A 106,652-nucleotide genomic window follows, 5' to 3' on the forward strand; every position below is an offset into this window, starting at 1 on the left:
AGTAGAACATATTAAAGCGGTGGGAGATCGGATTGAGTTAGATGTATTGTTGTTTACTGATGAAAGTTCTAGTGGGGTTTAGTATGCTTTTCCTCTGTTTCATGGCTGCAGGTGACAACACCTGTAGCGGCGAGGGATTGTGACGGTTAAATAGAATGTTGTAATTTAGTTAGGTGGAAATATTAGATGATTATGCTCAGTTTTTTACGGCTAGTATCCATGATTGGATACCGATATTGGCTGATAAAGAGGTGAAAGATATAATCTTAAACAGTCTAACTTTTCTGTCAAAGAACAATAGAGTGTATATCTACGGATTCGTCATTATGAATCACCATATTCATTTGATTTGGCAGATGCGAGAAGGATTTAGTACTTCGAGTGTTCAACGTGATTTTTTGAAATTCACCGCGCAGAAAATTAAGTTTTATTTGATAGAACATAACCCTGGAATCTTGAACCGGTTTGAAGTCGGGGCATCAGATAGAAAACATCAAATTTGGCAAAGGCAATCGCTGAGCATTCCGCTTTATTCAGAACAGGTGTTTCAACAGAAGTTAGATTATATCCACAATAATCCAGTTGAGGCAGGGCTATGTTCCTATCCCTGGGAATACGTCTATTCATCTTATAGTTTCTATAATACCAGTGAAAGTCGGTTTGATTTTTTGAGACATCATTGTGGGTAATTAAGTGGGTGATAAAAGCACACGACATTGTGTTGTTTTCGCTGTTGCATGTGACAACACTTGCACCGCCCATGTTGGTCTTGTGACCGACATGAGAGAAAAGGAGTAGAACATATTAAAGCGGTGGGAGATCGGATTGAGTTAGATGTATTGTTGTTTACTGATGAAAGTTCTAGTGGGGTTTAGTATGCTTTTCCTCTGTTTCATGGCTGCAGGTGACAACATCTGCAGCGACTCGGGGTGATATTTCTCCGCCCATGTTGGTCTTGTGACCGACATGAGAGAAAAGGAGTAGCGCATATTAAAGCAGTGGGTGATCGGATTGAGATAGATGTATTGTTGATTGCTGTTGATAGTTCTAGTGGGGTTTAGTATGCTTTTCCTCTGTTTCATGGCTGCAGGAGACAACTCCTGCAGCGGCTTTGGGTGATATTTCATCGGTCGCTGGCTACCGGTGACAACACCCGTGATAGGTCTCAAGAAGTGGTTTCGGCACTATGCTAATTTCTCCGCCCATGTTGGTCTTGTGACCGACATGAGAGAAAAGGAGTAGAACATATTAAAGCCGTCGGTAATCGGATTGAGATAGATGTATGGTTGTTTGCTGATGATAGCTCTAGCGGGGTTTTAGTATGCTTTTCCTCTTGTTTCATGGCTGCAGGAGACAACTCCTGCAGCGGATTAAGTTAATTTCTCCGCCCATGGTGGTCTTGTGACCGACATGAGAAAAAAGGAGCAGTACATAATAAAGCCGTCGGTAATCGGATTGAGTTAGATGTATTGTTGTTTGCAGGTGATAGTTCTAGCAGCGGCTTAGTATGTTGTTCCATTGTTTCATGGCTGCAGGTGACAACACCTGCAGCGGCTTTGCGGCTTTGGGTGATATTTCATCGGTCGATGGCTACCGGTGACAACACCCGTGATAGGTTTCAAGAAGTGGTTTCGGCACTGTAGTAATTGGGACACAAATCGGTTGCAGAAAAAATCCAATCATCGGAGCGATAGTCCATTGGATTATTGTTGGTAATTCTCTAATATTGCACACCCAAATAAAGATGCCGTGCGAATAGCGCAGCATTAGGGCCTATAACTCAGTTGGTTAGAGTAACTGACTCATAATCAGTAAGTCCCTGGTTCGAGCCCAGGTGGGCCCACAAAAGGCGAAGCACATGCTTCGCCTTTTGCGTTTTAAGGCTTCAGAAATTTCTGTCTAATGTGCGTATCACCTGTAGTCACCCAAACAAAGTACTGTCCCGACGGTAAATGGCTAATGTCTACGGTTGTGATCCCCGATTCCCTCGTACTGCGATAGAGCACCTGGCCTGCCAGGTTCATGATGCGAACCATGCTCGCGTTAGGTAGCTGCATTTGAAATTGATCTTTTACCGGGTTGGGGAAGATGTGTATTTCATTAGCATGACCTATTGAGGTAATCACTGCAGTGCGTAGGGTCAGTGTATCACCACCACAGTCATTCATAGCTATTAGTGCCACATCGTATGCTCCACTGCTGGCGTATTCGTGCACCGGGGAGCGTTCTTGAGAGGTTTCACCATCACCAAAGCTCCAGAGATAGGCGGTGGCGTGCTCACTCTGGTTGGTAAAGCTAATGGTGCCGTTCGCTCCGCTTTCATAGGTATAGTTGGCTACTGGGAAGCTTCCAGATAAGGTATAGCTAGCTTCGAACGAATAATACGTATCTGTAGCCGTGGAAACCCTGCAGCGGAACGGGGTGCCCTCATTGAAGCGGTTGGCAGGAAATGAGATGCTGGCAGTTTGTGCACCTGAGGTTGTTACATCGTCTGCTATATCAGTATATCGCTTGCCGTTGAATTTTTGCCATTGATAGCTGAGTCCATCACCTGCTGTTTGTATGCTAAAACGAGCGGTACCACCCTCACATATGGTTGAATCTTTTGGGTGAGAAGCAATAGGGTCTTCCTTCGGACTGAGGCGCAGTAAAAACAGTCCATTATTCATGTCGGAGACAGCTATTGTGCCACTGGCAAAATACGGGTAGCTGCTCCATGCTCCTCCAAAACTGATTTCATCCAGTTCGGGATAAGTGTCGAAATGAGCCACTTCACGTAGCTTTCCCTGCGCTATTTCATTCATGTCCAGCACTCGAAGGCCGCTTTTGTAGTTGGCGGCATACACCAAACTATCGTGAGTGTAGAGGTTGTGATCTATGGCCACAGCATTGTGGTAGTAATTCCCGATCAGTTTTGGATTTTCCAGATCTTCTACATTCCAAATGAGTGTCCGTGGGGTGTGTCCATATTCGCGCTCATCCAGCTCATCATTGATGATGAAAAAACGATGATCTTCAGAAAGCCACCCCTGATGCGTGTAGCGTACCTGATCATAGGTCTCTCGCCCGATCATTTTCAGGTCACTCTTGTCTGAAATATCAACGATCGTTAGCGTGTTTTCATTGGATGCGAAGACGATTTCCTGCCCTTTATATCGGTTGTCCGGACCTTCATAAATGACGTACTGAGCATCATGAGTGTAGCCATCTGCGCTGAAGCAGGCTTCAAACTGTGGGTTTATAGGGTCGCTGACGTCTATGATGTGCAAGCCGCCGCTACAGGAGTTGGCGGTATTTCGCAAGCCTACGGCGATTACGTAGTTTGTTTGCTCGTTGGTAACCACATTGTGTGAAGAGCCCAGCCCGCGGTACCAGCCATCGGCCTCTAGTATATTGTCTACGGCGGGTGTTTCATTTTTAAGTCTGGTAAGGTCAATCACCTGCATGCCATGGTCGGCATTGAGGTCACTTACGATATAGGCGTAGTTGTTGGCCACTTTAATGTCTCTCCAGGTCGATTTTTCGCCATGCATCACATGGGCAGTGCGCTGTGCGACGGTAGTAGGTTCGGGTAGTTTACCAATGATCACAGGGTTTAGCGGGTCTGTCACTTCTATGAAGGCCACGCCATCTTTTAACCCAAGTATGACATATTCCGCATTGGTGTCAGGGTCTGTCCATCCCCATAAGTCATTCAGGTAAAAGCCATTGTGTTCGGTAGCTTTTAGGTCAGAAGGAAAGAGGTGAGCCAGTAGGTCGATCTGGTTGCATGGGTATTCGCCAGCCAGCCCGTTTTCGCAAGGGGTCTGGGCAGCAGTCATCAGTGCAGTAGCTAGTGCAAAGCCAATAAATAATGCTTTCATGATTGGAGGGGTGAGGTATGAAATGATGCCAGTCCACCAATCAGGCTGCGGACCTTTTTGAAGCCATTTTTTCGTAAGAATTTCTTGGCTTGACCACTTCTTTTGCCCGACTGGCAATGGACGATCACTTCTTGTTCTTGTAAAGGAGTGAGCTCTTCAAGCCGATCTGGAAGGTTGTATAGTGGATACAACGAAGCACCTATGTTAAACTCTTCATGTTCCCACGGTTCGCGTACATCCAACAGGGTAAGCGGTTCGTTTTGAAGTAAGCGTTGTTTGAGTTCCTCGGGGGTAATGTCATTCATGACGAATTATCAGTTTTTTGGGTGGGGAGTTGTTGTCTATTACCAACAAATATATTCCATCTTCCAAAAAACTAAGATCAAAAACGTCTGACTTGTAGGCGCTCGCTTCGATACTGGTGATGTATGCACCGGTAAGGTCAAAAACCTGTAGCTGATCAGGAGCATTGGTGACATGAATGATGCCATTGCCCGGGTTAGGATAGACCTTATGATTGGACAGGTGCCGGGCACTGAGCTCAGTAGTGATAAGCGTGTCGGCATCAAACACCGGACGGATCATGATAGCACCTTTCAGTTGGGTGTTTTGCTCCCAGCCATCGCTTACATTATAGTAGATCATGTCGCTGGCGGCAGGATTACTTCTGTCAAAGCCAACTCCGAGATAGTTGTCTGTGTTTTGTTGATAACCAATGTAAAAAGTGTCTTCAACCAGTATTGGCTCACTTAGCTGTATCCGTGTAAAGGCATTGAGCCCTGTAGGTGCTGGTACGGTAAATGGCTGACTAATTTTGATGCCACGGTCGCTAAGTTGATTCCATACCTTGATGTCTATGGATTTGCTGGATGCATCCGGAGCAATGCTGGGAAAGTAGATGTCTATGTGCGAAAGGGTGTCAGGTGCTTCTAAGCCAAATTTTATAGCGAGCTGCCCTTGTAGTAGGTTGAGTGCGGCGGCAAATTCAGCGGTGCCATCATCGTAGGCGAGGTGGTTGTGCAGCGTGTATTGTGCACGAATGGTGTCGTTTACTTTTAGGTCTATCGCTTCAAACACCGTGTCTGTGCCCACTACTTGTTCAAACAGGTGTTTGTCTCCCGTTTTGTAGTAAAAGGTGCTCTGTAGAACCAGTGAGTCTTCAGTGAGCTCAGGCCAGGCAAAGCTGCTGGCTCCTGTGACTCTACGCATCTCATAAGCTTTCAGGCCACCGCCACCGCCATTGTCGAGAAAAGCATCTGTATAATACTCGCCGGTAGCGAGGTTTTGAATTTGCTGGTAATATTCCAACGTGTGGAAAACCCCGTCCAGGTTAAATACCTGAGTTTGCTGTGGGGAGAGGTAGCGCTCCGGGTTGGCATTAAACTGATGGATCGAAATCTCGTGATAGGGCGCAAATAAGTTGGTCAATACACCGGTCATGCCTCTGTCGAAGTGGCTGAGGTCATCGGATGAGCGGTTGTCGTTTAAGTAGATATAGTCGATGTGCCAGGTGTCAAAAGGACCTCTACGGCTGGTGAACGCCTGAAACTTGATTCGTAAGTTGTTATGGAAAAAGCGCTGATCATCGATTTTGATGATTTCCTGCTGAAAAGTTTCGAAAGCATTTTCTTCTCCACCGACTTGCCCCCAGACGGTATGCCACACTGAGTCTACATCCAGCAGCTGTACGCGTATAGAATCATTATCATCGGGTAGCTCGCCGTAGCCTCCTGCCTGCCAAAAAAACGACAGGTAGGTGGAGTTTTGATCAATGGCATCCGTACCCATAGGTATGGGCTGGCTCACCAGCGAATCTGTGGGGGCATTGAACTCACTGGTTAGGTCGTAAGCGGCACCATTGCCCTGAAGGCCATCAAAAGTAGCTGCCTGATAAGTAGGAGGGTTTTTTGCTAGGCTGGGGCTGATGTATACATTGGCGCCGTATGCCCACTTGAGTGTGTCTGGAGTGCTGCCAGAGGTGGAGAAGTCTTCCCAAAAAGGAAACAGAACTTCAGCCTGAGTGGCTACTCGTGCCGATGTGTTTTGCGCTTGAGGCGCCTCTGCTTCGATACCGAAAATGGTAAACTGTGCAGCTGCCTGCCAGCCTAATGCTATTGCTATGGTGAATAAAAGGTGTTTCACTCCTGATCAAGTAAGGTTGGGCTGGTGTTGAGCGAATCAGGGCTATAGATCCACAGGTCTACCATCTGCCCCAGTCGCATGGAACGACCTGAAGTTGGGCGCTGCTTGAATACTGCGCCGGGTGCTACAGGTTGCTCTTCATATTCGAAGGTGCCATCTTCCAGCTCCACCTTCACAACGGCAACTCCTTCTTTCTCGTGTGTGATTTCTCCTATTTTTAATCCCGAACCTACTATGGCAAACTGAGCACTTTCCAAATCCAGCCCTATGAGGTTGGGTGATTCGAGCGTTTGCTTGCCTAGTCCATCGCCTACTACCAGGTTGATTGTAGATCCTTTGGGGATGCGTTCGCCTTCAAGTACTTCCCGTTCCTCCAGTCGCTGCTCCAGTACATAGTTAAGGGCCAAGTCCGGTACATATTTGATCTCTCCGAGGTTTAGGTCATACGTTTTCAGTACAAACTGAGCGTTTTTTACCGATCCACCTACCAGTTTGGGCATACGCACAAGAGGAGGTTTTTCCGCATTTAGCGAAACGTATATTTTTCGATTTTCCTTCACTTTAGCACTGGGCAGCGGAAACTGGTGGAGCACTGTAAGCGGGGGAAGGTCGGCAGAAAAACCAGAGTCTTCCTGCACTTCGAAGCGCAGGTTGCGCACCTCCAAAAATTCATCCAAATCATCTACATGAACTCCTGTAACATCAGGTACTGTGATGGTTTCACCATGATTGGTGCTCATGGGCAGGTAGACGAAGAAAAAGATAAAAACAAAAAGCACTCCCAGGGTGACGATGACACCTACGTGTAGTAGGAGGTCTTTCCAGGAATTGATTTTAAAAATCGACATAGGTGTTGTTTATAAAACTGGTCTTTGGACGATCGAAGATAATCAAACTATAAAATCCACACTTAGCTTATTGGTGTTTTCAATTGCTTTCGGGCAAAACCAAACGCAATGATTTCATCTATAAACTCATAGGGCTTCATATTATTGAGTGCCGACTGGTGAAAAATAGCAGTGGCAGGTGTCATTCCCGGCAGGGAATTGATTTCAATAATGATTGTTTCCACTTTATGAGGGTAGATGCGCACAAATGCATCGATACGGCAGTAGCCTTCCACACCAATGACTCGTGCCGTTTTTTCCAACACCTGCTTTACTTCTTTAGCTACGCGCTGGTATTCTTCACGGCTGTCGCCAAAACGGGCCGGAGTGATGTTTTGTCCTTCTCCAGCCAGGAATTTTTCTTCTAAAGACAATACCTCACCAGAAGCCAGAGCCTCAGAAGGCTCAAAAACCTCATAAGTTAAGTTGCCTTCATTATCCAGGCGAGTGAGCATTCCTCCTGTGATTTCCAAAAACCGGTCTGCACCTTCGGGGCCTATGAGTGATTCTACCAGGAAGTAGTTTTTTTGAGGAAACTCTTCATTGTCTTTGAGGTTGAGCGCTGCTTTTGGGCCTTGCGGGAATGCTTCAGTATCCCTAAACATCATTTCGCAAAATGCTTCCAGCTCTTCAGGAGATTTGATCTTTTTTACAGCGCTAGAGCAGCCATCGTCCGCTGGTTTGGCAATCAAAGGAAATGGGAAGCGCTCGGCAATGGTTGCCAGTGTTTGAGCTTTGTCTTTTTGGTAATCCTCCTGATGGACCAGTAGGTGATCTGCTACCAAAATACCTTCTTTGCGCAGGCGTTCGTTGGTTTCGAATTTGTTGATGGACACCTGCGAGCTCGCTACTCCGGAGCCATTATAAGGAATGCCTCTTTGCTCGAGCTGCTGCTGTACGGCTCCATCTTCTCCCGGACGACCATGTAGCGCAATGAAAGCAAAGTCTACCCGGGCTGCCAGCTGATCATAGTCCAGCGTTTCGAGCTGAAGGGCTTCTCCCGAGGCATACGTGTCCGTGATGTGGGCTGCACGTGTTCTGATCGCATCGATAACCGGGTGTGCAGCTTTATTGGCTTTGATTTTGTCACGGATGTCATCTGCATTGTCTTTCAGCATAATGTTTACCGGTAGCTGATAGAGCTCGTGTTGGTCTTCATTTCCCGTAAGGAAAATGGGGATGGGCAGGTACTTGTCTGAGGAAGCCAACTTCTCAAAGATGTTGCGGCCGCTTTCCACGCTGATGTGGCGCTCGGAAGAAAACCCACCCATGATTACTGCTACTTTGGTGCGTTGTTCTTCAGCATTGGCAATGGCTTTGAGCTGCCCGTTGAGGTTAGCGCGCAGTTGGTTGAGCTGGTAAATGTGCTTGCCAGCCTGAGTGCGTGCTTCCAGACTTTTGGCAATAATGTAGGTGAGAAACTGCGATGGGTTGAGGCCAATCTCTGCTGCCTGGTGGAAAAAGAATGAAGACGGAAGCATTCCCGAAGTGGTGTTGGGGTCGTTGAGATAGATGGCTCCATCTTCCGTGTAAAACCCATCCAGACGGGCATATACCTGACTGTGTAGCGATGTGAACAGGCGTTCACATTTGCTCATGATCTCCTGAATGGCCGTTTCGGGCAGTTCTATTGGTGTGATCTTTCGGCTAATGCCTGGTAGGTATTTAGAGCGGTAGTCAAACAGCGTGCTGGACTTGCGGATTTCTGTTGGAGGCAGTGCCAGTGGCTGGTTGTCCTGATCCGCTATCACGATGCACGAAAACTCCTTGCCTTTGATGAAGGACTCTATCAGAATGCCGGATTCTCCGTTTGGGGATTCCAGCGAAAGTTCATCTTTTTCGGACTCATCCAGCAGGAGCCACAACTCCTCCGGATGATGGATGAGCTTGCCATCTACCAGCACAGGGAAGCCCAGCCCTTCGCGGATGTCGGTAAACTGCAATAAGAAGTTTCGTTTTTGCTCGTCCGACCAGCTTTTCCACATGCCAGGCGCGATCTTTTGGATGAAGAAGGCGCGATTGATGCCATCAATCAGTTCTTGTTGGTTTTTGGCAATAGCCACTCCTATAGATGAGCCCTGATGTGGTGCTTTTACTACTACGGGATAGCTAAAGGATTTCTCGATCGATGAGATGACTTCTTGTGGTGACTGTACCCAACTGGTACGCGAAGTAGTGGTGAAAGCCGGTGTGTCGAAACCAGCAGATGCCAGCACAGCCTTTTGGATTTCTTTATCTATACCGATGCTGCTGGGAAGGATGCCCGCACCTGTATAGGGGATGTTGTACCATTCCAGTATTCCCTGAATGTTTCCATCCTCACCATAGGGGCCATGCAGGGCCAGGAATGCAAAATCTATGTGTTGGCTTAATTCGTCCGGCTGAAGTTTTTTACCTATTGCCGCTATGCTCTTGTCGATGGCTTCCTGATCTTGAAGGGATTCGGCATAGATTTGGAAAAAATGAGGACTCGGTGGGAGCTGTTCGGCAGCTGGGTAAAAGTCACGAATGGTGCCTTTATAGAGGTATTTCCAGTCCAGTAAAATAAAGTTTCCCAGGCTATCGATAAATATGGGTACTGGGGTGAAAAGTGCTTTGTTTAAGTTGTCATATACGGTGCGTCCACCGGCAAAAGAGATCTCTCGCTCACGAGACTGACCTCCAAAAAGTATTCCGATCCTCATAGCGGGTAAAATTAAGGCAAATTCCTCAAGCAACTAGTGAGCTGAGTGGGATTAATGGCTAGCGTTTGATGAAGAGCCGCTCTACTTTTTCATATCCATCACCTTTGACATGCAAAACATAAAAGCCTCCCTGCGATGGTGCCTGGAAGCGCAGCGTCTGGTTGAGGATATTAGCATGTACTTGTTGGTAGATGATTCTGCCACTCATGTCCATGATTTGAATTTCCAGTTCTTTTTTCTCTGGCAGGTTAAAGGTCACCCTGAAATCTCCATGTGAGGGATTGGGGTATACGACGAGTTCTTGCTGAAACTCGGGTAGTTTAGGGTCATTTGTGGTGAGGATATCTATATCGTCCAGATACAGTTTGTTGCCATTGCCATTGGTAAAAACAAATGCCACTCGCAGGTCCGGGTATTTAAGGTGCTCAGTGATGTCTATAAATTCGGTGCGCCAAAGATCTTCACTTTCGGGATCCCATTCTGCTGAGCTGCTTACTATGGCCATTTGCTCAGAGTTTAGGTTGAGGAGCTCCACATCAAAGGTTCGTCCGCAGTTGTGCGAAAGCAGGACTTTGAGGTTGTCGTTAAATCCTGTCCGCTCTGCGTAAGAATAGCGAAAGCGAATGGCAGCCTCAGTATATCCACTCGTGATAAGGGTGGGGGATACCAGATAGCTTCTACCAGTGACAGGGTTGTCATAGTTGTTGGTGGTGAGGGCCAGGTCACCTTCTACCATCTGTGTGTAATAGAGGTTTTCACCCTCCGGGCTAAATGTCACCCACTGCATGTTTTCAAAATCTTCCTGAATAGGAATCACTTCTTCCTGTAGATCTACGAGTGTTCGGAAAGTGCGCTGGTTGTTGCCGGGCTGCAGGTCGGTTCGGCCATTTACGGTTTCTATAGTGAAAGTGATGTCGTTAGGGCCATCTTGTAGGTCGTCAGACAGGTTGAAAGTAAAGTTTTGATCATCACCGCTAGGTATGTTCAGGTCTGTATACTCAAATGTTTTCGTTGTTTCGTTTACCTGTAGTTTGATGTGCAGCGAGGTGACATCCTCGTATCCATAGTTTTTGATTTCCAGACTGGGAAAAGAAAACTGGTCGCAAGTGACCACCGGGATGTTATCCACGCCTCGTATCCCTACATCGTCTGCGAGCAATTCGCCTGAAGATACGGAGATGTTGTCGATGTAGATGTTGTTGCCTCCTCCGTTTACACCTATAAATGCGATTTGAACATTTTCCTGACCTGCGTACTTGGTGAGGTTTAATGATACCGGGCTCCAGTCACTTTGCACCGATGGGGCAAAGCTGCTATCCTGGGTTTGTGTGGTGTTTAGGCCCAGTCCGTAGCGCTCAAATTCATAGTTGTGCAGGTGAAAGTTTTGACCACAGTCCGTGGATACGGCTACTATGAGCCCGTCCAGGTAAAAGTGAGAGGTGCCAGGTATACGCCGTGGGGCATAAGCATAATTAAACTCCAGCTGTGCGGAGGTAAGCCCGGAGAAGTCCAGGGTTTTGGTGATCAGTCGGTCTTGCAAGCCAAAGTTGACTTCCTGATTGTAGTAGGGTGCCATGGCTGCCTGATTTCCACTGGTAGAGTCTGGTGCAGTACTAAAGGTCCAGGTGGAGGTGTTGCCCTGTTCTGCGCGTCGAAAATAGGTGTTTGATTCTTCAAAGTCTTCGTAAAAGGGGATGTTGTCGAGGGCAGAAGGTGCCAGCAATACTTCCTTGATGTCATTTTCTGGCTCTGCATCCGTAGTGCCATTTACGCTGATCACTTCAAAGCGCACATTGTTGCTTACAGTGTGGTCGATAGTAAGCGGAGAGAAGCTTACCTGGCTGGTTTCACCTGTAGCGAGGAGTACTTCTTTGGATTGCGTTTCAATCCGACTGCCATTCAGGTATAAGGCTACTTCAAAAGAAGTGATTTCATTGGTACCATAGTTGCGCACCTGTAGTGAGGGTGTGGTGGTCTCTGCACAGTCAGATTGCTGAGGAGCAATGATTGATCGGGCGCCGAGGTTGTTTGCGACAAGTACTGGCGTTTGCAGGCCGGGAGAGGTGAGCAGTGTTTTACGTCGTGGGCTCGTTTCCAGCACGGTACGCATGCGTTCTTTTTGACATACTGTAAACAGGTTCATACAGCGATCGTCAGTGTAGTCCATGTAGTTTTGGACCATGTCTTTGCTGTCGCAGGTGTTTTTATTGGTGGGACATCCGCTACTGGATGAGGCAGCCTCAGGCGTGTCATCACAGTAATCTTGAGCAGAGCATCCGCCATCGCCCCAGATGTGTCTAAGTCCGAGGTAATGGCCCATTTCGTGGGTGGCTGTGCGGCCATGGCTATCAAAGCTTCCAGTGTTGGTGTTGCGCCCCACCCAGACATAGTCGATGACTATGCCATCGGTAGACCGGTAGTTTTCGAGCTCAGACGCAATTCCTTCCAGATTGGAAAAGGGAAATTGTGCATAGCCCAGATTGTTACCCGAAAGGTTGGTGATGTAAAAATTGATGTAGTGTTCGTGAGGCCAAAAGCTTTCGGCCATTAGGGCAGCATCGTCAGAGATGCTGTACTCGGATTTGGCACCTTGAATGCGTACTATGCCATCAGTGGGGAGTCCTTCCGGATCTTGCCGCGCAAAGACAAACTCGATTTCTGTGTCGGCTGCAACTGATAAAAATTCATTAGGCGTATCACTGGCATCTGCATTGGTTCGCCTAAAGTCTTCATTAAGGATTTCGAGTTGTTCAATGATGCGTTCGTCGGGGAGATTGCTGCCAAAACCCACATCGCTACCATCGTGAATCACATGAAAGACCACCGGTATTTCGTAAACCTGTTGCTGTCTTCTGTGACTGGTGCTGAATTGTGATTTTCGGTTGCTCAGCCAGGCCTCAAATTCTGCAGTACTTTCTGATCTTAGCTTATTGGCCGGAAGCTGCATGGTAGCGCATCTTTCCTGAGCAAAGCTGGCCAAAGTCAGCAAGGTAAAAAGTACTGCAATGAGGGCTTTCATGGGTTTACATCATCGTTTCAGGAAGACGTGCGTTGGGGTCGTCGGGAGAAGTGATGTTGATGGCTTCCACTCCCTTGATTTCCGGGACTACTCGTTTGATCGCTTCTTCCACCCCTGCTTTGAGTGTCATGGTAGACATAGGACATGAGCCACAGCTGCCTAGCAGCTCTAGCATCACTACCTGATTGTCTGTAACCTCCAGGAGCTTTACATCTCCACCATCTGCTTCCAGATACGGCCTGATGTTGTTCAGTGCTGACTCTATTTTGTCTAAAAGTTCCTTGTCGGCCATGTTTAGGTATTAATTTCTACTTTTTTGGTTTTGGCAGCTGTAGCATTTCTAATGGCTACTTGCTGCGCCGTGTTTTCAGCTAAGTTTCTAAATGCCTCCGCGGTGACATCATCCTTCAATACAGCCGGGTATCCTGAGTCTCCGCTTTCGCGAATGCTCTGAACAATCGGTATCTGTCCCAGAAATGGAACATCATATTTCTCTGAGAGGTTTCGTCCTCCGTTTTCTCCAAAAATATAGTATTTATTGTTAGGAAGCTCAGCTGGGGTGAAATATGCCATATTTTCTATGATGCCCAGCACGGGAACGTTGATCTGGGGCTGCTGAAACATGGTCAGTCCTTTTTTGGCATCTGCCAAAGCTACCTTTTGCGGGGTAGTCACTATGAGTGCGCCAGTTACCGGCACGCTTTGTACGAGCGTAAGGTGAATATCACTGGTACCCGGGGGAAGGTCTATCAGTAGGTAGTCCAGGTCACCCCAAAGTGTATCGCCCAGAAATTGCTTAAGAGCTGAGCTGGCCATAGGTCCTCTCCATACCACGGCATTTTCTGGTGGTGCCAAAAAGCCAATTGACATCAGTTTAACACCATACTGCTGGATGGGGATGAGCATGTTTTTGCCATTTACATCCGTAACGCCCGGTTGTTCATGCTCACAGTTGAACATAGTAGGCACTGAAGGACCAAAGATGTCTGCATCAATGAGACCTACTTCGGCACCTGTTTTGGCCAATGCCACAGCCAGGTTGGCTGCAGTAGTAGATTTGCCAACCCCACCTTTGCCTGAGGCCACTGCTATGATGTTTTTCACTCCGGGGAGCAGGGGCGCATTGTCGCGGATGGTTGTTACCGTGCTGGACATTTCTATTTCTGTAGCCACCTCTTCTCCGAAGTGTTTGGCGATGGCTTTTTCACAGTCACGCTTGATGAGCTCTTTGAGTGGACAAGCCGGAGTGGTGAGCATCACGGTAAATCGGATGATCCCGTCGGCAGTCTGAATGTTTTGAATCATGTTGAGCGTTACCAGGTCTTTTTTGAGGTCAGGATCCTGTACTTCGCTCAGTGCTTTGAGTATATTTTCTCTTGTAATCTCCATTTGATCGATATGAACCGCAAGTTTAATCAAGGTAACCTCGACAGCAAACTTATGGTTCTTCAGATTACATATATGTCGGGATAAAACCAAAGAAAACCGGTATTGATGGTGTCTGTTTGGTTTAGATTTGTCCAATCTAAACCCAATACCCCATTTGCTAATGACCTGGTTGCTTTCACTTTTCATCTTGCTCTATTCGCCACCAGTGGTGATCACTCCGGATACGCGGGAGGTAGAGCTAAAGGTGACTGATTTGGATTTGTGGGAGGATGTGAAAGGTGATGCCTCCATTGCGCAGGTTTCTGACCCAGACTTTCAACCGCGGTTTAATAAGGACCTCAATTTTATACCTCAAGATTACAATACGTCATCAGCCTATTGGGTAAAACTCAAAGTGATCATACCGGACGTGCCCAAAGGGTATTTGTTGGAGTTTTTTGACCAGACGATTGATTCTTTGGATGTCTACATTCAATCCCCGGAAGCAGAAGGTTTTGACCGCTACCAAATGGGCGACATGTTTCCCTTTACGGAAAAACCCTTTGCTCATAAAAACTTTGAAATACAGCTGCCGAGAGATGGAGAATACCTCATCTATTTTAGAGTGAAAAGCCATGAATATGCGGATATCCGTGTAGCGATCAGGAGTTATTCGTGGTTTATGGAGTATGCGCTGGCTGAGTATTACCTGTATGGCATTTTCTATGGGATGATTTTGATCATCTCACTATATAACTTGCTCATCTACTCGGCCATTCGCGAGATCAAATACCTCTATTACACATTTTATATGATCAGTGGCGGAGCATTTGCCATGAGTGTAGACGGGGTTGGGTTTCAGTACATATGGAGGGAGAGTCCGATGTTTAATCAAGTGGCTCATGGGATTTCCCTGTTTTTGATGATTTTTTGGGCCATACTTTTTTCCAAAAAGTTTTTGAACCTGAAAATACGGGCACCCAAAATCGATAAAGTGCTCAACGTAGTATTTGCAGCACGTATCGGGGTGTTTATCTATGCGCTGTTTATTAATAATGACCTATTTCAGTATCGGAATATTGAGCTGGTCCCACTTACCATTATATTCTGGGGGAGTATAATGGTGTACCGTAGAGGTTACCAGCCGGCACGTTTTTTTATTGTGGCTTTTGGTTTTCTTTTCCTGGGATTTATTCTGAAAGCGTTGCTGATGCTTTCGGTCATTCCTTTTTATATCCTCAGTTATTACAGTCTGCACATTTGTTTTGTGTTTGAGATGCTCTTTCTGTCGTTTGCCCTCAGTGACAGGGTGCGCATCCTCAAGGCCAACAGAGATCGTGCGCTGAGGCGAATTATCAGCCAACACGAAGAAACTGCGCGGCTCAAGGACGGCATTAATGCGCGACTAGAGCAGGAAGTGGCGCTCAGAACCAATGAACTACGCGAAAAGAATGAGCTGCTTGAGCAGCAAAAAAGAGATATCTCGCAGATTAATTCCCTGCTGGACCTGGATAATTATCGTTTGCGCAACAACATTAAATCGATTCAGCGTGAACGAATTCAAAACAAAGAATTGACCTATGAGGAGTTTAAAGAAGTGTTTGGGTCGAGGGAGGAATGCCTAAAGGCACTGAGCAACTTTAAATGGCGCGATGGGTATGCATGTTTCAAGTGTGGAGCCTCTACCCATAGCAAGGGTAGCTCGCCTATGAGCAGGCGCTGTACCAAATGTGGCTACCAGGAATCACCCACGACTCATACGTTGTTTCACGGCATTCGATTTCCTTTGGAAAAGGCCTTTTATATCCTTTACGAAACCACCAATAAGGATCAATATTCCCTCAACGAGCTTTCTGAAATTCTGGATCTGCGCAAAAACACTGTGTGGGAGTTTAAGAAACGCATAAAATCACAATCTGACAATCAATCGCCAGATATTCACGAAATCTTCAATGACATCAGTTCTCAAGTAGAAGTTTGATTTTTTCTGATTGTATTTTAAGAAGAATTTTTTCAGGGGTTTTTTAATGACACTCAAGCGTTACATCAACTAGTCTTTTTTGTGTATTTGAATTTTAATTAAAAATTATTGCTTGTTATTAAAGCGATACAGTTGTGTTTTTGCTGGTGGATTGTGTTTTCATTTATATTGTATTATTCTAAGATATTAATTTTTGAATTTTTTTGAAAACGATTGCAGATTCTCTAAAGTTGCATCATACAAAACCTATTAAAATGTCAAATTCATAATATGAGAAAGCTTAAACTAAGTCTGATTTTCTCGCTCATGGTGACTTACGTCATGGGGCAGGATTTTACGCTATCCGGTAAGGTGACGGATGCAGAAAATGCTGAACCACTGATAGGTGCCAGTGTGGTGGAGAAGGGTACCAGCAATGGTACTATCACTGATATAGAAGGAAACTATCAGCTGACAGTAGCTTCCGAAGATGCTGTACTGATGGTGTCTTATGTTGGCTATGGATCTCGGGAGGTTCCTGTAAATGGACGTACTTCGCTTGATATTTCCATGGACCTGGATCTTTCTGAGCTAGAGGAAGTAGTGGTCATCGGCTATGGTACTCAAAAAGAAAAGGACCTCACCTCTGCCATCACTACTGTAAAAGCCGACGAAATAGCCAAGACTCCTACGGGGCAGGCGATGCAGGCACTACAGGGTAAAGTGGCTGGTGTGCAGATTGTGAGCAATGGCGTACCCGGTAATTCACCTACGGTACGCGTGAGAGGTATTGGTTCATATCCAGGACAGGGCAATGCTGATCCGCTCTATGTGGTGGATGGGATGTTTTTCGACAATATCGATTTTCTAAATCCATCGGATATAGCCAGCATATCAGTACTCAAAGATGCCTCAGCTGCAGCTATCTACGGTGTGCGGGCTGCGAATGGTGTGGTGCTCATAGAAACAAAGGCAGGGTCTTATAACTCTGCTCCTCAAGTGACCTATGACGGGTACTACGGTACACAGGTGCCGCAAAATGTGCTGAAAATGGCCAACGCAGAGCAGTTTACTCAATATGCACTGGAAACAGGCAGCGCTGCAGATGCCAGCTATATAGACAATGCAATGCAGCGATACGGCAGAAGCCGAATCAACCCGAATGTGCCGGCTGTGAATACAGACTGGTACGATGAAATCATGAAAGCTTCAGCGCCTATTCAAAATCACTCACTCAATGTAAGTGGTGGTACAGACAATACGGTGTATTCCATTGGTGCTAGTTATTTCCAGCAAGAAGGACTTCTGAAGGAAGCAAAAAACCAATACGACCGTCTGAATATGCGGGCAAAGGTGGATATTGATGCTACGGAGTGGCTCAAGGTAGGAGGTAACCTCAACGTGAGCAATGCTACGCGATACAGTGGAGAAAATGCTGCCTGGTTTAGAGCATACTATGCGGTGCCGATCATGCCGGTATTTGATGAGCAAAATACAGAAGCAACAAACAACTATGCGAATGCTCAGGATCTCGGATACCGAAGTGCCCAAAACCCATATACTACACTGGCCTTCAATGATAACCGATTGAAGATTCGAAAAGTGTTGGCCAATTTTCATGCAGAAATTGAGCTGATACCCAATAAGCTGAAGTTTAGAACCGCATACAATTACAACACTCAGTCTCTAGAGGAGCGTTTGGTAGACCTGCCTTACAACACGGGCAGAACAGTAATCGATGCGGCCATTCAGAAAAAGGCTGAAGACGTGCTCAACCAGATTTGGGACAACACACTAACCTACAACGAATCCTTTGGCAAACACTCTGTGGTAGCTATGGCAGGTTACTCTTACCGTGACGAGTCTACACAGGCCATCAACATCCGCGGAACGGATTTTGATAATTTTGGTGGTGAAGAGACCTGGTACATCGATCAGGCCAACACGATTGTGCAGGCAAGCTCTGGCGATTTTGGTTTCCGTGAGTATGGAGTTTCTTACTTTGGCCGCCTGGCTTACAATTTTGATGATCGCTATCTCCTGTATGGAACATTCCGGGCAGAAGGAACATCTCGCTACCAGGAGAAATGGGGTTATTTCCCTACCATAGGTGCGGGATGGGTGATTTCTGAAGAGAAGTTTATGCAAAATGTGGCTCCAGTGAGTTTCTTGAAACTTCGCGGTAGCTGGGGTAAGCTGGGTAATGACTCTGTAAATCCAAGTGTTGGAGGAGCCACTACCTCAGTGGTCACTACAGCCATTGATGGAGAGCGCGTAACCGGCCTGGTGGTGGACAACACCTATGACTCACTAGGGTGGGAAGTAGTAGCAGAAACCAACATCGGTCTGACGGCTAGATTCCTCAATAACCGACTCTCATTAGACGCAGATTATTACATCAGAGATACTGAAAACGCCGTAATCTCACTCCAAATCCCTGTGCAAGGTGGTTCGGTAAGAAGAAATAATGGTGTGATCAGAAACGAAGGGTTAGAAGTAGCCCTCAACTGGTCGGATAATTTGTCTGATGATTTGAATTACAATTTCGGGCTGAATTTTGCCACACTCAATAATGAGACACTTGACCTGGGAGGCCAGCCTTATATCGATGGCGGCTCGGCAGAGTTTCGTCAGCGTACATACGTAGGAGAGCCACTTTTGGCCTTCTATGGCAGAGAGGTGCTGGGTGTATACCAGACCGAAGAAGAAATTCTCAATAGCGGTTTGAGTGAAGAGTTTTTGGCGGATGCCAACCTGGAGCCCGGTGACTTTATCTACAAAGATCAGGACGGAGATGGCGATATCGATGATGAAGACCGTGTGATTCTCGGTTCATACCTGCCTTCGTTTACCTATGGTTTCAATGTAGGGCTCAACTACAAAAATTGGGAATTTACCGCAAACTTCCAGGGGCAGCGTGGCAACAAGATTCTTAACCGTAAGCGCGGAGAGATCATCTTTACCAATGATGCCAACATAGATGCTGACCTGGCCACCAACCTGTGGAGAGGTGAGGGCACTTCGAATAAGTACCCGTCTGCTGCTGGCTTGCGCAAAGGCTGGAACCAGGCGCTGAGTGACTATTTTATCGAAGATGGTTCGTACTTCCGCGTACAAAATGTACGTGTAGCGTACCGAATACCCGCTTCGGAAATGCTAGGACGAAAAACACCAGAAACCAAAATCACCTTTACGGCCGAACGCCCAATTACAATGTTTGATTACAATGGTTTCAACCCTGAAGTAAGCAACGGTATTGACCGTCAGGTCTACCCGATACCTGCTGTATATACCATGGGTGTAAACATGAAATTCTAATCAACTAATCCAGAAAGAATTATGCAACGATTATATAAAGCAATACATGGATTGATGCTCGCCCTGGCGGTGGTTTCGTTTTCTGCCTGCGAGGATCGTCTGGAAGAACCGGATGAAAACACCGTGTTCAGTGAAGATACCGACTATACCAATTCGGACAATATGCTGCCGGTACTCATCGGCGCATACGAAGGATTCTACACCCGGGGATGGGAAAATCACCTGCTGATTGGTGTACGTGGTGATGATGTAAATGCCGCGGGAGATCAGGTGCCACTGACCGAAACCGATCTGTATCGATATGACCCCAACTTCTGGCTGTACAACAGCACCTGGGAGGGATTCTACGGAGATATCTTAAATGCTCATGCAGCTATGGAAGAGCTCTCCAAATACAAAGAGTTTGCACCTAATCCCGCACTGGCAGATCAATATATTGCAGAAATCCGCGTGATGCGTGCCTATATGCTTTTGCAAGTGGCTCGTTTGTGGGGAGATGTATATGTGCCCCAAAGCTCAGAAGCTATTGCCTTGCTGGAGGCAGATGTGACTTCATTTGAAGGAGTGATGCAGCACATCTCTGAGCAAATGGACCTGGCTATCCCCAATCTGCCAACAGTGCATCCCAATCAGCGAACTGATATCCGAGGAGGAATGACAGTATATACGGCTTATGCCGTGAAAGCACTGGCCAACCTTGAGATCAACAATTGGCAGGCCGTGGCTGATGCTACTTCAGAGATCATTGGGTCTGGTGAATTTAGTTTGGAGCCTGATTTCTATAGCCTTTTCAAACTCAATGGAAAACTCAATGATGAAAATATACTGGAGCTACAATTTTCAGACTTTGGACAAGGTGAAGGCGATTCTTTTGATCACCTCTACGCCCCCTATGGTCCTTCCAACTGGACTCCAGCCGTAGAGTCAGCTTCTGGCGGATGGGGTTTTTATGAGCCATCTCTGGAGTACATAAAGTTCATGCTGGATAGAGATGAATCTGTTCGTTTGGAAACCAGTGTGCTGTTTACCCCCGCGGGTATCGAGGAATTGCAGGCTGATCCGGCATACTCCACACTGCCAGATCATGTGTCAAGTGTCACTCGCGATGGAGATCAAATCAACAACAACGCCAGAGCGCTGTTTAGCAGCGGTAAGCACTACCTGCCATCCAACCAACTGACTCCTGGTCGTACACGCTATGGTAGCAACAAAAACTTCCAATGCATTCGCTATGCGGAGATGTTGCTGGTACATGCCGAAGCGCTCGTCAATGGAGCCAATAGCAGCGTAATGTCAGCCGATGAAGCGGTGAATGCTGTGAGAAATCGAGCAGGGTTTGCCACACCACTTTCAGGTGTTACCCTGGATGATGTGTTGAACGAAAAGCTGGCAGAGCTGGGCATGGAATGGGGCAACCGCTTCTACGATATGGTGCGCCATGGACGTGGAAGTGAACTGGATGAGTCTGACAGGACTTTTGATGAATCCGACAGATTCTTGCCTTATCCACAAAACCAGGTAGACCAGCTCCCTAAGCTCAATCAGTAATAGTCCAAACGATAAAAAGACATGAAAACAATATATAAAATCACATTTATGGCGGTGGCAGCTTTGTTCGCATTTTCCTGCGAGCAAGGCATAGACCCCATCACACCGATGGAGCCCGGAGCCGATGAGGCTGCCCCCACCGTGACGATCAACTACCCTCAGGAAGGAACGAAGATCAAGGTAAATGAGGCTGTGACTTCTATCAATATCAAGTTTGAGGTGGAGGACGATATTGAAATCGCGTCCATTAGTGTAAACCTCGACGGTACAGAAATTAGTAGCTACAATGAGTTTAAAGACTACCGACGCGTACAAGAAGAGTATCTATACGAAGAGCTAAACGATGGAAGCCATGTGCTGACCATTACAGCCACAGACATAGAAGGGAAATCGACTTCCGAGTCTGTAAACTTTGAGAAAGAGCCAGCCTACGTGCCTATGTACGATGGAGAGGTGTTTTACATGCCATTCGATGGCGACAACATCGAGCTGGTGAGTATCACACAGCCCACAGTAGTGGGAAATCCCGGGTTTGCTGGTGAAGGCATACAGGGAGGAAATGCTTATGCAGGTGCTGAAGGGTCATACCTTACTTTCCCTACAGAAGGACTGCAAGGAAGTGAATTTAGTGCTGCATTTTGGGTCAAGGTAAATGCTACTCCTGATCGCGCAGGTGTGTTGGTCATGGGTCCCGAAGACAGTGCCAACCCCGATAATCAAAATGTACGAACCAGTGGTTTTCGTCTCTTCCGAGAAAATGCCGGAGGAATGCAGCGCTTTAAGCTAAATGTAGGAACAGGAGAATCGGATAGCTGGTTTGACGGTGGCGCTGCGGCGGATGTAGATCCCTCTGCTGACGAATGGACGCACATTGCCTTTACCATAGGAGCTTCTAAGGCTACTGTATACATTGATGGTGTTGTTGCTAAAGAGGGAGAATTTGCAGGCGTAGACTGGACGGGGTGTGACGTGCTGTCTATCATGTCTGGAGCACCACGTTTTACCGGCTGGGGGCACCTGTCAGATCAAAGTTTCATGGATGAATTGCGCATTTTCAATAAAGAGCTATCTGCTCAGGAGATCGCAACGATCATCGAAAATGAATCAGGAAATGCAGTAGATAGAAGCCAGTATGGCGAAGTATTTCACATGCCATTTGAAGGTGATTTGACTGAAACCATTGGCGACCTAAATGCCACAGCGGTAGGAAACCCAGGCTTTGCTGGTAGTGGTAAAGTAGGAGCCAATGCTTATCAGGGAGCAGCTGACTCCTATGTGAGTGTGCCTGCTACCTCACTCCAAAGCGATGAGTTCAGTGCGACGTTTTGGTACAAAGTGAATGCTACGCCGGATCGTGCAGGGATACTGGTCATGGGCCCCAAAGATACGGATAACCCTGACGCCCAGAACAAACGAACCAGTGGATTCCGCTTTTTCCGCGAAGGAGGAGAGACCAACCAGATATTCAAGCTCAACGTAGGCTCTGGAGAAGCTGATAGCTGGTTTGATGGTGGCGCTGCAGCTACCATTGACCCTACGGCTAATTCAGGGTGGGTACACATGGCCTTTACCATTTCGGCTACACAATGCACCGTCTATATCGATGGTGAAGTGGTAGCTCAGGGTGATTTCACCGGTGTAGACTGGACGGGCTGTGACCTGTTGTCTATCGGATCCGGAGCACCTCGCTTCACTGGCTGGGGCCACGGCGCAGATCAGAGTCAGCTCGATGACCTGTTCATCTTTGATAAGGCACTAACGCAGGCAGAAGTGCAGGCGATAGCAAGCGGTAATTGACAACCAGTTCAATTTATCATAATTCCTCGGGGTTGCCTTGTTGAAGGCAACCCCAATTCTACCTACTACTATGAAACCATTGGTCTACTTTACGGTGCTTTTTTTGTTGCTCCATTCCAGTTGCAAGCAACAGGATGAGGTGGAAGCATTACGCCTGGAAAACGCTTTCTTAGGTGATGTTGCCCTTAAGCTTGAGGCCATCACGGAGGACGCACCAGTAGATCGATCTCTTTCACTTGTTTTTTCGGCTGCTATCAATCAATCTTCAGCAGAAGATGCATTGACGCTTACAACCGGTATTGATGAAGTCGATTTTACGCTTTCATTCCCATCGCCACATTCGCTTACCCTCAGGCCAACAGGAGGCCTGCAACATGCCACGCTCTATACACTACAGATTCAGGACGGATTTTCTGGCACGGAAGGCCAGCAGCTGACGCCTACCACCATACAGTTCAGAACGATCCGAGGTGAGTTGGTCATCCAGAAAGTAGTTCTCAATGGACAATCGCTCACCAACGAGTTTAGGCAAACAGATGTGGCGCGTGACCTTGAAGTGGTTTTTGATTTTAGCGTGCCAGTGAGCGTGGAGGATTTAGAGCAAAACCTTAAGCTGAGTGGAGCAGGAAGCCCAAGCATTAGTATTTCCATTTCAGAAAATGAACAAAAGGCATCAGTTGCATCGAGTTCTACACTCGCAGAGTGGAACTTGTACGAGCTTTCGTTGAGTGATGACTTTACCGGTCTGGAGGGTGAGCCCTTTGGCGGTTGGTCACTAGAGCTGGTTACGGAGCTGGATTCTACTCCAGTATTTCCTGAGATGACTGATGACGAATTGCTTACCTTGATTCAGCAGCAGACTTTTAAATACTTCTGGGACTTTGCCCACCCGGTAAGTGGCCTGGCTCGCGAGCGCAATACAAGTGGTGAAACCGTCACTACAGGAGGATCTGGGTTTGGCCTGATGGCCATTCTGGTAGGCATAGAGCGCGGGTTTATCACACGTGCAGCGGGTGTAGAGCGCCTTCAGACCATCGTCAACTTTTTGGCCGATAAGGCAGAGCGCTTCCACGGCGTATGGCCTCACTGGCTAAATGGCACCACAGGTAAAACGCGTCCTTTTAGTACCAAAGATGATGGAGGTGATCTGGTGGAAACATCCTTTTTGATGCAGGGTCTGCTGACGGTAAGGCAGTACCTGGATGCGACAGATACCGAAGAAGCTAGCATCATTGCCACCATCAATCAGCTGTGGCATGGTGTGGAGTGGGAGTGGTACACCAAAGGAGGTGAAAATGTACTGTACTGGCACTGGAGTGAAACGTATGATTGGGAGATGAATCATAAGATTCAAGGGTGGAATGAGTCCCTGATCACCTATGTGTTGGCGGCAGCTTCACCCACCCACGGCATCAGCAAGGAGGTATACACCCAGGGCTGGGCACGTGGAGGAAATATGGTAAATGGTCAGTCGGTGAGCCATTTTGGATACACGATGCCTTTACGGTCTGATAGAGGAGGACCATTGTTTTTTTCGCATTATTCCTTTTTTGGGCTGGACCCAAGAAACCTGATAGATCAATATGCTAACTACTGGGACCAAAATGTAAACCACAGCAAAATCAATCATGCATACTGCGCCGCGAACCCCAAGCAATACATTGGCTACAAATCCTACTGCTGGGGCCTTACTGCCAGTGATAATCATGAAGGATACAATGCACATTCTCCAGACAATGACCTGGGGGTAATTACGCCCACGGCAGCCGTGTCTTCTATACCCTACACACCGGAAGAAAGCATGGCGGCTATCCGTCATTTCTATTACATCATGGGTGATGAGCTCTGGGGCGAATATGGGTTTTACGATGCCTTCAATGTGACGGAAAATTGGACTGCATCGTCATACCTGGCCATCGATCAGGGGCCGATTGTAATCATGATCGAAAACTATCGTACCGGATTGCTTTGGGAGCTTTTTATGTCAGCTCCTGAGGTGCAAGACGGGTTAGACATACTAGGATTTACTTATTGATAAAACTTTAGATCACATTTTAGCTATACAATGAAGAACGGATTATATATCTCACTTATGGCCTGCCTCTTACTGGCGGGAGCGTGCAGCAGCAGACAGCAGAATGAAGCAGCAAACACGACAGCTGTTTCTAAAGATTCATTGTTGACCCACGTACAATACCAGACTTTTCAGTACTTCTGGGAAGGTGCTGAGCCTAATTCTGGTTTGGCAAGGGAGCGCATACACATGGATGATATTTACCCCAGCAACGATCGTAATGTGGTCACCTCTGGTGGTTCAGGCTTTGGCGTGATGGCCATCCTGGTAGGAGTGGAGCGCGGATTTATTACTCGAGCGCAGGCAGTGGAGCGTTTTCAAAAAATTCTCAATTTCCTGGAAACAGCCGATCGCTTTCACGGTGTATACCCACACTGGTGGTTTGGAGATACCGGAAAAGTAAAAGCATTTAGCAAAAAGGATGATGGTGGAGACCTGGTAGAGACGGCCTTTTTGATGCAGGGGCTGTTGGCTGTTCGTCAGTACTTTCAGGATGGAAATGAAGCCGAAAAAGAAATAGCTCGCCGCATCGACGCTATCTGGAAAGATGTAGAGTGGGACTGGCACACCAAAGGCGGTGAAAATGTGTTGTACTGGCACTGGTCGCCAAATTATGGCTGGGAAATGGATTTTCCGGTAGGTGGCTACAACGAGTGCTTGATCATGTACATATTGGCAGCATCATCACCTACCCATGGGGTGTCTCCGGAAGTTTATCATGAAGGCTGGGCCAAAAATGGCGCCATCGAAACAGACGAGACCTACTATGGCTATGACCTGGTACTCAACCACTACGAGCACGATGCCAGTAAAGTTGGTCCGTTGTTTTGGGCACACTATTCGTACCTGGGGCTGGATCCCCGCGGGCTCAAAGATCAGTATGGTGAGTACTGGACACTCAACACCTCCCATGCCAAGTCGCACTATGCCTACTGCGTAGAAAATCCAGAAGGGTACGAAGGCTATGGCTCCAACTGCTGGGGGCTGACTTCCAGCTACTCCATGAAAGGATATGCGGGTCACCGACCAGACAGGGATTTGGGGGTCATTTCTCCAACTGCAGCTCTTTCTTCCATTGCATACACACCGGAAGAGACCATGGCCATGATGGAATTTCTTTACGCCCCGGAGCGTGATTCTTTAGTGGGAAAATACGGTCCTTATGATGCGTTTAGCTTTGAAAATGACTGGTACCTGCCTCGCTACCTGGCCATCGATCAGGGACCTATTCCGGTCATGATCGAAAACTACCGTAGTGGATTGCTGTGGGACCTGTTTATGTCTGCACCAGAAGTACAGGAAGGACTCAAAAAACTCGGTTTTAGCTATGAATAAGGCGCTTTCAATTCTCAGCCTATTTCTGCTTTTTGGTACGGTTGCCAGCGCTCAGCTTGATAAATCAACATTTGAAAAGCAAGTCTACCAGAACGAAGGGTTTTCTCTAAACTACCGTATCCTTTATCCAGAGGGCTTTGATGCCAACAAAGAATATCCTGTAGTCCTTTTTCTGCACGGTGCAGGAGAGCGGGGTAGTGACAATGAGCGCCAACTCATACACGGAAGTAAACTTTTTCTGGCGGAAGATTTTCGAGCAGATTATCCGGTAGTCGTAATTTTCCCACAGTGCCCAAGGGAGAGCTACTGGTCTACTGTGGACGTGGAGCGTCAGCCGGGAAACAACAGGTTCACATTTAGAGACTCAGGAAAGGCACTGCCCCCTATGAAAGCGGTGGTGGCTCTTATGGATTCTATCCAATCGTTGGAGTATTCTAAAGACGATCAAATCTATGTTGGCGGACTGTCCATGGGAGGTTTGGGAACCTTCGAAATCCTTTGGCGGAGGCCGGAGATGTTTGCGGCTGCTTTCCCCATTTGCGGAGGGGGTAACCCCAGCACTGTAGATGCCTATGCTGCAAATACAAGTCTGTGGGTGTTTCACGGCGCCAAAGACGATGTGGTATTTCCTACTTACAGTACGGACATGGTCATTGCGCTCCAAAAGGCAGATGCTGATGTGAAATACACCCTGTACAAAAATGCCAACCACAATAGCTGGGGTCCGGCATTTGCAGAGCCTCAATTGTTTCCCTGGCTTTTTTCTAAATCCAAAAAATGAAGATGAAATACCTCATTATACTTTTTTTAAGCTTAGTGGCTTTAGGTGGTTTTGCTCAAAAACAAACCTACTGCAACCCAGTGGATATTGATTATACCTACATGTCACACTATGCTTACCGCGGCGTTTCGTATCGTTCTGGAGCAGATCCGGCTGTGATCAACTACAAGGGCAAGTACTACATGTTTGTCACACGTTCGCACGGTTACTGGTATTCGGATGATATGAGCGATTGGAAGTTTGTGCGTCCGCAGAGTTGGTACTTCAATGGCAGCAACGCGCCAGCTGCAGCCGTGTACAAAGACGAGGTGATTGTGCTTGGAGATCCCTCTGGGCGTGGAGCCGTGATCAAAACCGATGATCCCATCAAAGGAGACTGGAAAACCACCTATAGTGTCATTCCTTTAGGTATTCAGGACCCAAACCTCTTTGTGGATGAAGATGATCGGGTGTACCTCTACGAAGAATCTTCCAACAAATGGCCGATTCGCGGTGTGGAACTGGATGCTGAAAACTGGTTTTTACCCAAAACGGAAGAAAAAGACCTCTTTAAGCTACATCCCGAAGTGCATGGCTGGGAACGCTTTGGTCAAAACCATGAGTCGGACATGAAGCCGTTTATAGAAGGACCGTGGATGTCCAGACATGGTGATACTTACTACCTCGAATACAGTGCGCCTGGTACCCAGTGGAATGTCTATGCGGATGGGGTATATACCGCCAAAAGCCCCTTGGGGCCTTTTGAGTATGCTCCTTACAACCCCATTTCGTACAAGCCGGGAGGTTTTCTCACGGGGGCAGGTCATGGCAGCACGGTGAGAGATAATCACGGACAATACTGGCACTATGCCAGCATGACCATTTCCGTAAACTACAAGTTTGAGCGCCGCATTGGTATGTTTCCCGCTGGATTTGAGGAGGACGGGCAGATGTATGTCAACACTGCTTACGGCGATTATCCTCACTTTTTACCAGATACTGAGGTGGATGATCATAAAGAGCGTTTTACCGGATGGATGCTTTTGTCTAAAGACAAGCCCATTACTACTAATAGTGTGCTTACAGGCGTAAAGCAAAATGTGGTAGATGAAACGGACTCTGGATATATGCTGGATCAGGAAAAGCCTGATTATACCGCTGGTCGTGCCAATGACGAAAACATGCGCACCCTTTGGGTGGCAGAAAACAATAGCGATTCGCTATACCTGCAAGTAGATCTTGGGGAGGTAATGGATGTGAAGGCTGTTCAAATCAACTTTATGGATTTTAATGCATACGTACTTGGTAAGCCGGACACCTTGCGTCAGCAGTTTGTAATAGAAACCTCCAAAGACGGCAAAACCTGGCAGACGAGTGTTGATTTTTCGGATAACCAGCAGGACAGACCTCACGCTTACATAGAGCTGCCTGAGGCTGTAAAAGCAAGGTATGTACGCTATCAAAACGTCTATTTCCCTAATCAGTACCTGGCCATCGCGGAGTTTAGAGTGTTTGGAAATGGAAATGGCAAAGCACCGAAAACGCCTGCCGCTTTTGTAGCTGCCAGACAATCTGATGAGCGCAATGCAGACCTGAGTTGGAAACCCGTAAAAGATGCCATGGGCTATGTGGTTTATTGGGGCATAGCTCCAGACCGCCTAAACAACTCTGTGATGATCTACGACCAGTCAGAGTATGCACTAAGAGCCCTCAACAAGGGCGTGGACTATTACTTGCAGGTAGAGGCATTTAACGAAAATGGAATTTCTAAAAAATCAAAGCTATTGACATGCGAGGCAAGCAAATGAAATTAGAGATGAAGGAATTGATGAAAATAAGTTGGTTGTTAGTGATGATCTGTATGGTAGGCTGTGGGCGCACTGAGCGTCCTCAGTCTCCATCAGATGTAGGTGCGCGAGTAGACTCGCTCATGCAGCTGATGACCCTGGAAGAAAAGATTGGCCAGCTGAATTTGCCTTCGGCAGGAGATATCAGCACGGGGGAGGCCACCAGCTCAGGCATAGGCCAAAAAATCAAGGAAGGAAAAGTTGGTGGGTTGTTCAACATCAAGACGGCAGAGAAGATCCGTGAAGTGCAGCGCATCGCTGTGGAAGAAAGCCGTCTGAAGATCCCATTGATCTTTGCCATGGATGTGATTCATGGCTATAAAACTGTCTTTCCGATACCATTGGGCCTGGCAGCCAGCTGGAACATGCAAAACATCGAGCGGTCTGCACGTATAGCAGCCAATGAAGCCACCGCTGACGGTATTGCCTGGACATTCTCACCCATGGTGGATATCGCCCGCGATCCCCGCTGGGGCAGGGTAGCCGAAGGTGCAGGAGAAGACCCTTTCCTGGGAGGGGAAATAGCCAAAGCGATGGTGCGTGGCTATCAAGGCGATGACCTTACGGCACCAAACACCATGCTGGCTTGTGTGAAGCACTTCGCGCTCTACGGCGCTTCCGAAGCAGGTCGAGATTACAACACCACAGACATGAGCCGCCTGCGTATGTACAACGAATATTTCTACCCCTATCAGGCGGCCGTGGATGCAGGCGTAGGGTCTGTTATGGCTTCATTCAATGAAATTGATGGTATTCCAGCCACAGGAAATCGCTGGTTAATGACCGAGGTGCTTAGAAATCAGTGGGATTTCAATGGATTTGTGGTTAGCGACTACACTGGCATCAATGAAATGATCGCTCACGGCATGGGTGATTTGGAGCAGGTCTCAGCGCTCGCTCTAAAAGCTGGAATAGATATGGACATGGTTGGCGAAGGGTTTTTGACTACTCTCCAAAAAAGTCTGGAGGAAGGCAAAATAACAGAAGCAGCTATAGACCAGGCGTGCAGACGTATTCTGGAAGCTAAGTTCCGATTAGGGTTGTTCGAAAACCCATACCAGTATGCAGATCCAGAGCGGGCAAAGAAGGAAGTGTTTACGGCTGAAAACAGAGCAGAAGCAAGAAAGATTGCTGCTGAGTCTTTTGTGCTTTTGAAAAATGAAAACAACGTGCTACCCATTCAGTCTGACCAGACGATTGCTTTGGTGGGGCCACTGGCCGACAATAAAGAGAATATGGCGGGCACGTGGAGTGTAGCGGCAGATTTTGATCAGGCCGTATCGCTCAAAGAAGGAATCGAGCAAGTAATGCCCGACGCACGTATCTTACATGCTCGAGGGTCCAATATCTATGCGGATAAAGAGCTGGAAGCACGTGTAAGCATCTTTGGGAAACCCACCTACCGGGATGAGCGCTCAGAAGCGGCTATGATCCGTGAGGCCGTGGCTGTGGCCAAAAAAGCCGACGTGGTGGTGGCCGCATTGGGTGAGGCTGCGGAGATGTCTGGTGAGAGCTCCAGTCGAACGGATATCGGACTTCCTAAGACGCAACAAAAATTACTGAATGCTCTGCTAAAGACTGGAAAGCCTGTAGTGCTGGTGCTCTTTACAGGCAGGCCACTCGCCATTAAGTGGGAGGCTGAGCATGTGCCTGCTATACTAAATGTTTGGTTTGGAGGTACGGAGGCCGGGCTGGCCATTGCAGATGTGCTTTCAGGAGAGGTAAACCCTTCAGGTAAGCTACCTATGACGTTTCCTCAAAATGTGGGTCAGGTGCCTATTTTTTACAACCACAAAAACACCGGACGTCCACTACCAGAAGGCAAGTGGTTTCAGAAATTCCGCAGCAACTACCTGGATGTATCCAATGAGCCGCTTTATGCTTTCGGCTATGGGCTCAGCTATACCACATTTGAGTATGGCGAAATATCGGTGAGTCACACCGCACCAGGTGCGTCGGATGTGGTGAAGCTCACGGTGCCCGTAACCAATACCGGCAAGGTGTCAGGCAAAGAGGTGGTACAGCTCTACATTCGGGATTTGGTAGGCTCCACCACACGTCCGGTTAAGGAACTTAAAGGATTTCAAAAAGTAGCGATCAATGCCGGGGAGACTAAAGAAGTAACCTTCGAAATAACTACAGATGACCTGAAGTTTTATACCTACGACCAGTTTGCCAAAGACCAGAAGATCATTCACACCTGGGAGCCTGGCGTGTTTGAGTTGATGGTAGGAGGTAGCAGTGATGCCGTGCAAAAAGTAGAAATCACCTGGAGTAAGTAACTATAGAAACTATGAAAAACACTTTATTCATCGGCGCACTACTCACGCTCGCTGCGGCTTGCTCACCCAAAGAGCAAGCTGCAGTAGCTGAGCAGTCGGAAAAGAAAAACGTCATTTTTATTCTCAGTGATGACCATAGATATGATTTTATGGGATTCATGAACAAGGTGCCTTTTCTCGAGACACCCAATATGGACCGCATGGCGGCCGAAGGAGTGCACGTAGAGAATGCCTTCGTGAGTACTTCGCTATGTTCGCCTAGTAGAGCAAGTATTCTGTCTGGGCAATATGCTCATAATCATCGGGTGGTGGATAATCAGTCACTCATTCCTGAGGGTACCACCTTCTTTCCAGAATACTTACAAGGTGAGGCTGGCTATCAGACAGCCTTTATAGGTAAGTGGCACATGGGCGAGCATCATGCAGCTCCCCGTCCAGGCTTCGATTACTGGGCGAGCTTTAAAGGTCAGGGGGTTTACTATAATCCAACCATCAATTTCAATGGTTCGGAGGTGAAGCATCCCGATTCGGCCTATGTGTCTGATGTACTTACGGACTATGCCCTTGATTTCCTTCAAAACCGTGACCGGGAAAAGCCATTCTTTGTTTACCTGTCTCATAAAGGAGTGCACGCAGATTTTAAACCAGCCAAAAGGCATTTAGGAAAATATGAAAACGAGCAGGTAGCCTATCCTCCGAGTATGTTTCCTCCAGGCCATGATCGAAGCACTGTCTCATCGGATGAGTACAACTATGAGGATCTGCCCAACTGGGTAAAAGCTCAACGCCATAGCTGGCATGGAGTAGACTATATGTACCATGGCCATATCAGCTTCGAAGATTTCTATAAACGCTACTGCGAAACGTTGCTGGCTGTAGATGAAAGCATCGGGACGGTACTGGACTACCTGGAAAATGAAGGATTGCTGGAAAATACACTGGTCATTTATATGGGTGACAATGGCTTTTCTTTTGGAGAACATGGACTTATTGACAAAAGGCAAGCTTATGAAGAATCCATGAGGGTGCCGTTTTTGGCGATGGGCGCCGGGCTGCCCGCTGGCACCAAACTCACAGAAGTTGTACAAAATGTAGATGTAGGGCCCACCATCATGGATTTTGCGGGGTTGTCCACCAAAAGCCACATGGATGGCAACTCCTTTAAGCCACTGCTTTATCAGGAAAATATTGCGTGGAGAGATACCGTGTATTATGAGTATTTCTGGGAGCGCCCTTTCCCGCAAACACCTACCGTACATGCTGTACGCACGTCTCAGTACAAGTTTATTCGCTATCACGGTGTTTGGGATATCAACGAACTTTATGACATCCAGAATGATCCTGAAGAGATGAAAAACCTCATACGAGATCCTAAATATGCAGATGTAGCCAAAGGGCTACGAGATGCGCTCTTTGATTGGCTGCAGGAAACAGGAGGCGAGTCTATGCCGCTAAAGCCCGACCATGGCAAGCGGTTTGATCATCGCTATCGGGGCACTTATTAGGTTAGGTTAGTGTTAGATGAAAACGTCGGGGTATCTGCTCCGACGTTTTTTTGTTTTTACTGATGTCTGATACCTTTTTTAAGTGGTTGCAGTAGTTTTGCACCACTTGAGTCTTAAGTCTTATGATTAGTCCCGCGACCATAGAAGAAATCAAAAACCACGTCGATATCATCGAGGTGGTAGGTGACTATGTCACGCTCAAGCGGTCAGGCTCTAGCTATAAGGCACTTAGCCCGTTTTCTACTGAGAAAACACCGTCTTTCTATGTAGTCCCTTCCAAGGGGATTTTTAAAGACTTTAGTAGTGGAAAAGGTGGGGACGCCATCACATTTCTCATGGAGATCGATGGGCTCACCTATGTAGAGGCACTCAAATACCTGGCGCAGAAGTATGGCATAGAGATCAAGGAAGAAGAGCAGAGTGATGAAGCACTGGAGGCTCAAAACCGCAAGGAAAGTCTCTTCATCCTTATGAATTTTGCCAAGGACCACTTTCAGCATCTGCTTTGGGAGGAAGAAGAGGGCAAGTCCATCGGACTTACCTATTTCCGCGAGCGAGGCTTTACCGATGAGTCTATCAAAGATTTTGAGCTAGGATATAGTGTAGAAGCCTGGGATCACTTGCTGAAAACGGCTGAAGCTAAAGGGTACAAGAGGGATTTGCTAGAGGAAGCCGGACTTGTGGTAACCAAAGAAGGCGGTAAGGTATATGATCGCTTCCGGGCGCGGGTTATGTTTCCGATCCACAATATTTCCGGTAAGGTGGTGGCATTTGGAGCTCGAATGCTGGGCAAAGACAAAAAGCAACCGAAGTATCTCAATTCACCAGAAACCGAGCTTTACAACAAAAGCCGGGTGCTGTATGGGCTTTTTCAGGCCAAACAGGAAATCCGTAAGGAAGACCGGGTATATCTGGTAGAGGGATATACGGATGTGATTTCCATGCATCAAACGGGCATCAAAAATGTGGTGTCGTCATCGGGTACCGCACTTACAGCGGATCAGATCAAGCTTATTAAGCGGTACACCGACAATGTTACGGTGATCTTTGATGGTGATGCTGCTGGTATCAGAGCTTCTATCAGAGGTATCGATATGCTGCTGGAAGGTGGCCTCAACGTACGCGCTGTGGCACTACCCGATGGAGAAGACCCGGATAGCTATGCCCGAAGCCTGGGAGCTACTGCATTTAGCCACTACATAGATGAAGAGTCGCAGGATATCATTCGGTTTAAGACCAAGCTCTTTTTAAAGGAGGCTAGTGATGACCCTGTAAAGCGTGCGGCGCTTATTAAGGATATCGTACGGACCATTACCAAAATTGATGATCCGGTAAAACGTACTGTATACCTCAAGGAATGTAGTGATCTGCTGGGGATTAGTGAGCAGGCATTGGTAGCAGAGCAAAACAAGCTGCTCATTCAGAAAAGCCAGGAGCAGCGCAAGCCAAACGATCGGTTTGATGGCCCTCCGCCGGTGCAGCCACAGGATATGCTGATAGCCGATGGTCAGGAGGCAGATCAGCTGGATATTGTGAAGGTCATAGAGCTACAAGAGCGCGAAAGTGCCCGGGTGCTGGTGAACTACGGCAAAAGCAGTATCGTTACGCAAGAGGAGGTGAGTGAGGAGCTGTTGTCCTATTTCCTGGCTGAAGTTGAGGAGATTCAGTTTACCAACCCGGTGTACAAAGAGATTCTGGAAATTTTTAAGCGAAAGCTGTCAGAAGGAGTGATTGTAGATGGTGATTATTTGCTCGATCATGGGTCGGAGGCTGTAAAACGTGAGGTTGTAAACCTGATGACTTCTCGCTATGAGGTGAGCGAAAACTGGGAGAAAAAATTTCAGATTTATATCCCAAAAGAGCAGGATCATCTAAAAGACATAACTTATTCGAATATATTGAGGTTGAAGTTTAGAATCGTGCAACATCTGATTGCGGAAGAAAATAAAAAGCTTAAAGAGGCTACAGATATTGAAGAAATCGATCAGTTGTTAGACGAAATTCATGAATACAAAAAGATAGAGATGAGCATCGCTCAGAGTCTGGGCAATGTGACTGTCAAATAATTATCAGAAGCAAAAGCAATAAACAACAAGAAGATATATGAACGAAGAGCGTATGCTAGACCCGATAGAAGAGGCTATTGAGGCGATTCGCAAAGGTGAGATTATCGTAGTAGTAGATGATGAAGATCGAGAAAATGAGGGTGATTTTATCTGTGCGGCAGAGAAGGTCACTCCCGAAATCATCAACTTTATGGCGAAGGAAGGACGAGGGCTGATCTGTGCTTCTCTGCTGGAGGAGCGCTGTGAAGAGCTGGGTCTGGAACTGATGGTGGGTAAAAATACGGCTGCTTATGAAACCCCCTTTACCGTATCTGTAGATCTCATAGGTCATGGTACTACCACAGGCATCAGTACGAGCGATAGGGCCAAGACAATTCAGGCTTTGGTAAACCCCGACACAAAGCCAGAAGAACTCGGTAAGCCCGGGCATATTTTTCCACTTAAAGCCAAACAGGGTGGCGTGCTGCGCCGCACAGGTCACACCGAAGCAGCTGTAGATTTTGCCAGGCTGGCAGGCCTACAACCAGCAGGGGTTTTAGTAGAAATCCTCAAGGAAGATGGTACGATGGCTCGCCTCCCTGACCTGAGAGTGATTGCAGATAAGTTTAACCTCAAACTGGTAGCCATCAAAGACCTCATTGCATATCGGATGAAGCATGAGTCGCTGATAGAGGAGGAGATTACCGTAGACATGCCCACCGAGCATGGCGATTTTAAACTGCGCGCATTTAAGCAAAAGAATACCGGAGAAACCCATCTAGCGCTCTACAAAGGCGAATGGGAGGAAAACGAACCTGTGATGGTACGTGTACACTCTTCCTGCATGACGGGTGATATTTTTGGGTCGTGTAGGTGCGACTGTGGACCACAGCTGCATGCAGCCATGGAAATGGTACAGCAAGAAGGCAAAGGTATCGTGCTTTACATGAATCAGGAAGGGCGCGGTATAGGGTTGGTCAACAAACTAAAAGCTTACAAGCTTCAAGAAGAGGGTCTAGATACCGTAGAGGCCAATGAACGACTGGGCTTCCAAATGGATCAGCGCGACTATGGTGTGGGGGCTCAAATACTACGCAAAATGGGCGTAACCAAAATCAACCTGATTACGAATAACCCTAAAAAACGAGTTGGACTCATGGGCTATGGCCTGGAAATTGTAGACAATGTGCCGATAGAGGTGGTGCCCAACATTCACAACCAAAGGTATCTGGAAACCAAACGTGATAAAATGGGGCACAATATTTTGAAAAAATAAGGGCTCCCAACTGATGAATAAATTAATGTTGATATTTGGTCTGGTGCTGCTACTGAGCAGTGCCAGTGCTCAGGAGTTTTCGAGCGAACTGTGGCATGATGGCTATCTGGTGAGTACAGATCAGGATTCTATCTACGGATCCATCAAGTACGACATGGAGACCAACATCGTGCAAGTTCAACAGGGCAACGTGGTGAAGACCTTTAGTAGCCATAAGCTCTTCTATTTTGAGATTTATGATAAGTTGCTCGAAAACTATCGTCAGTTTTACTCTATTCCCTACAACGTTAATTACAATTACAAAATCCCGATACTTTTTGAAGTGCTCTATGAAGGGCCGCTTTCACTTCTGGCGCGTGAGGAAATTGTACAGGAAACTGTTTCCAACAGTTCTGCTTATTGGGGATCAACTTATATTCGGGATGTTGTCAGTTACACCTTTTACTTTTTGGATAAAGAAGGGAATATAGATGTCTTTACCGGCAAGCGAAACGACCTCTTGCAGATCATGAGAAAGCATCAGCATGATGTGAAAAGTTTTGTGAAGAAAAACCGATTGAAAACGGACGAAGTACCCGATCTGATTAGAATTACAGCATTTTACAACTCACTATAAAAAACACTATGGCTAAGCCACTGATTTTAGTTTCTAATGACGATGGTATCACTTCCCGAGGCATAAAAAAGCTCGTAGAGCTAATGAAGCAACTGGGAGAAGTGATCGTAGTAGCTCCTGATAGTCCTCAGTCTGGTATGGGGCATGCCATCACGGTAGGGGATACCTTACGGATCAAAGAAAACCGCTTGTTTGGTGAGGAGGTGAGGTCATACGAATGCAGTGGTACACCTGCTGACTGTGTGAAATTGGCCAAGCACCATATTTTAAAAGATCGAAAGCCTGATTTGGTAGTAAGTGGTATCAATCATGGTAGCAATAGCTCCATCAGCGTGCTGTACTCAGGTACGATGAGTGCGGCTATAGAGGCGGCCATAGAGGGTACACCGGCTATTGGTTATAGTTTGTGCGATTATGACCCGGATGCTGAGATGGATCATGTAGACGAATACCTGCTGAAAGTAGCTCAGGAAGTGTTGGATAAAGGCATTCCAAAGGGCATAGCACTCAATGTGAACTTCCCGGCCAGCCAGTCACAAAAAATCAAGGGCATAAAGGTATGCCGGCAGGCCAACGCACGCTGGGAGGAGGATTTTGATCAGCGAGTAGACCCAAATGGTCGGAAATATTTCTGGATGGTGGGCAATTTTGTCAACCATGACAAGGGAGAAGACAATGACGAATGGGCCATTGCAAACAATTATGTTTCCGTGGTACCATGCCAGTTTGACCTTACGGGCCATCATGCCATCCGTGTGCTCAATGACGAATGGGATATTTGATCAGAAAGGGTGAAACCGTAAGTAGATATTAAGTGCCGGGTTGGGGTTGTTGACCACACGGCCATAGCCTGGCACGCTGTATACATCGATTACACTGTAGCGGTCATAAGTGGACATGAAGCGCATTCTAAACTGAAAACCGATAGAAAATAGTTGGTTGATTTTTGCCTCAGGTTCTTTTTTGTTTAGCCTTAGATTGCTCTCCGAAGTTATTGCCGCTTCTATCCATCGTGCTTCTCCCTGGCGTGGGCCAAAGTTATACTGATAGTCGTCCTGCACCCCTTCACTACTTTTTATCCATGCCGACCCACGATCTTCGAAGGTGCTAATGGCATAGTTTACACCTATTCCCAGCCTACTGGTCGCATTGATAGGTGCCATATATCCACCGCCTACTCTAAAGTATTCACCTTCCGAGGTATAAGAGCCGTTTTCGATGGCATTTTCGGGACTAAGACTTGCCTTTCCTGCTTCGCCTATGAGGTAATACCTTTCAAAAAACAACAGCGTAAGTGACCCTTCGTATTTCTGATCAAAGCCTGCAGCAGTGGTGATGGACTTGCCATAGTCCCAAAGCAGAGAAGGCTGTAATAGCTGAGGAGGTGCTTGCTCTACAGGAAGTGTGGCCACTGAGTCTGAGGGTGCAGTCTGTGTGGTGTCTGCCACCTGGGCTAGTCCTATCAGGCTAATCCAGCTACTAAAAATATACAGTGACAGTCGTTTCATTGCTTAGGCACGTTTCACAGTTGATCTTCAAGGAGTCAAATCCAGTATAGTTAGTAACGTTTACATCGGTGGCGAGTACCCGCAATATCCGATCAGCTCCCATTTCCTCAAAGGTAGTGTATTCAAAAGCGATGGTATACTGTTCATCAGCAAGGGTGATTTCGAAACTACTTACACCCGGCCCATCGGCCAGAAGTAAAGGAAACCCAAACGAACTCAATGTATCCTCGAATACCACCTGTTTATTGGCTTCTACCAGTATTACTTCATCAAGCTGTACTTTTCCATCACTGATTACCTTCACGATTGTATTTAGGTCCGATTTGAGGGTGTTGAGTTGTCGGTTCCAGGAGGATAGGGAGTCTGCACTGGTATCCAGACTATCTATGGTGTGGTTAAGAGCCTCCTGCTTGTCCAGGTATTCTGTTTCGCCCGCTTCTACCAGGCTGTCAATGGTTTCTAGAGAGTCAGCAAAAAACACTGAAGTATCTTTTAACAGTGCCAGTGTAAGCTTATTGTTGTCTATAGAGTCTGTAACCCTGCTGATACTATCTTCAAGATGTGCTGCACTGTCCTGGTTGATAAAAACCAGTTTTACCTTTGGGTCATAAACCAAAGGCTCACCACAATCGTCGCAGGGGTCACATGCCCATGCTACCAACAGCCAAAATAGAAGGATGTAAAATTTGTTTTGCATTTATACTGGGTCTACATCAAAGTATACGCGCACGCTTTTATACAAACGCTGACTTTGAAGCATATTACGCGAATTAAGCAGGAATTCTTTTAACGCACGCAGGTTGATGCCTTGTTTTTCAAATTTCACGGTGATTTCAAATAAGTATTGATTTCTGATTTTGCTCACCATTGGCTCTACAGGGCCCATCACGCGATGGTCTCCCAACTGTTTGCGCAAAATTCCACCATAGTATCTTGCAGCATCGCCCACTACCTGCTTGTCAGGGTCTTTGAAAGTGATCTGGATGATTCTGTAAAACGGAGGGTAGCGAAACTGTTCACGTTCCAGTATTTCACTCCGGTAAAAGCCAATATAGTCCTGCCTGCGCAGGTAAGCCAGTAGTGGTTGCATGGGGTCGTTTGTCTGAATGACTACTTGTCCACGCACATCCCTGCGACCAGCACGTCCACTTACCTGGTGGATGAGTTGGTAGGCACGCTCATGGGAGCGAAAGTCAGGAAAATGAATCATACGGTCCGCATCAAACACACCTACAAGCTCCACATTTCCAAAATCGAGCCCCTTGCTTACCATCTGTGTGCCCACCAGAATGTCAATGTCACCCGCCTCGAATTCATCGATAATCTTTTGATAACTGTACTTACTGCGTGTGGAGTCCAGGTCCATGCGACGAATCCGAGCGGTGGGAAGCAACAGCTCCAGTTCTTCTTCGATGCGTTCTGTGCCATAGCTCATCGTTTTGATTTCTGTAGACTGACACTGCACACATTCGCTGAGCACTTCAGACTTATAGCCACAGTAGTGGCAGATGAGGAGGTTTTGATAGCTGTGAAAGGTGAGGCTTACATCGCAATGCGGACATTTGGGAATATACCCACAATTGTCACAGGTGAGGTAGGGCGCATAGCCCCTTCGATTTTGAAACAAAATGGCTTGTTTGTTTCGCTCTAGAATATCTTTCAATGCCCCTAAGAGCACTGAGCTGAAGTTGCCTTTTATTTTACGTTGCTTTCTTTCCTTTATGAGATCTGCAAAGGTTACTTCTGGCAGGTCTACATTGCTAAACCTACTTTCCAGACTTACCAGCCCGTATTTGCCTTCGAGGGCATTTTTGTACGTTTCTAGCGCTGGGGTGGCGGTGCCTAGCAGCACTTTGGCGTGATACTTTGCGGCCAGGTAGATGGCCGCATCCCGAGCATGATAGCGGGGAGCAGGTTCGTATTGCTTAAATGAAGGTTCATGCTCCTCATCTACTATGATTAGCGACAGGTCGTTAAAAGGTAGGAAAACAGCGCTCCGAACTCCTACCACAAAATTATACTCGCCTTGTAATACCTTTTGCCAAACCTCTACGCGCTCATTGTCCGAATATTTGGAGTGAAATACACCAAAGGTTTTTCCGAATACTCTCGTAAGCCGCTTGATGATTTGTGTAGTGAGGGCTATCTCTGGTAATAGGTAAAGTACCTGCCCACCACTTTCCAGTATGTCCTGGATGATCGAAATATAGATTTCGGTCTTGCCGCTGCCTGTTACGCCATGTAGCAGTACAGTGCTTTTTGATTCGAACGCCTGAAAGATCTCATCTCTTGCCTGCTGCTGTTGTGTAGAAAGGTTTACGGTTATTTGAGAGGTGTCAGCTAGTGTGTCAAGCCTGGATACAGTTTTTTTCCATTCTTCAAAAACACCATTTTTGGTCAAGGTTTTCAGGGAGCTTATACTGATGCCTGTATTGGTGAGGTGTTTTTTGCTGATGCCCTCATCATTGGAGCTGGGGTCGTCCAGTATTGGTACCATTTTTAGGTAAGTGAGTAGTACATCAAGCTGCTTTTTTTTGGTTTCGAGCTGGGCAGCCAGTAGATTCAGCTGGTCCTCCTGAGCGTAGTGCCCGGTTAGGCGTATCCACGTTTCCTGCTTGGGAGTGTATTTGTCTTTTACCTTTTCGAAAACCTGTATAGCATTCTTTTCTTTAAGCTTTTTCACATGTGCATAGGGCGACTTTATATCAAGTAGCTTGCCCATGTCATTCATGGTGACATCACCAGATTGAAGATGGTTGATGATGATGCGTTCTTTTTCGGTGAGCTCCAGCTCTTCCACGTCTATATCAGGGTTGATAGACAAGTAGGATTCACTAGAGATTTTTAATCCTGCAGGCACGGCCGCATTTACTACTTCTCCGAGGCTGCACATGTAATAGTCGCTTACCCACTCGAAAAAAGAAAGTTGTTCGGCGGTTACTACAGGAGTTTGGTCCACCATATCCAGAATTTCCTTGGGGTGGTACTGGTCAGGAACTGTGTCATGCACATGATGGATGATGCCTGTGTAGATTTTTCGTTTGCCAAACTGGACAATTACTCTGGCACCAATTTGTGGGTTGGGGAAAAGCACTGGCGAGTATCGGTACGTAAACGTGCCAGGCAGGGGAAGGGGTAATATGACTTCTAGGAAACTCAAGGAGGCAAATCTAACTTACATTCCTCCCTGAAAACAAGCTCATTTGATAATGATATCAGTGGCGCCGGGCATCGGCCATGTCTGTGGGTATTTGTTGTTTTAATTTGTCGTAGTTCTGCATGAGCCTATCTATGATTTTTACGGTGACAGTGGTCATTTCCACCATGTCTTCAAATTTTTCTGCCACTTCTAAAAGCTCTTCTTTGGTCATTTCCTGGTTAGCAAGCACCTTTTCCTTAAAGGCTTGCAAAAACGCTTTTTCTTCGTGATACAAGTTCATGTGTCGGTCGGTTGATGGTGTTTGCTGGTCATTGATGGTATTAATCTAATCAATATTGAAGACTCTTGTGATGTTTTTTTGGATGAATCAGTCATCCATGCACATGAATCTATCAATTTGAGGATTGAAGCTGAGACAGTACTGGTTCGATTTCGAATAGGGGTTGTTTGCACACTTTATTATAACAAATGAAATAAGTAACGCCATCACCAAGGTCAGACTTATGCTCCAGTAATGGAGGGTGATCGGTCTGCTGCTCTGTCGCCATCAATATTTTGTTGGGCAGGTAAGTGCTTTGAAGAGCGCTTACTCTGTTTAAGGCTTTAGCACCTACGAGTATTACTTCAGGGGTGTCTTCTGAGGCCATAAGCGAAACTGCCGCCCAGTTGCTCAAGTACTCAGCTTCCTGCTTGATGAGTTTGTTGACTCGAAGGACCATTCCTAGTGCCGTTTTTTTATACTCATCGTTATCATACATCAAGCCTAGACGGTAGAGGTTTTTGGCCATTATGGAGTTAGAGGCAGGGATGACATTGTCAAAAACTTCTTTTTTTCTGGCAATTAGGTTTTCTGCCTGGTCTCCAGTGAAATAAAACAAGTGCTCTTTTTCATCAAAAAACTGTTCGAGTGTCTGGTTGGTCAGGTCACGAGCCAGATCCAGGTAGGATACATCAAAAAACGTTTCGTAATAGTCGGTAAATGCCTGGATGACAGCCGCGTAATCTTCCATATACCCTTGCGTGGACTGACCGTGTATTCGGAGCAGCCGTCCATTTTCTATCATTTCATTTTTTAGAAATGCGGCGTTTTTCTTCGCTAAATCAGCAAATAGTGGATCTTGAGTAGCCTGGTAGCTATCGCAAAGTCCAGATAGAGTTAGTCCGTTCCATCCGGAAATGATTTTGCTGTCAAGTCCCGGACGTACCCGCTTGGCTCGCTCTTCAAGTGCTTTGGCTGTGAAATCTGTCACCTTTTGTTGTAAGTCTGCCGAAGACAGATTGAGTTCATTGGCCAGGTCCTGGTGTCGTTCGAGTCTTCTCAAAACGTTTTTTCCATGTTCCCAGTTTCCATTTTGTTGGATGTCAAAGTACTCAGCGATCACTGAAAAGTCATCACCGGCAAGTGCTTTTACTTCATCAAACGTCCATACGTAGAACTTACCTTCTTCACCTTCACTGTCGGCATCCAGTGCACTGTAAAATCCACCCGTCTCGTCGAGCATTTCCCTGCTGATCCAGTTTGTAGTTCCCTTAATTACTTCCAGGTATCGCTCATCCTTGGTGAGTTTATATGCTTGTGCATAGAGACTCAGGAGCTGCCCATTATCATAGAGCATTTTTTCGAAGTGTGGTACATGCCATTCGCCATCTACCGAATAGCGGGAAAACCCACCACCTATATGATCGTAGATGCCACCGTCGGCTATTTTGTTGAGTGTGAAGAGCAAATGTGACTGAGCCTCCTGATGGTCATAAGCATGGCTGTAGGTGAGGAGCATGTTCCAAAGGGCAGGCATTGGAAACTTTGGCGCTTTCTTTAGGCCACCCCATTCCGAATCGAAGCGTTTAGCTAGCTGGTCGTATAAACTGTCAAAGTCAGCTTTTTCAAGCTCTTTACCAACTTCGCTCAGTCCGTATTTTTCTGATTCACTTTGCTGGATACTCGCTGCAAACTTGCTGGCCGATTCATAAAGCTTATCATAGTTGTTGGTATAGGCTTCATCTACGGCGTTTATCAGTTTAGTCCACTGCTCAGGTGGAAAGTAGGTGCCCCCATAAAATGGCTTTTGGTCTGGGGTCAAGAAAACGTTTAACGGCCAGCCACCATTGAGCCCCATGGCCTGGACAGCTTCCATGTAGATGTTGTCAATGTCTGGTCTTTCTTCCCGGTCTAGCTTGATGTTGATGAATTTTTCGTTCATCAGGGCAGCGATCTCTTCGTTTTCAAAGGATTCGTGTGCCATCACATGGCACCAGTGACACGACGAATAGCCTATGCTAAGAAGAACCGGTTTGTTCTCTTCTTTAGCTTTTGCAAATGCTTCATCACCCCAGGGATACCAGTCCACAGGATTGTGGGCATGCTGTAGTAGGTAAGGACTTGTGGCGTCTATCAGTCGATTCGTGTGTTTGGCGTTCTCTTGTGAAGTCATAGATTGTTTTTGCTGGCAGCTGATTACCAAAGTGAGAACCAGTAAAACGCTGAGTCTGTTTAGCATTATAAGAGTTGTTTTTTTATAAGCTCGAGCTCGCTAGATACGTCCACTCTTGTGCCAAGCTTTTCAAGTTTTTGGATAGTGGATTTTAAGAATTTCTGATGGTTAGTTGCCTGGGGGTGAAAAGCCCTGTGTTCTAAAGATTTTTTGATTCTAGCCCATTCCTGGATGAATTTTTGACTATCTGTATCCATGTAGGTTTTGACAAACTGCTCCCAGATATAGGTGATGGCTTGTTCTGAGGGATGGATCATGTCCTCTTTATAAAAGCGGTAATCTCGGAGCTCATCGATCATGATCTCGTACGAGGGAAAATAGTAGGCGTTAGGGTCTTGATTTGTGATTTTGTGCACGGCCTGAAGCAGTGCCGATTTGCTGTAGTTGTTGGCTACCAGTCCCTCTCGTATGTGGCGTACAGGACTTACCGTCAGGATCACCTTTACATCTCCATTGATACTTCGAATCAATTCCATAGTCTGGCGGTAATCTTCGATTATTTCCGGAATTGAAAGCTCCATCTTTTCAAACTGCTGACTGGGTACTTTATGACAGTTCGCTACGATTTTTCCAGTCTTCAGGTATTTGTATACATAGATGGAGCCAAAGGTAAGGATCATCCAATTGGCATTGGTGAGGCTTTGGCGGGCATGCAGGCTTCGCTGTGCTAGTAAGTTTTTGAATGTGCCTAGGTCAGTGCCTGATATCGCACTATGCGTGTCCCAGTGAAAGTACACACCATCATTTTGAATGAAGTTTTCAGGGTCAATACCTTCTGACAGTATGAGGCGAAGATTTTTGAAAATGGAGTAGGGGTTGTATATCACCCCGAGAGGGTTGGTAAGTATGTTGAACTTATGGTCTTTCAGTTGCTGACCAATGTTGTCAGAAAAGCAAGAGCCAATACTGAACAGCGTGTCTTTCAGACGGATTTTAAGCGTTGAGGGTTCCGGTGTGAAGGGCAGCGTAAACACGTGCCAAAGTTAGTCGGTATTTCTATTAAAAAAAGCCCTGATTTCTGAAGAAACCAGGGCTTTTAAGAATTGAGAAGTGACTGCTATTATTCAGGCACTACGTTCAAAGTGATTTCGTGGTGTACTGCTTTGTGCAGGTCAAGTACTGCTTTGTGTTCACCAGTTTCTTTGATAGATCCTACGATCGTGATTTTCTTACGGTCTATGTCGAAACCTTTTGCACTAAGTGCATCAGCAATCTGAAGTGCTGTTACCGCACCGAAGATTTTGCCAGACTCACCGGCTTTAGTTTTGATTTCAAGCGTAAGGTCACCAATCTTTTTCGCTAGATCTTCAGCGTCATTTTTGATTTTCTCTGCTTTGTGAGCAGCTTGTCTTACGTTTTCAGCAATCATCTTTTTGTTGCTTTCGCTAGCAATGATCGCCATTCCTTGAGGGATGAGGTAGTTACGGCCATATCCAGGCTTTACTGCTACTACGTCATTTTTATACCCCAGTCCTTTGATGTCTTCTTTTAATATGATATCCATCGATCGCTTACTTTAAAGAGTCAGTAACATAAGGTAACAAAGCCAGGTGTCTTGCACGCTTTACGGCTTGAGCAACTTTGCGCTGATATTTCAGGCTAGTGCCGGTGATTCTTCTAGGAAGAAGCTTACCTTGTTCGTTTACAAAGGCTAGCAAGAAATCAGGGTTCTTGTAGTCGATGTATTTGATACCACTTTTCTTAAATCGGCAGTATTTGTCTTTTTTCTGCTCTCTGTTGATAGGTTCGTTCTGCAATGTCATGACGCCACCTCCTCTTTTTTCTTGTTAAACTCTCCTTTTCTTCTACGCTCGTTGTATTTCACAGCATGCTTGTCAAGTGCTGTAGTTAAGAAGCGCATGATTTTCTCATCCCTTCTGTATTCTGTCTCGAGCTTGTTGATTACGGATGGTTCTGCCTTGAATTCAAAGAGTTGGTAAAAACCAGTAGTCTTGTTGGTGATTGGGTATGCAAGTTTTTTCAAACCCCAGTTCTCGTCATTGACGATCTCTGCACCAGCGTCTTTGATGACACCTCTGAATTTTTCGACAGCATCCTTCATCTGAGCTTCAGACAAAACGGGAGTTAAAATGAATACTGTCTCGTAATCTCGTTTCATAATAGATTAAATAAAGAACTAAAATTTTTCGATGTGCAAAAGTAGCCAAAGAATGTGTAATAGGCAATGGCCTTTAGCTATTCTTGAAGATCTCTATTTTACAATAAAGGTTCCTTTGCCCATGAGATACTGGTCGGTGTAGACTTCTACCAAATGTTTGCCTTCGGCATATTCAGATCCTTTGTCATAAAAAACTGTGACTTCCTGACTGTTTTTATCATACAGGATTTCCTGCTTTGCGGTGTAGAACATTTCTCGGCCTTCGTACATAAATGATCCTGAGCCTCTGGTTACATCAAAAAGCACCTGTCCATCAGGAGCTACTACTCTGATCAAAAGTTCTTTTCCTTCAATAGGGGCCACTTCATTCGCGCCTACTGTAAAGTTTATTTTGATCTGATCGATATGCCGATTTCTAAATTCTCCTTCTCGTTCGCGTCCATTTTCGTTCACCGCATATATACGCATGCCTTCTACTTTTAGCCGGGCAGCGAAGGCCACTTTTTCAGCAAGCTCTTCTTTTGCCTGGTTGATCTCTTGTATGCTGGCACTCAGTTCCTGCGTTTCATTTTTGAGCTCTGTGTTTTCAGACATCAGTTGTTCATTGATGAGGGTAAGTTGCTCTATTTCCTCATCTTTAGCCAGTAAGAGCTGTTGATAGCCACCCACACGAGCTCGCAATTCAGAGATCATGTTCTTTCTATTGTCAATTTCAGTAAGCAGCAGCTTTCTTTCAGATTGTAGCTTTTCGCGGATTTTGACGAGCGTATCAACTTCTCCACCCAACTGCTGAATGGTGAGGATTTTGTTGTCTAGTTCAGAAGAAATGCTGTCTAGCTGCAGGAGGGTATTGTTGAGCTCCAGTGCTTGCGCCGCTTTTTCTTCTTTGAGGTTAGTGTTTACATAATAGAAAAATATAATGACTCCTAGCAGAGCCACTACTATACCTATAAAAAGTGGGGTTCTGTCTTTCGGTTTACGAGCTTCTGTAGAGTTATTCTCGGTTTGTTCGTTCATCGCTTCTTCAATTTTGCGTGCAAAAATAGGGTAAACAGCGAGAATACAATAATTAGGCCCAAATCAGAACTTCAAACAAAAATGTTGTTTGCGCATTGGGTGGTGAGGAAAAACCATACCAGCCTGAAATAGATCAATTGTCAGCTTATAGACCGGATTCTGGACGATTTCACTCCACACGTTGGCCATGTCTTCTGACCAGTAGATATCATGGATGATGATGCATTTTGTGCTGGGTGCGTGCTCTTCGATGGCTTTTAGGTAAAACCTTATGGTTTCACTGCGATGATCTGCATCCAAAAAGATAGCCTCAGGAGCGAGGCTTTGGAGTGTCGGGATAAAAGTATCCTGTACCTGACCTCTGATGATTTCATAATTGCCAGGTGAGAGTTGGTGGAGGAGGTGTTCCACATGGGTGGCTAACACGTCTGAACCTTCTAGTGAAAGGACGCGCTGAGCGCTGGTGTAACTAAGGTAGGCCAGAGTGGCTCCAGCACCTGTTCCGGTTTCCAAAACTCGGGAATAGCCTTGGTGATCGATTAGCCGAGCCAGGAAAAGTGAAAACTTATGCGTAGAACTGATACGCCTTGCTCGTTTGCCAAATGGCTCGGCAATCTTTTCGCCTGTGCGTGGGTCTACAAACGTGACGATTTGCTTGTCGTTATAGAGCTCCTTTCGGATTTTGGTTAGCTTTCGGGAAAGGCTACGGTTGGATCTACGAATTAATTGCGTATACAAGGTATACACGAAAGGGGAGTGTAGATCGTGCGCATTTTGAGCGTGCCACCTGTACAGTAGGTAGGCTTTGATTCGAAAAAAAAGCTGCTGCAAGCTTAGTTCATCTTGAAGGGTACCACCATATCAAAGGCGGGAATATTTACCTCAAAGGTTTTTCCGTCCACCAAACGCTCCATGGTGTATGAGCCAAACATTTTGCCAAAGCCGGATTTGAGATTGCAACCACTGACGTACTGGTGCATTTGCCCAGGTTCCAATATTGGTTGTTTGCCTACTACGCCATCTCCATCTACTACTCGCCGTGGAAAAGTGAGGTCTATGATGTTCCAATGGCGAGAAAGCAACTGTATGGTTTTGTCACTCAAATTTTCAATGGTGATCTGATAGGTGAACACAAAATGCTTCTGCACAGGATTGGAATATTCCTGTTGATATTCAGTCTCTACTGTCACTTTGATCCCTTTGGTCGTGTCTGTTATCATCGAAGCTGCTTTCAGTGGAGAAATTTAGAAGATTCACTTTAATTTGCCAACATTCATCAGAAAGTTTTCACCCGTAACAAATGGAAGTAAAAATAGAACCTAGTTGGAAAGCACTTCTGGCAGAAGAATTTGATAAGCAGTACTTTAAGGATTTAGTGGCATTTGTAAAGGCTGAATATGCTTCACATACAGTATATCCTCCCGGTAATCAGATTTTCAACGCCTTTGATCACTGTCCTGTGGATGATACAAAAGTCGTGATTATAGGTCAGGATCCGTATCATGGTCCGGGGCAGGCTAACGGACTATGTTTTTCAGTGGCCGAAGGAGTACGAATGCCTCCATCCCTTCAAAATATATTCAAGGAGATCAATAATGACATTGGTACGGACTTGCCTCCGCATGGTAGTTTGGTGCGCTGGGCAAAACAAGGCGTACTTCTGCTCAATGCTACACTCACGGTAAGAGCGGCCACACCGGGATCACATCAGGGAAAAGGCTGGGAGCAATTTACAGATGCCGCTATAAAAGCCCTGGCAGAGGAAAAGGATAATTTGGTGTTTATTCTCTGGGGAGCTTACGCTCAAAAGAAAGGAGCTATTATCGATACCAATAAACATCTGGTGATAAAATCTGCACATCCATCACCATTTGCAGCACATCGAGGTTTCTTTGGAAGTAAACCGTTTTCTAAAACCAACGAATATTTATTGAAATATCACAAAAAAATCATAGATTGGTGATATTAATTCCCTAAACATTCGCTTATGAGCTTTTATAACCAGCTGGAGAGTCGTAGAGAGCGCCGGCATAAACTTCCCGGATTTTTGATACTTGTAGGTTTTATCATTTTTTCCATCTGGTTGATTAGTCAGGTTGCGATCATGGTGAATACTTTTATGGCAGATACACCTGCATGACTTCAATAGCGAAAGCCTGAACCAATGCACGATCAATTCAGGCTTAGTTTTATGTTTCAAATATTTCTACCTAGTTCACTAAAAGTTCGGCACTTAGGTGATTGCTATTACCGGCAGGTGGCGAAGCATAGCCTTTGATCACCAGTGTGTAGAAAATGCCAGGGGAGAGGTAAAGGTCCTCTACATCCAGGACAGTACTGTCGGACTGTGCATTGTCCACTGCCAGAGAATATGTGCCAGCCGCTACTTCTTGAAATTCAGAAGCAGTGAGGTAACTCTGGGCTCCAATAGCTATTTCACTGCTTTGACTGGAGCTTACTGTTACATCCGGAGCATCTGGCGAAAGGTGTACTACACGGATTTTGGCATGGTCTGCAGTTGGTGCCTCACTATTATCTTCCAATATGAGCGTTTGCAAGTTGGGGTATTCGCCTACTGCAAATACACTGTAAGCATTGTTCGGCTCAAAATTTACCGTGGTGTCAGTCACTGTGTTGTTCGCATCATATGGGGTAAACTTTAGGGTACGTTCGCCGGTGTAGAACCGTAGGTATCCTGTACTCTCGCTATAGTCAAAAGAATACGAATTGATCTGACGCCCATCTACCAGTACATCCAGGCCAGTAGCGTTGGGGCTGGCATGATACAGCGATACATATGCAGTTTCTGGTACAGGAATCTGCTCACTTTCATCGTCATTGCAGGCCGTAAAAGACACAGCAACAGTAAGCAGTTCCACTATAAATCCTAACCGTTTCATTTGTGTTGTCCACGTCATAAGTTTCTGTTTTTAAATTCAACAAAATCCTCATGAACGGAGATGCAAAGGCTATGCCAGGAAAGCGGTAGCAGTGATTAGTTTAGGTCACTGTCGGAGGCAACATCTTCTTCCTGAATAGCAAAGTTTGGTTTCTTGATAAATACCAGGGTGTCTAACTTGTCAGATTTGCTTGAAAAACCGGAGATAAGCTGTATTTGGTCCTCATCGTTTTTGTAAAACAGTGGGATTACCTGAGTGGTATGTTTGTCCATGAACTCCTCATAGTGCACCGTATTTTCAAAAGTAATTTCTTCTACGGCTCCTTTACTACGCAGCAGTTGTACCAAAGCGACAAAATCTGTTCTCGTATTGAAAAGCACATTTTTAGGCAGTGGAATGTTTGTGTTTTCGCTTTCCTCTTTACTTGCCAGTCTGAAGCAGTTGTGCTCACCTAGTTCTTTTTCAAACCAAGAACAGGCCAGGTCGTTGAGTCCAGAGTTGGAAGTAACTGCTACAAGTTTTCCAATTTTAGAAAGGTCTATCTCATCAAAAATATTGTCCGACAGGATGTTGGCCTGCATAGCACGCAATCCCATTTTCTTCGCTTCTCTCACATTAGGGATGGAGGTGTCTACCATTAGCGTGTAGATTCCCTGGCTGGCGATGATTTTGGCTATTTTTCTCGCAAGTTCATTGGCCCCTACGATGAGTACACCATGTGGCTCTTTGCGCCGAACACCTAGGAGTGATGCTACCCATTTGGCTGAAGAGCCTTGTAATACCACAGTGCCTACTATGATGAGGAATACTAATGGCAAAAGCAACTCAGCCTCTCGAGGATCTACATAACCTCCCTCACGTACCAAATCAATAGAAAACAGTGAGGCTACAGCTGCAGCTACTATTCCTTTTGGTCCTATCCAGCTTATGAATACTACTTCTTTCCAGTTGAGGTTTGCCTTTCTCGTACTGAGCAGCACCCCGATAGGGCGGATTAGGAAGATTACGATCAAAAAGAGTACAATGCTTGGCCATCCTAGTTTTTCGATCTGCGCTATGTCTATCCGCGATGAGAGCAGAATGAACAACACAGAAATCAATATAACACTAACATCCTCTTTGAATGAGAGGATTTTTTTGAGTTCCTCGAGTTTTACATTCGCCAAAACAATTCCCATTACCGTGGCTGCCATTAGTCCTGCTTCTGCGTGTATGAGTTCAGAAAAGGCAAAAGTGAATATGACTAAAGCCAGCGTAAATACATTTTGTAAATAACTCGGAAGTGAATTGTTTTTAATGAGGTAATAGAGGAATAGTGCTCCTAAACCACCCAATACGATCCCTGCTGATATGGTGATGAAGAAATCTTGAAAAACCTCTAGCTGATAGCCATTACCATGCTTAGATGACAAGATAAACTCATACATTAATACTGCCACAAGTGCTCCCAATGGGTCTATGAGTATGCCTTCCCATTTCAGGACGGTATTGACGTTGGTATTGGGTCGGACGTTGCGTAGTATTGGGATGACTACCGTAGGACCTGAAACGATGATCAGGGCACCAAACAAAAAGGAAATCTCCCAGCTAAGGTTCATGATATAGTGAGCAGCAAATCCTCCACCTACAAAGGTCACCAGAGCGCCGATGATGAGCAGATTTCTTACCGTGCCCGCCAGACTCCTGATTTCTTTGATATTGAGAGTGAGCCCACCTTCAAACAGAATGACACCTACACTAATGGAGACAAAAGAAAAGAGTAAGTCACCCGTGAAAATGGCGTCTCCATCGATCAGCTTGGAGCCGTCTTCAGTGAAAAAAGTAGAGAGCGGGCCTATAGCTAGCCCGATCAATATCAATGGTAGAATGGCTGGCTGTTTAATTTTCCATGCCAGCCATTGGGCAAAAATTCCTAAAACGAATATACTGGCTAACTCAAGCATATGGTGTGTTTAAGTGATAAAACCAGACTTTTCAACCAATATAACGGGTATTGGTTTAGAAATTACTCAATAGGCTGAAATAATCTGCTCCATCTGATTTTGCTCAGGAATGAACCTTTGTCATCGAGAGACATCCAGATGAATGATGCTTCACCTACAATATAGTCTTCACTTACAAAACCCCAATACCTGGAATCTTCAGAGTTGTGACGGTTGTCACCCATCATGAAATAGTAATCTTTCGTGAAGGTGTAAGAGCTAACTTCCTGACCATCAATGATCAGTTTGTCTACGTCAATCTCTACATCGTCCAGGTCTTCATAGTTTTTGATCGTGCTGCCGTATTTGGCCAGTGTGTATTCATCCACATCGATGGTAAAACCTCGGCCTGGAATTTTGAGTGGTCCAAAATGGTCTGCATTCCAGCGGAAATACCTGGAATCTGGAAATATTCGGGGTTCTGCATTGTCTTTGTCCATAAACATAGGCTCTGCAGATTTTATAAAGTCCAGGGCTTCGAGTTGTTTAGCAGCTGTACTTGTGGTGAGTGCTACATAGCCTTTTCGGCCATCGGGAGTAGCTGCCGGTCCATATTCCCATATTTTATAGTTGGTAAACACCCGGTCACGTATTACCTGATCAGTTTCGATAAAGTATCGGTGCTGCATGAGCTCAGGATTTTCACCCATTTCGCCGTTGATGTACACCTGTCCATTTCGTACTTCTATTTCATCACCAGGTATAGCCACGCATCGCTTGATGTAATGTGTTTTTAAGTCCAGCGGGTGGTAGTCTCCATCAGGTCGTCGGTTGTACTGGTCATTTACCGGGTAATTAAAAACGACTACATCGTTGCGCTCTACCTTGCTCAGAGATGGTAGCCGAAACTGGGGAAGTTTAACAGACTCAATGTAAGAAGGGATTTCCGTGCCCCAAATTTTAGCATGAGTCAATGGCACCTGCAGGGGTGTTTTTGGCGTTCGTGGGCCGTAGTTGATCTTACTCACAAAGAGGAAGTCACCCACGAGGAGTGAGCGCTCCATACTTGGAGTAGGGATCACATAGGCTTCCATAAAGATCCAACGAATAAAGGTGGCGGCAAATACCGCAAATACGATGGCCTCAAACCACTCTTGACCAACCGTACGTTTGCGCTTGGGCATCTCCGCAGCTTTGCCCTGATAGGAAGTATCTCCCCACGCCACATACATCATATAAAAGGGAGCTAAAATGACTCCCAGAGCTTGATCTACATAGGTGTACCGCCCAAAAGACTTTAGCAAATCCAGGTGAATGGTGAGTGCTATGAAAAAATTCACAACAGGTACAAAAAACAAAATGATCCACCATTTTGGCCTTCCTACAATCTCTAGATGTATATAGTAATTGTAAAAAGGAACAAATCCGATCCATCCGGGCTGCCCTGCCTTTTCGAAAAACTTATAGTAGGAGAGGCTTTGTAGCAGGTACCAGCCGAGAACAAATATGATCGTAAAGGTCAGGCTAAAGTCGTTGAGATACATTTATTCGTTTTTTAAGAAATCTTTAATGGATAATATACCGGTCTGATTAGTCGCCCATTCAGCTACTTTTATTACACCTTCGGCAAAAACTTTTCGATCGTGTGCTGTATGCTTGATCTCTATAGTCTCCAGAGGGGAGGCATATGTTACGGTATGGGTTCCTGGTACACCTGGCTCTCGCTTGGAGACGATACCTAGCACACCGTCCTCCTTGCTTGGCTCGTTTACCCACTTGCTGATGGTAGGGTTTTCTTTCATGATGCCCTCACTTAGTGTAATAGCCGTGCCACTTGGCGCATCTTTCTTTTCGGTGTGATGAATTTCTTCCATGGCAGCTTCAAACCCTTCTAGCTGACTCATTTTTTTGGCAAGCCACTCGTTGAGTTCGAAAAACAGGTTAACCCCAACACTAAAGTTTGAGGCATATAAAAAGGTGCCGTTTTTCTCCTGGCAAAGCTGCGTGACTTCTTCATATCGGTCTAGCCAGCCAGTGGTACCAGCCAGTGTTTTTACTCCTTGGTTGAGTAATGTGATGATGTTGTCCAATGCTGCATCCGGTTGTGAAAACTCAATGGCTACATCCGTGTTATCAGGAGAGATTTTCGAAATGTCTTCCGGGTTGTCCTGATCGATGATAAAACTTATTTGGTGTCCACGTGATTTGGCAATGGCTTCTATTGATTTACCCATTTTGCCATATCCTACAACGGCTATATTCATTACTTAAGATTTAGTGATAGTGAAATACCTACTGAGTGCGAAAATAATGCAGTTGATTGAATCGACGGTTTTACCTGCATGGAAAGGTTGTCGTTTACTTCAAACTCGTGCAGGTGAGCAGATACGTGTGCATCTACAATATTGAGTAGGTAAAAGGCAGCGCCGATGATAATGAGCAGGTCGCGGTTGCGTCTGAAGGCATCCCGGTTTCTGGTCAGCGCACTTTCCTGAAACCTTTCGGCAAAGATGTTTTCGGTAGTGGGGTCATTGTCCTGCTCTGCTATGAGTGCATTGCGCATCTCATGGTAGATTTTGTGGTTGTAGTTGATGTAATGGCCAATCAGCAGACCACCACCATAGACGATAGGTATTTTCCAGTACTGATTGTTGTATGCCTGCCCGAGTCCTGGAAGAACAGCAGATAGGAGGGCGGCTTTGTTAGGGTCCAGGTCAGAGACCATCTTTATGGTCTCTATCTGGTCAGAATTAAGAAATACCGAGTCTGCACGGTTTTGCTGAGCAAAGCCGGCTATAGATAGCAAAATGCTAAGGGTAGCAAGGACAATTCGCGTATTACACATTGAGGAGCTCGAGGATACGATCCAGCTCTTCTGCATTGACGAACGGTATTTTGATCTCGCCTTTGTTTTTAGTGTCTGCTTTGATCTGAATCTTCGTTCCAAAATGAGAAGTTAATTTGTCCTGCAATTTAGTGATCTCAGGATTTACTTGAGGCTTTGGTTTTGCGGTTTCCTTTTTGCCTTGCACCAACTCGCGTACCAGTTGCTCTACTTTTCTTACAGAAAGCCCTTCTTTGATAATCTTTTTGAAGATGTCTAGCTGTTGGTCTACATTCTCTATGTTGATGATAGCTCTTGCATGACCCATGGAGAGGTCTCCGTCTCGAAGCGCTATTTGGATGTCTGGTGGCAATTTCAGCAGTCGCAAATAGTTGTTTACAGTGGTGCGGTTTTTACCTACACGATCTCCGAGCTGTTCTTGCTTTAGGTCACACTCAGACAGCAAACGTTGATAACTCAAAGCTATTTCAATGGCGTTGAGGTTTTCACGCTGGATGTTTTCGATGAGGGCCATTTCCAGCATCTGCTGGTCATCCGCAGTACGGATGTAGGCCGGTACCATTTCCAAACCTGCACGTTTGCTGGCTTGTAGTCTACGCTCTCCAGAGATGAGCTGAAACTCATTTTCGCTTAGCGCACGGACTGTGATCGGTTGGATGATGCCTTGTACCCTTATGGATTCGGCTAGCTCTTCCAGTGCCTGTTCGTTGAAGTCCGTACGTGGCTGAAAGGGATTGACTTCTATGGATGCAACGGGTATTTCATTGATGGCCCCTTTGATCGTGGCACCCGAACCACTAATCTGTTCTTTCTCTTCCGAATCTTCCAATAAGGCACCAAGCCCTCTACCAAGTCCGGTTTTTTTCTTCCACTTTTTCTCTGCCATGCTATCTTCTAATATCTTAAACCGCTGTTACTTCGTTACGCTGCATAATTTCTCTGGCCAGGTTTAGATAGGCTAGAGAACCTTTACTTTCAGCATCATGGGAGATCGCTGGTAGCCCAAAACTAGGCGACTCACTCAGTTTAATGTTACGAGGAATTAAGGTGTCAAAAACCATCGATTTGAAGTGTGTCCGCACTTCTTCTACTACCTGATTGGAAAGGTTGAGGCGAAGGTCATACATGGTAAGCAGGATGCCTTCGATCTCCAAATCTGGATTCAGACGGTTTTGGATGATTTTAATGGTGTTGAGGAGCTTGCCCAGTCCCTCCAGGGCAAAGTACTCACACTGCACAGGGACTACCACAGAGTCTGCAGCTGTAAGTGCATTTACGGTAATAAGTCCAAGGGATGGAGAGCAGTCTATGATGATAAAATCATACCGATCACTGACTTTGGCCAGAGCCAATTTCATTTTTTCTTCACGCTGAGAGATGCTGACCATTTCTACTTCGGCACCTACCAGGTCGATGTGCGAAGGCAGCAGGTCCAGGTACTTAATGTCTGTAGTGGTAATGCTACTTTCTACATCAGCATCATCTACCATACACTCATAAATACTTACCTCTACTTCTTTTGGGTTTAACCCCACACCAGAAGTGGCATTGGCCTGAGGATCTGCATCCACTATCAGCGTCTTAAATTCAAGCGCTGCCAGACTTGCTGCCAGGTTTATGGCTGTGGTTGTTTTACCAACTCCTCCTTTTTGGTTTGCTATCGCAATGATTTTACCCATAATACAGTCGAAAAATTTTTGATCTTCCCTTTAGGACAAGGACACAAATATATCTAACATCAAGACAAGTTAAAGTGCACCGTGGAAAAGAAAAAAAGAAGTCTATAGTATGGATATGTTATCCTTTTAATAATCAACTAATTAACACTCATAATGTGTATAATTGGTGAATTACTTTTCGCCAAACATGAAAAAGGGCGACCCGTATGAGCCGCCCTTTATTTTGCTTATTTTTTCTTTCCTTTCTTTTTCTTTTGTTGCTGTGCTTTCATGGCTTCATCCAGCCGCTGCTGAAAGGATGACTTCTTTTTATTGGCGTTTTTCTTCTTGTTCTCTTCGAGTGTCCGCTTGATTTTGTCTTCATCTATAAACTTACGGAAAAGGGCAATCTGACCAAACGAAACGATGTTGGACACGAAGTAGTAAAATGTTAATCCTGCTGAATAACTATTAAGGAAAAACAAGAACATAATGGGCATGATATACTGCAGTGACTTCATCGGACCCTGTACAGTAGTCATCTGGCTGTTGGACCAGGTGTACAGAATGGTAGAAGCTGTCATGAGTAGTGTAAATAAACTCACATGATCTCCATAAAACGGAATGGTGAACGGCAGATCTAGTATGCTGTCGTATGTAGACAGGTCATTGGCCCAGAGAAATCCTTCCTGTCTCAGCTCTATGGAGTTGGGGAAGAAGTAAAACATGGCAAAGAGGATAGGCATTTGCAAAAGCATTGGTATACAACCACTCAGTGGATTGATGCCTACTTTTTGATAAAGCGCCATTTGCTCCTGCTGCGCCTTTTGCATGTCGTCTCCATGCTTTTCTTTGATCTCGTCCAGCTCGGGCTTCATCACACGCATTTTGGCCATGCCCATGTGTGACTTGTAGGTCAAAGGTGCCAACACGATGCGTAAGATGATCACCATGATTATGATGATGACGCCATAGTTGCTAATGTATTTTTCCAGAAAATGGAAAATTGGAATGATTGCGTACTTATTGATCCATGCAAGGATCGACCAGCCCAACTCCACGTTTTGAGAGAAATCAGCCGTTACATCCTTCAGGATGGCATAGTTATTCGGGCCGTAGTAGAATTTAAAGTCTAGCTCATTGCCGATAAATTCACCGTAAGGAAGGGTGAGTGACATCTGCGTGTTTTTCACCGCATTGGTATCAGCAAAATCGATGTGGCTACTCACATGCCCAGAAGGGAAAGGCGTTTCAGAAATAATGGCAGATGTAAAGAACTTTTGTCTAAAGGATACCCAGTTTGCTGGCAGTTCCAGAGTGGCTTCTTCCTTCTCAGTAGAAGTAGCCGAAAGCTCATCTACATCCCCGTCAGTGTATCGGTACTTTACCGTAGATCTGTTGCGGGCGTCTTTAAAGTCCTTCTCCAGACGGTTCATGCGCTGATTCCACGCAAAGCGCACATCCTGACCAATGACAGATTCCAGTCCTTTCTGATCAATAGACATTCCTATTTCATATCCACTTCCCGGAATGGTGTAAGTGTACGTCAAGGTTTGGCCTTCTGGCAGGCTAAGCGTATACTGAAGGGTGGTGGTGTCACCTGAGCTGATTTGGCTGTTGCTCGCATTAGAAGTGAAATAGAGCTCAGAGAGGTCTATTTTTCTAGACAGGTGATCCAGGTAGATGTGCTGAGCAGCATGCGCTTCATCGAGCAGAACGAGTGGATTGCCACGAAAATCTTCAAATTCTTTCAGCACTATTTTGTTGACCGTACCGCCGAGTGACGAAAATGAAATGATCATTTGCTCATTTTCGATGGTGGTGACCTGCTCCTGACCAGATGAAGCCACCGAAAACAATCCAAACTTCATTTCATTGAGGCGGGCTCTGGCACTATCAGAAAGGGTAGTAGTGGCAGCGGCCTCTGGCGCTACTTCTTCTGCTATCTGAGTAGAGTCACTTTGTGTGATTTGGCTTACCGGCTCCGGCTGTGGTTCGGGAGCGAAAAACTGAAAATAGATGGTGATGAACACCAACATCAGAATCAAGCCTATTAATTGATTTCTGTCCATAAGAATCTATCTACTTGTACTATAAGATTTTGATACGTATTAGTTGCTTTCCTTTTCGCGGCTGTAGATGATAGCTGCTTTGATGAATTTCACAAAAAGCGGATGAGGGTTTACCACTCTGGATTTGAGCTCCGGGTGGTACTGTGACCCTACAAACCATGGGTGATCTTTGATTTCCATGATTTCTACCAGATCAGTATCCGGGTTTTTACCCGAAGCAATCATTCCTGCATCTTCAAACTTCTGCAGGTACTTGTTGTTGAACTCATAGCGGTGACGGTGCCTTTCGGAAATTTTGGAATGCCCGTACACATTATATGCTTTGGTGCCTTTTTTGACGTTACAGTCATAAGCTCCCAGACGCATGGTGCCGCCCATATTTTTGATATTTTTCTGGTCTTCCATGATATCAATGACCGGATGCTTGGTTTTGGCATCCATCTCGGTGCTGTTGGCACCTTTGAGCTTGAGCACATTGCGTGCAAACTCAATCACGGCACACTGCATGCCCAGGCAAATTCCGAAAAATGGAGTTTTGTTTTCACGAGCATATTTCACTGTAGTGATTTTACCTTCGATACCGCGCTCACCAAAACCTGGAGCTACCAAAATGCCGTCCAGCTCACTAAAGAGTTTGTCTGCATTGCTTTCTTCTACTTCCTCTGCATGGATCCAGTCGAGTACCACGTTGCATTCGTTTTCGGCTCCGGCATGCACAAACGCTTCAGCTATGGATTTGTATGCGTCTTTTAGTTCCACGTATTTTCCTACCAGGCCAATTTTGACCTGAGAAGTAGGGTTTTTGAGTCTGCCAAGAAATTCTTTCCAGGCATCTATCTTAGGTTCTTTTTTATGCGGCTGCTTAAACTTGGCCAGTACACGTTCATCGAGCTTTTCCTTACGCATCAGGATAGGCACATCATAGATGGTCTCTGCGTCCAGTGCTTCAATAACGCCATTCATTGGGACGTTGCAGAAAAGGGCAAGCTTCTTGCGGATTTCGCTCGAAAGCGGAAACTCAGATCTACATACCAGGATGTCAGGCTGAATACCTGCTTCCAACAATTCCTTCACCGAATGCTGTGTAGGCTTGGTTTTCAGCTCGCCAGCGGTTTTGAGGTACGGTACCAGTGTAAGGTGTATCGCAATGCAGTTGGTGGGGCCGAGCTCCAGGCGTGCCTGACGAACGGCCTCAATAAACGGAAGTGACTCTATGTCACCTACACATCCGCCAAGCTCTGTGATGACAATGTCATAGTTTCCGGTTTCTCCCAGCTTGTAGATGTTGTTTTTGATTTCGTCGGTAATATGTGGAACTACCTGAACGGTTTTACCGAGAAACTCACCTTCACGTTCTTTGTTAATTACATTGTAGTAAATACGTCCTGTGGTGACGTTGTTGGATTGTGATGTGGGTATGTTTAGGAAACGCTCATAGTGCCCAAGGTCAAGGTCTGTCTCTGCTCCATCGTCAGTGACATAGCATTCGCCATGTTCGTAAGGGTTGAGAGTGCCCGGATCGATATTGATGTATGGGTCAAATTTCTGGATGGTGACCGAATAGCCACGAGCCTGAAGAAGTTTGCCTAAAGATGCTGAAATGATGCCTTTTCCCAGCGAAGAGGTTACGCCGCCCGTAACGAAAATGTATTTTACCTTGGACATTAGGGTTGTTTAATCTGTTCGTATTGTTACGGGAGGCAAAGTTAGACTTTTCCATTCAATTTAAGCCAGCGAAGTGCTATTTATGTTTGAAAGGAAAAAGATAGGAAAGGCTTGCCCCCAGATAGCCAAGGGGTTCGAGGGTGATTTGTTCGCCAGGCAGGCTCACAGGTATGCTGTAGGTATAGCTGATCATCCACGAAAAGTTCTTGATAGTAAAGCTTACAGGAATGCTAAAGCTATAGTTCATTAGGCCAAAGGCACTTTCTTGCTTGATGTCATAGAGTAGCTCTGTAAGGCGAGCTTCTTGTTCTGGTGTAAGATTTTCTGAGGTAACCAGTCTACGAGTGCGTTCCATTTTACGAGCTTCTTCCCGGGTGATTTTACCAGTGCGGAATAGTTGGATTATGTCCTCTCTGGTCAGTTGCATAAGTGTGAGCAATTGCTGGCTGCGCTGACTCTCTGCAAATTTATATTGTGTAACCTGATCACTACCAAAGATCACGGAAGCAGAGGGTAGAATGGATATGCGGTCAAAAAACCATTTTTTGTTGAAGTGAAAATTGAGCGAGCTGCTCGCTACAACGCGGTGGGCAGTTTCTTTTCCAAATAAGAAACTGTAATCAACTGTGAGGTAGTGCCATTTGGAGGTGTAGGCTAATGTGGTTCCCAGGCTATTGTTGAGGGTGTTGTTGGTATGGTTGGAGTGATATATCCAACGCTCGTAGTTCGGCGTAATGGAGATTTTGGGTGTTATGTTGGTGAGGTACCCTACAGCAACCATGCTTAGGTTGTATTTTGGGGTAGCGGCGGTGTTCCAAAAGCCAGAATAGTCTGCATAAAAACCTGAAGAGTGATAGTAAGAAATGTCGGGAGATACGCTTTTCTGACTTACATCGTAGGTGCGACCAGCACTCATTACCGTGCTGTTATAAGATAGCCGGGCATAAAGGGCACTATGAGCAGACTTGTCTATGGCCAGTATGCTATCTATCAAACTAAAAATGGACATGCTATCCATTTCAGCCTCGAGCATGGCGAGTTGTTCCTCCCAGGACAAGGAGTCTTCTTGGCTGTAGGCGACTAAAGTGAGTGATAGTGCTACACAAGCTATTGAGAGCCTTTTAAGCATAAAAGTATCAGGTAGGTAGGATAGGGGTGTTACTGGTCTCTCTTTCTTCTCATATGCTCCTGGTTGCGCTGTTGGTTGTCTCGCATTTGTCGTCTTTGTTGTTGTTCCTGTCTGATTCGTCTCAGGAGCATATCCTTGAAGTCATCCTCTGCTTTTCTGAGACTCATGATTTGTCGGGTACTAATGACCTTTTGCATGCGTTCAGTATAGGTTTGTTCCAGCTGCAGTTGCCGTTCTTTTATTTTCATGCCACTAGCCAGGAGCTTTTGGTTTTCTTCCTCAGTGGCTGTTCGTGGATCATGGTTTTTGCGCATTTGCTGAAACTCTTTTCGCAGGGTTCGTCGTTGCTCTGAAAATTCACGATAGATAGGCCAAAATTTCTCTGCCTGCTCAGGGCTCAGCTCTAAACGCTCAGTAATGAGGGCTATACGCGCTGCTTCAAGCTTTTCCATCGTAGCCTTGCTTTGAGCTTTCGCACTTATACAAATGCTCAAAAGAATAAATGTAAAGAGTAAGTGTGCTTTCATGTTCGTATAAATTTAAATGGTTTCTTTCATGTCGTATAGCTCCAGGAGGAAGTCTAAATCTTCCTCGGGCAATTCCATTTCTTCCAAATGAGGAGTGGCGTGGAGGAGCTTTTCAGGTGTTCTGCTCAGTGAGGCTATTTCCTCATCAGTGAGTTCCATTGTTTCTAGATAGGCAATCACCTCATTAGTAGGCACCTCAGCTATGATTGTTGCGGCATTTTGTTGTGGTGTCTTTTGATATGTAATCCAGACAGTAGTCGCTAAAAGTAAAACAAACGCTGGCACAGCAGCCCATCGAACCGACAACCATTTTACCATGCTTTCGGGCTCAGCTACGCGTTCATGAATTTGTTTTTCAAGTTGCTCAAAATACCCGTCAGGCACTTCAAATGGTAGCTTTTTGGGGGCGTTATGTAAGTCGTTTGTATTCATTGTTTAGCTCTTAGATATTTTTGAAGGTCGAAGGTTTAATCTTCACTCAATATTTTTTCAATTTTTTTCACAGCATGATGGTAGCTTGCTTTGAGTGCTCCTACCGATGTGCCCGTTATAGTAGCGATTTCTTCAAACTTTAGCTCGTCAAAGTATTTCATGTTAAAAACCATTCGTTGCTTATCAGGGAGCTTAATCAAGGCTTTTTGAAGCTTGAGCTGAATTTCATCTCCACTGATATAAGCGCCATGATCTACCTTGTGGCTCAGGTCATTTTCGAGTGTATCCATCGTTACCCAATAGCTACGCCTCTTTTTCTTTAAAAAACTCAGGCATTCGTTGGTCGCTATTCGGTAGATCCAGGTAAATAGCCCTGATTCAGCCCTAAACCTCTCCAGGTTGTTCCAGACTTTTATAAATATGTTTTGAGTGAGGTCATTGGCATCTTCATGGTCGATGACCATTTTTCTCACGTGCCAATAGACTCGCTCTTGATAGGCTTTTACCAGCAGATTAAACCCATACCTGCGGGTAGATGGTTCGCGTATTCTGTCAACGATGTAGTTGTCTTCCAATAGTCTGTCAGGTAGTTTCACCTTTAGATGCTAAAGGTAGCTGATAGTTTAATTGAGGTTTAATTTTTTTTATTGAGCTGAACCTACATATATTTCATGTCGTTACATTAAATGTAGTTGTAATTTTATGATTATGGGAATTTCTGAGGATATCAAACAGCCAGTTTTTAAAAGTGAGCTGAACAAGGCTGTGATAAACATTATATATACCAATAGCTGGTTGAACCAAAAGCAAATAGCGTTTTTTAAGCCTCATGGGCTCACCACAGCTCAGTACAATATATTGCGCATTTTACGTGGACAATTTCCCAACCCGGCAACGGTCAACTTGCTCATTGAGCGGATGCTTGATAAAAGTTCGAATGCTTCGAGGATCGTGGATAAATTAGAGTCAAAAGGTTTGGTGGCTCGGAAGCAATGTGCCAATGACCGGAGGGCCGTAGATGTGCTAATTACTCAAGCGGGATTGGACTTGCTTGGGCAGATAGACGATGAACTTAAGAAATGGGAAGAGACCATACGCAATCTGTCTGAAGAAGAGTGTGCGCAGCTCAATATGCTATTAGATAAAATGAGAGGGTAGCTCAGCTACCCTCTGAAAGGTTTTTACAATTCTTTGATGTAATCGAGGATGCCTGCTTTTTTGTTTTTCGGTCTTACCACAAGCATAGGTATGGCTGAATTGACCTGAATGAGTTTTTCGGCCTTGCTACCAATAAATAAAGCGGTGGTAGCTGTTCGTCCTTTGGCGCCTATTACAATGAGGCTAGCCTTTCGTCTTTTAGATTCCCGGTGAATGTCTGAGATGATATCATCATCCTTATCCAGGCTGTAAATTTCTTTTACTTTCAATTCGCCAAAATCGATATCGCTCACGAATTTTTGATAATCTTTTTTGGCGTGATCTTTCATAATATCACCAAACTCATCGAAGCTTTTGCCTGTATAATGATAGCCCACTGGTACCTGATATACATTCTGTACCATGATGTGTTCTGCAGTCTTTGACTTTTTAGCAAGACTTACCGCTTTTTCCATGGCACTTTTGGAGTATTCAGAATAATCTGTAGCCACCAGAATATTACTCATGTCTATCCGAGTGCCTTTTGGAAGGATCAGTAGTGAACATCCCACTCGTCTGGCAACTCTATTGATAAGTACTCCTCCTCCTTTTCGTTCATTTTTACGTCCTAGTATGACCAGGTCGATTTTTTCCTTCGTAGTGAAATTGAGAATAGACTTAGTCACCTGACCCTGGTCTACCATCACATGGATCACTACTTCTACATCCTGGCAGGAAAACCCCTCAGAGATGATGGTTTCTAGTTCCTTTTTGCGATCAGCGATAGCCCGGTCTAGTAGATCTGGAAATTCTTTTTGTACTTTCTCAGGCAAATGAACATCGCGGATCACATTTACAAAATAAACCACCCGGGACCCTGATAGCGTGCAGATGTCAGAAGCAGCGCTGATAAGGTCCTTGTCCATTTCTGTATGGTCGAGACCTACAATTATTTTATTGTACTTGTACATATTTAGGCTTTGAATCGAGAAAGTTTAAAACCGCAAAATTAATCCTTCGTTAAGTTATTAATTCTTATACATAGGAGAAAGTTTCCGAATTTTTTCATAAAAAATAAGGTGTTCGCCTTATAAAATACGGGAACACCTTAGAAGTATTGTTGGAAAGCAAATTTTCTTGGCTATTGTTTGGTCAGAAAGTCTGCCATTTGTTCGATTTGCTCCTTGGAATGTACAGGGAAATTGGCAATACGAATGTGATCACCTTTATAGCTGCCATAACCTTTTCCCACTATCCAACCTTTTTCGGTCATGGATTTGAGAATAGCTTCATTGCCATCATTTACTTTGGCTACTACCACGGTCTTAGACCTGCATTCTTTGGACTCTACAAACGGTTCGAGTGAATTGCTTTCAGAGATTGCCTGATAGAGTAGGGCCGCTTTATAGCTAGTGTCATTTTGAATCTGCCTGGCTGTTCGGCGATTCATGTCTTCAGCTACTTTACCAAGGAGGTAGATGCCCAGAATGTTGGGGGTTTCAGGGGTTTGGTATTTGTCACCCTGTGCTTTCAGTTGTGCCAGAGAGTGGTAGCTCCCAGTGATGTGCCCCTTAGCTTCAAGGTTTGTAGCGGTAGCATGACATTTTTGGTTGACGATCCACACGCCAAGACCGGCAGGTAGTCCAAAGCATTTTTGAACTGAAAAATATGCCGTGTCTACCAGGTTGAGATCGAATGGAATGGCCGGAAAAGCACTTACAGCATCCAGAGCTATCAGTTTGTCTGGGTTTTGTGCTCGGAGTTCTTTTATTTTTTCTATAGGAAAAGTGTAGCCTATGCTTGTTTCGTTGAGGGTTACGGATATAAGCTCTGCCTCATCCGGCACACTTAAGTCCTTAAAATCTCCTCCATCTTCCACTTTTGTTGCAGTAGATGATTTTTGATAGTCTAGCGCAAACTGATGAAACTTCTTAGAAAACGATCCATTAACAAAGTGGTGGGATTGTTTTTCTACAAGGTTTTGAATGATTCGTTCCCAGACCTCATTTGCAGAGGAAGTAAAGTAGATATCGTACCCTTCAGGTAGGTTTAATAGTTTGGATAGCTCTGCACGAGCATGTGCAAAAATAGCCTGAAAATTAGCGCTGCGATGAGAAATGCACATCACATCTTCATTGAGTGCTGATTTCAAATGATCCTCTACAGTGTAGAAGATTTGAGAAGGACCCGGTGTGAAATAAATTTTATGTTGCATGGAATAAATGAGGTTCTACTAATTATGTTTGCAAAACTAATCGGGTTTCATTGTTTTTAAACCTAACACTAAAAACAAGACCGAGTCAAGTGGGGTGGCAAAATTGGGCCTCAACTCGTCATTTGGCGGGTCCTCGTCTCACCTTGGTGATTCAGGATAACAGTGGATCTTTGACCCATCCTTACAGCTCAAATCCTTACTAAATAGGGGTTTATTAACACACCCGATATAGTAATAAAGCTTTCAGCTAGTGCTGAAAGCTTTTTTTATGCTTTTAAAATCAATAGAATGTTTTTAGTGTAGTAGTCAGAAATAGATCACGCTCTGGTTTCCATCCACTTAAAGGTCCTGTTAACGATCTTTAGTGCCAATTTTATTTTCTTGACGGAGATCATCTCCAGAGACTCATCGTACATGGTAACACCATCAGCGAAGAGTACAATTTGAGGAAATTCATGCTGAATACCTGCGATTTCTGCGATCTCCAGCGAAACATCATGGTCTTTCATGTCATCTACAATAAAAAGATCCACAACCTCACTCGAAATCGTCCAGGTGTTTTCCAGCTCTATTTTCTTCTCGATACTTTCGGGAGAAGACGGCCGGTGCTTAAACACCAAAGCAGGTTTAGTCTTTGAATTATCAATCACCTGATTGAGATCTTCAAGACTTGTTATCGGCTTCCAAAGCGGTGAGTGGTAATTCATCGGCAATTAATCTATCTCTACGAATTTAATGAAATCACGTGTTATTCTGATTCCGTGATTTCAAAATAATTAAGAATTATCTCCTAAACTAATACAAAACTCTGAATCTAATGGTTTCTTTTATTGACTTTAAGTTTTTTATTACTTCTTCGTCATAATCCTTGTTGATATCAGTAATTACGTAACCAATCTCCTCATTGGTTTTCAAATACTGACCAACGATGTTCAAGTCATGCTTTGCTAGCTCATGGTTAATCTTTGCAAGTACTCCTGGTTCATTCATGTGTATGTGAATAAAACGATGAGCATCTTTTAGTTTAGGCAATACGATGTTAGGGAAGTTAACGCTGTTGCTCGTGGATCCAGTATTGATGTATTCAATTATTTTTCCAGGTACAAAATCAGCGATGTTTTGCTGAGCTTCCAGTGTACTACCTCCTATATGAGGTGTCAAAATGGTGTTTGGCAGGCCGCGCAGTTCTGAGACAAACTCCTCGTCATTGCTTTTAGGCTCTTCAGGGAATACATCTACACCCACACCTTTTACCTTGCCAGAGAGCACGTGTTTTTTAAGCGCTGCCAGGTCTACTACAGATCCTCTACTCAAATTCAGGAAGATCACACCATTTTTCATCAGCTCAAAATGTCGATCTGTTAAAAAGTTGGTGTTGTCCGGTCTACCATCTACATGCAAAGAGATCATGTCTGAGGTAGACAGTAGTTCTTCTATGGACTTGCACTGGTGAGCGTTCCCTAGAGCCAGTTTCTCTTCCAAATCATAAAACTGCACATTCATACCCAATGATTCGGCTACTACTGAAAGCTGGGCGCCAATGTTTCCATACCCTATTATACCGAGTGTTTTTCCTCGTACCTCGAAACTGTCTTTTGCAGACTTATTCCACTTGCCAGTATGCATGGCTTGTGTCTTGTCGGGAATGTTTCTCATCAGTAGTATGATTTCGGCTATTGCCAACTCTACTACTGAACGTGTATTGCTGAATGGCGCGTTGAATACCGCCACTCCTTTGCGCTGGCAGGTGATCAGATCTATTTGGTTGGTGCCTATACAAAATGCTCCAACAGCTAAAAGGCGGTTAGCATTTTCCAGCACACGTTTGGTTACCTGGGTTTTAGATCTGATTCCCAGTATGGACACATCTTTGATCGCCTCGATCAGCTCATCTTCGTCCATTCCCGCTGGATGCACTTTTACATTGTATCCTTCTTCTTTTAGCTTGTTGATGCCATGTTCATGTATGTTTTCCAGCAACAATACATTGATCCTGTTTTTCGGATAGGAGAGGGCTCTTTCCATTTTATTTACATATAAAAATTCATCCAGGTTGGGTGCTTCATGATCCGCATTTTCCAGTACGTTTTCACGTCTTACATTTTCTGTGAATGCATAAAACTTGTGGGCGATACCTGCTTTTTTAATTTCATAGTCAGTGTACCCGTCGCCCAGCACGTACACTTCACCCTCGAGGTTTAGGGATTTGATGGTGTTTGGTTTACCGTTATTTTTGGAAAGAATGATGTCTTTGTTAAAGCCAATGATGTCTCCGTTTTTGTTGTAGATAAACTCGTTTGCAAAAACCCGCTCTTCACTGATGCCATAGCTAGCCACAATCGGTACTATGAAGTCTTTGAAGCCATTGGATAATATGTATATTTGGTCAGCGTACTTTTTGATAAATTCTTTGTTACGCTGAAATGATTCAGAGACCTGATTTTTTAACCGGGCTACCAGCTCCGGTAAATGGTCTTTATGAGCTTTTAGGATTTGGAGGCGCTGCTCTAGAGAGTCGCTCAGAGAAATCTTGCCTTCCATTCCTAAATCGGTAATGTCTTTAATTTTTTGAAGGGACTCTTCCGCATCGGACTGACCCCTAAGAGATATTTCACATAAAACGTCTAGCGCCTCTACTCTGGTGAAGGTGCTATCAAAATCAATGACAAAATGTTTCTGATTTTCCATAAGTTCGCTTTCTCTGAAGGCTTAAAATTAAGCACCTACATGGCATATAGAACAATCATTTTCTTTTTATTATCAATTTTTTTTCAAAATGTGTCCTTTGGTCAATATGACTCCTTGAGTTTGTTGAAAAAAACGCAAAATGACATAGATTCTATTGTAAATAATGCAATTCAGCAAAGGGCATTTCCTGGGTGTGTGGTGTATGCTTCACTTGCTGGCCGTCCGATTTTTCATAAAGCATATGGATATCACCGTTATGACAGTATTAATGAAGTGCTTGCTGCTGATATCTACGATTTGGCCTCTGTGACTAAGGTGATGGCAGCTACGCTGGCATTGATGAAACTGTATGATGATGGGTTGCTGGATTTGGAAAAGCCTATTGGAGATTATATCGATGGACTTGGATGGAGCAAACTACGAAAAGTAACGATTCGAGAAGCGCTAGGACATCAGGGTGGAATCAAAAGCTGGATCAAATATTATGATGAAATTCAGAAATCAGATGGAAGGTATAAGCGTAAAACGATATCGATAGAACGATCCTCAGAGTATCCTTTCCAAATTGCTACAGGAAAATACCTTCACAAAGATTTTTATAACAAAATCAAGAAAATGATACGGAAGGCCGAGGTTCAAAAACATCCAGAATATGTGTATTCAGGATTGTTTTTTTACTTGGTGCCCGAACTCGTAGAAGAGCTAACAGGAACAGCCTTCGAGACCTATTTGCGTACGCATTTTTATGATCCTTTGGGTATGTCTACAGTGTCCTTCAGTGCTGGGGCCTATTATAGTTTAGATCGTGTAGTGCCTACAGAAGTAGATTCGTTTTTTCGCTATGAACCTATTCATGGACAAGTGCACGATGAAGGAGCCATTCTGATGAAAGGGATTTCTGGTAATGCAGGCTTGTTTGGCTCTGCTACGGATATTGCCAGGCTATGGCACATGTGGCTTCAGGATGGTACTTATAATGGTGTACAGTATTTACATCCAGCTACGGTAGACTTATTTACGAGCTATCAATACGGTAATAAGAATAATCGAAGGGGATTGGGTTTCGATAAACCATTGCTCCAGTATGATCAGGCAAAGAGCAGCGTGGCAAAAAGTACATCGCCATACAGCTATGGACACTCCGGCTACACGGGCACTTTAGTGTGGGCAGACCGGGAGAATCAATTACTTTTTATATTTTTGTCCAACAGAGTGTATCCGTCCCGGGATCAAAGAGCGCTATACCAACTCAACGTAAGACCGTCGATACACCAACTTTTGTATGACTACCTGAGTAGCGCAGCGGGTGATTCTAAATAATCCCAAACATAAATGGGGCTGTTGAGTTAGTTTTAGAAGAATTAAATTCCGAAAACAACCTAAAAACCACGTATTCCCGTTTTGAACATCCACTGGATAGACCTGCTGGTATTCGTTATTTATATGATAGCAATGCTCGGCGTTGGGTTCTTTTTTCTCAATAAAAACAAAAGTACAGACGATTATTATGTAGGAGGACGCTCGATGAGTTCCTGGCATGTGGGGCTTTCGGTAGTGGCCACAGATGTAGGAGGAGGATTCTCCATAGGTCTTGGAGGACTGGGATTTACCATGGGGCTATCTGGTTCATGGATGCTCTTTACTGGACTCCTGGGTGCCTGGCTAGCTGCAGTGATTCTAATTCCAAGACTGAGTGAGCTTCCTCAATTCAAGCAGTTATTTACATTTCCTCAGATCTTCAGCATTTTCTATGATAAAAAAACAGCACTACTTGCCGGCATCATCTCGGCTATAGGGTATGCTGGATTTACGAGTAGCCAATTGCTAGCCGGTGCCAAACTGGCTTCTTCTACATTTACTGGACTTAACCTTCAAAACGCACTCATAATAATGGGCGTGATTGCTGTGGTGTATACTGTAATGGGAGGGTTAAAAGCTGTTATTTATACAGACACTATTCAGTGGGCACTATTACTGTCAGGCCTGGTGTTCATTGGTTTGCCTCTTGGCTATATAGAAGTAGGTGGCTATAGCGAGATCAAACGAATACTGCCCAATGAGTTTTTATCGCTTGGAAACATCACCTGGCAAGATCTGGTCAATTGGGGGGTGACTATCATACCCATTTGGTTTGTAGGGATGACCTTATACCAACGGATATATGCTTGCAAGAGTAAAAAGGAAGCTCAAAAAGCGTGGTATATAGCTGGTGCTTTCGAATGGCCTGTGATGGCTTTTATGGGAGTGCTACTCGGGATGTTTGCGCGAGTAGGGGCTGAAGCTGGCATGTTTGCCTACATGGGCTATGAGTCTGCAGAAGGGATGGATGCTGAAACCGGCTTGCCAATGTTGCTACGCACCATTTTGCCGGCTGGTTTAATGGGACTTATGATGTCGGCTTATTTTTCGGCAGTCTTGTCTACTGCCGACAGCTGTCTTATGGCTTCTTCTGGTAATCTGGTAACGGATATTATCGGATACAAAAACCCTGACCAAAAGAAGTTTTTACGTCTTTCACAGTTGATGACGCTCGTGATAGGTGCACTAGCGTTGTTGTTGGCATCAGTGATGCAGAGTGTATTGGAACTGATGCTCTACAGCTATGCTTTTATGGTCTCAGGGTTGTTTGTACCAGTACTTGGAGGTTTGTTTACCAGAAAACCCAACCCCAATGCGGCTTTTTGGTCGATGCTTCTGGGTGGAGGTACTACCATTTCGCTGATCCTGCTCGTAGAAGAATTGCCGCTTGGCCTGGATGCAAACATTTTCGGAATCAGTATTTCTTTAATTACGTTCCTAATTTTAAATCAAGTTAAAAGCAAATAAACCAACATGTTAGAGATAGAAGTTTTAAAACCGTCAGATACCGTTGGCCTGATCCAACTAGAACAAATTCGCGACTTTCTTTATGATCACCTGGATCAGTACGGAGATGAGCGGGAAGATATTATGAAGGCCATAAACTACGCACTCAGCAAAGGCATTACGCCGGGAGGTTTTGTAGTAGTAGGGAAAGATGAAGGCGAGATAGTAGGAGCAGTAGTAGTCAACAAAACAGGTATGGAAGGGTATATTCCCGAAAATATTCTGGTTTATATTGCCGCTCATCGCGAAAAACGTGGCAAAGGATATGGCAAAGCATTGATGCAAAAGGCAATAGATACTGCAGAAGGTAACATAGCACTGCACGTGGAGCCAGATAATCCGGCCAAGAAGTTGTACGAAAAGCTCGGGTTTACCAATAAGTATTTGGAAATGCGTTTAAACAAATAAGAGTGCATGTCAGACGATATCATCAAAGACGCCATTGCGCTTAGGAGGTATTTGCATCAACACCCAGAAGTCTCTTGTGAAGAGCGGGAGACCTCCAGACATTTGAAAACCATGCTAGAAAAGGACTGTGAGCCCGATGAACTATTGGTTTTCGAGCAGTATGGGCTTGCTGCTGTCTATCAGGGACAGGAGCCAGGTAAGACCATAATGATCCGCGGAGATTTTGATGCTTTGCCCATAGAGGAGGAGAATGATTTTGAACACAAATCAGTAAATGAAGGAGTAAGCCATAAATGTGGACATGATGGTCATGCGTCTATTTTGTATGCGTTAGCTCGCAGACTCAAATCAGAAGGCTTGAGCAAGGGGAAAGCAATATTGCTCTTTCAGCCTGCTGAGGAGAATGGAGAAGGAGCCAAAGGAATGATCAATGATCCAAAGTTTGCCCAGTTGAAGCCAGACTTTGTAGTGGCACTTCATAACCTGCCAGGATACCCCAAACATACAGTGGTATGGAAAAAAGGAACCTTCACAGCAGCAGCCAATAGTATTATCATTCGGCTAAAAGGTAAAACATCTCATGCTGCAGAACCTGAAGCGGGAATCAACCCCGCATTGGCCATGGCCGAAATCACTGAAGCCATATTAAAGGCAAATATTCCAGACCTGGAAAGCAATGACTTCCGTATAGCTACACCTATATATAGCACGCTGGGCGAAAAGTCCTATGGCGTGTCGGCTGGGTATGGTGAACTCCACTTTACATTGAGGGCCTGGACCAATGATGTGATGAAGGAGTTTGAGGAGTTTTGCGAATCCAAAGCCAAAGAAATAGGCGAACAGCACGGCTTGAAAATAGTAGTGGACTGGACCCAACATTTTTTCGCTAACGAAAATAATGATGAAATCATAGATGCCGTAAAACAGGTGGCTGCTGAGCGAGACTACCCACTCGAAGAGCGTAGCACAGCTTTTAAATGGGGTGAGGATTTTGGGATTTTCACCGATAAGTTTCCCGGAGCCATGTTTGGCCTGGGAGCCGGAGAGGATTCTCCCGCACTGCACAATCCAGATTATGATTTCCCAGATGAAATCCTGCAGACTGGAGCAGACATGTTTTATCAATTAATCTACAAACTGCAAGGGTAATGTTTGCTACATCTGAGATTGAACTAGACCAAAGTGCGCTGGCTCAAAACCTGAAATTTATTCGATCAATTATTGGTAACGATGTTCGCCTGTCGTCAGTAGTGAAAGGGAATGCTTATGGACATGGGATTTTTGAATTTGTCCCCATGGCAGAGGCTCAAGGCGTAGATCACTTTTCGGTATTTAGTGCTGACGAAGCACTTGAGGTAACCAATATTAGCCTCAATAAGTCTTCGGTGATGATCATGGGCTATGTAGGTCCCGACGAACTAGAGTGGGCCGTGCTCAATGATGTGGAGTTTTTTGTATTTGAGATGGGCAGGCTCAAGCAAGCCTATGAAATTGCAAAGAAATTTGACACCCGGGCACGTATACATATAGAGTTTGAAACTGGCCTTCACAGAACAGGTTTCTCCAAATCTGAGTTGAATCAGCTGGTAAGCTTTATTCAGGATAAAAAGGATTATTTTGAGGTTTTGGGAGATTGTACGCATTATGCAGGAGCAGAAAGTATTGCCAACTATTTGCGCATTAAAAACCAGATAAAGAAATTTAATAAAATGGATCGCTGGATCCGCAATCAGGGCATAACGCCCAAATTTAAACATACTGCTTGCTCTGCTGCGGCCATTTCATACCCTAAGAGTAGAATGGACATGGTGAGAATCGGTATCTTACAGTATGGGTTCTGGCCAAGTAAGGAGACATTTATTGACTGTATCAAACACTCCGAGTCTAGAGAAGACCCTCTGCGTAGGGTAATCAAGTGGAAAAGTCGAGTGATGGCTGTGAAAGAAGTAGACACCGGAGAATTTATCGGATACGGCACTACATTTATGGCTACCGAAAACATGAAGATCGCTACTGTACCCGTAGGGTATAGCCACGGTTATTCACGTTCGTTGAGCAATCAGGGGCGTGTACTCATCCATGGAAAGCGGCTCGCTGTAGTCGGGATTGTCAATATGAACTTGCTCATCGTAGATGTTTCCGAGTGCCCAGAGGCTGCGCCGGGAGATGAAGTAGTCTTAATAGGAGAGCAGGGAGATGTGGCTGTGTCCGTAGCTTCTTTTAGTGAGCTTAGTGATCAGCTAAATTATGAACTGCTTACTCGACTACCGAGGAACATTCCTCGTACGGTCGTTAAAAACTGAGTTTAACCAAACAACGAACAATGGCTTATCTAAAGCTTAAAAAGAAATCGTTACAACACAATTACCAATTTATTGCCAAACACCTGGACAAAGAAGGAATCGAATGGGGAGTCGTTTCAAAATTGCTTTGCGGTAACAAAACTTACTTGCAAGAGCTTATCAATTTGGGTGTAAAAGAAATACACGATAGCAGGATCAGTAATCTGAAGACGGTCAAGAAAATGGACCCCAGCTTACAAACCGTGTATATCAAACCTCCTGCCAAAAAAGCCATCAAAAACGTGGTAGCCTATGCAGACGTCAGTTTCAATACAGAGCTCGAAACAATACGTTTGCTTTCAGAAGAAGCCAAAAGACAAGATAAGCTGCACAAGATCATCATCATGATAGAGATGGGAGACCTGCGTGAGGGTGTGCTGGGAGATCAGCTGGTTGGTTTTTATGGTAAGATATTCGAATTACCAAATATCACCGTTGTAGGACTGGGTACCAACCTCAATTGTCTGTATGGTGTGATGCCTTCTCAAGATAAACTCATTCAACTAAGCCTTTATAAACAGCTTATCGAAGCAAAGTTTGATCGAAAGATTGAGTGGGTTTCTGGAGGCACATCGGTAGTATTCCCACTATTACTTAACAAGCAACTTCCCAGAGGGATCAACCACTTTAGGATAGGGGAGATGCTGTACTTCGGCAACAACCTGTTTACTGATAAGCAAGTACGAGGCATGAAATCTGATGTGTTTACCTTGCATGCTCAAATCATAGAACTAATTGAGAAGCCCAAAGTGCCTACTGGGGAACTAGCCACAAATCCATCAGGGGACGAGTTCCAAATAAATGAAGACGATTATGGCAAGACTAGTTATCGAGCTATTCTCGATCTGGGCCTACTCGATATTTCCACAGATTTTTTAATACCCATGGATAAGGCCATCAAGGTGACTGGTGCCAGCTCAGATATGATCGTTATAGACCTGGGCAGTACTAAGAGAAATTACAAAGTTGGAGACTGGGTAAAATTCAAATTAAAATACATGGGAGCGTTAGGATTGTTAAATTCTAATTATATTGACAAAATCGTTGAATAACTCGAAATCAAAAGAGTTCCGAAAAGGGTTTATTTATAATCATTCTAAATAAACCCCTTTTTTTTGCCTTATGCTGTCTAATTCACTGATTATCAGAGTGCTTTATCAACATAAGTTATCCACATACGTGAAAGCGGGTTTCGGGTTGCAAAAGCCCCTTTGAAATACGTTATGCCAGCATTACATTTGTACCCGTTTGATTAGAACGGTAGAAAATACATGTTGACAAAGAAACAATCCATGTCCATAGCACCCAGATTTGTCCTAACCTCAGTCACCTATTTACTATTCTTATTTATTTCCTTTGGCTCGCTGGCACAGGACGAAGCAGCAGATGGTATCCCTACTGATGACGCGTTGGTCTCGGCAGGTGAAAGCTTATTTAAGGCAAACTGTACGCAGTGTCATGCCATCAATGAAAAGGTAATAGGCCCTGCGCTTAAAGATGTACACGAGCGTAGATCTAAAGAATGGTTGATCAGCTGGATACGCAATTCTCAAAAGCTTATTCAAAGTGGAGATGAAACAGCTGTAGCCTTGTGGGAGGAGTACAATAAGACGGCCATGCCGGCTTACCCATTCTCTGATGAGGAAATCACCTCATTACTTTCTTATGTAAAGGTAGAGTCTTCCAAAGAGCCTGAAGCGGCGCCAGTAGCAGCGGATGCTGGAGCGGGACAGACTGGTACGGCAGCCTCTGGTGATTCTGTGTCGTCAGGATACGTGACGGCTATCCTGGTGGTATTGATTGTGGTTCTGGTCTTGATTTTGGTAGTACTTGGACTGATCGTTTCAGTTCTCACCAAATACCTGAAAGATCAGAAAGACCTGGATGGTGCTGATGAGGAGATCGTAAACCAGCGCATAAACCTTCAGAAGGTACTTACAAGTGACTTTGTAATCGGCTCCGTGGTGTTCCTTTTCGTAGCTTTACTTCTTAAGACAGCTATAGATGGAGCCTTTACTATAGGGGTACAGCAAGGCTATCAGCCTACACAACCTATCGCTTTCTCTCACAAAATTCATGCAGGTCAATACGAGATTGACTGTAACTACTGCCACACAGGAGTGAGAAAGTCCAAAGCGGCAAACATCCCTTCAGCTAATATCTGTATGAATTGCCATACGGCTATCAAAACAGAGTCGCCCGAGATTCAAAAAATCTACGCAGCTATAGATTACGATCCATCTACTGGAGAATATGGTGAAAACACCAAACCAATAGAATGGGTGAGAATTCACAACCTACCAGATTTGGCATATTTTAACCACTCTCAACACGTAAAAGTGGGTGGGCTAGAGTGTCAGACATGTCACGGACCGATCGAAGAAATGGACGTGGTATATCAATACTCGTCGCTTACCATGGGTTGGTGTATCAATTGCCACAGAGAAACAGAAGTGAATACTAAAGACAATGAATACTATAACAAGTTGGTTGAGTTGCATGCAGAACATAGTAAAGAACCTATGAAAGTTGAAGACATAGGTGGTTTGGAGTGTTCAAAATGTCACTATTAATTCTAGCTTGAAAAAGGAGATAGTCCAGCAATATGAAAGAAACTAAGAAATACTGGAAAGGATTAGAGCAGCTCAAGAATAGCGATGAGTTCCAAAAGCATGCTAACAAGGAATTTCCTGAGTATCTGCCAATAGGGGGTGCCGAAGGTGAGGAGCCTTCACGTAGGGATTTCCTAAAACTGATGGGATTTGGTATTGCGGCTGTATCATTGGCTGCATGCGAAACACCGGTTAAGAAAGCTATTCCTTATGTGAAGAAGCCAGTGTCGGTAGATCCTACAATGCCTAATTACTACGCGTCTACATTTGTAAGCGGTAGTGATTATTGCAGCGTTTTGGTAAAAACACGTGAAGGAAGACCTATCAAACTTGAAGGCAACAGTTTGTCTACTTTTAGCGGTGGAGGAACCTCTTCACAGGTGGAGGCTTCAGTGCTATCTCTTTATGATCAGGAACGACTTCAGCAGCCATTGATTGATGGCAAGAAGGCAAGCTGGGATGAGATTGATTCCGCTGTTTCAAAGGAGCTTGCAGCAGCAAATGGTAAAGTAGCTATTGTTACGAATTCAATTGCTTCGCCTGCCACTCAGGCTTCTATCGATGCACTTGTAGCTGCATATGGAGCAACACACGTAGCCTATGACCAGTCTTCTTTTAGTGGATTATTAGCGGCCTACGAAAGTGCTTTTGGTACACGCATGCTACCAAGCCACGATTTTTCTAAAGCAAAAACAATTGTTTCTTTCGGAGCAGACTTCCTGGGTTCCTGGCCAAATCATACAGGAAACAACAAACAGTTTGCACAGACTAGAAAACTGGACTCCAAGAAGAAGGAAATGTCCAGATTATATGCATTTGAATCAAATCTGTCACTGACAGGTGCTAATGCAGACTATAGAACACCAATCAAACCTTCACAAGAAGGATTGTATGTAGCAAACCTTTACAATGCAGTTGCGGCGAAGCTTGGCGGCACTAAAGTGAAGGTTGCCAAAGTAGAAGATGATGTAGTTCTACAAAAGGCAGCAAACGATCTTGTAAGTGCAAAAGGTGCTTCCATTGTAATCAGTGGATCTAATGACTCTGAAGTACAAAAACTAGTCATTGCTATCAATCAATTGCTAGGAAGCTACGGCAATACGATCGACCCTTCAAAATCAGTTAACCTGAGAAAAGGCGATGATGCTGCTTTTGCAGGTTTTGTTAAAAAATTGAATTCGGGAGCAATTTCCGGAGTGATATTCTACAACTGTAACCCGGTGTATGACCATGCACTTGGAAGTCAAATTGCGGCTGGTATTAAGAAGGCCAAATTTGCAGTTTCAACCAGTGATCGCTCAGACGAAACTTCCTCTCTGGTCAAGTATCAGGCACCAGACCATCATTACCTGGAATCATGGAATGATTTCGAGCCTGTAACTGGGCAGTTTTCTCTATCACAACCAGCCATTAAGAACATTTTTGATACACGTCAGGCACAGGAATCATTCCTAAAATGGGCAGGTCAAGAAGTGTCAGCTTATGATCATGTAAGAGCGAGCTGGAATAAGAACGTTTACGAAAAGTCAGGAGAGTTAGCTGGAGCTGATGGATTCTGGAATAAGTGCCTCCACGATGGTGTATATGAGCTTAAGGGTGCAGCACTTACCGTTTCTGGTCCAGATGTAGATGTAACTGGAGCAGCTGCTGCTATCAGTAAGAAATACAAAGTAAACAGCACTGAGTTGGAGTTAATACTCTATACCAACTACAGTGTAGGCGATGGTACACAGGCTAACAACCCATGGTTGCAAGAAATGCCTGATCCTATCACCAAAGCAACATGGGATAACTATCTGACAGTTTCTCCTAAGCAAGCAGAAGAGTGGGGCATTGAACTTGGTGATATGTCCACGCAGACTGTAAGTTTTACAGCAAATGGAGTGACTGAAGAAATCCCTGTGCTACCACAGCCCGGACAGGCTTATGGTACCGTAGGACTGGCTGTAGGTTATGGTAGAACAAAGGCCGGTAAAGTAGCAAATGGCGTTGGTGTTAACGCTTATCAGTTTGCCAGCGTTGCTAACGGTTCAACAAGCTTTGCTGTAACTTCTGGTGTCTCCGCTACTCCGACAGGTAATGGCTATCAGATTGCTCAGACTCAAACCCACCAAACGTACATGGGGCGTGAGACTGTGATTCAGGAGACAGTACTTAACAAGTATCAGAAAGATCCTCAGGCAGGAAGACACTTCCCTAAGATTGCTACCTCTGAAGGTTACAAAAAGCCATATGCAGTATCGCTATGGCAAGGGCACGAGTACAACAACCACCACTGGGGGATGATGATCGATCTCAACTCTTGTACAGGGTGTGGATCATGTACGATTGCTTGTCAGACAGAAAACAACATACCTGTTGTAGGAAAACAGGAAGTACTAAATAGAAGAGAAATGCACTGGCTACGTATCGACAGATACTACAGTTCGGATGCAGAAGAAGGGGATTTGAAAGCCATGGAAAAGGCTGCACAAAACCCTGAAGTTACCTTCCAGCCAATGATGTGTCAGCAGTGTAACAACGCTCCATGTGAGACGGTGTGCCCTGTAGCTGCAACTACACACAGTAGTGAGGGTCTAAACCAAATGACTTACAACAGATGTATTGGTACAAGGTATTGTGCCAACAACTGTCCTTATAAAGTGCGTCGTTTTAACTGGTTCAAGTATCATGACAACAAGCAGTTCGATAAGAACATGTCCATGAACAATGATCTGGGTAAAATGGTGCTTAACCCTGATGTGACAGTAAGAGCTAGAGGGGTTATGGAGAAATGTTCTTTCTGCGTACAGCGAATCCAGTCAGGAAAACTAAGCGCTAAGAAAGAGGGTAGAAGACCTACTGATGAGGATGTAAATGTAGCATGTGCTGCATCTTGTCCTTCAGAAGCATTGGTTTTTGGTGACATGAAAAACCCTGAAAGTCGAATTTCTCAAATGCTGCAAATCAAGCAAAATGAGAAGAGCGTAGAAGCCAGGGAACCACGTGCATACCATGTACTGGAAGAATTGAGAGTAATGCCAAATGTTTGGTATTTGACGAAAGTCAGAAATAAAGATGAGGAGTCTAAAACTGAAAAAGCAGAAGCATAATAACCTATGATAGCAGAATCAGCCGTTAGAGAACCCTTAGTGACCGGCGGAAAAACCGTCCATGATGTCACTCAGGATATAGCCGGAAGAGTAGAAGATAAACCCGCTAAATCATGGCTTTTGGCCATGGCTGTATCCCTGGCTACGCTTGCCGTAGGCGGATATGCCGTTGCCATGACCGTATGGGAAGGCATTGGTATGTGGGGACTCAATAAAACCGTAGGATGGGCCTGGGATATCACCAACTTCGTATGGTGGGTAGGTATCGGTCACGCGGGTACGTTGATCTCAGCAATTCTACTTTTATTCCGCCAGCGATGGAGAATGTCAATTAACCGTGCAGCAGAAGCGATGACTATTTTTGCTGTAATCTGTGCGGCGATGTTTCCAGTACTGCACATGGGTAGACCATGGCTTGGTTTTTATTGGGCACTTCCTTTGCCCAATACATTTGGGTCACTCTGGGTAAACTTCAATTCACCACTACTGTGGGATGTATTTGCAATCTCTACTTACTTTTCTGTATCGCTTGTTTTCTGGTACATTGGTTTGATTCCAGATTTTGCTACCATAAGAGACCGGGCTACCAACAAAATTTCTGCTGCCATTTATGGTACATTGAGTTTTGGATGGGACGGAGCAGCTAAAACCTGGTCTAGATACGAGACAGTAGCTCTGATCCTTGCAGGTTTGGCTACACCACTAGTACTTTCAGTACACACCATTGTATCTTTTGACTTTGCTACATCTGTAATCCCTGGATGGCACACCACTATCTTCCCTCCATACTTTGTGGCGGGAGCGATCTTCTCTGGTTTTGCTATGGTACTTACGTTACTTTTGATCACACGTAAGGTTTACAAGCTTGAGGACTACATCACCATTCAGCATATAGAGCTGATGAACATTGTAATTATCATTACAGGATCTATAGTAGGTATAGCTTACATCACAGAATTTTTCATAGCATGGTACTCTGGCGTAGAGGCAGAGCAGTATGCTTTTATCAACAGAGCAACAGGACCATACTGGTGGGCTTACTGGTCTATGATGACATGTAATGTAATTTCACCACAGCTGTTCTGGTTCAAGAAAATCAGAACCAATCTGGCAGCGACTTTTATCATTTCTATTATTGTAAACATTGGAATGTGGTTTGAGCGATTCGTAATTATCGTTACATCACTTCATAGAGATTTCTTACCATCTAGTTGGGCAATGTTCTATCCAACAGTTTACGATATGGGAGTTTATCTATTCACATTTGGTTTGTTCTTCACATTGTTCTTTGCATTTGCGAAGTTCTTCCCTGTGATCAACATGGCTGAGGTAAAAAGTATTATTAAAGCAACTGGCGAAAAGAAATAAGCATGGCTCAAGAAAGCAACTATTTAGTCGGTGTATACGAGGATGAGGATGTACTCCTCAAAGCTATCAAGCACGTACGTGATGGTGGCGTGAAGATCCATGAAGTTTATTCACCGTTTCCAGTACATGGTATAGAAGATGCACTGGGATATAGAAGGTCTAGATTGTCTATTGTTGCATTCCTTTTTGGATTGCTAGGAACGTCACTGGCACTTACCATGCAGTTTGGTATGATGACAATCGACTGGCCAATGATTATAGGAGGTAAGGACTATGCACCGGTACCTTCATTTATACCTGTGACTTTCGAACTTACAGTACTTCTAGCTTCTTTTGGGATGGTTGGTACATTCATGATCATCAGCAATCTGAAGCCATGGGGTAAGCCTAAACTTTTCGACAAAAGAATCACTGATGATAAGCACATCGTGGCTGTTGATTTAGGTAAAAATGATGTAGATGAAGTAGCTATCAGCAAATTGTTTCAAGATAGTGGTGCTTCAGAAGTGAACAAGAAAACACTTTAAGAACAATGCTCAAGAATACATACAAAATATTGACATTAGGTGTATTGGTCACCCTTGGAGCTTGTACGGCTGGCGTGGATGACACAGGTTTAGAATATGCGCCTCAGATGTATCACTCTACTCCTTATGAGCCACTTTCACAGATTCAGGATGAAAATTCTGGGAGCTGGTTAGACTCGAACCCTGAGGATGAACACGGAGAGTTTTATAATTCGAATCCATACAATGCGCATAACATGACAATGCGTGAGCCAGTAGCAAATACGATAAAAAGAGGAGAGTATATAGCGGACTATGGTATTGATGCAACTGATTATGCGTCAGCCGAGGCTTTGCTTACGAATCCTTTTGCTGATTCTGATGTGGCTTTGAAAGAAGGCAAAGCGTTGTATTTACGGTTTTGTGAGCACTGTCACGGAGAGAAAGGTGCTGGAGATGGCTTGGTTGGTGAAGTTTATAAAGGTGTAACTGCCTATAACTCAGCTACTGTTAAAGACAAGAAAGCTGGTCACATCTACTGGGTTATAACCAATGGTAAAGGTCGCATGGGAGCTCATGCTTCACAATTGAGTGTAGATGAGCGCTGGAAAATCGTGACTTACGTACAAACGCTTCAAAAACAATAAAAACTGATTTTATCCTTCGAGATATGGTTGAAGAAAAATTTGAATTTACAGCGAAGACCAAGAAGAACCTCTTCATTTTTATGGGAGTGGGAGTGCTTCTTACGATCATAGGAATCATTTCAGTCTCCATGGGAGGTGGTCATCATGAGTTGGAAGGTGACGCAGGTCATCATGCATTTCACTGGTATCAACGTGTGTTTGCCAATTTGTGGATCAATAACGTCTTCTTCGCTGGATTATCCCTGGTAGGTGTATTGTTTTTTGCTATTCAATATGCTGCGCAGGCAGGTTGGTCAGCTGGTATTAAAAGAATTCCTTTGTCATTTGGAGCGTGGATTCCTTTTGCCGCAGTACTTATGCTGGTTACCTATTTTGTAGCTGGTCATGATATTTTCCACTGGACTCATCACGATTTGTATGATGTAGACTCTCCAGGATACGACTCAATAATTGCTGGAAAAGGTGCGTACTTCTTTTGGCCTTTAGAAGCTGGATCTTTCCCAATATTCTTTTTGGGCAGAATGGTGATTTTCTTCCTTGTTTGGTACTTGCTTTTCAATAAGCTCAAGCAAGTGGCTTATGAAGAAGACTCTATTTCTGGAACAGAGAAATGGTATCAACTACGTAAACTTTCAGCGTTCTTCATCATCTTCTTTGCAGTATCTTCTTCTATGGCCTCATGGGACTGGGTGATGTCGATAGATACACACTGGTTTAGTACCATGTTTGGTTGGTATAATTTTGCTAGCTGGTGGGTGTCTGGTTTGGCTTTGACTGCACTTATTGTAGTGTTGCTAAAAGATAAGGGTTACCTGAAAATTGTCAACTCAAACCATATCCATGATCTTGGTAAGTTCATGTTCGCCTTCAGTATTTTCTGGACATATATCTGGTTCTCTCAGTTCTTGTTGATTTACTATGCCAACATTCCAGAAGAGACTATCTATTTCGTAGAGCGTTGGAAAAATGGACATTACGCACCGTTGTTTTACCTCAACCTAATTATCAATTTCTTCTTTCCATTTTTAGTGTTAATGACGAGAGATGCAAAACGACATGCACGTTTTATTAAGGTGATTGCACCGATGATAATTGTTGGACACTGGTTGGATTTCTATTTGATGATAACTCCTGGAACACTTAAGTCAAACGGAGGGTTTGGTGCTCTAGAACTTGGTTTAATGTTTATATACTCAGGTGCATTTATTTTCGTGGTACTAAAACAAATGGCAAAAGCTCCTTTGTTTGCGAAAAACCACCCTATGTTGGAGGAGAGTTTACATCATCACATTTAATAAAAAGAGATAGTTAATTAAAACGATATGTTGGATTTCATCATTGTATTAGCGGTAATCCTCGTTCTGGCCTTATTACTGTCCATATTTAGAGTGGCTACTCTAGTGGGGATAGTAAAAGGTGATAGTAAACAAAAGGTACCCGTAAGTAATAAGCTACAAGCAACTCTTTTAGTGGTATTTATGGTGCTTGGCATCTTTGGCTTTTTCTACTACTCTTTCGGTGGGTTAAGTGAAGATTACACGCAACCTTTAGCTTCTGAGCATGGCGTGGTAACGGATCGTTTATTCTGGATCACGATGGCTATTACCGGATTCGTGTTTATCGTGACTCAAATATTCCTTTTTGGCTTCTCATACAAATACCAATACAAGGAAGGTAACAAGGCTTATTTCTATCCTCACAATAACAAATTGGAGTATATATGGACAGCTGTTCCGGCATTGGTATTGGCAGTCCTTATCATATCAGGATGGCAAGCATGGGTGGATATCACCGGTCCTGCACCAGAAGATGCTGAAGTGATCGAGGTAATGGGCTATCAGTATTCATGGGCAGTTCGTTACGGAGGTGCTGATAAGAAATTGGGCGATTATGATTATCGAAAAATTGATGTGGTAAATCAGTCTGGAATTGATTTCTCTGACAAAGCCTCTTTCGATGATTTTATCCCTACAAAACTTTATTTACCAAAGGGGAGACCAGTGTTATTGCAGATTCGAGCAAGAGACGTGATACACAGTGTATATCAGCCACATTTCAGATTGCAAATGAATGCTGTGCCTGGTATGCCTACAAGGTTTTGGTTCGTACCGACCAAGACTACTCAGGAAATGCGCACAGAAACTGGTAATCCTGATTTTAATTATGAGTTAGTCTGCAACAAAATATGCGGAAAGGGTCATTTTGCTATGAAATACCTGATAGAAGTACTGGAACCAGAGGAATACGATGAGTGGTATGCCAGTCAAGATGCATGGTTGAAGCAGAATTCTGATTATCTGGCTCAAGTACCAGAAGAATTACAGGAAATGGCTCGAATAGCTTCTGGAATGGAAGCAGAGCAAATAGAAAGTGAAGGTAAATCAGTAGTTAGCAGTACATATTAAAAGGAAATAACATGTCAGTAGCAGACATTCAAGTAGAAGAACACTTAGCACATGATGATCACGGAGATCATCACGAGCAAAGCTTTATCAGTAAATATATCTTTAGTACTGACCATAAAACCATCGCCAAGCAATTCCTAATTACAGGGATTATCTGGGCAATCATAGGAGGAGCTTTATCGGTAATTTTCCGACTTCAGTTAGGTTTTCCTGAAATGCAATTGGAGTGGTTAAGACCTATTCTTGGCAAATGGATTACTGAAGGTGGCAAATTAGATTCTGAATTCTATCTGGCTTTAGTAACCATGCACGGAACCATTATGGTTTTCTTCGTACTTACGGCTGGGTTGAGTGGTACTTTTAGTAACTTCCTCATACCACTTCAGATTGGTGCCAGAGATATGGCATCAGGATTTATGAACATGCTTTCATACTGGTTCTTTTTCCTTTCTAGTGTGATCATGTTTGTCTCTCTTTTCTTAGAGACTGGTCCTGCAGGTGGTGGATGGACCGTTTACCCACCTTTAAGTGCACTTCCACAGGCGATTGCTGGCTCTGGGGCTGGTATGACACTTTGGTTGGTTTCAATGGTATTCTTTATTGCTTCTACGCTACTTGGTGGTATCAACTATATCACTACTGTCATTAATATGAGAACAGAAGGCTTGTCTTTTTCAAGGCTTCCGTTAACCATATGGGCTTTCTTTATTACTGCTGTAATTGGACTGCTTTCATTTCCAGTACTAGTAGCAGCTGCTTTATTACTTGTTTTTGATCGTTCTTTCGGTACTAGCTTTTACCTGTCAGAAATTTATATCAATGGTGAAGCGCTACCAAATGTAGGAGGTAGCCCTATTTTATACCAACACTTGTTTTGGTTCCTGGGACACCCTGAAGTATACATCGTTATTCTTCCAGCTTTAGGAATCACATCAGAGATTATTTCTACGAACTCTCGAAAACCAATCTTTGGTTACCGAGCGATGATAGGTTCGATTCTAGCGATTGCATTCTTGTCATTCATTGTATGGGCTCACCATATGTTCGTGACTGGTCTGAATCCATTCCTTGGATCTATTTTCATGTTCCTAACTTTGATAATTGCGGTGCCTTCAGCTGTAAAAGCCTTTAACTACATCACTACGATGTGGAAAGGAAACATTGTATTCACACCTGCGATGTTATTTTCAATTGGCCTGGTATCGTTCTTTATTTCTGGAGGACTTACCGGACTATTTTTAGGTAACTCTGCAGTAGATATTACACTACACGACACATACTTTGTGGTGGCACACTTTCACCTTGTAATGGGTAGTGCCTCTTTCTTTGGCCTACTGGCAGGTGTATACCACTGGTTCCCTAAGATGTTTGGACGCATGATGGATGAGCGTTTAGGGTACATCCACTTCTGGTCTACGTTTGTTGGGGTTTACCTTGTGTTCTTCCCGTTGCACTACATTGGAATAGCTGGATTCCCAAGAAGATATTATTCATTCACAAGCTTTGATGCATTTAGCTCTTTTGCTGACCTGAATTCATTTGTGAGTTTAGCCGCAATTTTGACTTTTGGTGCTCAGTTTATCTTCTTGTTCAACTTCTTTTTTAGTATTTACAAAGGAAGAAAAGCTCCAAAGAATCCTTGGAATTCCAATACTCTGGAATGGACTACACCTGAGTTGCCGGGTCATGGTAACTGGCCTGGTGCAATACCTAAGGTTTACAGATGGCCTTATGACTACAGCAAGCCAGGGTCCGAATCAGATTTTATACCACAGCACATTCCTTACAGTCAAACACCTGAATCAAACTTGCCTCATGAAGCTGAATTAGCTAAGAAAGAGGAGATCTCTCAGGTAAATGAATCAAAATAACTTTTTCAAAAGAGTAAATCTCTATACGATCATTGCCGTCTACTTTTTAATACTTGTAGGCGGCATTGTTCGTAGTATGGGGGCTGGTATGGGATGCCCAGATTGGCCTAAATGTTTTGGTTCTTACATCCCACCATCTTCGGTTAGCGAATTGCCGGATGGATACGAGGCGTTGTATGTTGAAGCCAGGATAAAGAAAAATCATCGTTTGGCTCGTATGCTCTCGGCATTCGGCTTTGAAGAATTGGCAGATAAAGTTGAGCAAGACCCTGGGATTCAAGAGGTGACAGTTTTTGATGTGGAAAAAGCATGGATAGAATACATCAATAGACTGGTAGGAGTGGTAATAGGACTTCTAATAATTGCAAACATGCTGGGTAGTTTAAAATATTGGAATAGCAATAGAACACTAGCGATTTTAGGTGTTGTTGGTTTTATTCTAGTAATATTCCAAGGATGGATTGGTTCACTTGTAGTGTCTACGAACTTACTTCCAGGGTTTATATCTTTCCATATGTTGTTAGCACTGGTTTTGGTGTGTGTGCTTTTAGCTCAGAGGGCTATGGCTGTCACTACTAAACAGGTAGTAGGTACCTCTATGATTTTTGTACTGTTAGTGATGATGTTAGTGCAAATACTTTTGGGAATACAGGTTCGGGAGCAGATAGATACCATCAAATATGTAATAGCTGATCGGTTTTCCTGGATCGATGAGATGAATGCCGTGTTTTATGTGCATCGTTCATTTTCTCTCTTGATTTGTGGAGTGATAGGATGGGTAACATATATAAACTGGAAAAAGGGGGGTGTTCACCCGTTGATATGGGCAATGGTAGCCATTACAGGCTTTGAAATAGTACTGGGAATCATCATGACGTATTTCGGAGTGCCGGCATTTGCACAACCTTTGCATTTGCTCTTCGGAACTGCTGCAATTGGCATCATTTTTTACCTATTTTTGTCATCGAAATTTACTGTTAACAGATGCTGATGCGAGCGATGGATTTAGGGATTGTAACGAGTGCTAGCAAATTGAAGTGTTACTATGAACTTCTGAAGTTCAGGTTGTCTTTTCTTGTGGCATTTTCTTGTGGTTTTGGGTATTTGTTGGGACATTCTGGTACCGTAAATTGGCTGCATTTTGCGTGGCTTGTACTGGGAGGTTTTTTGATTTCTGGTGCTTCTATCATCTTCAATCAGATTATAGAAAAGGACTTGGATAAGCTCATGCAACGCACCAAGGACAGGCCTTTGCCCACAGGCAGAGTTACAGTAAACGAAGCTTATCAATATGCTATTTTAACGGCTCTGGCTGGTTTTGGAATTTTGGCATGGCAAACCAATACCTTGACGGTTTTGCTTTCATTGGTGTCAATGATATTGTACAGTTTTGTATACACTCCGCTGAAAAGGGTGGGGCCAATTGCTGTATTTGTAGGAGCTATTCCTGGGGCTTTGCCTCCACTTTTGGGATGGGTGGCTGCTACAGGCACCATTTCGCATGAGGCACTTATTATTTTTGGAATACAGTTTATTTGGCAGTTCCCGCATTTTTGGGCCATAGCCTGGGTAGCGGATGAAGATTATAAAAAAGCTGGATTTAAGCTTTTACCTGGAGGTGGAAAACAAGACCTGAATACAGCGATCAACATCATGATCTACACATTGTTTCTGTTGCCTTTAGGGCTGCTGCCTACCTACTTTGGGTTGGTGGGGATTACAAGTGGAGTAGTGGTGACTATTTGTGGAGCGTTGTTTTTAAGCCAAACATTCTCGTTAATGAAAGATTATTCTAGAAGATCAGCGCTCAAGATAATGTTTGGGTCATTTATTTATCTTCCGATAGTGCAGATAGCTTATTTATTAGACAAAGTGTGAAATGGAAAGATCGGCAGACATACCAGTAGGAAATGTGAGGGTGAAATCAATGCACCCAAAGAAATTCGCCATGTGGCTGTTTCTAATTACGGTTACCATGATTTTTGTATCGCTAACGAGTGCTTACATTGTGAAGCGAGCGGAGGGTAACTGGTTATTAATAGAGTTTCCTTCGATGTTTCAGTGGACATCTGCGATTATTATAATCAGTAGTGTCTCTATGCAAATGGCCTATATTTTTGCCAAACACAACAATCTACTTGGTGTCAGAGCGTCTTTGCTCGGTACAGCACTTTTGGCGGTTGCTTTTATTGTTGGGCAATTCATGTCGTGGGGGCAGCTTGTTAATCAAGATGTGTTTTTTGTAGGCAACCCGGCAGGCTCTTTTATATATGTGTTTACAGGCCTGCATGTGGCGCACCTTGTAGGTGGAGTCATATTTTTAATTATTGTGTTAATAAACGCTTTTAGATATAAGGTTCATTCAAAGAGTATGGTGCAGATAGAGATGTGTGCTACATACTGGCATTTTCTGGGTGGACTTTGGTTGTATTTATACTTATTTTTGATCCTAAATAACTAGACACGCACTATGGCAAACACTGCAGTTGTAGTAGACGAAAGCTCAGCCAACCCGTGGGGTGGAGGAGTGGCTCCGATGAAAGCGAGCTACGGAAAGTTGATGATGTGGTTCTTTCTACTATCTGATGCTTTTACGTTTTCAGCTCTACTGATTACCTATGGAATGATTAGATACAGTCACCCGGCTTATGAAGGTGCTATTTCTGATTTTGCATTTTCACAAGAGTACTGGCCGATACCGGAGATGGTGTTTGAGGCTGTGCCATTTTTACATGGCGTACATGCACCGTTGGTGTTTGTGGGGATCATGACATTTATCCTTATTTTGAGTAGTGTGACGATGGTATTAGCGGTGGAAGCCGGACACCGTATGGATCGCAAAGGAGTAGAAAAGTGGATGCTTTGGACCATTATTGGTGGCATTACCTTTTTGGGATGTCAGGCATGGGAGTGGAGTCACTTCATACATGGTGCAGATATGTCCAAAAATGTAGGAAGTAACCTCATTCAGGGTGCTAACTTGAGTATCAACCAGTATGGCCCATCAAACTTCGCTGCATTGTTTTTCTTTATCACAGGGTTCCACGGATTCCACGTATTTAGTGGCGTGGTGATCAACTTTATCATTTTTTACCAGGCTACTGTAGGAATACTAGAGCGTAGAGGGCATTACGAAATGGTAGAAAAAGTTGGACTCTACTGGCACTTTGTAGATTTGGTTTGGGTATTCGTATTTACCTTTTTCTACCTTGTCTAAAGCATTAATTAACTGAAATCATGGAACAAGAAAATACACAAGTACAGGTAATACCTGCAGATAAAGCTAAGATTAGAAAAATCTGGAGAGTTGCATTGATTCTTGCAGTAGTAACGGCTGTTGAGTTCCTCATAGCTTTTACGGTAGGAGCAGGTGCTTTCAGAACATGGGTTTTTATCTTGCTTACAATAGTTAAAGCATTTTATATCGTAGCAGAATTTATGCACCTGGGTCATGAAAAGAAATCATTGATCTGGTCTATACTGCTCCCAATGATGTTTGTAGTATTCCTCATTTTTATACTCATGTATCAAGGAGCCGCACTTTTAGAAGTGTTGTACTAATATGAATTTAAGCTTGAATAAAAAATCATGCCTGTAATAGGGCATGATTTTTTTTTGAACTGATATGAAAAGAAAAGCCTTAGTTGTTCTCTTCTTTATTGTAGTATTTGGTTTGCCGGTGTGCTGGTATCTTTTTTTACAAGCATTTGGCGAAAACAAATTTGCTCTACCTGTACTTTCAACCTACGAATCTACTTGCGATTCGTTAAGTTTTGACAAAGCTGGATTGTTGGTAGATGCTGATCTGGCTAAAACTTACCCAAACGAATTTGCCCGAATTGATGAACGCCTGAATCAGGAATCAAATTTGCAGTTGGTACTTACCTCCTGTGAAATGGCCGATGACATGATGCTGGTAGATCATGAAAATCAAGTACGTGGTATATATGATTTGAATCGGGAAGAAGTAGATAGACTGCTGGCAGAAATAGATATTTATTTAATGAACCTCAATCATTCAAAGCGTGAAGGAAAATAAGGGATTGATTAATGTGATTATTGGTGTGTCCATCGCCATACCATTGGTGGTGGCAATTTTGTTATTTGCTCCATTCAAATTGAACTTGGAGGGAGCTACCTGGGTAAGCTTTTTACCCACTTTCAATGCCATTGCTAACAGTACTACTTCTGTATTACTTGTATTGGCACTGATTGCAATCAAAAAGAAGAAGGTAGCTCTGCATAGAAATTTAATGCTTTCGTGTCTGGTTTTAGGGGCATTATTTTTGGTAAGCTATGTTACGTACCATGCTTCTTCACCGTCCACAATTTTTGGTGATTTGGATCATAATGGTGAACTCAGTGAAATGGAACTGTCTGAGGCGGGCATGATGCGCACCGTTTACATTGTGGTTCTGCTCTCACATATTGGGCTGTCTATAGTGGTAGTACCATTTGTATTGTTAGCCTTTTATTACGCTCTGAATGATAAGATTTCGCAACACCGGAAAATTGTGAAATACACTTTTCCAATCTGGTTGTATGTGTCTGTTACAGGAGTGATTGTTTATTTGTTGATTAGTCCATACTATGCCTGAACCAGTCTGGTCGAAAACGTGTTGAATTTATGATGCAATTAGTTTTAAGATCCATCGTGTGGCTGTCAATGATGGCATTGCCTTTGCTTACATCTGCGCAATGTGCCATGTGTAGAACGCAAGTAGTAAACAATGTGAGTCATGGCGAGACCTCCTTTGCAGCAGGTCTTAATTTTGGTATACTGTATCTATTTTTTACGCCATATTTGGTCATTGGCGTTGTGGCTTTTTTCTGGTTCAAACATGCAAAATCAAAACAATCAAAACGGAGTATTCTCAGCCGTATTAAAGGGTAAATGTCCTCGGTGCCGACAAGGTGATATGTTTAAGCATAGCCCTGTAAACCTAAAAGGGTTTGGAGCTATGCACCGCTATTGTCCGAGTTGCGGGCATCAGTTTGAGCAGGAGCCGGGCTTTTATTATGGAGCCATGTATGTGAGTTATGCGGTCTCAGTGGGGGTATTTTTGGTGACTTCACTTCTCGTTTATCTTTTGTTTAATAATCCTTCCGTAACAGCCTATGTTATAGCTGTAGGGGTAGTGTCTGCGCTATTGTACCCATTAAATTTCAGGTATTCCCGCATCTTTTTCACCTATCTATTTAGTGGCGTGAAATATGAACCAAACCGCAAAGAATAACTTATCTTGGCTGGCGTGAAACTAGCTAATGCATCTAAAATTGGGTTTTATTCTTTTCTGCTCATATCCCTTCTAGGCATAGTGGTAGGAGGTGTGATAGGCACTTCTGACAAAAATGCACGAGAGGTCATTGCAGAGAATTTAAACTCGCTGGTAAACGAGCAGTACCGTGATCTGGTTGACTTTGAGCGGCAGCTAGGGGTTTATACCAACCCTTTCGCAATAGCTGATAATGGCAGCTTTAGCAAAAGAGTATTTGTAAATGGTGGATTGGTCTATTGGAATGACAATAGCTTTTGGCCTGAATACAGCGCACTCAAACTTTCTGATAGTTTATATACACTAAAGGGAAGCTATGGGATCAGGATTATACAGCGCAAAGAGATAATTACCGATCATGATGTGATAGAGGTGTTTTCTTCACTGTCTGTGATGAATACACCGCCAGTAAAGAATCAATACCTTGACGTTTCTTTTAATCCTCGAATATTTGAACAATACCCGGTAGAAATAGACCGGTCAGGAGAACCCTACCCGTTCAAAGATCAAGTGCTGTTTTATGCAGTCACATTAGACAGGGAAAAAGGCTGGGTGGAAGTGATGCAGCTGTTATCTTTATTATTGTTCGGGTTATTGTTGATATGGGGTGCGAGCAGTTTTGTTCGCTATCCGCAAAGTAAACCCTGGTTAAAGTTTGTAGTTATCGGTTTTGGGCTACTCATTTTGCGATTGGTTCTTTACGGGTATGCCAGACTTTATGTAGATGTTTGGGAACTGTTTAATCCCGTATTTTTTACTGCTAGCATTATCAACCCTACTCTTGGAGATTTATTGTTAAATACGCTGTGGGGGTTAGGAACACTCGTGGCTCTGTATTATGCTTTACGCGATCTATCGATCAAAGAGCAAAAGTTAAAGGTCCAATGGGCGCTAATAGGAAGCGTAGTTCTGGCATATTTTGGAGTAGCTCATTTGCTGTACGAAACCGTCTGGTTGATTCTGGAGCACAGTCAATTAGAGCTTGATATTAGCGATAGCATTACCTTCACCTTTTTGAGAGGAGTAGCCTACATGTGCATAGTGAATATGGGGCTTTTGCTTTTGGTGATATTCAGTATCGGGCATCAGTTAATGTTGCAAAGCACTCTATCTGGTATAGGGAAAACGCTACTATTGGTTCTGGTTTATGCCCTGGGATTTTTGGTGTTTGGAGGGTTTGCTTTTAACTATCTGGGGGTAGCCTTCTTGCTGTGGGTTACGGTACAGGTATTAGGGCTAAACAAGGTGATTGGGACACTCAAATACCAAACATTTATATATCTGGTGATGGTATTTTCGGCAGTGGCGTTTATAGCAGCTTTGGGAGTATACAAGCATAGTGAAAAGGATGAGCTTGTAGCCAAGGAGAAGTTTGCGAATCGCTTATTGATCAAAAATGACATTCTGGGGGAGTTTTATCTCAGCCAAATTCTTAATGAAATTTCTGAAGATCGGTATGTAAGAACCCGGTTGATGAGTCGGCTGCTCGCCCGCCAAAACATCAGAGAAAAAATTAAACGCCAGTTTTTGTCGTCCTATTTTAAAAAGTATGACATCAATGTGTACTTGTTTGATGCTGACGGGTCCAGTCTACAACCCGAAGTAAATGATTGGGGTTTTGGCCAGTGGCAATCCGAATATGCAAAGCCAACATATAGTACGGACTATGATAACATTTTCTTTGTGCAGGACCGCAAGGAAAATGTACGCAATAAGTACGTATGTTTTTTGGAGGTAAATGCATATGGCAGACAGGTGGGCTACATCGTTTTGGATCTTACACTTAAAAAATTCATTCCTTCGAGTGTATTTCCAGAGCTTTTGCTGGAGAGCAAATATCACATGGGCAGCATGGATGAGTTTGATTACGCGGTATTCAAAAACGGAGAAATACTGTATAAGCAGGGGAGGTATAGTTTTGAAAATAAACTGAATGCAAAAGATATAAGTGGGGAAAAACTCTATAAGCAAGGGCTTGAGCGTGATGGGCATCATTATTTTGGGCTCAAAACGCAGGACGACCGAATTATCTTGATCGTGTCTAAGACCTATGAGATTCAGTCAATTCTCTCCAACTTTAGCTTTGTATTTCTGATATTGATTTTTGTGGTGGCCACGAGCTTTTTGATAATTCGTGCTTTTACCGAAAGTCACCGATTCAACTTATCTACTAAAATACAGCTCTATCTTGGGTTGTCATTTCTGCTACCCATGACAGTGGTAAGTATCGCACTGATCAATACGCTCAACAAGTCCTACCGTGAAGAAATAGATCGAAACTTTCAGAAGCGCAGTTACAACCTTGCAGAAAACCTAATCGACGAATCGGAATCATTTTTTGATAACCTGATCAATATAGATGAGTATGCAAACGAGATATCCAGAGCTGCGGCCCTGTCTCAGGCGGATCTCAATATATACGACACCAAAGGGCGTCTGGTGACTTCCAGTCAGCCCGAGATATATCGGCTGGGGCTACTCTCCAATCTGTTGGATAATGATGCCTACTACCAGATCAAGTACAAGCGCGAGCAAAACATGATAGCAGAGCAAACCATAGGAGCTCTTGATTTCAAGACATCTTATACCGCCCTCAGGAGCTATCAGGATGGCAGGTTGTTGGCGATATTGGCCATGCCCTATTTCGACTCAAAAAATCACCTTAGAAGGCAACAGGTAGAGGTGTTTAACAATCTTCTGGTCATCTTTTCAGTGATTTTTCTCATATCTCTGGTGGGTGGAAATGCCATCGTAGGGCAGCTGGTACAGCCGCTCAAGCGTATAGGTGACAAGCTGAGGCGTACAAGTCTGGAGGAAACCAACCAGCCCATACACTACGATGCACAGGATGAAATCGGTAGCCTGGTGAAAGAGTACAATGCCATGCTGATCAAGCTGGAGGAAAGTAAAGACGCTCTGGCTGTGAGCCAGAAGGAGTCTGCGTGGAAAGAAATAGCGCGTCAGGTGGCACATGAGATTAAAAACCCACTGACGCCTATGCGCTTAAAAGTGCAACAGCTCCTGAGGTCTGCCGAAGCTGATAGCAAAGAGCACAAGGCTTTTAGTTCATTACTTACCCAAATAGATTCGCTAAGTAGCATTGCAGATTCATTTTCAGAGTTTGCCAAAATGCCGGCTCCAAATAACGAGCAGGTGGACCTGGTAGCATTGGTAGACAACACCATCAATCTTTACTACAGCAGTGAGGTACAGCTTCGCAAGCGATATGAAGCCAAAAAGGCGTTTGTCTTTGTGGATCCAAAAATCTTTAGCCGAATACTCACAAACGTACTGCTCAATGCCATACAGTCTAAAACAAGCGGTGTGCCACACATCGAAGTGAGCATAAAGGCTGCCGGTTCTAAAGTGATATTGTCTATAGCTGACAATGGTGATGGTATATCTCCTGAGCAGCGTGAAAAGATTTTTACTCCTTATTTTAGTACCAAATCAAAAGGTAGCGGGATCGGATTGGCCGTAGCCAAAAAAGGAATTGAAAACGCAGGAGGAAACATATGGTTTGAGTCGGAGGCAGGAAAAGGCACTACATTCTACATATCGCTTCCGATCCATCAAGGCTAATTTATTCCTTCTGTTTTTAGGACTGGGCTATTGGGGGAGTGCCCAGCACCTGACCTGTCGTGATGTACATATGGCAGCCACTATAGTGCTGGATAGCTTACCAGTGGAGCGAGAGAGTATTTCCATATCTCCAGCCATATCGTATCAGCTGGATAGCACTGCTACCCGGCTCTTTTTTTCAGATACCACTGGTGTAGATACCGTTACCGTCTGTTACCGAAAACTTTCCAGAGCATTTTATGAGCCTCTGTTTTTACGTGATGTGCGCTACTACGAAAGGGGGGCGTATGTCCAGCGCACCACCGCTGCAAAAGCAGGAATAAAAGGCGTACGAGAGGAAGAGCTTTTTGATTTTGGTGAGCTCAATACATTTGGGGCCATTACTCGTGGCGTGACCTTTGGCAACCGCCAAAATGTCTTTGTCAACTCCGCACTAAATCTCCAGATGGATGGTCAGCTCTCTGAGGACCTGCGTGTAAGTGCGGTGATCACTGATCAGAATATTCCCTATCAGCCTGAAGGTAACACTCAGCAATTGCGAGATTTTGACAATGTATTTATTAAGCTATATAACGACAAATTTCAGATACAAGCAGGAGATATCGTGCTCACCAACCCTGCGGAAGAAAGCTATTTCTTAAAGTATTATAAGAATGTACAGGGTCTGAGTCTGGGATATAAGTCTAGTCTAAGCAATGGATGGAAAAGCACCAGTAAAGTAACGGGAGCACTGGCCAAGGGACAGTTTGTTTCTACGACAATTACCCCCATAGAAGGCGTGCAGGGGCCATACAAACTGCGAGGAGCGAACAACGAACAGTTTGTGATTATCCTGGCTAATTCGGAGCGTATTTATGTAGATGGAAAGCTCATGGAGCGTGGCTTTGACAGGGATTATGTGATTGATTATAATTTGGGGGAAGTTACTTTTAGTACCAATGTGTTGATTACACGCTTTTCGCGGATACGAGTAGATTACGAATACGCGAACCAGTATTATGCGCGCTCCAATGTGACTGCCCTACAGTCATTTTCTAACGATCGCACTACTGCTTATGTGACCTATTATCGTGAAAAGGACAACCCTGCGAGTACTCTTGGTTTTGAACTTTCTGATCAGGATCGTGACCAGCTGCAGGCTGCAGGTGATGGACAGGGCAGTGCAGTGATATCCGGAGTGGACTCCACTGGTTTTATTGAAAATGCCGTATTGTATCGTGTGGTGGATACCACGCTTACGTCTGACGAAAGCATTCAGGTATATGAGTTTTCTACTGATGAGGACCAGGCCTTGTATCGGGTGACCTTTTCCAATGTAGGAGAAGGGAATGGTGCCTACGCCTTTCGCAGGACTACCGCCAATGGAAAGGTCTATGAATATGTAGGCGAAAACCAGGGGGCTTATGAACCTGTGCAGCTAGTACCTACTCCCAATCAGCGTCAAATGCTCGTAGCAGGACTGAACACTAAACTGGGAAGTTATGAACATATAGGTCAGGAAGTGGCCTGGTCTTACCGCGATCAAAATTTGTATTCTGCGCGAGATGATGAAGACAACAGCGGCTGGGCTTACAGAGCCTCGCTAGCTAGTGCTGGTCGTTCTGTCGGTTTTATGCAGGGATATCAACTGTATGCTCAGCTCGACTTTGAGTTTCTCAATCACCATTTCACAGCTATCGATCGCTTCAGGCCTGTGGACTATGACCGTGACTGGGGGTATGATGTGTTTCAGGATAGCCTGACATCCCGGCGCGATTTGCTTGGCCGGCTAGCGGTAAAAGTCCAAAAGAAGGGAGGTAGTCACATCAGCTATGAAGCCGAGCGAAGAACTCGATCTGAAGTAATTGATGGGTATGGGCATAAGTGGTCCGCTCATCAGACTTTCGGACCATTGGAGTTTCGTTCGGAAAATTATTGGATGAAAAACGAGCCTGGCATTGGAGTAGAAAAAAAATGGTTTCGGCTCAGTGAGCAGCTTCAGACGAAGACGTGGTTAGTCAACCCTGGATATCGCTTTTTGCTGGAGCAAAACACTACCGCCATAGCGGACAGCATACGCCAAACGGTGATGCACTACTACGCGCACAATGGATACTTGGTATCTGGAGACTCATCGAAAGTTACCTTTCGGGCAGACTATACGTATCGGGTGGATCAGTTGCCACAGGAAGGTGTGATGGAGCACTATACTGCAGCGCACAATTACTCCGCTCAGGTAGCAGCCAATGCCATCCCTGGTCAGCGCCTGTCTGGCCGGATTACGTTTAGAGATGTTACCGAACTGCGTGGTACAGACACCAGAGATCAAAACCTGCTGGGGCAGATCGAGTGGAATGGTACGCTGGCCAATAAGCTGATCTCCAACAGTTTTATGTATGCTACTTCTAACGTGAGGGAGCTTCAGCGAGAATACGTGTTTTTGCAAGTGGCTACAGGGGAGGGGACCCATACCTGGCGAGATGAGAATGCTGATGGCGTACAGGACCTCAATGAATTTTATGAAGCCATAAATGCCGATGAAAAGAATTACATCAAGCTTTTTACGCCTACAGATACGTATGTTAGTGCCTTTCGGTCTAGCTATGTGCATGCAGTAGATGTACGTGCCCCGGCTAAATGGCGGTCTCAGTCCGGCGTGGTTGGAGTGATGGGCCGACTTTCTCTTCGTACCAATCTCAAATATGACTTTAAATCTACCGATAGCCAGCTGAAGACCCGGCTCAATCCTTTTGGGCTGGATGTTCAGGATACCACTGTGCTTTCTGCCCGAAACCTGATTCGCAACACCCTGTTTTTCAATAGAAATGCCCCTGGATTTGCCTGGGACTTTTCACACTCCATTCAGCGCCAAAAAAACCTGCTGAGTGGAGGCTTTGAGCTTATAGATCGGGAAGATTTGAAACTGGCCACACGCGTGAGTTTTGGTGCAGCGCTGAGCTTGCGAGCCAAAGGAGGAATTGGCCAAACGGTGAATCAGTCGGATTTTTTGCAAAGCCGCAACTTTCAACTGCAGCGATACCTATGGGAGGGAGAGGTAGTATGGCAACCTGCTACATCGTTTCGCGCTATTGCAGGAGTAGGCAGGCGGCACAAGGCAAATCAGGATGCTGAAGAAGAGGCCTACTCTTCCATTTATGATTATAAAGGAGAAATCACATGGGTACAGCCCGGTAGTGGCAACCTCAATGTGAGTTTTAACTGGCTGGCGATAGCTTTTGAAGGTGTGCAAAATAGCTACCTGGGGTATGAGCTACTGGAAGCCCTACAGCCGGGCAGTAACCAACGCTGGCAGGTCAACTGGCAGCAAACGCTGCGCAAAGGGCTCCAGCTTACTTTGCAGTATCATGGGAGAAACTCACCGTCTGCAGTGCCGGTACACACCGGTAGTGTGCAAGTTACGGCCTATTTCTAGCGGAATTTTTTCATCATACGGTTGGCAAACACAAAGTCGTCCAACTCGCTCACGCCTGAGTCGGTAATGTCCTCATTGGTGCCTTCCCAGAGCTTGTTTCCTTTGTAGAGAAACATCACCTTTTCGCCTATTTCGATTACAGAGTTCATGTCGTGGGTTACCACTACGGTAGTAATGTCGTACTCCTTGGTGATTTCATTGATGAGCTCATCGATGACCATACTGGTTTGCGGGTCCAGGCCAGAGTTGGGCTCATCACAAAACAGGTAATTAGGCTTGTTGACTATAGCACGAGCGATACCTACGCGCTTTTTCATTCCTCCACTGATTTCGGAGGGCATTTTACTGTTTACATTTTCCAGTCCTACACGCTTTAGGCAAAAATTCACCCGTTCGATTTTCTCTTCTTTGGACATTTTGGTGAGTACGTCGAGCGGAAACATCACATTCTGCTCCACGTTCTTGCTGTCAAAAAGTGCGCTGCCCTGAAAAAGCATCCCTATTTCACGGCGAATCTCCGTTTGCATCTCTTTTCCCGCATGGGTAAAATCCCTGCCGTCATAGAGCACACTGCCCTGATCGGGTTTGATGAGCCCTACTATGTTTTTGAGTAGTACACTTTTACCGGTACCACTAGACCCGATGATGAGGTTACATTTTCCTTTGTCAAAAGTGCCACTGATACCTTTGAGCACTTCTTTGTCCTGAAATGACTTAGCGATGTTGTTGATTTCGATCATCCAAGTAAAAGTTGAGCGAGCAAATAATCAGCCAGTAGGATGGCTATACAGCTATTGGTAACGGCGGCTGTAGACGATTTGCCTACTTCCAATGCACCGCCCGTGGTAAAGTACCCTTTGTATGCGGAGATGGAAGCCACCAAAAAAGCAAAGGCAAAGGCTTTGATCAGTGCAAAGGCAATGTTGAACTCTATAAATTCATAACGAATGCCATAAATGTAATCATGTCCTGAGATGATGCCAGTAGCCAGACTGGTGAGGTAGCCACCATAGATGCACAAAAAGCCAGACAGTACCACCAGCATGGGGTACATAAGCATGGAAGCTATGATTTTAGGCAGTACCAGGTAGGAGGTAGAGTTGATACCCATGACCTCCAGCGCATCTATCTGCTCGGTGATCCGCATGGTGCCGAGCTCTCCGGCAATGTTGGACCCCACCTTACCAGCATATACGATGGCAATGATGGTGGGCGCCAGCTCCAGTACCGTCATGTCTCGCACTACCAGTGAGATCACATAGTCCGGGATAAACGGGCTCACCAGGTTGTATGCCGTCTGTATGGTGGTCACAGCACCCATAAACACCGACACGATGGTGACAATAAAAAGGGAGTTGTAGCCCACTTTGATGCATTCATCTATAACAAGTGATACGTAGGTAGAAAAACTCTCCCTTCGCACAAAAAGCTGCCCTGTAAACAGTAAAAATTTACCAAGTGACTTCATCCGGTTTTTCCTTGATTGAGATGTGTTAGCTTTGCCGAAATTAATAAGAACACAGCAAACCGCTTATGAATTATAGGTTAAAGCGAAAAAAGTGCTGATTGTTTTTAGAAATTGACTTTTGCACCAAACGAAAAGAAGCCATTACGTATGACGACCACTGAAAAAAAGGACGAACTGGTAGTAGTGACAGGAGGTACCAAAGGCATTGGCCGGGCGATCATCGAGCGATTTGCCTGTGAAGGCTACACAGTAGCTACCTGCGCACGAAACGAAGAAGACCTGGATGCTCTCAAGCAAGATGTAGAAGCTCGCTGTGGCAACAAGGTGCTGATCAATGTGGCGGACCTTTCTAAAAAGGAGCAGGTGAATGACTTTATCGAGTTTATCCGGCTGACGGGCAAACCGGTGGCCGTACTGGTCAACAACACGGGAAAGTTTGTGCCGGGCACGGTGCATGAGGAAGAAGAAGGCGTGCTGGAGAGCCAGATAGAAACCAACCTCTACAGTGCTTACCGCGTGAGCCGTGGCATTATTCCAGACATGAAAAAGCGCAAGAAAGGACACATCTTCAATATGTGCTCCACGGCCAGTATCATGGCTTATAGCAATGGTGGCTCCTACTGTATTTCCAAGTTTGCGATGTATGGCATGAGTAAGGTGCTACGCGAAGAGCTTAAAGATTTCAACCTGCGGGTAACCTCTGTAATGCCGGGAGCAACCTATACAGCGAGCTGGGAAGGTGTAGATGTACCCGAGGAGCGGTTTATGAAGCCCGAAGATGTGGCGGAAATGGTGTACTCCACCTACATGCTAAGTGACCGTACCGTGGTGGAAGACCTGGTGATTCGCCCGCAGCTAGGAGATTTGTAATAGCTGCAACTATTATCTTTAACTGGTGTTTAGATCATAAACTCAAAGACTATGAACTCTGCAGACGAGCTGCTCACCCCCAATGCCGGGCATTGTGCGAGCCTCACAGCGTATCAGCGACGCAAGACCCTGGAAGTGAATATAGGTGGAGTGCCACTGGGAGGTGAAAATCCTATCCGGGTGCAGTCCATGACTACTGTGGACACTATGGATACGGATGGCTCCGTGGAGCAGGCCCTGCGCATGGTGGAGAGTGGGTGCGAATATGTGCGCATCACGGCACCCAGCATCAAAGAAGCCGAAAACCTGAGCGCTATCAAAAATGAATTGCGGGCTCGGGGATGCAACGTGCCACTAGTAGCCGATATCCACTTTACCCCTAATGCTGCCGAACTGGCCGCACAGATCGTAGAAAAGGTGCGGGTAAATCCTGGCAACTACGCCGATAAGAAGCGTTTTGAAGAAATAAACTATACCGACGAGACCTATCAGGCTGAGCTGGAGCGCATTCGCGAAAAGTTCACTCCGCTAGTAGAAATCTGCAAAGCCAACGGTACAGCTATGCGCATAGGTACCAATCATGGCTCTCTGTCTGACCGCATCATGAGCCGCTATGGAGATACTCCCAAGGGCATGGTGGAGTCGGCGCTGGAGTTTATTCGCATTTGCGAAAGCCTGGAGTACTATGACCTGGTGATCTCTATGAAGTCCAGCAACCCTCAGGTGATGGTGCAGGCGTATAGACTTTTGGTGAAATCGCTGGATGAGGAAGGGCTAAAGCCTTATCCACTACACCTGGGTGTGACTGAAGCGGGTGAAGCCGAAGATGGCCGCATCAAGAGTGCGGTGGGTATAGGTACGCTGCTGGAAGATGGGCTGGGAGATACTGTGCGTGTTTCACTTACGGAAGAACCTGAAGTGGAGTCACCAGTGGGGCGCATACTCGTAGATCGTCTCAATGATCGGGCAGGGCATGCCACCATCCCCGAAACGGATTTTTCTAAATACAACCCCTACGAATATCAAAAGCGGGCATCTGCTGAGGTAGCCAACTTCGGGGGCGAAAATGTGCCCAGAGTGATAGCAGATCTGTCGGGTGTTTCGGACTTGTCCGTAAAAGACCTGAAAGCCGTAGGGCACTTTTACCTGCCTGAGCTGGATAAGTGGACCATGAATGACCTGGGCTGTGACTATATCTATACCGGTAGCCAGCCAGCTGGCTTTATGTTGCCCAATGGCTTGCGCGAGATCATTGATTTTGCCGCATGGCAACAGCTGAAAAACAACGACCACCAATACCCGCTACTCACTGCAGCACAGCTGACGGAGACGCTGCATCCGGAGCTAAACTTTCTGCGCCTGAAAACCCACGAGGTGACCGAAACAGTACTGAGTCAGCTAAAGGAGCGGACCAATGTCGTGCTGCTGCTCGGCACAGACAATGCCCATGCCATGGCCGACCTGCGCAGGGTCTTTGTGGAGCTGATGAATCAGGGAATTGACGTGCCGGTGGTCATCGAGCGGAGCTATGCTGCCATGAGTGAGGATGCCATGATGATGTTTCCGGCTACAGATATGGGTGGCTTGCTCATCGATGGGTTTGGTGATGGGGCCATGATCGGGTTGGGAATGCTCCAGCAGGAAAAAGAAGCGCTTTTGGCTACAGCCAAGCTGTACAACAACATCGTGTTTGGCGTACTGCAAGCGGCACGAACGCGCATCACCAAAACAGAATACATCAGCTGCCCTTCGTGTGGGCGTACCCTGTTTGATCTACAAGAAACCACGGCCATGATCCGCAAGCGTACCGACCACCTGAAAGGAGTGAAAATAGGCATTATGGGCTGTATCGTAAATGGTCCCGGAGAGATGGCCGATGCGGACTATGGCTATGTAGGATCGGGCAAAGGCAAGATCACCCTGTATAAAGGAAAAGAAGTAATGAAACGTGGCGTGCCTTCTGAACGTGCGTTGGATGAGCTGATAGAGCTTATTCGCGAAGACGGGAAGTGGACCGAGCCACAAAAAGTAGGAGCGCAATGAGTACACCAGAGCAAAACAAAGAAGCGAAAAAAGGAGCAGGCTATTACTTCGATTTTAGCGAAGTGCTGACCTATTTTTTTCGGAAGAAGGACCCTTCACGTCCTCGTAACTTTAGCTTGAAGATGATGCACGGTATCAACAAGCTGTCGATTATCATTTTCCTGATTTGTGTAATTGTCATTATCACGCGCTTTATCATCCGTTCGTAGGGTGGCTTGCGTATGTTTATCGGAGTTTGGGTAATTTCAGACTATGGACATAGAACAATACCGAGCTTACTGCCTGCAAAAACCCGGTGTGACTGAAGGCTTTCCTTTTGACGACAAGGTGCTTGTTTTCAAAGTGATGGGCAAGATGTTTGCCCTGGTGGATGTGGATGCATTCGAAAGTGTAAACCTAAAGTGTGATCCGGAGCTGGCTGTAGAGCTGCGTGAGCGGTACGATGGCGCTGTGCTACCGGGCTATCATATGAATAAAAAACACTGGAATACCGTGCTAATGGATGGGACGGTAGGGGATAAGCTCGTCTATGAGTGGATCGACCATTCGTATGACCTGGTAGTGGCTGGTTTGCCCAAAAAGCTTCGCGAAGAGCTCCAAAACATGTGAAGCCCAGTAAATCGAACGTTTTATGAAATTAGTTTTTCTTTTTTTTCTGATCATACCTTTGGCCTGTATGGAAGCCGATGAGCCCATGCCAGATACTGGAGGGATGATGCCTGAGGGCGATGAGCCGCAGGACACTACAAACACTGACAATACTATGGATGCATTGACCTACCTGGCCCTTGGTGATTCTTATACCATAGGGGAGAGTGTGAAAGAAAGCGAGCGCTGGCCCGTACAGCTGGTGAGCCGCCTCAATAACGAAACTAAGCTGGAGGTGGCTGACCCACAGATTATTGCCACTACGGGGTGGACTACCAGCGATCTGCAAGGCGGGATAGCTCGAGAGAAACCCAAAGGGCCCTTTGACCTGGTGTCACTGCTGATAGGTGTAAACAACCAGTACCGGGGGTATCCTTTTGCTGAGTATGAAAAAGAGTTTCCGGAGCTGCTGGAGGCAGCTATAGCCTATGCCGGGGGTGATGTGTCACGTGTCTTCGTGGTGAGTATTCCAGACTATGGGGTGACGCCTTTTGCTGAAAACAGCGATAGCGACAAGATCGCAAAGGAGCTGGACGCCTACAATGCCTTTGCTCGGGCACAGGCTGAGGCCAAAGGCGTGATGTTTTTTAATATTACGGATATCTCACGCGAGGCTACCGACAAGCCCGAATATGTAGCGGGTGATGGCCTGCACCCATCGGGGGTCATGTATACCGAATGGGTGCGTCGGATCTTTCCGTGGGTGGCCCAGACCTTAAACAAGTGATATACGGTCGGTGGTTTATTTCCGTTATTCTTTCATGCTAGTCGAAATAATCCTATTTTAGGGTTGAAATTCGCCTACTTTTGGTGTTATGAGGTTTTTTGCCGCATTGGTAGCTTGTGTGTTATGCTTATCCTCTTGTGTAGACAAGGTGATATGTCCTGCGTTTCAGAGTGCTTACATCCTGGATGACTCAGTGCGCTCGGTTTATTATTCCTATTTGTGGAAAATAGAGAAAGAAGAGCGGCTCAACTATCTGGCAGGTCAGCAAGCTCCCGAACCTCAGGTGGAACTGGATACTACAGCTGCCGCAGGGCCTGTGGTGGCTGCCGCTGAAGGGGTGGATTACTTCGCTTATGTGGAGCCGTTTCAGGCGCCCTATTATCCTACCGAAAAAACGAAATTTGGGATTGTGAAATCTCCGCCTTTTTTGATCAAAAACTATCAGCTGCGCACTGCGCCCATGGAGAATATCCTGACGCCAGAGCCGATGGAGATGCCAGACACCACGTCGGTAGATGTGGGTGAGTTTGTTGCTAGTGATTTTTCTGATTCGGTGGAAGTAACCCTGGATACTGCGGCTGTACTAGCCGAGGAGACGGCTGTAAGCGATACCAGCGAGTTTGAACTACCGTCTATCACGCAGATAGAGCCGCCGAAAACCCGCCAGGAAACCCGCTACCTCTATGGGTTTGACCCGAAAGATCAGGAGCTGAATGTAGAGCAGGCCTATTACAATAAGTACTTTGGGGAATATCTGTTTAGAAAAGTGACGGTACCTATAGAGCAGCCCGCAGCGGCGGATACTACCTCAGCAGGCGATAAGGAGGGCTTTTTTCAGCGCTTGTTTGGTGGCTTGAAAAAGGATAAGTCCGCCGACGAAGCAGAAGATCTCACCGATGAGCTGCAAGGCGATGATGAAATAGCGCCAGTAGACGAAGATCCACTAGAAGAGCCTCAGGAAGAGTCTGAAGAGGATTGAGCTGACCCTGGCTTGCTGAATAGCGCTCTTCATCCGTGCAATCGACCTTGACACTCATGCAATTGACTTTTACACTGGTGCAATCAACCCTTACACCCGTGCAATTGACTTTGACACTGGTGCAATTGAGTTTTACGTCCATGCAATCGACTTTTACACCCGTGCAATTAAGTTTTACATCCATGCAATCGAGTTTTACACCCGTGCAATTGACTTTAACACCCATGCATTGAGGTATTACACTCGTGCATTGAGGTTTTGCATCCATGCATTGGGACCCGTCCTAAAATTACTTAACAGGTTTTTACTTAATTCTAATAATGGTTTACAATGATAAATGATAATCCTAATTGTACTTTACCTGGATTTCATTAATCCCAGATGAAGTATACAGGCCAGGGTTAAGTCCTGCTTTGGTTTTACTGTTGATTGATTCATCCTACATTGGCTTTACGGTTTAAATGGTTGTACTAAATCTTCTTTACATGCTATTAGTCCTTGTAGCCATTGGCTGGTCTGGTGCGATGCAGGAAAATCAGCCAGGCTGCCCATCAGCTAGGCTGCCCAGGGGTCAAACACTCCTTTCATATGCTCTTGACTTTGGATGATGAGTACTTTTTGTACTGGCTGGCCATCAGATTTGGAGGTTTCTACAATGGGTGCAAATCCGTACTCGTAAGAAAAATAGTAGGTGAGCTGGTGGGATTGGTAAATGGATGAGAAATACTGAAAAGAAAAACCGTGCTCCAGTAGTCGTGATTTTCTCACCGTGGCTTTTCCATCAGGACAAAACGTTTTGAGAATGGTGCGATTTTTTCTCAATTGTTGGTTGACCGCACGGATCATGCGCTCGTGTTTGCGCTTAGATTGATTGTGGTAAGTGGCGCGACATTGATCGTTGCAGTATTTTTTATCTATCCTACCTGTAAGAGGCCTTCCGCATCCCTGAAAAATTTGATTTTCCATATTAGGGCTAGCATTATTATCCGTATTAATATACGGATAGTTACGTATCTATACGTTTAAAAACCACCCTTTTTGTTTGATTTTCGCTTGGTTTACCTGCATGAAGCCTACTACGAGCCAGCGACAGCTTACTTTGAAGCACCTGGTCATTAACAATGAGCGGATGATCGGCATAAAATTTTACCCTGACAAGGTGATACAGGCCTTGATCAAAACGCTGGACAATCCACGCTGGAGTAATGCATATGGTATGGTGGTGCTGGCCAATACTCCTGAGAACCTGAACGCTATTTTTGAGAAATTCAAAGGGGTGGCCTGGGTGAATTGCAGTCACTTTTTTGCCAACAGGCCAGTAAATGGTGGCAATGAATCCTTATCTGTGGATGCTTACCGAAAGCGTCCTCCAAGAGCTGGATGGAAATACTGTCCGGAGGCTTTTTATCAGAAATTGGAGCTGAGAAAGTACAGCCTCAATACGGCACGGGTGTATATTTCCATGTTTGAGCGGTTTATAAATCACTTTAAGGACGTGAACAATTTAATGGAGTTGGGGGAATCCCAAATTAATGAATACCTCCAGACTTTGGTTAAAACAGGAAAGTCAGACTCGTTTGTCAACCAGTCGATCAATGCCATTAAGTTTTATTATGAGGTAGTGCTGGAGATGCCCAATCGGTTTTATTCGGTGGAACGGCCCATAAAAAAGGAAACGCTGCCCAAGGTCATCAGCAAAGAGCGTGTTTTTAAAATGAT

Annotated in this window: 89 protein-coding genes and 1 tRNA gene; 49 read left to right on the forward strand and 41 right to left on the reverse strand. The window is 44.9% G+C overall.

From position 1 onward, the window contains the following. The first annotated feature begins 173 nt into the window (after nt 1-173). Nucleotides 174-689, forward strand: coding sequence for an REP-associated tyrosine transposase (locus C7460_RS24470; protein WP_394340428.1), 516 nt, complete (start codon nt 174-176; stop codon nt 687-689). Between the two features lie 141 nt (nt 690-830). On the opposite strand, the gene C7460_RS24090 is transcribed toward C7460_RS24470, so the two are convergent. After that, nucleotides 831-1,127 carry a hypothetical protein gene (locus C7460_RS24090; RefSeq protein WP_147302976.1) on the reverse strand — a complete coding sequence of 99 codons (297 nt, stop codon included), beginning with the start codon at nt 1,125-1,127 and terminating at the stop codon, nt 831-833. Nucleotides 1,128-1,769: 642 nt separating this feature from the next. On the opposite strand from C7460_RS24090, the gene C7460_RS15445 reads away from it, so the two are divergent. Further along, nucleotides 1,770-1,843: transfer RNA gene (locus tag C7460_RS15445), tRNA-Ile, on the forward strand. Nucleotides 1,844-1,877: 34 nt separating this feature from the next. Here C7460_RS15445 and C7460_RS15450 read toward each other — a convergent pair. The 8 genes from C7460_RS15450 to C7460_RS15485 all read right to left on the reverse strand — a co-directional run bounded on the left by C7460_RS15450 (nt 1,878) and on the right by C7460_RS15485 (nt 13,984). Further along, nucleotides 1,878-3,863: a choice-of-anchor B family protein gene (locus C7460_RS15450; RefSeq protein ID WP_115869024.1), complete on the reverse strand. Its 1,986-nt coding sequence runs from the start codon at nt 3,861-3,863 to the stop codon at nt 1,878-1,880. Further along, the gene (locus C7460_RS15455; RefSeq protein ID WP_115869025.1) at nt 3,860-4,168 is read right to left on the reverse strand and encodes a rhodanese-like domain-containing protein; all 309 of its coding nucleotides are present in this window, start codon (nt 4,166-4,168) and stop codon (nt 3,860-3,862) included. Before C7460_RS15455 ends, C7460_RS15450 begins: the two co-directional genes overlap by 4 nt. Further along, nucleotides 4,161-6,005, reverse strand: coding sequence for a T9SS type A sorting domain-containing protein (locus tag C7460_RS15460; protein WP_115869026.1), 1,845 nt, complete (start codon nt 6,003-6,005; stop codon nt 4,161-4,163). Before C7460_RS15460 ends, C7460_RS15455 begins: the two co-directional genes overlap by 8 nt. Then, nucleotides 6,002-6,853, reverse strand: a complete 852-nt coding sequence (locus C7460_RS15465; protein ID WP_115869027.1) for a PASTA domain-containing protein — start codon at nt 6,851-6,853, stop codon at nt 6,002-6,004. Before C7460_RS15465 ends, C7460_RS15460 begins: the two co-directional genes overlap by 4 nt. Nucleotides 6,854-6,915: 62 nt before the next feature. After that, the gene (locus C7460_RS15470; protein WP_115869028.1) at nt 6,916-9,576 is read right to left on the reverse strand and encodes a D-alanine--D-alanine ligase family protein; all 2,661 of its coding nucleotides are present in this window, start codon (nt 9,574-9,576) and stop codon (nt 6,916-6,918) included. Nucleotides 9,577-9,634: 58 nt separating this feature from the next. Next, nucleotides 9,635-12,595, reverse strand: a complete 2,961-nt coding sequence (locus C7460_RS15475; protein WP_115869029.1) for a T9SS-dependent choice-of-anchor J family protein — start codon at nt 12,593-12,595, stop codon at nt 9,635-9,637. Nucleotides 12,596-12,599: 4 nt separating this feature from the next. After that, on the reverse strand, nt 12,600-12,887 hold the full coding sequence (locus tag C7460_RS15480; protein WP_115869030.1) for a NifU family protein: 288 nt from the start codon (nt 12,885-12,887) through the stop codon (nt 12,600-12,602). 2 nt (nt 12,888-12,889) lie between these two features. Next, nucleotides 12,890-13,984 carry an Mrp/NBP35 family ATP-binding protein gene (locus tag C7460_RS15485; protein WP_115869031.1) on the reverse strand — a complete coding sequence of 365 codons (1,095 nt, stop codon included), beginning with the start codon at nt 13,982-13,984 and terminating at the stop codon, nt 12,890-12,892. Nucleotides 13,985-14,144: 160 nt separating this feature from the next. On the opposite strand from C7460_RS15485, the gene C7460_RS15490 reads away from it, so the two are divergent. The 14 genes from C7460_RS15490 (at nt 14,145) to surE (ending at nt 37,108) form a co-directional block, all read left to right on the forward strand. Beyond that, nucleotides 14,145-15,944, forward strand: a complete 1,800-nt coding sequence (locus C7460_RS15490; protein ID WP_115869032.1) for a 7TM diverse intracellular signaling domain-containing protein — start codon at nt 14,145-14,147, stop codon at nt 15,942-15,944. Between the two features lie 270 nt (nt 15,945-16,214). Further along, complete coding sequence (locus C7460_RS15495; protein WP_115869033.1) at nt 16,215-19,241, forward strand: SusC/RagA family TonB-linked outer membrane protein; 3,027 nt, start codon at nt 16,215-16,217, stop codon at nt 19,239-19,241. A 21-nt stretch (nt 19,242-19,262) separates the two neighbouring features. Continuing rightward, nucleotides 19,263-20,789 carry a RagB/SusD family nutrient uptake outer membrane protein gene (locus C7460_RS15500; RefSeq protein ID WP_115869034.1) on the forward strand — a complete coding sequence of 509 codons (1,527 nt, stop codon included), beginning with the start codon at nt 19,263-19,265 and terminating at the stop codon, nt 20,787-20,789. Nucleotides 20,790-20,810: 21 nt separating this feature from the next. Next, the gene (locus C7460_RS15505) at nt 20,811-22,586 is read left to right on the forward strand and encodes a LamG-like jellyroll fold domain-containing protein (protein WP_115869035.1); all 1,776 of its coding nucleotides are present in this window, start codon (nt 20,811-20,813) and stop codon (nt 22,584-22,586) included. Between the two features lie 70 nt (nt 22,587-22,656). Then, on the forward strand, nt 22,657-24,621 hold the full coding sequence (locus tag C7460_RS15510) for a glucoamylase family protein (protein ID WP_115869036.1): 1,965 nt from the start codon (nt 22,657-22,659) through the stop codon (nt 24,619-24,621). Nucleotides 24,622-24,651: 30 nt separating this feature from the next. Next, nucleotides 24,652-25,995, forward strand: a complete 1,344-nt coding sequence (locus C7460_RS15515; protein ID WP_115869037.1) for a glucoamylase family protein — start codon at nt 24,652-24,654, stop codon at nt 25,993-25,995. Then, nucleotides 25,988-26,776, forward strand: a complete 789-nt coding sequence (locus C7460_RS15520; protein WP_115869038.1) for a carboxylesterase family protein — start codon at nt 25,988-25,990, stop codon at nt 26,774-26,776. Before C7460_RS15515 ends, C7460_RS15520 begins: the two co-directional genes overlap by 8 nt. Before the next feature lie 2 nt (nt 26,777-26,778). Beyond that, the gene (locus C7460_RS15525; RefSeq protein WP_115869039.1) at nt 26,779-28,563 is read left to right on the forward strand and encodes a family 43 glycosylhydrolase; all 1,785 of its coding nucleotides are present in this window, start codon (nt 26,779-26,781) and stop codon (nt 28,561-28,563) included. Then, on the forward strand, nt 28,545-30,884 hold the full coding sequence (gene bglX, locus C7460_RS15530; RefSeq protein ID WP_262511856.1) for a beta-glucosidase BglX: 2,340 nt from the start codon (nt 28,545-28,547) through the stop codon (nt 30,882-30,884). The genes C7460_RS15525 and bglX overlap by 19 nt, the downstream gene beginning before the upstream one ends. Before the next feature lie 11 nt (nt 30,885-30,895). After that, complete coding sequence (locus tag C7460_RS15535) at nt 30,896-32,389, forward strand: sulfatase family protein (protein ID WP_115869040.1); 1,494 nt, start codon at nt 30,896-30,898, stop codon at nt 32,387-32,389. Nucleotides 32,390-32,511: 122 nt separating this feature from the next. Continuing rightward, nucleotides 32,512-34,455: a DNA primase gene (dnaG, locus tag C7460_RS15540; protein WP_115869041.1), complete on the forward strand. Its 1,944-nt coding sequence runs from the start codon at nt 32,512-32,514 to the stop codon at nt 34,453-34,455. A 37-nt stretch (nt 34,456-34,492) separates the two neighbouring features. Further along, nucleotides 34,493-35,710, forward strand: coding sequence for a bifunctional 3,4-dihydroxy-2-butanone-4-phosphate synthase/GTP cyclohydrolase II (locus C7460_RS15545; RefSeq protein WP_115869042.1), 1,218 nt, complete (start codon nt 34,493-34,495; stop codon nt 35,708-35,710). A 13-nt stretch (nt 35,711-35,723) separates the two neighbouring features. Next, nucleotides 35,724-36,326, forward strand: a complete 603-nt coding sequence (locus C7460_RS15550; RefSeq protein WP_147302977.1) for a hypothetical protein — start codon at nt 35,724-35,726, stop codon at nt 36,324-36,326. Between the two features lie 8 nt (nt 36,327-36,334). Next, complete coding sequence (surE, locus tag C7460_RS15555; protein WP_115869044.1) at nt 36,335-37,108, forward strand: 5'/3'-nucleotidase SurE; 774 nt, start codon at nt 36,335-36,337, stop codon at nt 37,106-37,108. Here the strand turns inward: surE and C7460_RS15560 are convergent, their stop codons facing one another. The 12 genes from C7460_RS15560 to apaG all read right to left on the reverse strand — a co-directional run bounded on the left by C7460_RS15560 (nt 37,109) and on the right by apaG (nt 47,842). Then, nucleotides 37,109-37,834: a hypothetical protein gene (locus C7460_RS15560; RefSeq protein ID WP_115869045.1), complete on the reverse strand. Its 726-nt coding sequence runs from the start codon at nt 37,832-37,834 to the stop codon at nt 37,109-37,111. It lies immediately after the preceding gene. Continuing rightward, a complete protein-coding gene (locus tag C7460_RS15565; RefSeq protein ID WP_115869046.1) occupies nt 37,806-38,531 on the reverse strand; it encodes a hypothetical protein in 726 nt (241 codons plus the stop codon). Before C7460_RS15565 ends, C7460_RS15560 begins: the two co-directional genes overlap by 29 nt. Further along, nucleotides 38,532-40,994, reverse strand: coding sequence for a replication restart helicase PriA (gene priA / locus C7460_RS15570; RefSeq protein ID WP_115869047.1), 2,463 nt, complete (start codon nt 40,992-40,994; stop codon nt 38,532-38,534). A gap of 55 nt (nt 40,995-41,049) precedes the next feature. Then, nucleotides 41,050-41,274, reverse strand: coding sequence for a hypothetical protein (locus C7460_RS15575; RefSeq protein WP_115869048.1), 225 nt, complete (start codon nt 41,272-41,274; stop codon nt 41,050-41,052). 112 nt (nt 41,275-41,386) lie between these two features. Next, nucleotides 41,387-43,426 carry a thioredoxin domain-containing protein gene (locus tag C7460_RS15580; RefSeq protein WP_115869049.1) on the reverse strand — a complete coding sequence of 680 codons (2,040 nt, stop codon included), beginning with the start codon at nt 43,424-43,426 and terminating at the stop codon, nt 41,387-41,389. Between the two features lie 65 nt (nt 43,427-43,491). Then, nucleotides 43,492-44,460, reverse strand: a complete 969-nt coding sequence (locus C7460_RS15585) for a GSCFA domain-containing protein (protein ID WP_115869050.1) — start codon at nt 44,458-44,460, stop codon at nt 43,492-43,494. An 86-nt stretch (nt 44,461-44,546) separates the two neighbouring features. Continuing rightward, a complete protein-coding gene (gene rplI, locus C7460_RS15590) occupies nt 44,547-44,990 on the reverse strand; it encodes a 50S ribosomal protein L9 (RefSeq protein WP_115869051.1) in 444 nt (147 codons plus the stop codon). A 7-nt stretch (nt 44,991-44,997) separates the two neighbouring features. Beyond that, entirely contained in the window at nt 44,998-45,249 is a 252-nt protein-coding gene (gene rpsR / locus C7460_RS15595) for a 30S ribosomal protein S18 (protein ID WP_115869052.1), read from the reverse strand. Beyond that, complete coding sequence (rpsF, locus tag C7460_RS15600; protein WP_394340429.1) at nt 45,246-45,605, reverse strand: 30S ribosomal protein S6; 360 nt, start codon at nt 45,603-45,605, stop codon at nt 45,246-45,248. The genes rpsR and rpsF overlap by 4 nt, the downstream gene beginning before the upstream one ends. Before the next feature lie 93 nt (nt 45,606-45,698). Next, complete coding sequence (locus C7460_RS15605) at nt 45,699-46,622, reverse strand: chromosome segregation protein SMC (protein WP_115869054.1); 924 nt, start codon at nt 46,620-46,622, stop codon at nt 45,699-45,701. Nucleotides 46,623-46,685: 63 nt separating this feature from the next. Then, a complete protein-coding gene (locus C7460_RS15610) occupies nt 46,686-47,453 on the reverse strand; it encodes a class I SAM-dependent methyltransferase (protein WP_115869055.1) in 768 nt (255 codons plus the stop codon). Nucleotides 47,454-47,455: 2 nt separating this feature from the next. After that, nucleotides 47,456-47,842 (reverse strand): Co2+/Mg2+ efflux protein ApaG, encoded by a 387-nt coding sequence (apaG, locus tag C7460_RS15615; RefSeq protein ID WP_115869056.1) that lies wholly within the window; start codon nt 47,840-47,842, stop codon nt 47,456-47,458. Nucleotides 47,843-47,922: 80 nt separating this feature from the next. On the opposite strand from apaG, the gene C7460_RS15620 reads away from it, so the two are divergent. Next, nucleotides 47,923-48,585: a uracil-DNA glycosylase gene (locus C7460_RS15620; RefSeq protein WP_115869057.1), complete on the forward strand. Its 663-nt coding sequence runs from the start codon at nt 47,923-47,925 to the stop codon at nt 48,583-48,585. 247 nt (nt 48,586-48,832) lie between these two features. On the opposite strand, the gene C7460_RS15625 is transcribed toward C7460_RS15620, so the two are convergent. From C7460_RS15625 to C7460_RS15685, 13 genes are all read right to left on the reverse strand, one after another. Next, entirely contained in the window at nt 48,833-49,540 is a 708-nt protein-coding gene (locus C7460_RS15625; RefSeq protein ID WP_115869058.1) for a DUF4397 domain-containing protein, read from the reverse strand. A 77-nt stretch (nt 49,541-49,617) separates the two neighbouring features. Beyond that, entirely contained in the window at nt 49,618-51,465 is a 1,848-nt protein-coding gene (locus C7460_RS15630; RefSeq protein ID WP_115869059.1) for a cation:proton antiporter, read from the reverse strand. A 62-nt stretch (nt 51,466-51,527) separates the two neighbouring features. Beyond that, nucleotides 51,528-52,988: a signal peptidase I gene (lepB, locus tag C7460_RS15635; RefSeq protein ID WP_221409544.1), complete on the reverse strand. Its 1,461-nt coding sequence runs from the start codon at nt 52,986-52,988 to the stop codon at nt 51,528-51,530. After that, entirely contained in the window at nt 52,989-53,708 is a 720-nt protein-coding gene (gene dapB, locus C7460_RS15640) for a 4-hydroxy-tetrahydrodipicolinate reductase (RefSeq protein WP_115869060.1), read from the reverse strand. Continuing rightward, on the reverse strand, nt 53,708-54,250 hold the full coding sequence (locus C7460_RS15645) for a DUF5683 domain-containing protein (RefSeq protein WP_115869061.1): 543 nt from the start codon (nt 54,248-54,250) through the stop codon (nt 53,708-53,710). Before C7460_RS15645 ends, dapB begins: the two co-directional genes overlap by 1 nt. A 31-nt stretch (nt 54,251-54,281) precedes the next feature. Continuing rightward, nucleotides 54,282-55,175 (reverse strand): ParB/RepB/Spo0J family partition protein, encoded by an 894-nt coding sequence (locus tag C7460_RS15650; protein ID WP_115869062.1) that lies wholly within the window; start codon nt 55,173-55,175, stop codon nt 54,282-54,284. Between the two features lie 16 nt (nt 55,176-55,191). Beyond that, the gene (locus tag C7460_RS15655) at nt 55,192-55,968 is read right to left on the reverse strand and encodes a ParA family protein (RefSeq protein ID WP_115869063.1); all 777 of its coding nucleotides are present in this window, start codon (nt 55,966-55,968) and stop codon (nt 55,192-55,194) included. A gap of 227 nt (nt 55,969-56,195) precedes the next feature. Then, a complete protein-coding gene (gene yidC / locus C7460_RS15660) occupies nt 56,196-58,019 on the reverse strand; it encodes a membrane protein insertase YidC (RefSeq protein WP_115869064.1) in 1,824 nt (607 codons plus the stop codon). Nucleotides 58,020-58,058: 39 nt separating this feature from the next. Next, nucleotides 58,059-59,684 (reverse strand): CTP synthase, encoded by a 1,626-nt coding sequence (locus C7460_RS15665; RefSeq protein WP_115869065.1) that lies wholly within the window; start codon nt 59,682-59,684, stop codon nt 58,059-58,061. A 76-nt stretch (nt 59,685-59,760) separates the two neighbouring features. Then, nucleotides 59,761-60,813 (reverse strand): hypothetical protein, encoded by a 1,053-nt coding sequence (locus C7460_RS15670; protein WP_147302978.1) that lies wholly within the window; start codon nt 60,811-60,813, stop codon nt 59,761-59,763. Between the two features lie 29 nt (nt 60,814-60,842). After that, complete coding sequence (locus tag C7460_RS15675) at nt 60,843-61,340, reverse strand: Spy/CpxP family protein refolding chaperone (RefSeq protein WP_147302979.1); 498 nt, start codon at nt 61,338-61,340, stop codon at nt 60,843-60,845. A gap of 12 nt (nt 61,341-61,352) precedes the next feature. Continuing rightward, complete coding sequence (locus C7460_RS15680) at nt 61,353-61,772, reverse strand: hypothetical protein (RefSeq protein ID WP_115869068.1); 420 nt, start codon at nt 61,770-61,772, stop codon at nt 61,353-61,355. A gap of 35 nt (nt 61,773-61,807) precedes the next feature. Then, on the reverse strand, nt 61,808-62,347 hold the full coding sequence (locus tag C7460_RS15685) for an RNA polymerase sigma factor (protein ID WP_115869069.1): 540 nt from the start codon (nt 62,345-62,347) through the stop codon (nt 61,808-61,810). Between the two features lie 133 nt (nt 62,348-62,480). On the opposite strand from C7460_RS15685, the gene C7460_RS15690 reads away from it, so the two are divergent. Further along, nucleotides 62,481-62,930, forward strand: coding sequence for a MarR family winged helix-turn-helix transcriptional regulator (locus C7460_RS15690; protein ID WP_115869070.1), 450 nt, complete (start codon nt 62,481-62,483; stop codon nt 62,928-62,930). A gap of 23 nt (nt 62,931-62,953) precedes the next feature. Here C7460_RS15690 and C7460_RS15695 read toward each other — a convergent pair whose 3' ends face one another. The 4 genes from C7460_RS15695 to serA all read right to left on the reverse strand — a co-directional run bounded on the left by C7460_RS15695 (nt 62,954) and on the right by serA (nt 67,812). Next, nucleotides 62,954-63,880 (reverse strand): universal stress protein, encoded by a 927-nt coding sequence (locus C7460_RS15695; protein ID WP_115869071.1) that lies wholly within the window; start codon nt 63,878-63,880, stop codon nt 62,954-62,956. Between the two features lie 170 nt (nt 63,881-64,050). Beyond that, nucleotides 64,051-65,124, reverse strand: coding sequence for an aminotransferase class V-fold PLP-dependent enzyme (locus C7460_RS15700; protein WP_115869072.1), 1,074 nt, complete (start codon nt 65,122-65,124; stop codon nt 64,051-64,053). Between the two features lie 317 nt (nt 65,125-65,441). After that, nucleotides 65,442-65,831 carry a monothiol bacilliredoxin BrxC family protein gene (locus C7460_RS15705; protein ID WP_115869073.1) on the reverse strand — a complete coding sequence of 130 codons (390 nt, stop codon included), beginning with the start codon at nt 65,829-65,831 and terminating at the stop codon, nt 65,442-65,444. A gap of 88 nt (nt 65,832-65,919) precedes the next feature. Next, nucleotides 65,920-67,812, reverse strand: coding sequence for a phosphoglycerate dehydrogenase (serA, locus tag C7460_RS15710; RefSeq protein WP_115869074.1), 1,893 nt, complete (start codon nt 67,810-67,812; stop codon nt 65,920-65,922). Nucleotides 67,813-67,851: 39 nt separating this feature from the next. Here serA and C7460_RS15715 point away from each other — a divergent pair, with 39 nt between their 5' ends. The 24 genes from C7460_RS15715 (at nt 67,852) to C7460_RS15830 (ending at nt 98,198) form a co-directional block, all read left to right on the forward strand. After that, complete coding sequence (locus C7460_RS15715; RefSeq protein WP_170148035.1) at nt 67,852-69,132, forward strand: serine hydrolase domain-containing protein; 1,281 nt, start codon at nt 67,852-67,854, stop codon at nt 69,130-69,132. A gap of 87 nt (nt 69,133-69,219) precedes the next feature. Next, complete coding sequence (locus tag C7460_RS15720; RefSeq protein ID WP_115869110.1) at nt 69,220-70,638, forward strand: sodium:solute symporter family protein; 1,419 nt, start codon at nt 69,220-69,222, stop codon at nt 70,636-70,638. Nucleotides 70,639-70,644: 6 nt separating this feature from the next. Then, nucleotides 70,645-71,085 carry a GNAT family N-acetyltransferase gene (locus C7460_RS15725; protein WP_115869076.1) on the forward strand — a complete coding sequence of 147 codons (441 nt, stop codon included), beginning with the start codon at nt 70,645-70,647 and terminating at the stop codon, nt 71,083-71,085. 6 nt (nt 71,086-71,091) lie between these two features. Continuing rightward, nucleotides 71,092-72,234 (forward strand): amidohydrolase, encoded by a 1,143-nt coding sequence (locus C7460_RS15730; RefSeq protein ID WP_115869077.1) that lies wholly within the window; start codon nt 71,092-71,094, stop codon nt 72,232-72,234. After that, nucleotides 72,234-73,388: an alanine racemase gene (gene alr / locus C7460_RS15735; RefSeq protein ID WP_115869078.1), complete on the forward strand. Its 1,155-nt coding sequence runs from the start codon at nt 72,234-72,236 to the stop codon at nt 73,386-73,388. The genes C7460_RS15730 and alr overlap by 1 nt, the downstream gene beginning before the upstream one ends. A 20-nt stretch (nt 73,389-73,408) precedes the next feature. Further along, nucleotides 73,409-74,479, forward strand: coding sequence for an alanine racemase (locus C7460_RS15740; protein ID WP_115869079.1), 1,071 nt, complete (start codon nt 73,409-73,411; stop codon nt 74,477-74,479). Nucleotides 74,480-74,698: 219 nt separating this feature from the next. Further along, on the forward strand, nt 74,699-76,000 hold the full coding sequence (locus tag C7460_RS15745; RefSeq protein WP_115869080.1) for a cytochrome c3 family protein: 1,302 nt from the start codon (nt 74,699-74,701) through the stop codon (nt 75,998-76,000). A 32-nt stretch (nt 76,001-76,032) separates the two neighbouring features. Beyond that, entirely contained in the window at nt 76,033-79,131 is a 3,099-nt protein-coding gene (locus C7460_RS15750) for a TAT-variant-translocated molybdopterin oxidoreductase (protein WP_115869081.1), read from the forward strand. A gap of 6 nt (nt 79,132-79,137) precedes the next feature. Continuing rightward, the gene (nrfD, locus tag C7460_RS15755; protein WP_115869082.1) at nt 79,138-80,499 is read left to right on the forward strand and encodes an NrfD/PsrC family molybdoenzyme membrane anchor subunit; all 1,362 of its coding nucleotides are present in this window, start codon (nt 79,138-79,140) and stop codon (nt 80,497-80,499) included. A 2-nt stretch (nt 80,500-80,501) separates the two neighbouring features. Continuing rightward, a complete protein-coding gene (locus C7460_RS15760) occupies nt 80,502-81,026 on the forward strand; it encodes a DUF3341 domain-containing protein (RefSeq protein WP_115869083.1) in 525 nt (174 codons plus the stop codon). A gap of 5 nt (nt 81,027-81,031) precedes the next feature. Beyond that, nucleotides 81,032-81,652 carry a c-type cytochrome gene (locus C7460_RS15765; RefSeq protein WP_115869084.1) on the forward strand — a complete coding sequence of 207 codons (621 nt, stop codon included), beginning with the start codon at nt 81,032-81,034 and terminating at the stop codon, nt 81,650-81,652. A 23-nt stretch (nt 81,653-81,675) separates the two neighbouring features. Continuing rightward, nucleotides 81,676-82,947, forward strand: coding sequence for a quinol:cytochrome C oxidoreductase (locus C7460_RS15770; protein ID WP_115869085.1), 1,272 nt, complete (start codon nt 81,676-81,678; stop codon nt 82,945-82,947). Between the two features lie 27 nt (nt 82,948-82,974). Continuing rightward, nucleotides 82,975-84,057: a cytochrome c oxidase subunit II gene (locus tag C7460_RS15775; RefSeq protein WP_115869086.1), complete on the forward strand. Its 1,083-nt coding sequence runs from the start codon at nt 82,975-82,977 to the stop codon at nt 84,055-84,057. 11 nt (nt 84,058-84,068) lie between these two features. Then, nucleotides 84,069-85,928, forward strand: a complete 1,860-nt coding sequence (locus C7460_RS15780) for a cytochrome c oxidase subunit I (protein WP_115869087.1) — start codon at nt 84,069-84,071, stop codon at nt 85,926-85,928. Continuing rightward, a complete protein-coding gene (locus C7460_RS15785; protein ID WP_115869088.1) occupies nt 85,915-86,919 on the forward strand; it encodes a COX15/CtaA family protein in 1,005 nt (334 codons plus the stop codon). Before C7460_RS15780 ends, C7460_RS15785 begins: the two co-directional genes overlap by 14 nt. Continuing rightward, a complete protein-coding gene (gene cyoE / locus C7460_RS15790; RefSeq protein WP_115869111.1) occupies nt 86,919-87,806 on the forward strand; it encodes a heme o synthase in 888 nt (295 codons plus the stop codon). The genes C7460_RS15785 and cyoE overlap by 1 nt, the downstream gene beginning before the upstream one ends. Nucleotide 87,807: 1 nt before the next feature. Continuing rightward, on the forward strand, nt 87,808-88,389 hold the full coding sequence (locus tag C7460_RS15795; RefSeq protein WP_115869089.1) for a cytochrome c oxidase subunit 3: 582 nt from the start codon (nt 87,808-87,810) through the stop codon (nt 88,387-88,389). A gap of 9 nt (nt 88,390-88,398) precedes the next feature. Further along, the gene (locus tag C7460_RS15800; protein WP_115869090.1) at nt 88,399-89,145 is read left to right on the forward strand and encodes a cytochrome c oxidase subunit 3; all 747 of its coding nucleotides are present in this window, start codon (nt 88,399-88,401) and stop codon (nt 89,143-89,145) included. 20 nt (nt 89,146-89,165) lie between these two features. Further along, complete coding sequence (locus tag C7460_RS15805) at nt 89,166-89,489, forward strand: cytochrome C oxidase subunit IV family protein (RefSeq protein ID WP_115869091.1); 324 nt, start codon at nt 89,166-89,168, stop codon at nt 89,487-89,489. 64 nt (nt 89,490-89,553) lie between these two features. Next, nucleotides 89,554-89,967 carry a hypothetical protein gene (locus tag C7460_RS23810; RefSeq protein ID WP_170148036.1) on the forward strand — a complete coding sequence of 138 codons (414 nt, stop codon included), beginning with the start codon at nt 89,554-89,556 and terminating at the stop codon, nt 89,965-89,967. Continuing rightward, the gene (locus C7460_RS15810) at nt 89,954-90,526 is read left to right on the forward strand and encodes a DUF420 domain-containing protein (RefSeq protein WP_317127699.1); all 573 of its coding nucleotides are present in this window, start codon (nt 89,954-89,956) and stop codon (nt 90,524-90,526) included. Before C7460_RS23810 ends, C7460_RS15810 begins: the two co-directional genes overlap by 14 nt. A gap of 321 nt (nt 90,527-90,847) precedes the next feature. Further along, a complete protein-coding gene (locus tag C7460_RS15820) occupies nt 90,848-91,165 on the forward strand; it encodes a DUF983 domain-containing protein (RefSeq protein WP_245986396.1) in 318 nt (105 codons plus the stop codon). A gap of 15 nt (nt 91,166-91,180) precedes the next feature. Then, a complete protein-coding gene (locus C7460_RS15825) occupies nt 91,181-94,786 on the forward strand; it encodes a sensor histidine kinase (protein WP_147302980.1) in 3,606 nt (1,201 codons plus the stop codon). 70 nt (nt 94,787-94,856) lie between these two features. Beyond that, nucleotides 94,857-98,198: a hypothetical protein gene (locus C7460_RS15830; RefSeq protein WP_115869094.1), complete on the forward strand. Its 3,342-nt coding sequence runs from the start codon at nt 94,857-94,859 to the stop codon at nt 98,196-98,198. Here the strand turns inward: C7460_RS15830 and C7460_RS15835 are convergent. Then, the gene (locus C7460_RS15835; protein ID WP_115869095.1) at nt 98,195-98,938 is read right to left on the reverse strand and encodes an ABC transporter ATP-binding protein; all 744 of its coding nucleotides are present in this window, start codon (nt 98,936-98,938) and stop codon (nt 98,195-98,197) included. The genes C7460_RS15830 and C7460_RS15835 overlap by 4 nt on opposite strands. Then, nucleotides 98,935-99,666: an MlaE family ABC transporter permease gene (locus tag C7460_RS15840; protein ID WP_115869096.1), complete on the reverse strand. Its 732-nt coding sequence runs from the start codon at nt 99,664-99,666 to the stop codon at nt 98,935-98,937. Before C7460_RS15840 ends, C7460_RS15835 begins: the two co-directional genes overlap by 4 nt. Nucleotides 99,667-99,813: 147 nt before the next feature. On the opposite strand from C7460_RS15840, the gene C7460_RS15845 reads away from it, so the two are divergent. The 6 genes from C7460_RS15845 to C7460_RS15870 all read left to right on the forward strand — a co-directional run bounded on the left by C7460_RS15845 (nt 99,814) and on the right by C7460_RS15870 (nt 104,933). Further along, on the forward strand, nt 99,814-100,536 hold the full coding sequence (locus tag C7460_RS15845; RefSeq protein WP_115869097.1) for an SDR family oxidoreductase: 723 nt from the start codon (nt 99,814-99,816) through the stop codon (nt 100,534-100,536). A gap of 51 nt (nt 100,537-100,587) precedes the next feature. Next, complete coding sequence (gene ispG, locus C7460_RS15850) at nt 100,588-102,579, forward strand: (E)-4-hydroxy-3-methylbut-2-enyl-diphosphate synthase (RefSeq protein ID WP_115869098.1); 1,992 nt, start codon at nt 100,588-100,590, stop codon at nt 102,577-102,579. Then, nucleotides 102,576-102,788, forward strand: coding sequence for a DUF6728 family protein (locus C7460_RS15855; protein ID WP_115869099.1), 213 nt, complete (start codon nt 102,576-102,578; stop codon nt 102,786-102,788). Before ispG ends, C7460_RS15855 begins: the two co-directional genes overlap by 4 nt. A gap of 43 nt (nt 102,789-102,831) precedes the next feature. Then, nucleotides 102,832-103,188 (forward strand): MmcQ/YjbR family DNA-binding protein, encoded by a 357-nt coding sequence (locus C7460_RS15860; protein ID WP_115869100.1) that lies wholly within the window; start codon nt 102,832-102,834, stop codon nt 103,186-103,188. A 22-nt stretch (nt 103,189-103,210) separates the two neighbouring features. After that, complete coding sequence (locus C7460_RS15865) at nt 103,211-103,954, forward strand: SGNH/GDSL hydrolase family protein (RefSeq protein ID WP_170148037.1); 744 nt, start codon at nt 103,211-103,213, stop codon at nt 103,952-103,954. An 88-nt stretch (nt 103,955-104,042) separates the two neighbouring features. Beyond that, nucleotides 104,043-104,933: a hypothetical protein gene (locus tag C7460_RS15870; protein WP_115869101.1), complete on the forward strand. Its 891-nt coding sequence runs from the start codon at nt 104,043-104,045 to the stop codon at nt 104,931-104,933. Nucleotides 104,934-105,488: 555 nt separating this feature from the next. Here C7460_RS15870 and C7460_RS15875 read toward each other — a convergent pair. Then, nucleotides 105,489-105,899 carry a hypothetical protein gene (locus C7460_RS15875; RefSeq protein ID WP_115869102.1) on the reverse strand — a complete coding sequence of 137 codons (411 nt, stop codon included), beginning with the start codon at nt 105,897-105,899 and terminating at the stop codon, nt 105,489-105,491. A 100-nt stretch (nt 105,900-105,999) separates the two neighbouring features. Between C7460_RS15875 and C7460_RS15880 the strand changes: the two genes are divergently transcribed. Continuing rightward, nucleotides 106,000-106,652, forward strand: a 653-nt coding sequence (locus C7460_RS15880; protein WP_170148038.1) for a phage integrase N-terminal SAM-like domain-containing protein, incomplete at its 3' end; no start/stop codon positions are given.

The sequence above is a fragment of the Marinoscillum furvescens DSM 4134 genome (assembly GCF_003386095.1).
GTDB lineage: Bacteria > Bacteroidota > Bacteroidia > Cytophagales > Cyclobacteriaceae > Marinoscillum > Marinoscillum furvescens.

Coding starts and splice junctions, on each gene's coding strand:
- C7460_RS15830 (WP_115869094.1), top strand. CDS start 94,857: ATGGCAGCCACTATAGTGCTGGATAGCTTACCAGTGGAGCGAGAGAGT.
- C7460_RS15620 (WP_115869057.1), top strand. CDS start 47,923: ATGGAAGTAAAAATAGAACCTAGTTGGAAAGCACTTCTGGCAGAAGAA.
- cyoE (WP_115869111.1), top strand. CDS start 86,919: ATGCGAGCGATGGATTTAGGGATTGTAACGAGTGCTAGCAAATTGAAG.
- C7460_RS15785 (WP_115869088.1), top strand. CDS start 85,915: ATGAATCAAAATAACTTTTTCAAAAGAGTAAATCTCTATACGATCATT.
- nrfD (WP_115869082.1), top strand. CDS start 79,138: ATGATAGCAGAATCAGCCGTTAGAGAACCCTTAGTGACCGGCGGAAAA.
- C7460_RS15480 (WP_115869030.1), bottom strand. CDS start 12,887: ATGGCCGACAAGGAACTTTTAGACAAAATAGAGTCAGCACTGAACAAC.
- alr (WP_115869078.1), top strand. CDS start 72,234: ATGTTTGCTACATCTGAGATTGAACTAGACCAAAGTGCGCTGGCTCAA.
- C7460_RS15495 (WP_115869033.1), top strand. CDS start 16,215: ATGAGAAAGCTTAAACTAAGTCTGATTTTCTCGCTCATGGTGACTTAC.
- C7460_RS15625 (WP_115869058.1), bottom strand. CDS start 49,540: ATGACGTGGACAACACAAATGAAACGGTTAGGATTTATAGTGGAACTG.
- C7460_RS24090 (WP_147302976.1), bottom strand. CDS start 1,127: ATGAAATATCACCCAAAGCCGCTGCAGGAGTTGTCTCCTGCAGCCATG.
- C7460_RS15700 (WP_115869072.1), bottom strand. CDS start 65,124: ATGCAACATAAAATTTATTTCACACCGGGTCCTTCTCAAATCTTCTAC.
- C7460_RS15800 (WP_115869090.1), top strand. CDS start 88,399: ATGGCAAACACTGCAGTTGTAGTAGACGAAAGCTCAGCCAACCCGTGG.
- C7460_RS15745 (WP_115869080.1), top strand. CDS start 74,699: ATGTTGACAAAGAAACAATCCATGTCCATAGCACCCAGATTTGTCCTA.
- C7460_RS15670 (WP_147302978.1), bottom strand. CDS start 60,813: ATGCTTAAAAGGCTCTCAATAGCTTGTGTAGCACTATCACTCACTTTA.
- rplI (WP_115869051.1), bottom strand. CDS start 44,990: ATGGATATCATATTAAAAGAAGACATCAAAGGACTGGGGTATAAAAAT.
- C7460_RS15535 (WP_115869040.1), top strand. CDS start 30,896: ATGAAAAACACTTTATTCATCGGCGCACTACTCACGCTCGCTGCGGCT.
- C7460_RS15730 (WP_115869077.1), top strand. CDS start 71,092: ATGTCAGACGATATCATCAAAGACGCCATTGCGCTTAGGAGGTATTTG.
- C7460_RS15870 (WP_115869101.1), top strand. CDS start 104,043: ATGAGGTTTTTTGCCGCATTGGTAGCTTGTGTGTTATGCTTATCCTCT.
- C7460_RS15500 (WP_115869034.1), top strand. CDS start 19,263: ATGCAACGATTATATAAAGCAATACATGGATTGATGCTCGCCCTGGCG.
- C7460_RS15675 (WP_147302979.1), bottom strand. CDS start 61,340: ATGAAAGCACACTTACTCTTTACATTTATTCTTTTGAGCATTTGTATA.
- C7460_RS15765 (WP_115869084.1), top strand. CDS start 81,032: ATGCTCAAGAATACATACAAAATATTGACATTAGGTGTATTGGTCACC.
- C7460_RS15760 (WP_115869083.1), top strand. CDS start 80,502: ATGGCTCAAGAAAGCAACTATTTAGTCGGTGTATACGAGGATGAGGAT.
- C7460_RS15510 (WP_115869036.1), top strand. CDS start 22,657: ATGAAACCATTGGTCTACTTTACGGTGCTTTTTTTGTTGCTCCATTCC.
- C7460_RS15795 (WP_115869089.1), top strand. CDS start 87,808: ATGGAAAGATCGGCAGACATACCAGTAGGAAATGTGAGGGTGAAATCA.
- C7460_RS15865 (WP_170148037.1), top strand. CDS start 103,211: ATGAAATTAGTTTTTCTTTTTTTTCTGATCATACCTTTGGCCTGTATG.
- C7460_RS15490 (WP_115869032.1), top strand. CDS start 14,145: ATGACCTGGTTGCTTTCACTTTTCATCTTGCTCTATTCGCCACCAGTG.
- serA (WP_115869074.1), bottom strand. CDS start 67,812: ATGGAAAATCAGAAACATTTTGTCATTGATTTTGATAGCACCTTCACC.
- C7460_RS15580 (WP_115869049.1), bottom strand. CDS start 43,426: ATGACTTCACAAGAGAACGCCAAACACACGAATCGACTGATAGACGCC.
- yidC (WP_115869064.1), bottom strand. CDS start 58,019: ATGGACAGAAATCAATTAATAGGCTTGATTCTGATGTTGGTGTTCATC.
- dnaG (WP_115869041.1), top strand. CDS start 32,512: ATGATTAGTCCCGCGACCATAGAAGAAATCAAAAACCACGTCGATATC.
- C7460_RS15875 (WP_115869102.1), bottom strand. CDS start 105,899: ATGGAAAATCAAATTTTTCAGGGATGCGGAAGGCCTCTTACAGGTAGG.
- C7460_RS15725 (WP_115869076.1), top strand. CDS start 70,645: ATGTTAGAGATAGAAGTTTTAAAACCGTCAGATACCGTTGGCCTGATC.
- surE (WP_115869044.1), top strand. CDS start 36,335: ATGGCTAAGCCACTGATTTTAGTTTCTAATGACGATGGTATCACTTCC.
- C7460_RS15835 (WP_115869095.1), bottom strand. CDS start 98,938: ATGATCGAAATCAACAACATCGCTAAGTCATTTCAGGACAAAGAAGTG.
- rpsR (WP_115869052.1), bottom strand. CDS start 45,249: ATGACATTGCAGAACGAACCTATCAACAGAGAGCAGAAAAAAGACAAA.
- C7460_RS15820 (WP_245986396.1), top strand. CDS start 90,848: ATGTTTAAGCATAGCCCTGTAAACCTAAAAGGGTTTGGAGCTATGCAC.
- C7460_RS15845 (WP_115869097.1), top strand. CDS start 99,814: ATGACGACCACTGAAAAAAAGGACGAACTGGTAGTAGTGACAGGAGGT.
- C7460_RS15705 (WP_115869073.1), bottom strand. CDS start 65,831: ATGAATTACCACTCACCGCTTTGGAAGCCGATAACAAGTCTTGAAGAT.
- C7460_RS15550 (WP_147302977.1), top strand. CDS start 35,724: ATGAATAAATTAATGTTGATATTTGGTCTGGTGCTGCTACTGAGCAGT.
- C7460_RS15770 (WP_115869085.1), top strand. CDS start 81,676: ATGGTTGAAGAAAAATTTGAATTTACAGCGAAGACCAAGAAGAACCTC.
- dapB (WP_115869060.1), bottom strand. CDS start 53,708: ATGAATATAGCCGTTGTAGGATATGGCAAAATGGGTAAATCAATAGAA.
- rpsF (WP_394340429.1), bottom strand. CDS start 45,605: ATGAAACGAGATTACGAGACAGTATTCATTTTAACTCCCGTTTTGTCT.
- C7460_RS15575 (WP_115869048.1), bottom strand. CDS start 41,274: ATGAACTTGTATCACGAAGAAAAAGCGTTTTTGCAAGCCTTTAAGGAA.
- C7460_RS15565 (WP_115869046.1), bottom strand. CDS start 38,531: ATGCAAAACAAATTTTACATCCTTCTATTTTGGCTGTTGGTAGCATGG.
- C7460_RS15630 (WP_115869059.1), bottom strand. CDS start 51,465: ATGCTTGAGTTAGCCAGTATATTCGTTTTAGGAATTTTTGCCCAATGG.
- C7460_RS15505 (WP_115869035.1), top strand. CDS start 20,811: ATGAAAACAATATATAAAATCACATTTATGGCGGTGGCAGCTTTGTTC.
- C7460_RS15650 (WP_115869062.1), bottom strand. CDS start 55,175: ATGGCAGAGAAAAAGTGGAAGAAAAAAACCGGACTTGGTAGAGGGCTT.
- C7460_RS15520 (WP_115869038.1), top strand. CDS start 25,988: ATGAATAAGGCGCTTTCAATTCTCAGCCTATTTCTGCTTTTTGGTACG.
- C7460_RS15560 (WP_115869045.1), bottom strand. CDS start 37,834: ATGAAACGACTGTCACTGTATATTTTTAGTAGCTGGATTAGCCTGATA.
- C7460_RS15690 (WP_115869070.1), top strand. CDS start 62,481: ATGGGAATTTCTGAGGATATCAAACAGCCAGTTTTTAAAAGTGAGCTG.
- C7460_RS15515 (WP_115869037.1), top strand. CDS start 24,652: ATGAAGAACGGATTATATATCTCACTTATGGCCTGCCTCTTACTGGCG.
- ispG (WP_115869098.1), top strand. CDS start 100,588: ATGAACTCTGCAGACGAGCTGCTCACCCCCAATGCCGGGCATTGTGCG.
- C7460_RS23810 (WP_170148036.1), top strand. CDS start 89,554: ATGAAAAGAAAAGCCTTAGTTGTTCTCTTCTTTATTGTAGTATTTGGT.
- C7460_RS15655 (WP_115869063.1), bottom strand. CDS start 55,968: ATGGGTAAAATCATTGCGATAGCAAACCAAAAAGGAGGAGTTGGTAAA.
- lepB (WP_221409544.1), bottom strand. CDS start 52,988: ATGTATCTCAACGACTTTAGCCTGACCTTTACGATCATATTTGTTCTC.
- C7460_RS15750 (WP_115869081.1), top strand. CDS start 76,033: ATGAAAGAAACTAAGAAATACTGGAAAGGATTAGAGCAGCTCAAGAAT.
- C7460_RS15860 (WP_115869100.1), top strand. CDS start 102,832: ATGGACATAGAACAATACCGAGCTTACTGCCTGCAAAAACCCGGTGTG.
- C7460_RS15545 (WP_115869042.1), top strand. CDS start 34,493: ATGAACGAAGAGCGTATGCTAGACCCGATAGAAGAGGCTATTGAGGCG.
- C7460_RS15525 (WP_115869039.1), top strand. CDS start 26,779: ATGAAATACCTCATTATACTTTTTTTAAGCTTAGTGGCTTTAGGTGGT.
- C7460_RS15665 (WP_115869065.1), bottom strand. CDS start 59,684: ATGTCCAAGGTAAAATACATTTTCGTTACGGGCGGCGTAACCTCTTCG.
- C7460_RS15455 (WP_115869025.1), bottom strand. CDS start 4,168: ATGAATGACATTACCCCCGAGGAACTCAAACAACGCTTACTTCAAAAC.
- C7460_RS15775 (WP_115869086.1), top strand. CDS start 82,975: ATGTTGGATTTCATCATTGTATTAGCGGTAATCCTCGTTCTGGCCTTA.
- C7460_RS15780 (WP_115869087.1), top strand. CDS start 84,069: ATGTCAGTAGCAGACATTCAAGTAGAAGAACACTTAGCACATGATGAT.
- C7460_RS15740 (WP_115869079.1), top strand. CDS start 73,409: ATGGCTTATCTAAAGCTTAAAAAGAAATCGTTACAACACAATTACCAA.
- C7460_RS15695 (WP_115869071.1), bottom strand. CDS start 63,880: ATGTACAAGTACAATAAAATAATTGTAGGTCTCGACCATACAGAAATG.
- C7460_RS15465 (WP_115869027.1), bottom strand. CDS start 6,853: ATGTCGATTTTTAAAATCAATTCCTGGAAAGACCTCCTACTACACGTA.
- C7460_RS15680 (WP_115869068.1), bottom strand. CDS start 61,772: ATGAATACAAACGACTTACATAACGCCCCCAAAAAGCTACCATTTGAA.
- C7460_RS15475 (WP_115869029.1), bottom strand. CDS start 12,595: ATGAAAGCCCTCATTGCAGTACTTTTTACCTTGCTGACTTTGGCCAGC.
- C7460_RS15805 (WP_115869091.1), top strand. CDS start 89,166: ATGGAACAAGAAAATACACAAGTACAGGTAATACCTGCAGATAAAGCT.
- C7460_RS15450 (WP_115869024.1), bottom strand. CDS start 3,863: ATGAAAGCATTATTTATTGGCTTTGCACTAGCTACTGCACTGATGACT.
- C7460_RS15470 (WP_115869028.1), bottom strand. CDS start 9,576: ATGAGGATCGGAATACTTTTTGGAGGTCAGTCTCGTGAGCGAGAGATC.
- C7460_RS15715 (WP_170148035.1), top strand. CDS start 67,852: ATGGCATATAGAACAATCATTTTCTTTTTATTATCAATTTTTTTTCAA.
- apaG (WP_115869056.1), bottom strand. CDS start 47,842: ATGATAACAGACACGACCAAAGGGATCAAAGTGACAGTAGAGACTGAA.
- C7460_RS15485 (WP_115869031.1), bottom strand. CDS start 13,984: ATGGAGATTACAAGAGAAAATATACTCAAAGCACTGAGCGAAGTACAG.
- bglX (WP_262511856.1), top strand. CDS start 28,545: ATGCGAGGCAAGCAAATGAAATTAGAGATGAAGGAATTGATGAAAATA.
- C7460_RS15855 (WP_115869099.1), top strand. CDS start 102,576: ATGAGTACACCAGAGCAAAACAAAGAAGCGAAAAAAGGAGCAGGCTAT.
- C7460_RS15605 (WP_115869054.1), bottom strand. CDS start 46,622: ATGAACGAACAAACCGAGAATAACTCTACAGAAGCTCGTAAACCGAAA.
- C7460_RS15840 (WP_115869096.1), bottom strand. CDS start 99,666: ATGAAGTCACTTGGTAAATTTTTACTGTTTACAGGGCAGCTTTTTGTG.